Source organism: Spongiibacter pelagi, assembly GCF_014705705.1.
GTDB lineage: Bacteria > Pseudomonadota > Gammaproteobacteria > Pseudomonadales > Spongiibacteraceae > Spongiibacter > Spongiibacter pelagi.
In genome coordinates this window covers 1-115,343 of the sequence record NZ_JACXLD010000003.1, presented here as the reverse complement: position 1 = coordinate 115,343, position 115,343 = coordinate 1, and the positions used below count along the sequence as shown (strand labels likewise).

111 protein-coding genes, 1 tRNA gene and 1 riboswitch (1 of these 113 running past the window's edge) are annotated in these 115,343 nt (G+C 52.5%); of the genes, 51 read left to right on the top strand and 61 right to left on the bottom strand.

The window, feature by feature from the left end:
• The 13 genes from lspA to IB286_RS06720 all read right to left on the bottom strand — a co-directional run.
• A protein-coding gene (gene lspA / locus IB286_RS06780) for a signal peptidase II (RefSeq protein ID WP_190763843.1) crosses the window boundary here: on the bottom strand, window positions 1–372 show its 5' portion. It extends 108 nt beyond the left edge of the window; the window shows 372 of its 480 coding nt (coding positions 1–372); it begins with the start codon at window positions 370–372; the stop codon falls past the left edge of the window.
• Window positions 373–400: 28 nt separating this feature from the next.
• Window positions 401–3,220, bottom strand: coding sequence for an isoleucine--tRNA ligase (ileS, locus tag IB286_RS06775; protein ID WP_190763841.1), 2,820 nt, complete (start codon window positions 3,218–3,220; stop codon window positions 401–403).
• A 56-nt stretch (window positions 3,221–3,276) separates the two neighbouring features.
• Window positions 3,277–4,206, bottom strand: coding sequence for a bifunctional riboflavin kinase/FAD synthetase (ribF, locus tag IB286_RS06770; protein ID WP_190763839.1), 930 nt, complete (start codon window positions 4,204–4,206; stop codon window positions 3,277–3,279).
• A 115-nt stretch (window positions 4,207–4,321) separates the two neighbouring features.
• Window positions 4,322–5,935, bottom strand: coding sequence for a murein biosynthesis integral membrane protein MurJ (gene murJ, locus IB286_RS06765; protein WP_190763837.1), 1,614 nt, complete (start codon window positions 5,933–5,935; stop codon window positions 4,322–4,324).
• A gap of 1 nt (window position 5,936) precedes the next feature.
• Window positions 5,937–6,548 carry an NUDIX domain-containing protein gene (locus IB286_RS06760; RefSeq protein ID WP_190763835.1) on the bottom strand — a complete coding sequence of 204 codons (612 nt, stop codon included), beginning with the start codon at window positions 6,546–6,548 and terminating at the stop codon, window positions 5,937–5,939.
• 31 nt (window positions 6,549–6,579) lie between these two features.
• On the bottom strand, window positions 6,580–7,596 hold the full coding sequence (locus IB286_RS06755) for an aspartate carbamoyltransferase (RefSeq protein WP_190763834.1): 1,017 nt from the start codon (window positions 7,594–7,596) through the stop codon (window positions 6,580–6,582).
• A 43-nt stretch (window positions 7,597–7,639) separates the two neighbouring features.
• Window positions 7,640–9,442 carry an ABC transporter transmembrane domain-containing protein gene (locus IB286_RS06750; RefSeq protein ID WP_190763832.1) on the bottom strand — a complete coding sequence of 601 codons (1,803 nt, stop codon included), beginning with the start codon at window positions 9,440–9,442 and terminating at the stop codon, window positions 7,640–7,642.
• A gap of 71 nt (window positions 9,443–9,513) precedes the next feature.
• Window positions 9,514–9,777, bottom strand: a complete 264-nt coding sequence (locus tag IB286_RS06745) for a GIY-YIG nuclease family protein (protein WP_317889720.1) — start codon at window positions 9,775–9,777, stop codon at window positions 9,514–9,516.
• Window positions 9,774–11,201: an exodeoxyribonuclease I gene (sbcB, locus tag IB286_RS06740; RefSeq protein ID WP_190763831.1), complete on the bottom strand. Its 1,428-nt coding sequence runs from the start codon at window positions 11,199–11,201 to the stop codon at window positions 9,774–9,776. Before sbcB ends, IB286_RS06745 begins: the two co-directional genes overlap by 4 nt.
• A 2-nt stretch (window positions 11,202–11,203) precedes the next feature.
• Entirely contained in the window at window positions 11,204–12,721 is a 1,518-nt protein-coding gene (locus IB286_RS06735; protein ID WP_190763829.1) for a fumarate hydratase, read from the bottom strand.
• Window positions 12,722–12,922: 201 nt separating this feature from the next.
• Window positions 12,923–13,228 carry a type II toxin-antitoxin system RelE/ParE family toxin gene (locus IB286_RS06730; protein ID WP_190763827.1) on the bottom strand — a complete coding sequence of 102 codons (306 nt, stop codon included), beginning with the start codon at window positions 13,226–13,228 and terminating at the stop codon, window positions 12,923–12,925.
• Window positions 13,216–13,473, bottom strand: coding sequence for a type II toxin-antitoxin system Phd/YefM family antitoxin (locus IB286_RS06725; protein ID WP_190763824.1), 258 nt, complete (start codon window positions 13,471–13,473; stop codon window positions 13,216–13,218). The genes IB286_RS06730 and IB286_RS06725 overlap by 13 nt, the downstream gene beginning before the upstream one ends.
• Window positions 13,474–13,586: 113 nt before the next feature.
• Window positions 13,587–14,309, bottom strand: a complete 723-nt coding sequence (locus IB286_RS06720) for a hypothetical protein (RefSeq protein ID WP_190763822.1) — start codon at window positions 14,307–14,309, stop codon at window positions 13,587–13,589.
• Window positions 14,310–14,506: 197 nt separating this feature from the next.
• On the opposite strand from IB286_RS06720, the gene IB286_RS06715 reads away from it, so the two are divergent.
• A complete protein-coding gene (locus tag IB286_RS06715) occupies window positions 14,507–15,163 on the top strand; it encodes a urate hydroxylase PuuD (protein ID WP_190763820.1) in 657 nt (218 codons plus the stop codon).
• A gap of 49 nt (window positions 15,164–15,212) precedes the next feature.
• On the opposite strand, the gene IB286_RS06710 is transcribed toward IB286_RS06715, so the two are convergent.
• The 9 genes from IB286_RS06710 to IB286_RS06670 all read right to left on the bottom strand — a co-directional run bounded on the left by IB286_RS06710 (window position 15,213) and on the right by IB286_RS06670 (window position 23,524).
• Window positions 15,213–15,575, bottom strand: coding sequence for a CoA-binding protein (locus IB286_RS06710; RefSeq protein ID WP_190763818.1), 363 nt, complete (start codon window positions 15,573–15,575; stop codon window positions 15,213–15,215).
• An 89-nt stretch (window positions 15,576–15,664) separates the two neighbouring features.
• Complete coding sequence (locus tag IB286_RS06705; RefSeq protein ID WP_190763816.1) at window positions 15,665–16,204, bottom strand: CC0125/CC1285 family lipoprotein; 540 nt, start codon at window positions 16,202–16,204, stop codon at window positions 15,665–15,667.
• 126 nt (window positions 16,205–16,330) lie between these two features.
• Window positions 16,331–16,753 carry a potassium channel family protein gene (locus tag IB286_RS06700; RefSeq protein ID WP_190763814.1) on the bottom strand — a complete coding sequence of 141 codons (423 nt, stop codon included), beginning with the start codon at window positions 16,751–16,753 and terminating at the stop codon, window positions 16,331–16,333.
• A gap of 19 nt (window positions 16,754–16,772) precedes the next feature.
• Window positions 16,773–17,699 carry a D-hexose-6-phosphate mutarotase gene (locus IB286_RS06695; protein ID WP_190763813.1) on the bottom strand — a complete coding sequence of 309 codons (927 nt, stop codon included), beginning with the start codon at window positions 17,697–17,699 and terminating at the stop codon, window positions 16,773–16,775.
• Window positions 17,696–18,436, bottom strand: a complete 741-nt coding sequence (locus tag IB286_RS06690; protein WP_190763811.1) for an SAM-dependent methyltransferase — start codon at window positions 18,434–18,436, stop codon at window positions 17,696–17,698. The genes IB286_RS06695 and IB286_RS06690 overlap by 4 nt, the downstream gene beginning before the upstream one ends.
• A 105-nt stretch (window positions 18,437–18,541) precedes the next feature.
• Window positions 18,542–20,602, bottom strand: coding sequence for an alpha/beta hydrolase (locus IB286_RS06685; protein WP_190763809.1), 2,061 nt, complete (start codon window positions 20,600–20,602; stop codon window positions 18,542–18,544).
• Between the two features lie 264 nt (window positions 20,603–20,866).
• Window positions 20,867–22,516, bottom strand: a complete 1,650-nt coding sequence (gene groL / locus IB286_RS06680; RefSeq protein ID WP_317889728.1) for a chaperonin GroEL — start codon at window positions 22,514–22,516, stop codon at window positions 20,867–20,869.
• Between the two features lie 46 nt (window positions 22,517–22,562).
• Window positions 22,563–22,853 (bottom strand): co-chaperone GroES, encoded by a 291-nt coding sequence (locus IB286_RS06675; RefSeq protein WP_190763805.1) that lies wholly within the window; start codon window positions 22,851–22,853, stop codon window positions 22,563–22,565.
• A 188-nt stretch (window positions 22,854–23,041) separates the two neighbouring features.
• Window positions 23,042–23,524 (bottom strand): FxsA family protein, encoded by a 483-nt coding sequence (locus tag IB286_RS06670; RefSeq protein WP_190763803.1) that lies wholly within the window; start codon window positions 23,522–23,524, stop codon window positions 23,042–23,044.
• A gap of 152 nt (window positions 23,525–23,676) precedes the next feature.
• On the opposite strand from IB286_RS06670, the gene IB286_RS06665 reads away from it, so the two are divergent.
• The gene (locus IB286_RS06665) at window positions 23,677–24,324 is read left to right on the top strand and encodes a carbonic anhydrase (RefSeq protein WP_190763801.1); all 648 of its coding nucleotides are present in this window, start codon (window positions 23,677–23,679) and stop codon (window positions 24,322–24,324) included.
• Complete coding sequence (locus tag IB286_RS06660; RefSeq protein ID WP_317889719.1) at window positions 24,321–24,653, top strand: MGMT family protein; 333 nt, start codon at window positions 24,321–24,323, stop codon at window positions 24,651–24,653. Before IB286_RS06665 ends, IB286_RS06660 begins: the two co-directional genes overlap by 4 nt.
• Before the next feature lie 26 nt (window positions 24,654–24,679).
• Here the strand turns inward: IB286_RS06660 and IB286_RS06655 are convergent, their stop codons facing one another.
• From IB286_RS06655 to IB286_RS06645, 3 genes are all read right to left on the bottom strand, one after another.
• Window positions 24,680–26,179, bottom strand: a complete 1,500-nt coding sequence (locus IB286_RS06655) for an AmpG family muropeptide MFS transporter (RefSeq protein WP_317889718.1) — start codon at window positions 26,177–26,179, stop codon at window positions 24,680–24,682.
• Window positions 26,180–26,190: 11 nt separating this feature from the next.
• Window positions 26,191–26,673 (bottom strand): YajQ family cyclic di-GMP-binding protein, encoded by a 483-nt coding sequence (locus IB286_RS06650; RefSeq protein ID WP_190763799.1) that lies wholly within the window; start codon window positions 26,671–26,673, stop codon window positions 26,191–26,193.
• 71 nt (window positions 26,674–26,744) lie between these two features.
• Window positions 26,745–27,047 (bottom strand): antibiotic biosynthesis monooxygenase family protein, encoded by a 303-nt coding sequence (locus tag IB286_RS06645; protein WP_223826186.1) that lies wholly within the window; start codon window positions 27,045–27,047, stop codon window positions 26,745–26,747.
• Window positions 27,048–27,160: 113 nt separating this feature from the next.
• On the opposite strand from IB286_RS06645, the gene IB286_RS06640 reads away from it, so the two are divergent.
• The 9 genes from IB286_RS06640 (at window position 27,161) to IB286_RS06600 (ending at window position 37,094) form a co-directional block, all read left to right on the top strand.
• Complete coding sequence (locus IB286_RS06640) at window positions 27,161–28,090, top strand: ketopantoate reductase family protein (RefSeq protein WP_190764293.1); 930 nt, start codon at window positions 27,161–27,163, stop codon at window positions 28,088–28,090.
• 62 nt (window positions 28,091–28,152) lie between these two features.
• Window positions 28,153–28,348: riboswitch (cobalamin riboswitch) on the top strand.
• A gap of 71 nt (window positions 28,349–28,419) precedes the next feature.
• Window positions 28,420–30,423, top strand: a complete 2,004-nt coding sequence (locus IB286_RS06635) for a TonB-dependent receptor (RefSeq protein ID WP_190763795.1) — start codon at window positions 28,420–28,422, stop codon at window positions 30,421–30,423.
• 49 nt (window positions 30,424–30,472) lie between these two features.
• Window positions 30,473–31,660, top strand: coding sequence for an NUDIX hydrolase (locus IB286_RS06630; protein ID WP_190763793.1), 1,188 nt, complete (start codon window positions 30,473–30,475; stop codon window positions 31,658–31,660).
• A gap of 81 nt (window positions 31,661–31,741) precedes the next feature.
• Window positions 31,742–32,350: a cob(I)yrinic acid a,c-diamide adenosyltransferase gene (cobO, locus tag IB286_RS06625; protein ID WP_190763791.1), complete on the top strand. Its 609-nt coding sequence runs from the start codon at window positions 31,742–31,744 to the stop codon at window positions 32,348–32,350.
• Window positions 32,351–32,409: 59 nt separating this feature from the next.
• Window positions 32,410–33,219 carry a cobalamin-binding protein gene (locus IB286_RS06620; RefSeq protein ID WP_317889717.1) on the top strand — a complete coding sequence of 270 codons (810 nt, stop codon included), beginning with the start codon at window positions 32,410–32,412 and terminating at the stop codon, window positions 33,217–33,219.
• Window positions 33,206–34,207, top strand: a complete 1,002-nt coding sequence (locus tag IB286_RS06615) for a FecCD family ABC transporter permease (RefSeq protein ID WP_317889716.1) — start codon at window positions 33,206–33,208, stop codon at window positions 34,205–34,207. Before IB286_RS06620 ends, IB286_RS06615 begins: the two co-directional genes overlap by 14 nt.
• Window positions 34,207–34,989 carry an ABC transporter ATP-binding protein gene (locus IB286_RS06610; protein WP_190763787.1) on the top strand — a complete coding sequence of 261 codons (783 nt, stop codon included), beginning with the start codon at window positions 34,207–34,209 and terminating at the stop codon, window positions 34,987–34,989. The genes IB286_RS06615 and IB286_RS06610 overlap by 1 nt, the downstream gene beginning before the upstream one ends.
• A gap of 3 nt (window positions 34,990–34,992) precedes the next feature.
• On the top strand, window positions 34,993–35,652 hold the full coding sequence (bluB, locus tag IB286_RS06605) for a 5,6-dimethylbenzimidazole synthase (protein WP_190763785.1): 660 nt from the start codon (window positions 34,993–34,995) through the stop codon (window positions 35,650–35,652).
• Window positions 35,649–37,094 carry a cobyric acid synthase gene (locus IB286_RS06600; protein ID WP_190763783.1) on the top strand — a complete coding sequence of 482 codons (1,446 nt, stop codon included), beginning with the start codon at window positions 35,649–35,651 and terminating at the stop codon, window positions 37,092–37,094. The genes bluB and IB286_RS06600 overlap by 4 nt, the downstream gene beginning before the upstream one ends.
• Window positions 37,095–37,101: 7 nt before the next feature.
• Here IB286_RS06600 and IB286_RS06595 read toward each other — a convergent pair whose 3' ends face one another.
• Window positions 37,102–38,688 (bottom strand): alkaline phosphatase D family protein, encoded by a 1,587-nt coding sequence (locus tag IB286_RS06595; RefSeq protein WP_223826185.1) that lies wholly within the window; start codon window positions 38,686–38,688, stop codon window positions 37,102–37,104.
• A 250-nt stretch (window positions 38,689–38,938) separates the two neighbouring features.
• On the opposite strand from IB286_RS06595, the gene IB286_RS06590 reads away from it, so the two are divergent.
• On the top strand, window positions 38,939–39,427 hold the full coding sequence (locus IB286_RS06590) for a hypothetical protein (RefSeq protein WP_190763779.1): 489 nt from the start codon (window positions 38,939–38,941) through the stop codon (window positions 39,425–39,427).
• A 22-nt stretch (window positions 39,428–39,449) separates the two neighbouring features.
• Here IB286_RS06590 and sppA read toward each other — a convergent pair whose 3' ends face one another.
• The 4 genes from sppA to arsC are packed head-to-tail and all read right to left on the bottom strand — an operon-like array spanning window position 39,450 to window position 42,662.
• Window positions 39,450–41,264 carry a signal peptide peptidase SppA gene (sppA, locus tag IB286_RS06585; RefSeq protein ID WP_190763777.1) on the bottom strand — a complete coding sequence of 605 codons (1,815 nt, stop codon included), beginning with the start codon at window positions 41,262–41,264 and terminating at the stop codon, window positions 39,450–39,452.
• A complete protein-coding gene (locus IB286_RS06580; RefSeq protein WP_190763775.1) occupies window positions 41,261–41,665 on the bottom strand; it encodes a DUF2069 domain-containing protein in 405 nt (134 codons plus the stop codon). The genes sppA and IB286_RS06580 overlap by 4 nt, the downstream gene beginning before the upstream one ends.
• A gap of 20 nt (window positions 41,666–41,685) precedes the next feature.
• A complete protein-coding gene (gene wrbA / locus IB286_RS06575; RefSeq protein ID WP_190763773.1) occupies window positions 41,686–42,276 on the bottom strand; it encodes an NAD(P)H:quinone oxidoreductase in 591 nt (196 codons plus the stop codon).
• 32 nt (window positions 42,277–42,308) lie between these two features.
• Window positions 42,309–42,662 (bottom strand): arsenate reductase (glutaredoxin), encoded by a 354-nt coding sequence (gene arsC, locus IB286_RS06570; protein ID WP_190763771.1) that lies wholly within the window; start codon window positions 42,660–42,662, stop codon window positions 42,309–42,311.
• Window positions 42,663–42,772: 110 nt separating this feature from the next.
• On the opposite strand from arsC, the gene IB286_RS06565 reads away from it, so the two are divergent.
• Window positions 42,773–43,225 (top strand): TlpA family protein disulfide reductase, encoded by a 453-nt coding sequence (locus tag IB286_RS06565; RefSeq protein WP_190763768.1) that lies wholly within the window; start codon window positions 42,773–42,775, stop codon window positions 43,223–43,225.
• Between the two features lie 9 nt (window positions 43,226–43,234).
• Here IB286_RS06565 and IB286_RS06560 read toward each other — a convergent pair whose 3' ends face one another.
• On the bottom strand, window positions 43,235–43,501 hold the full coding sequence (locus IB286_RS06560) for a DUF4404 family protein (protein WP_190763766.1): 267 nt from the start codon (window positions 43,499–43,501) through the stop codon (window positions 43,235–43,237).
• A gap of 150 nt (window positions 43,502–43,651) precedes the next feature.
• On the opposite strand from IB286_RS06560, the gene IB286_RS06555 reads away from it, so the two are divergent.
• Complete coding sequence (locus tag IB286_RS06555; RefSeq protein WP_223826184.1) at window positions 43,652–44,479, top strand: mechanosensitive ion channel family protein; 828 nt, start codon at window positions 43,652–43,654, stop codon at window positions 44,477–44,479.
• Between the two features lie 132 nt (window positions 44,480–44,611).
• A complete protein-coding gene (locus tag IB286_RS06550) occupies window positions 44,612–45,334 on the top strand; it encodes a DUF481 domain-containing protein (protein WP_190763764.1) in 723 nt (240 codons plus the stop codon).
• Window positions 45,335–45,375: 41 nt separating this feature from the next.
• On the opposite strand, the gene IB286_RS06545 is transcribed toward IB286_RS06550, so the two are convergent.
• Window positions 45,376–46,062 (bottom strand): Crp/Fnr family transcriptional regulator, encoded by a 687-nt coding sequence (locus tag IB286_RS06545; protein ID WP_190763762.1) that lies wholly within the window; start codon window positions 46,060–46,062, stop codon window positions 45,376–45,378.
• Window positions 46,063–46,162: 100 nt separating this feature from the next.
• Here IB286_RS06545 and IB286_RS06540 point away from each other — a divergent pair, with 100 nt between their 5' ends.
• On the top strand, window positions 46,163–46,918 hold the full coding sequence (locus IB286_RS06540) for a class II aldolase/adducin family protein (protein ID WP_190763760.1): 756 nt from the start codon (window positions 46,163–46,165) through the stop codon (window positions 46,916–46,918).
• 22 nt (window positions 46,919–46,940) lie between these two features.
• Window positions 46,941–47,315, top strand: coding sequence for a DUF962 domain-containing protein (locus IB286_RS06535; protein ID WP_190763759.1), 375 nt, complete (start codon window positions 46,941–46,943; stop codon window positions 47,313–47,315).
• Between the two features lie 29 nt (window positions 47,316–47,344).
• On the opposite strand, the gene IB286_RS06530 is transcribed toward IB286_RS06535, so the two are convergent.
• Entirely contained in the window at window positions 47,345–48,379 is a 1,035-nt protein-coding gene (locus tag IB286_RS06530) for a 2-dehydropantoate 2-reductase (RefSeq protein WP_190763757.1), read from the bottom strand.
• Window positions 48,380–48,581: 202 nt separating this feature from the next.
• Between IB286_RS06530 and IB286_RS06525 the strand changes: the two genes are divergently transcribed.
• Window positions 48,582–49,799, top strand: coding sequence for a fatty acid desaturase (locus IB286_RS06525; RefSeq protein ID WP_190763755.1), 1,218 nt, complete (start codon window positions 48,582–48,584; stop codon window positions 49,797–49,799).
• Between the two features lie 51 nt (window positions 49,800–49,850).
• Here IB286_RS06525 and IB286_RS06520 read toward each other — a convergent pair whose 3' ends face one another.
• On the bottom strand, window positions 49,851–51,431 hold the full coding sequence (locus IB286_RS06520; protein WP_190763753.1) for a cation:proton antiporter family protein: 1,581 nt from the start codon (window positions 51,429–51,431) through the stop codon (window positions 49,851–49,853).
• 83 nt (window positions 51,432–51,514) lie between these two features.
• On the opposite strand from IB286_RS06520, the gene IB286_RS06515 reads away from it, so the two are divergent.
• Together IB286_RS06515 and IB286_RS06510 are read left to right on the top strand one after the other, a co-directional pair.
• Window positions 51,515–52,387 (top strand): LOG family protein, encoded by an 873-nt coding sequence (locus tag IB286_RS06515; protein ID WP_190763750.1) that lies wholly within the window; start codon window positions 51,515–51,517, stop codon window positions 52,385–52,387.
• A 46-nt stretch (window positions 52,388–52,433) separates the two neighbouring features.
• Window positions 52,434–53,888 carry an ATP-binding cassette domain-containing protein gene (locus IB286_RS06510; protein ID WP_190763748.1) on the top strand — a complete coding sequence of 485 codons (1,455 nt, stop codon included), beginning with the start codon at window positions 52,434–52,436 and terminating at the stop codon, window positions 53,886–53,888.
• A gap of 34 nt (window positions 53,889–53,922) precedes the next feature.
• Here the strand turns inward: IB286_RS06510 and mrcB are convergent, their stop codons facing one another.
• On the bottom strand, window positions 53,923–56,196 hold the full coding sequence (gene mrcB, locus IB286_RS06505; protein WP_190763747.1) for a penicillin-binding protein 1B: 2,274 nt from the start codon (window positions 56,194–56,196) through the stop codon (window positions 53,923–53,925).
• 77 nt (window positions 56,197–56,273) lie between these two features.
• Between mrcB and IB286_RS06500 the strand changes: the two genes are divergently transcribed.
• A complete protein-coding gene (locus IB286_RS06500; protein WP_190763745.1) occupies window positions 56,274–57,275 on the top strand; it encodes an adenosine kinase in 1,002 nt (333 codons plus the stop codon).
• A 26-nt stretch (window positions 57,276–57,301) separates the two neighbouring features.
• Entirely contained in the window at window positions 57,302–58,135 is an 834-nt protein-coding gene (locus IB286_RS06495) for a CHAD domain-containing protein (protein WP_190763743.1), read from the top strand.
• Here the strand turns inward: IB286_RS06495 and IB286_RS06490 are convergent.
• The 4 genes from IB286_RS06490 to IB286_RS15695 are packed head-to-tail and all read right to left on the bottom strand — an operon-like array spanning window position 58,132 to window position 63,963.
• Complete coding sequence (locus IB286_RS06490) at window positions 58,132–58,425, bottom strand: DUF3240 family protein (protein ID WP_190763741.1); 294 nt, start codon at window positions 58,423–58,425, stop codon at window positions 58,132–58,134. The two genes, IB286_RS06495 and IB286_RS06490, sit on opposite strands and share 4 nt — an antisense overlap.
• The gene (locus IB286_RS06485; RefSeq protein WP_190763739.1) at window positions 58,422–61,523 is read right to left on the bottom strand and encodes an efflux RND transporter permease subunit; all 3,102 of its coding nucleotides are present in this window, start codon (window positions 61,521–61,523) and stop codon (window positions 58,422–58,424) included. Before IB286_RS06485 ends, IB286_RS06490 begins: the two co-directional genes overlap by 4 nt.
• Window positions 61,523–62,626, bottom strand: coding sequence for an efflux RND transporter periplasmic adaptor subunit (locus IB286_RS06480; protein WP_190763737.1), 1,104 nt, complete (start codon window positions 62,624–62,626; stop codon window positions 61,523–61,525). The genes IB286_RS06485 and IB286_RS06480 overlap by 1 nt, the downstream gene beginning before the upstream one ends.
• Before the next feature lie 23 nt (window positions 62,627–62,649).
• Complete coding sequence (locus IB286_RS15695) at window positions 62,650–63,963, bottom strand: TolC family protein (protein WP_190763735.1); 1,314 nt, start codon at window positions 63,961–63,963, stop codon at window positions 62,650–62,652.
• A 184-nt stretch (window positions 63,964–64,147) separates the two neighbouring features.
• Between IB286_RS15695 and IB286_RS06470 the strand changes: the two genes are divergently transcribed.
• Both IB286_RS06470 and IB286_RS06465 read left to right on the top strand, forming a co-directional pair.
• A complete protein-coding gene (locus tag IB286_RS06470; protein WP_190763732.1) occupies window positions 64,148–64,816 on the top strand; it encodes a response regulator transcription factor in 669 nt (222 codons plus the stop codon).
• A gap of 36 nt (window positions 64,817–64,852) precedes the next feature.
• Window positions 64,853–66,112, top strand: coding sequence for a sensor histidine kinase (locus IB286_RS06465; protein WP_190763730.1), 1,260 nt, complete (start codon window positions 64,853–64,855; stop codon window positions 66,110–66,112).
• Between the two features lie 23 nt (window positions 66,113–66,135).
• Here the strand turns inward: IB286_RS06465 and IB286_RS06460 are convergent, their stop codons facing one another.
• Together IB286_RS06460 and IB286_RS06455 are read right to left on the bottom strand one after the other, a co-directional pair.
• Window positions 66,136–67,173 carry a DUF2333 family protein gene (locus IB286_RS06460; protein ID WP_190763728.1) on the bottom strand — a complete coding sequence of 346 codons (1,038 nt, stop codon included), beginning with the start codon at window positions 67,171–67,173 and terminating at the stop codon, window positions 66,136–66,138.
• A 27-nt stretch (window positions 67,174–67,200) separates the two neighbouring features.
• Window positions 67,201–67,647, bottom strand: a complete 447-nt coding sequence (locus IB286_RS06455; protein WP_190763727.1) for a copper chaperone PCu(A)C — start codon at window positions 67,645–67,647, stop codon at window positions 67,201–67,203.
• A 130-nt stretch (window positions 67,648–67,777) separates the two neighbouring features.
• On the opposite strand from IB286_RS06455, the gene IB286_RS06450 reads away from it, so the two are divergent.
• From IB286_RS06450 to coq7, 12 genes are all read left to right on the top strand, one after another.
• A complete protein-coding gene (locus IB286_RS06450; protein WP_190763725.1) occupies window positions 67,778–69,505 on the top strand; it encodes a protein-disulfide reductase DsbD family protein in 1,728 nt (575 codons plus the stop codon).
• A 184-nt stretch (window positions 69,506–69,689) separates the two neighbouring features.
• A complete protein-coding gene (gene aroQ, locus IB286_RS06445) occupies window positions 69,690–70,133 on the top strand; it encodes a type II 3-dehydroquinate dehydratase (protein WP_190763723.1) in 444 nt (147 codons plus the stop codon).
• Window positions 70,134–70,201: 68 nt separating this feature from the next.
• Window positions 70,202–70,666: an acetyl-CoA carboxylase biotin carboxyl carrier protein gene (accB, locus tag IB286_RS06440; RefSeq protein WP_190763721.1), complete on the top strand. Its 465-nt coding sequence runs from the start codon at window positions 70,202–70,204 to the stop codon at window positions 70,664–70,666.
• Window positions 70,667–70,711: 45 nt separating this feature from the next.
• Entirely contained in the window at window positions 70,712–72,052 is a 1,341-nt protein-coding gene (accC, locus tag IB286_RS06435; protein WP_190763719.1) for an acetyl-CoA carboxylase biotin carboxylase subunit, read from the top strand.
• A gap of 14 nt (window positions 72,053–72,066) precedes the next feature.
• The gene (gene prmA / locus IB286_RS06430) at window positions 72,067–72,954 is read left to right on the top strand and encodes a 50S ribosomal protein L11 methyltransferase (protein ID WP_190763717.1); all 888 of its coding nucleotides are present in this window, start codon (window positions 72,067–72,069) and stop codon (window positions 72,952–72,954) included.
• A gap of 31 nt (window positions 72,955–72,985) precedes the next feature.
• Window positions 72,986–73,981 (top strand): DUF3426 domain-containing protein, encoded by a 996-nt coding sequence (locus IB286_RS06425; RefSeq protein WP_190763715.1) that lies wholly within the window; start codon window positions 72,986–72,988, stop codon window positions 73,979–73,981.
• Window positions 73,982–74,151: 170 nt separating this feature from the next.
• Window positions 74,152–75,180, top strand: coding sequence for a tRNA dihydrouridine synthase DusB (gene dusB, locus IB286_RS06420; RefSeq protein WP_190763713.1), 1,029 nt, complete (start codon window positions 74,152–74,154; stop codon window positions 75,178–75,180).
• The gene (fis, locus tag IB286_RS06415; RefSeq protein WP_190763711.1) at window positions 75,177–75,470 is read left to right on the top strand and encodes a DNA-binding transcriptional regulator Fis; all 294 of its coding nucleotides are present in this window, start codon (window positions 75,177–75,179) and stop codon (window positions 75,468–75,470) included. The genes dusB and fis overlap by 4 nt, the downstream gene beginning before the upstream one ends.
• A 39-nt stretch (window positions 75,471–75,509) precedes the next feature.
• Window positions 75,510–77,090 (top strand): bifunctional phosphoribosylaminoimidazolecarboxamide formyltransferase/IMP cyclohydrolase, encoded by a 1,581-nt coding sequence (purH, locus tag IB286_RS06410; RefSeq protein ID WP_190763709.1) that lies wholly within the window; start codon window positions 75,510–75,512, stop codon window positions 77,088–77,090.
• 185 nt (window positions 77,091–77,275) lie between these two features.
• Window positions 77,276–78,559 (top strand): phosphoribosylamine--glycine ligase, encoded by a 1,284-nt coding sequence (gene purD, locus IB286_RS06405; RefSeq protein WP_190763707.1) that lies wholly within the window; start codon window positions 77,276–77,278, stop codon window positions 78,557–78,559.
• A gap of 10 nt (window positions 78,560–78,569) precedes the next feature.
• On the top strand, window positions 78,570–81,398 hold the full coding sequence (locus IB286_RS06400; protein WP_190763705.1) for a response regulator: 2,829 nt from the start codon (window positions 78,570–78,572) through the stop codon (window positions 81,396–81,398).
• 54 nt (window positions 81,399–81,452) lie between these two features.
• Window positions 81,453–82,100 (top strand): 2-polyprenyl-3-methyl-6-methoxy-1,4-benzoquinone monooxygenase, encoded by a 648-nt coding sequence (gene coq7, locus IB286_RS06395; RefSeq protein ID WP_190763704.1) that lies wholly within the window; start codon window positions 81,453–81,455, stop codon window positions 82,098–82,100.
• Window positions 82,101–82,131: 31 nt separating this feature from the next.
• Here coq7 and IB286_RS06390 read toward each other — a convergent pair whose 3' ends face one another.
• Window positions 82,132–82,539 carry a VOC family protein gene (locus IB286_RS06390; RefSeq protein ID WP_223826183.1) on the bottom strand — a complete coding sequence of 136 codons (408 nt, stop codon included), beginning with the start codon at window positions 82,537–82,539 and terminating at the stop codon, window positions 82,132–82,134.
• A 20-nt stretch (window positions 82,540–82,559) separates the two neighbouring features.
• On the bottom strand, window positions 82,560–82,985 hold the full coding sequence (locus IB286_RS06385; RefSeq protein ID WP_190763702.1) for an OsmC family protein: 426 nt from the start codon (window positions 82,983–82,985) through the stop codon (window positions 82,560–82,562).
• Between the two features lie 127 nt (window positions 82,986–83,112).
• Between IB286_RS06385 and crp the strand changes: the two genes are divergently transcribed.
• Window positions 83,113–83,751: a cAMP-activated global transcriptional regulator CRP gene (gene crp / locus IB286_RS06380; protein ID WP_190763700.1), complete on the top strand. Its 639-nt coding sequence runs from the start codon at window positions 83,113–83,115 to the stop codon at window positions 83,749–83,751.
• A 36-nt stretch (window positions 83,752–83,787) separates the two neighbouring features.
• On the opposite strand, the gene IB286_RS06375 is transcribed toward crp, so the two are convergent.
• From IB286_RS06375 to IB286_RS06330, 10 genes are all read right to left on the bottom strand, one after another.
• Window positions 83,788–85,326 (bottom strand): DHA2 family efflux MFS transporter permease subunit, encoded by a 1,539-nt coding sequence (locus IB286_RS06375; protein WP_190763698.1) that lies wholly within the window; start codon window positions 85,324–85,326, stop codon window positions 83,788–83,790.
• Between the two features lie 12 nt (window positions 85,327–85,338).
• Complete coding sequence (locus IB286_RS06370; protein ID WP_190763696.1) at window positions 85,339–86,331, bottom strand: HlyD family secretion protein; 993 nt, start codon at window positions 86,329–86,331, stop codon at window positions 85,339–85,341.
• An 84-nt stretch (window positions 86,332–86,415) separates the two neighbouring features.
• Complete coding sequence (trpC, locus tag IB286_RS06365; RefSeq protein ID WP_190763693.1) at window positions 86,416–87,222, bottom strand: indole-3-glycerol phosphate synthase TrpC; 807 nt, start codon at window positions 87,220–87,222, stop codon at window positions 86,416–86,418.
• 4 nt (window positions 87,223–87,226) lie between these two features.
• On the bottom strand, window positions 87,227–88,264 hold the full coding sequence (gene trpD / locus IB286_RS06360; RefSeq protein ID WP_190764283.1) for an anthranilate phosphoribosyltransferase: 1,038 nt from the start codon (window positions 88,262–88,264) through the stop codon (window positions 87,227–87,229).
• Between the two features lie 5 nt (window positions 88,265–88,269).
• Entirely contained in the window at window positions 88,270–88,854 is a 585-nt protein-coding gene (locus IB286_RS06355; RefSeq protein WP_190763692.1) for an aminodeoxychorismate synthase component II, read from the bottom strand.
• Window positions 88,854–90,350, bottom strand: coding sequence for an anthranilate synthase component I (gene trpE / locus IB286_RS06350; RefSeq protein ID WP_190763690.1), 1,497 nt, complete (start codon window positions 90,348–90,350; stop codon window positions 88,854–88,856). Before trpE ends, IB286_RS06355 begins: the two co-directional genes overlap by 1 nt.
• 807 nt (window positions 90,351–91,157) lie before the next feature.
• Window positions 91,158–91,844: a phosphoglycolate phosphatase gene (locus tag IB286_RS06345; protein ID WP_190763688.1), complete on the bottom strand. Its 687-nt coding sequence runs from the start codon at window positions 91,842–91,844 to the stop codon at window positions 91,158–91,160.
• A complete protein-coding gene (gene rpe, locus IB286_RS06340; protein WP_190763686.1) occupies window positions 91,841–92,509 on the bottom strand; it encodes a ribulose-phosphate 3-epimerase in 669 nt (222 codons plus the stop codon). The genes IB286_RS06345 and rpe overlap by 4 nt, the downstream gene beginning before the upstream one ends.
• 104 nt (window positions 92,510–92,613) lie before the next feature.
• Entirely contained in the window at window positions 92,614–93,300 is a 687-nt protein-coding gene (gene murU, locus IB286_RS06335; RefSeq protein ID WP_317889715.1) for an N-acetylmuramate alpha-1-phosphate uridylyltransferase MurU, read from the bottom strand.
• A complete protein-coding gene (locus tag IB286_RS06330; protein ID WP_223826182.1) occupies window positions 93,297–94,331 on the bottom strand; it encodes an aminoglycoside phosphotransferase family protein in 1,035 nt (344 codons plus the stop codon). Before IB286_RS06330 ends, murU begins: the two co-directional genes overlap by 4 nt.
• Before the next feature lie 122 nt (window positions 94,332–94,453).
• Here IB286_RS06330 and IB286_RS06325 point away from each other — a divergent pair, with 122 nt between their 5' ends.
• The 7 genes from IB286_RS06325 (at window position 94,454) to IB286_RS06295 (ending at window position 102,455) form a co-directional block, all read left to right on the top strand.
• The gene (locus IB286_RS06325; protein ID WP_190763684.1) at window positions 94,454–96,874 is read left to right on the top strand and encodes an LPS-assembly protein LptD; all 2,421 of its coding nucleotides are present in this window, start codon (window positions 94,454–94,456) and stop codon (window positions 96,872–96,874) included.
• Window positions 96,867–98,129, top strand: coding sequence for a peptidylprolyl isomerase (locus tag IB286_RS06320; protein WP_190763682.1), 1,263 nt, complete (start codon window positions 96,867–96,869; stop codon window positions 98,127–98,129). Before IB286_RS06325 ends, IB286_RS06320 begins: the two co-directional genes overlap by 8 nt.
• Before the next feature lie 75 nt (window positions 98,130–98,204).
• Window positions 98,205–99,242, top strand: a complete 1,038-nt coding sequence (pdxA, locus tag IB286_RS06315) for a 4-hydroxythreonine-4-phosphate dehydrogenase PdxA (RefSeq protein ID WP_190763680.1) — start codon at window positions 98,205–98,207, stop codon at window positions 99,240–99,242.
• A complete protein-coding gene (gene rsmA / locus IB286_RS06310; protein WP_190763678.1) occupies window positions 99,239–100,039 on the top strand; it encodes a 16S rRNA (adenine(1518)-N(6)/adenine(1519)-N(6))-dimethyltransferase RsmA in 801 nt (266 codons plus the stop codon). The genes pdxA and rsmA overlap by 4 nt, the downstream gene beginning before the upstream one ends.
• A gap of 38 nt (window positions 100,040–100,077) precedes the next feature.
• The gene (apaG, locus tag IB286_RS06305) at window positions 100,078–100,458 is read left to right on the top strand and encodes a Co2+/Mg2+ efflux protein ApaG (RefSeq protein WP_190763676.1); all 381 of its coding nucleotides are present in this window, start codon (window positions 100,078–100,080) and stop codon (window positions 100,456–100,458) included.
• 14 nt (window positions 100,459–100,472) lie between these two features.
• Window positions 100,473–101,288, top strand: a complete 816-nt coding sequence (locus tag IB286_RS06300; protein WP_190763674.1) for a symmetrical bis(5'-nucleosyl)-tetraphosphatase — start codon at window positions 100,473–100,475, stop codon at window positions 101,286–101,288.
• A 51-nt stretch (window positions 101,289–101,339) separates the two neighbouring features.
• A complete protein-coding gene (locus IB286_RS06295; protein WP_190763672.1) occupies window positions 101,340–102,455 on the top strand; it encodes a hypothetical protein in 1,116 nt (371 codons plus the stop codon).
• Here IB286_RS06295 and folK read toward each other — a convergent pair.
• The 3 genes from folK to tsaD are packed head-to-tail and all read right to left on the bottom strand — an operon-like array spanning window position 102,452 to window position 104,430.
• Window positions 102,452–103,012: a 2-amino-4-hydroxy-6-hydroxymethyldihydropteridine diphosphokinase gene (gene folK, locus IB286_RS06290; RefSeq protein WP_190763670.1), complete on the bottom strand. Its 561-nt coding sequence runs from the start codon at window positions 103,010–103,012 to the stop codon at window positions 102,452–102,454. The genes IB286_RS06295 and folK overlap by 4 nt on opposite strands.
• On the bottom strand, window positions 103,009–103,368 hold the full coding sequence (gene folB / locus IB286_RS06285; RefSeq protein WP_190763668.1) for a dihydroneopterin aldolase: 360 nt from the start codon (window positions 103,366–103,368) through the stop codon (window positions 103,009–103,011). Before folB ends, folK begins: the two co-directional genes overlap by 4 nt.
• A 33-nt stretch (window positions 103,369–103,401) precedes the next feature.
• A complete protein-coding gene (tsaD, locus tag IB286_RS06280) occupies window positions 103,402–104,430 on the bottom strand; it encodes a tRNA (adenosine(37)-N6)-threonylcarbamoyltransferase complex transferase subunit TsaD (protein ID WP_190763666.1) in 1,029 nt (342 codons plus the stop codon).
• 275 nt (window positions 104,431–104,705) lie between these two features.
• On the opposite strand from tsaD, the gene rpsU reads away from it, so the two are divergent.
• The 5 genes from rpsU to IB286_RS06255 all read left to right on the top strand — a co-directional run bounded on the left by rpsU (window position 104,706) and on the right by IB286_RS06255 (window position 109,963).
• Entirely contained in the window at window positions 104,706–104,921 is a 216-nt protein-coding gene (gene rpsU, locus IB286_RS06275; protein WP_190763664.1) for a 30S ribosomal protein S21, read from the top strand.
• A 118-nt stretch (window positions 104,922–105,039) separates the two neighbouring features.
• Window positions 105,040–105,486: a GatB/YqeY domain-containing protein gene (locus IB286_RS06270; RefSeq protein WP_190763662.1), complete on the top strand. Its 447-nt coding sequence runs from the start codon at window positions 105,040–105,042 to the stop codon at window positions 105,484–105,486.
• A gap of 75 nt (window positions 105,487–105,561) precedes the next feature.
• Entirely contained in the window at window positions 105,562–107,484 is a 1,923-nt protein-coding gene (gene dnaG, locus IB286_RS06265; protein ID WP_190763660.1) for a DNA primase, read from the top strand.
• 113 nt (window positions 107,485–107,597) lie between these two features.
• On the top strand, window positions 107,598–109,382 hold the full coding sequence (gene rpoD, locus IB286_RS06260) for an RNA polymerase sigma factor RpoD (protein WP_190763658.1): 1,785 nt from the start codon (window positions 107,598–107,600) through the stop codon (window positions 109,380–109,382).
• Window positions 109,383–109,390: 8 nt separating this feature from the next.
• Window positions 109,391–109,963 carry a hypothetical protein gene (locus IB286_RS06255; RefSeq protein WP_190763656.1) on the top strand — a complete coding sequence of 191 codons (573 nt, stop codon included), beginning with the start codon at window positions 109,391–109,393 and terminating at the stop codon, window positions 109,961–109,963.
• Here IB286_RS06255 and IB286_RS06250 read toward each other — a convergent pair.
• From IB286_RS06250 to IB286_RS06240, 3 genes are read right to left on the bottom strand one after another with little or no spacing between them, the layout of a single operon-like run.
• Window positions 109,941–111,488, bottom strand: coding sequence for a sensor histidine kinase (locus IB286_RS06250; protein ID WP_190763654.1), 1,548 nt, complete (start codon window positions 111,486–111,488; stop codon window positions 109,941–109,943). The two genes, IB286_RS06255 and IB286_RS06250, sit on opposite strands and share 23 nt — an antisense overlap.
• Window positions 111,485–111,862 (bottom strand): response regulator, encoded by a 378-nt coding sequence (locus IB286_RS06245; protein WP_190763652.1) that lies wholly within the window; start codon window positions 111,860–111,862, stop codon window positions 111,485–111,487. The genes IB286_RS06250 and IB286_RS06245 overlap by 4 nt, the downstream gene beginning before the upstream one ends.
• Window positions 111,863–111,880: 18 nt before the next feature.
• Entirely contained in the window at window positions 111,881–113,779 is a 1,899-nt protein-coding gene (locus IB286_RS06240; RefSeq protein WP_190763650.1) for a response regulator, read from the bottom strand.
• A 147-nt stretch (window positions 113,780–113,926) separates the two neighbouring features.
• Between IB286_RS06240 and IB286_RS06235 the strand changes: the two genes are divergently transcribed.
• Window positions 113,927–114,003 (top strand) — tRNA-Ile (locus IB286_RS06235).
• Window positions 114,004–114,073: 70 nt separating this feature from the next.
• Here IB286_RS06235 and IB286_RS06230 read toward each other — a convergent pair.
• Together IB286_RS06230 and IB286_RS06225 are read right to left on the bottom strand one after the other, a co-directional pair.
• Window positions 114,074–114,364 carry a hypothetical protein gene (locus IB286_RS06230; RefSeq protein ID WP_223826181.1) on the bottom strand — a complete coding sequence of 97 codons (291 nt, stop codon included), beginning with the start codon at window positions 114,362–114,364 and terminating at the stop codon, window positions 114,074–114,076.
• Window positions 114,365–114,408: 44 nt separating this feature from the next.
• Window positions 114,409–114,825, bottom strand: coding sequence for a type II toxin-antitoxin system RelE/ParE family toxin (locus IB286_RS06225; RefSeq protein ID WP_317889714.1), 417 nt, complete (start codon window positions 114,823–114,825; stop codon window positions 114,409–114,411).
• Window positions 114,826–115,343 lie beyond the last annotated feature (518 nt).

Here is a 115,343-nt window from a genome sequence, read left to right as displayed (position 1 = left end):
GTGCACGGAAATAAAATCGACCACATGCCCAAAGCGAATCCGGTCGATGACATTGCCAATGGCACCGCCCGCGACCAGCGACAGGGCCAGTGACAGCAACCACTGCTCACGATGCAGCTTCATCAGCCACACAAGTAAGTACCCGCTTACGGCAAATGCCAAGGCAGTGAAAAACCAACGCTGCCAACCGCCGGCGTCATTCAGAAAACTAAACGCCGCACCGCGATTGTAATGCAGGGTCATATCCAAAACCGACAACCATTCTACCGGCTGCGCATAGTTGAGCAGGCTTTCAGCCAATTGCTTGGTGTACTGATCCAGCGCCACCGCCGCCAGTAACACCAGCAACCAGACCGTGCGGTGCTTAGGCATAGTTATGCGCTTAAGCATAGTTGTCCGCTTAAGCATAGTTGCGTACTTCCCCGTCACCATCGACATTGTCGATACAACGGAAACACAGCTCAGGGTGCTCGGTAGATTGACCAACATCTTCACGGTGATGCCAGCAACGCACACATTTCTGGCCTTCGCTTGCCATAACACGAACATCCAAGCCGTCTAGATCGGTTTTGGATGCCGCGTTGGAGGCCGAAATAGGCGCCAAGCTCGCCGCCGAAGTGATCAAAACGAAGCGTAATTCATCACCCAGCTTAGTCAGGCTGTTCATTAGCGGCTCATCACAGAACAAGGTCACTTCAGCCTGTAGTGAACCGCCTACAACGCCCTCATTACGTGAGCTTTCCAGCACTTTATTCACCGAGGTTTTAACTTCTTGAATGGTTTCCCAGAACGCCTCATCGAAATCTGCATCAGCCTGAATCGACCGCAAACCGATGTACCACTCAGCAGCAAAAACACTGCCAGTGTGCTCACCGGGTAGAGCCGCCCACAGCTCATCGGCGGTAAAGCTCAAAATCGGCGCAATCCAGCGAGTCAGTGCCTCGGCAATGTGATAGAGGGCGGTTTGCGCTGAACGGCGCGCACGGCTGTTTTCGCGGGTGGTGTACTGGCGATCTTTGATGATATCCAGATAGAAACCACCCAGCTCAACCACACAGAAGTTATGCAACTTCTGGTATACCTGATGGAACTGGTAGCTGTCGTAGGCCGCAATAATTTCCTGCTGTAGCTTGGCGGTGTGCTGCACAATCCAGCGATCCAGCGCCAGCATATCCTCAGCCGGCACCGCATCTTGCAGCGGATCGAAGCCCGCCATATTCGCCAGCAGGAAACGCGCCGTATTACGAATGCGGCGGTAGGAATCGGCGGTGCGCTTAAAGATTTCGTCCGACACGGTCATTTCATTACGGTAATCGGTCGCCGCCACCCACAAGCGCAGAATATCCGCACCCAGCGAGTTCATCACTTTTTGTGGCGCAATGACATTGCCCACCGATTTGGACATTTTGCGGCCCTGCGCATCAACGGTGAAACCGTGAGTCAGAACGGATTTATAGGGCGCAACGCCGTTACTCGCCACCGAGGTCAGCATTGAAGATTGGAACCAACCACGGTGCTGGTCAGAGCCTTCCAAATACAAATCTGCCGGGAAACTCAAGCCTTCGCGCTGGGCCAGTACCGCAAAGTGCGTTACCCCAGAATCGAACCACACATCCAAGGTATCGGTGATTTTGATGTAGTCTGCGGCTTCGTCACCCAGCAGTTCAGCGGCATCAAGATCAAACCACGCCTGAATGCCCGCCTGCTCAATTTTCAGCGCAACCTGTTCAATCAGCTCCGCACTGCGCGGGTGTAATTCCGCGGTATCTTTATGCACAAACAAGGCAATCGGCACGCCCCAAGTGCGCTGACGCGAAATACACCAGTCGGGGCGCTCACTCATCATGGATTCAATTCGTGCACGCCCCCAAGATGGCATCCAGTTCACACCATCTACTGCCTTCATAGCCTGCTCCAGCAAACCATTTTGGTTCATGCTAACGAACCACTGCGGCGTAGCGCGGAAAATGATCGGGGTTTTATGACGCCAGCAATGTGGGTAGCTGTGCTCCATCTTGTGGGCATGTAACAAACGGCCCTGTTCGGCCAGCAGCGACACAATTTCATCGTTAGCTTTGAACACATGCTGATTGGCAAAACGCTCGGTGCCCTCAATATAAACACCATTAGCGGCAACCGGGTTGTAAACCTCAATGCCGTATTTCTGCCCTACCACAAAGTCGTCTTGGCCGTGGGCTGGAGCCGTGTGCACTGCGCCGGTACCGGCATCGGTAGTCACGTGATCACCCAAAATCACCGGCACCTGACGATCATAGAACGGGTGTTGCAATGCAAGATTTTCCAGCACCGCACCCTTGCAGCTAGCCAGTACTTGATAATCCTCAATGCCATAGCGCTTCATCGCCGACTCAACCAGAGCCTCGGCCAGCAGAATGACTAATTTTTTGCCATCGCGCTCAATGGCCAGCCATTGATAATCCAGCTCAGGATGCAGCGAAACCGCCATATTTGCTGGCAGCGTCCATGGCGTGGTGGTCCAAATCACCAGATTTAATTCGCCGTCAGTATCGGCAGGCAAACCACCGCGCTGCTTGGCTTCTTCCGCATTGACCACAGCAAAGGCCACATCAATCGCAGGCGAAACTTTGTCTTTGTATTCCACCTCGGCTTCAGCCAGTGCAGAGCCGCAATCCAAACACCAGTGAACAGGTTTAAACCCCTTGTGCAGATGACCATTGCCCGCGATTTTGCCCAAGGCGCGCACGATATTGGCTTCTACATCGTAGCTCATGGTCAGGTAGGGCTGATCCCAATCACCCAGCACACCCAAGCGCTTGAAATCTTCCCGCTGGCCATCAACCTGCTTGTTGGCGTATTCCCGACATTTTTCCCGGAAGGTCGCGGCATCCACTTTCTGACCCGGCTTGCCGACTTTCTTTTCAACATTCAGTTCGATAGGCAGACCGTGACAGTCCCAACCCGGCACATAGGGGGCATCAAAACCGCTCAGGGTTTTAGACTTCACAATAAAGTCTTTCAGAATTTTGTTTACCGCGTGGCCGATATGAATATCGCCATTGGCATATGGAGGACCATCGTGCAGAACGAAACGCTCCCGACCTGATCGCGCCTGACGAATCTGTCCATAAACATCCTCGTCGAGCCAGCGCTTGAGCATCTGCGGCTCGCGCTGAGACAGATTTGCCTTCATGGCGAAATCAGTAGTCGGCAGGTTAAGGGTATGCTTGTAATCACTCATAGGGATTTTTCTATTAAAAAACGTCTACATTAAGCGGCTAAATTAAACGGCAAACATCATTCAGCAAAATAGTCGCGCGCGGTTTGAATATCGCGCTGAATCTGTTGCCGTAATTCATCAAAACTGTCGAACTTGATTTCACTGCGCAGCTTCTTGCGAAACACCACCCGCAGATTGCGACGATAAATATCACCGCTGAAATCCAAAATATGTACTTCTAAAATTGCCTTGCTAAGATCGCCAATAGTTGGGCGCACCCCCACATTGGCAACCGCTGGCCGAGGTTTATCGCCAAGCCCTTCAACCTCACAGGCAAACACGCCCTGTAAAGGAGAGCGCAGGCGACGCAGCTGAATATTCGCTGTGGGCGCATTAATTGTGCGGCCTAGTTGCTGACCGACAATGACCCGCCCCGAAATACTGTAAGGGCGGCCCAATAGGGTTTCCGCCAGAGCAAAATCCGACTCACCCAAGACCTGACGAATTCGGGTACTGCTTACTCGCTCACCGCCATTGAGCAGGGTGGCGGTGTCTACCACCTCAAAACCATTACTCTTGCCGTGACGACGGAGTAATTCAAAATCGCCGCTGCGATCGCGGCCAAAGCGCAGATCATCACCCACCACAATAAATTTAGCGCCGAGACCATCCACAAATAATTTGGAGATAAACTCTTCGGCGCTGAGATTGCGCAGCGACTCGGTAAAGCGGATACGAACCACCCGATCCACACCCAACTCGGCAATGGCCTCAAATTTCTCGCGGAAACTCATCAGGCGCGGCGGCGCCTCATTGGGAGAAAAATACTCGCGCGGCAGGGGTTCAAACAACACAACCGTCGAAGGCAAGCCCAGCTCGCGCCCCTTGGCGACTAACTGACGCAATACCGCCTGATGCCCCAGATGCACACCATCAAAGGCACCAATCGTCGCAACGCAGTTGCGATGTTGGGGACGAAAACTGTGAAAACCTCGAATCAGCTCCATGCGGGGAGTCTTTTATTGCCCAATTTTAGCCAGTGACGGGCCCTGAGCCCCTGCACTATCAAGTTTCAAAACGGCGCATTATAGCCTCTTGAGCCGCCTTTCTTAAAGCCATGCGCTATAAGCGATGCTCTCGGAAATGACTGATTCGCAGTCCCAGTAAATACAGTGACGCTAAATAACCAAACACTCCCGCTGCACAGAGCAAGGCCATTTGCCCAGCACGCTGCCACGCCGGCAAACTTACCCAATCCTGCGCCACAAACAAACCTACCAAAAGCAGGCCGGCCATCACCAAAACGGCGGCAGCTAGTTTGGTGCTATATGCCACCCAACCCGCCTGTAATTGATAGCTTTTACTACGTAGCAAACCACGGAACAGTAATCCTGCATTCAGCCAAGCCGAGGCCGCCGTTGCCGCGGCCAGCCCGACATGGCCAATTTGCCAATAGTGATGCAATGGCACCACAAAGGCGATATTCAGCACCATATTGGCGACCATGGCGATAATACCGATGCGCACCGGGGTTTTGGTGTCTTGCTGGGCGTAATAACCGGGAGCCAGAACTTTGATCAACATGAAGGCGATCAAGCCAAGGGTATAGGCACGTAAACTCAGACTCGCCATCCCCACATCACGGCCCTGTAGCTCACCGTACTGAAAAAGGGTAATCAAAATCGGCTCAGCCAGAATCCACAACGCCACCGCCGCCGGCAGCGCCAAGAGCAATACCCCACGCAAGCCCCAATCCAAGGTCGCCACAAACCCGGTGCCATCTTCAGTGGCTTTTTTACGCGACAGGCTGGGCAAAATGACCGTAGCAATCGCGATGGCGAAAACACCCAATGGCAGCTCAACCAAGCGGTCTGAGTAGTACAACCAAGAAATACTGCCGGTGGGCAAAAAGGACGCCAGCACCGTATCCAGCAGCAGGTTGATCTGACTGACCGACACCCCAAACAACGCTGGGATCATCAGCGTAATCACCCGCTGTACGCCTTCGTCTCGCCATGCCCAGCGCGGCCTCGGCAGCATTTGAATCCGCTGCAAAAACGGCAATTGGAAAGTCAGCTGGGCAAGCCCGGCCATAAACACCCCCCAAGCCAAGGCCATGGCCGGCTCCGTGAAATATGGCGAGGCCCAGAGCGCAGCAATAATCAGGCAGAGATTCAGCAGTACCGGGGTAAACGCGGGCACTGCAAAGCGACCATAGCTATTGAGAATCGCCCCGGCAAAGCCGGTCAAGGAAATAAGCAGCAGATAGGGAAAGGTAATGCGGATCATCTCAGCAGTGAGCTGAAATTTCACCGGGTCGCCACGAAAACCAGGGGCAAACAGCGTGGTCACTAAGGGCGCGCCCAACACCGCCAACAGCGTCACCAGTAGCAACACACCACCGAGTGCACCGGCCACCTTGTCGATGAGCAGCTTGGTCGATTCGACCGTGCCTTTTTCGCGATACTCAGCCAGCACTGGCACAAAAGCTTGAGAGAACGCGCCCTCGGCAAAAAGTCGACGCAGGAAGTTGGGGATTTTAAAGGCGACAAAGAAACAGTCCGCATTGGTGGTCGCGCCTAGAAAAAAGGCGATCACTACATCGCGAATCAGGCCCAGCACCCGCGACAGCATGGTCATGCAGCTCACCACCAGACTCGATCTAAGCAGACCGGCGGCGGGTTTTATCTTGGTATCGGACGCATTCTCTACCGACGGCTGGGCATTTTCCGCCATATTAAACTGACCACGCTTCGCGCAATCGGGCGCGATTCAAGCTCAACCACTGCAGCGCAATAATGCTGTGGGCATTATTGATTTCACCACTGGCCAGCGCCTGCATTGCTTGCTCATAACTCAGAACGGCAGCGCGAATATCTTCGCCCTCTTCCGGCAGGCCAAATACCCCACCGGCCTGACTCAAATCCGCCGCACCGCAGTAGAGATGAAAATATTCATTGGTGCCGCCGGGCGAGGAGTAGTATTCGGCCACTTTTTCAATTTGACCAATGACCAGCCCCGCTTCTTCTTCCGCTTCACGGCGGGCCACTTCTTCGGGGGATTCAGCCTTGTCGATAATGCCGGCCACCAGCTCGGCAATCCACGGGCTTTTGGGGTGTTCCATTGCCCCAACACGAATTTGCTCAACCTGAAGAATCAGGTCATTGACCGGATCGTAGGGCAATAAACCCACGGCAGAACCTCGGGCAAATAACTCGCGTTGAATTTCCTGACTCCAGCCACCGGCGTACAGACGATGACGAAACCGCAGCTCGCGGACTTTAAAAAATCCCTGCCAAGCGATTCGGTCGTGGATAATTTCCACATCGTCGTGGCTGAACTTAGCCATGAACACTCCTTTTTGATTCAGTGCGACCGAGTTAAAACCGGCGTTCGGTATACCAGTTGACGTCGCGGGCACTCTTATCAATCTGATCCACCACATCCAAGGTCATGGCAAACAACGCCATTCTTACCAGCACGCCATTATCCGCCTGCCGGAAAATCGCCAGATTAGGGTTGTCGTTCAGATCATTATCCAGCTCATTGGCTTCGGCGCGAGAATCCCGTGGCAGCGGGTGCATAATCACGGTATTGGGCTCACAGAATTCAGTGTAAATCGCCTGATTAAGGCGGTAGCGGCCGCGGTAGAGATCGGCCATTTCCTGGCTGCCAAAACGCTCTTCTTGAATCCGGGTCGAGTAGGCAATATCAACACTGGAAATGGCATCTTCCAAACGCTCGGACTCCAGCACGGTATGCCCGGCTTGACGCAACTGCTCAACAATATCCTCTGGCATTTTCAGCTCTTCCGGTGAGATCAAAACCAGTTTGATATTGCGATACAGGCACAGCAGTTTAGACAGCGAGTGAACCGTGCGGCCGTATTTCAAATCGCCAATCATGGCAATGCGCAAGCCGTCCACATCATTGCGGCCGCGAGACAAGAGCTCTTTTTTAATGGTGTATAAATCCAGCAGCGCCTGACTGGGATGCTCATTGGCACCGTCGCCGCCATTTAACACCGGCACCCGGCTGGCCGCCGCGAACTCCGCAACAGAACCCGAAGCCGGATGACGCATTACAATCACATCGCTGTAACCACTGAGCACCCGAGCGGTATCGTAAAGAGACTCCCCCTTGGCAATGGCCGAGCTTTCAAACCCAGTAGTTTCACGCACTTCACCACCAAGTAAATTGAAGGCACAGCCAAAACTCACCCGAGTTCGGGTGGAAGGCTCAAAAAACATATTGCCGAGAATTGCCCCGTCCAGCACCTTGGTCACCCGCTCACGGTGGGCGTAGGGCACCATGCGATCAGCAACAGCAAAAATTTTCTCGATATCTCCGCGCTCAAACTGACCAATGGAAAGAATATGACTGCCGGCAAACTTCACTGCGTTGACTCCCAATAAAACCCGCGTGTGCGGGCGATAAAAACTACGACGCGTCGGCGGCGACCTGCTTGCCCGCCTCATCAAATTGCAGACTGGCCCAGCGCGCATACAAGGGCGAGCGGCTTAGCAATTCATTGTGGGTACCCGTGGCCACTAATTGGCCGTGGTCGAGCACCGCAATGCGATCTACATTAATCACCGTTGCCAGTCGATGCGCAATCACGATACTGGTGCGACCCTGCATCAGTTTTTCCAGCGCCTGCTGAACCTGATATTCGCTCTCGGCATCCAAAGCGCTGGTGGCCTCATCCAATAACAGCAACTTAGGGTCAGCCAGAATGGCGCGGGCAATGGCGATGCGCTGACGCTGGCCGCCAGATAATCTCACCCCGCCTTCACCAACGTGACTATCGTACCCTTCCGGCAAGCGCTCAATAAAATCTGCCGCGTAGGCAGAGCGCGCCGCCGCGCGAAGTTCTTCGTCACTCGCCCCCGGTTTTCCATAGCGGATATTATCCGCCACTGTGCCAGTAAAAAGCACGGGCTGCTGCGGCACCATGGCGATATGTTGGCGCAAATCCGCGAGGGACAAATCTCGAATATCGACGCCATCAAAGCGAATCGCGCCCTGCTGCACATCGTAAAATCGCAGCAACAAATCAATCAGCGTCGATTTCCCTGCACCGGAGCTGCCCACCAAGGCCAAGCTACTCCCCGCCGGAATTTGCAGATCGAGCTGATCAATCGCCGCATGATCGGGCCGAGAGGCGTAATAAAAACTGATATGGTCAAAATTCAACTCGCCGCGCACCGGCTGGCTCAAGGCTTTGGGCTGTACAGGTTCGGGCACTAAATTGTCTGCCGCCAACAATTCCAGCAAGCGCTCAGTCGCCCCCGCCGCGCGCTGCAAATCGCCGTAAACCTCGGAAATTACCCCCACTGACGCCGCGACCATTACCGCATAAAACACAAACGCGGTTAGCTCACCACCGCTAATCCGGCCGGCCATCACATCGTGACCACCCACCCAAATCATGATCGAGATTGCGCCCAATACCAAGGTGATCACCGTGGTCGACAGCCACGCCCGCTGCTTAATGCGATCAATGGACACATCAAACGCGGATTCAACATGGCGATCGAAGGCATCGCGATCCAGCAGTTGATGATTAAACGCCTGCACCAGCTTGATATTTTTGATCGACTCGCCCACAAAGGTGCCCACACCGGCAATGCGATCCTGACTATCGCGGGACAGCTTTCTCACCCGGCGACCAAAAATCAGAATGGGCATCACCACCAGCGGCACACTGATCATCACCATCGCCGTCAGTTTGGGATTGGTAATAAACAGCCAAATGACTCCCCCAATGAACATCAGCATATTACGCAGAGCAATGGATACCGAGGAGCCAATAACCGTCTGTAGCAGGGTTGTATCGGTGGTGATTCGCGACTGAATCTCACCGCTGAGATTGGTCTCAAAAAAGCCGGGATGCAGCATCACCACATGGGAAAAAACTTTTTGCCGCAAATCGGCGCTAACCCGCTCACCGATCCAAGACACCAGAAAAAAGCGGATAAATGTGCCGACCGCCAGTAGTAAAATCATGACCAGAAAAATGAGCAGCGCTTGATTAAGGCTGTCTGTGGTGGCGTTTTGGGCAAAGCCTTGATCAACCAGCAATCGCAAACCTTGACCAATGGATAAGGTGACCGCCGCCGTAAGTACCAAGGCAATACTGGCGCCAATGACCTGCATTCGATAAGGCCGCAGGAAACCCAGCATGGCTTTAAGCACACCAAGGTTTCGGCTTTTACTGCGTTCGGCTTGCGCCTCAGTCATTGTTATCTCCCCGCTTGGGCGGCAATTATCGCTTGCAAGTCTGCGCTTACAAAACGTCTTTTATGATTTGCTTAGCTGCTCGCGCCAATCAATAGCAGCTTTTGACCGCGTGTCAGCTTTTTAATTTCGGCCTCGCGACGACTGGCCTCCGAGCGATCGCTTGCCCGTTCACGATAGACAATCTGCAGCGGTGGATCGCCCCGAAAAAAACGGGCGCCGCCAGCTAACTCGCCAGCATGTTCACGGAATCGGCGATCGGGATCAGTGCTAATGCCGGTATACAACTTGCCGCTGTTACTGCGGATCATATAGACCCACCAATCAGCCTCGCTCACAAGCCAGCCTGCTCCAACGCATCAGCGTAATCGGAAAGCTCGCTGAGGATATGCTGGCGGAAATCATCGGTTTCAAGTGCGGCTAGCTCTTCAAGGCGCTGGCGGAAGCTCGCAAATCCCAAGCGTCCGTCGCTAGGCTCGCGCAGGCGTGAACGGCAAAAACCCATCCACTTTTTCATCTCGGCAGGATTGAGTGATTCCGGAAAATTGCGGGCCCGATAGCGCCATAGCAATTCCGGCAAGCGCTGATCCTGAAAACGGAAGTAATCACTGCCCAATTCACTCGGGCTCGCCTCGCGTAACTCATCCATTAAACGTTTATCAGCATCACCAATAAATCCGCCATACAACTGGCTGTCTGGATCAGTGCTGCCGGCAAATTCACGCTGACTAAATACTTTTTGCAGCTTCTCGGTCAGCCCGGCCGCATTGCGCAGTTGCTGCCAGTACTGCCGCGCTTGGGGCAAATCGATTTGCAAGCGCTCAGCACTGTGTTCATCGAGCAATTTGCTGGTTGCCACCATCGGCGAGCGATTGATATGAATTTCCTTCAAAGGAATTCGCGGGGTATCCCCCAAATCAGCGGCAGAACTAAATACCCGGCGCATAATTTCATCAACATCACCGTCGATCAGCGGCTGAGGATCTGCACTCAGGTCATAACAGATCACACTATTGCGGTTCTGCGGATGCAGAGCCAAAGGCATCATCAAGGCACTACAAAACCGAGCCGCCGGTAATCGCCCAGACACATGCAAAACCGGCACCTGAGCCTCGGTATCCAATAATTGTGCAACCTGACGCTTATTGCGCAGACCCAGCGCATAATCCCAGAGCTTGCCCTTGCGGCTTTTAATCAGTTTGGCCAGATCAATGGTGGCATACACATCAGACAGGGCGTCGTGGGCCGACTCGTGGCTGAGACCATTGGCTTGGCTAAGCAATTCGAGTTTAAAGCTGGGCGTTCCATCTTCCCGCAACGGCCACTCAATCCCATCGGGACGCAGTGCACAGCACAGGCGTACCACATCAATTAAATCCCAGCGCGAATTGCCGTTTTGCCACTCGCGGGCATAGGGATCGTAGAAATTGCGATAGAGGGTGTAGCGGGTGACTTCGTCATCAAAGCGAATGCTGTTGTAACCCACGCCGCAGGTTCCGGGCTGGGCCAACTCTGAATAAATCCGGGCGATAAATTCCGATTCTGACACGCCCTCTTCCAGCGCTTGCTGGGGCGTAATACCGGTAATCAGGCAAGCTTCTGGATGGGGTAAAAAATCCGGACTTGGGCGACTGAATACCATCAGCGGTTCACCGATGATATTCAGTTCACTGTCGGTGCGGACACCGGCAAACTGAACGGGGCGATCAATCGATGGATTGGCGCCCCAGGTTTCGTAGTCGTGCCAGTAGAAAGTCCCCATTCTTAGGCGACGTTAATTTTCTCAGCTTCGATTTTAGCTGCCCAGAATTGCGGGCCAGTTTTATGCACTGACTCGCCCTGAGTATCAACCGCCACAGTCACCGGCATATCTTCTACGGTGAATTCGTAGATGGCTTCCATTCCCAGCTCGGGGAAGGCAACCACCTCGGCCTTTTTGATTGCCTGCGCAACCAAATACGCCGCACCGCCAGTTGCCATCAGGTAAACCGCTTCGAATTCCTTGATTGCCTCAATCGCAATATCACCGCGCTCCGATTTACCGATCATGCCCATCAGGCCAGTTTCCGCCAGCATGGTGCGGGTAAACTTATCCATACGGGTTGCGGTAGTTGGGCCAGCAGGGCCAACCACTTCTTCACGCACGGGATCAACCGGGCCCACGTAGTAAATAAAGCGACCTTTCAGGTCTACCGGCAGGGTTTCACCCTTGGCCAGCATATCGGTCATTTTCTTGTGTGCAGCGTCGCGGCCAGTCAGCATTTTACCGTTCAGCAATAGCGTATCGCCGGGCTTCCAAGTTTTGATTTCTTCCGCCGTTACGGTGTCCAGATTAACGCGCTTAACGTCACCACCCGCCTCGCGAGTCACTTCTGGCCAATCTTCCAGCGAAGGTGGCGTCAACGCCGCCGGGCCGCTGCCATCCAGTGTGAAGTGGGCGTGACGAGTTGCCGCACAGTTAGGAATAATCGCCACAGCTTTGTTGGCCGCGTGGCTTGGGTAATCCTTAACCTTCACGTCCAAGACAGTGGTTAAACCACCCAAACCCTGAGCACCAATACCCAGTTTGTTGATTTTCTCATGCAGCTCTAAACGCAACTCTTCGGCGCGATTGCCCGCACCGCGTTTTTGCAGATCGTGAATATCAATGGGGTCGAGCAGCGCTTCTTTGGCCAACAGCATGGCTTTTTCAGCAGTACCGCCGATACCGATACCCAGCATACCTGGAGGACACCAACCGGCACCCATGGTTGGTACCATTTTCAGCACCCACTCCACCACAGAGTCAGAGGGATTCAACATGGCAAACTTGGATTTTGCCTCGCTGCCGCCACCCTTGGCCGCCACGTGCACATCTACCTTGTCGCCGGGAACGATCTCAAAGTGAATAACCGCCGGAGTATTGTCTTTAGTATTACTACGAGCACCATCTGGATCGGCCAGAATAGATGCACGCAGCACGTTGTCTGGCAGGTTGTAGGCGCGGCGAACACCTTCATTAATCATATCGCTTACCGACATATCGGCATCCCACTGCACATTCATCCCCACTTGGATGAACACGGTAACGATACCGGTGTCTTGGCAGATCGGACGGTGACCCTCGGCACACATACGCGAATTGATCAGGATTTGCGCCATGGCATCCTTGGCTGCCGGATTCTGCTCGCGCTCATAGGCCTCACCCACCGCTTTAATGAAATCAACCGGGTGGTAGTAAGAAATATATTGCAGAGAATCGGCAACGCTTTGAATCAGATCATCCTGGCGGATCACAGTCATGGGAAAGACTCCTTCGGTCTTTTTGGCCTGTTCTAGGGTGAGACGCAAACTGCCGCACCGGGGCCTGTCAGTAAGGTTTAAAAAGGGCGTTTGGAGTAAATCTGACCAGACTGGAAGTTGGATTCAGCCGGGCCGGACATTGTGGCGGGCAAGTATACACCAGGGTTGCGACGCAATATAGAAAGTCGCCAAGTAAGATGGTTAAGAACCACCTTCTAAAAGGTAGGCGCGGAGTTGTTGCTCCTCTCTCAGAATATGGATGATGAAAACCCGCGCCCCCTCTTCTCGGTAAAAAATACGGCAAGGTGGCAAAACCAGTTCTCGATACACCGAACTGGGCAGTTCGGGAGGCATTCGCCCAGATTGCGGAAACTTAGCTAGTCGTTCGACTTTTTTGAACACTTTCTGAACCAGCTCGCTTGCCGCAGCCGGATTATCCAAGGCGATATACTCTGCCAGGTCATCCAATTCTTGCAGTGCCGGCTCCGTCCAGATTACTTCAGCCACTTACTCATTTTCTCCCTGGCCTCTTTGTGGCTGTACGTTCTTCCCTCCAGTACAGCGCGCTCTCCCCTTGAGAGCGCCTCAAGCAATTGCAGTCGGCGCTGCATAAACTCATAGTCCTGCACATCGACAAGATAGGCAGAGGGCTGACCATGCTCCGTAATCAGCACGGGCTCTTTTGACAAATGTAAGTCCGCCAGGATTTTTGTAGCTTGACGCTTTAAATTAGTTACCAGCTCAACTTTCACGGGCTATACCGACACAAAAAAGTGACACTATAGTATCACTCATTTTCAATCCTTTCATTTAGCAATACGACCATCTGAAATTCGCACAACCCGTTTTTAAAAAACAACTGACTTTAAGGCTGAGGACTCGCCGCGTGGTACTGGGTCATAGTTTGGCGTAGGTTTTCCAGATCGCGGTTCACTTGGCGGCGGAAGGCGTTAACCGAATCCAGCCATTCGTCCGCTTCTTTCATTTGCTTTTCCAAGTCGGCAATACGGGTTTCAAGGTTGCCGCCCTTGGCCACTTCTTTTTGTACGCTCAACAGGGTTTTCTTATTGACCTCGGACTGGGCAACAGCGCGATCTAGCTTATCGCCAAAGCCATCCAAACCTTTGAGCTTCACGGCGTCTGCCGCTTGGGCTTTTTCCAGCTTAGCAATAGCTACACTTTGCTTTTTCAGGTCTGCTTCATGCTCTTGCAGGGTTTCTTTCTGCTTTTTCCAGACATTGTCCCAGAGCTTGCGCACTTCGCTATCCAGCTCTTTCAACCGCACTTGTGTGGTCAGGCTGTTCTCTTCAAGGTTTTCACCCGCAGCAGAAAGGCGATCCTCAAGCGCATCCAAGCGCTGCTGGTTCAGCGCCAACGCTTGCTGACTCATCACCAACTGGTCGTATAAGTAGTAGGCCGCGCCACCCAAGCCCAGCACCAAAAACAGCAGTAGCATGCTTAGGCCACTGCCACCGCTGCCACCTGACTTAGCGACTGGGGCGGATTTTTTTTGCTCCGCGCGATGCGCCAGATCGTCATCATCCAGCGTTAATGAAATTGTGGGCTCAGACCTGTTGCTATCCTTCACAGCGTCAAACTCTCCAGAGTGTTTTCCAAAACAATATTATGGCAAGAGGTCGGACCTCTCACCAGTGACTAATTCCCAGAGTAGAGGGGAAAATTTCAGCCTTAGAAAGTTTCTCCAACAAAAAGTTCGCTCTGCTATACTCGGCGGCGCAGTAAAACAAAAACACAACATCTGTAACATTGAGTGGGGATTGTATTATGGATTCATTTATCAGCTTGGACCTGTTGTTCCGCTGGCTACACGTGCTGTTTGGCATTACGTGGATCGGCCTGCTGTACTACTTCAATTTCGTACAAACCGAATACTTCAAAGAAGCTGAAGCGACTGCTAAAGCTGACGCGGTACAGAAGTTGGCGCCTCGCGCACTTTGGTGGTTCCGCTGGGGCGCCATGTTCACCTTTATCACCGGCCTGATCCTCCTGCACTTCACCATGCAACGCGGATTGAATGCTTACATCATCATCGGCGCGGTAATGGGCACCCTGATGTTCTTGAACGTGTGGCTGATCATTTGGCCAAACCAGAAAATCGTTTGTGGCATTACCCCCGGTGATGCGGCAAAAGCAGCCCCTAAAGCGGGTTTGGCGTCACGCACCAATACCCTGTTCTCTGCTTCAATGCTGGTAGGTATGCTGGGCAGCTTCCACGGTTCTAATGAGGCTTTCATGCCAGCATTAAGCGGTGGCGCAGAGCCTAACTTCAGCCTCGGTTTGCTGATCAGCCTCGGTATTATTGCGCTGCTGGAACTGAATGCCATCTTTGGCAAAACCGGCCCAATGACGACCGTAAAGGGTGTTATCCATATGAGTATTGCACTGGCGGCGGTACTGGTTGGCCTGATCCAATTCGTTTAAAACGGATTAGATTGTGCAAAAAGGGAGCAATTGCTCCCTTTTTTATTGCTCAAAATTGCTCTGTTCGAAGTAAAACCAGCGTACACGCTTCTTCTACAGCAATCCCATTTTCACGGAGCTGTGCTTCGTGCACCTCAGATTCCGTACCCGGATTAAAAATCACCCGTCTCGGCTTTAATGCGATCAACTCAGGCATGATGGGTTCCAATAGTTCTGGGCGCACATACAAGGTCACGGTATCCACCGGCTCATCCAGCTCGTTTATATGCCCTATACAGGTATGCCCCGCCACAGTTTGATGATAGGGATTAATCGGCAACACCCGATGGCCGTACTCACCCAACATTACGGCGGCTTTATAGGAGTAGCGCTCCGGCTTTGGGCTGGCGCCCACCACAACCACGGTTTCCATCCATAAACTCCTGACTTTTACTGTTACAAACCATCATGCCGCAATAAAAAAAGCCGGGCAATTGCCCGGCTTGGCTCACAGCGTGAAATTTACTTCGCGTTATTCATCCAGCGGCGCAGAGTCGAAGCCAGTTCTTGAGCATTGTAGGCTTCGGCGCTTTCTGGCATTTGGCCCTTACCCATTTTGACCTCAAGCGATGACTGGTAAGAAGTGCGCGTAGTGGTGGTTGCCACGCCGCCATCGATACGAGAAGGCACTTGGGTCACGTAGGTATTGCAGCTAACCAAACCACAGCGCTGATAAACCGCTGTACCACCGCCGTAATCATACATACCAGAAATATTGGTGCTGCTACGGCTTTTAGATTCGGTATCGCGATTCACCATTTGGAACCACTCGTAGCCGTTTTGCAGAGTTAATTCTGCGGCCCGCAACATCGCATAATCATTAACGGTTTCTTTATCAGTCACTGAGTTGCCCGTGAAGGTGACCCGGTAGCGATCAGCACCTAATTGCGTTTCTGTATAACCGTAAGCACCGCGTTTTTCGGCGGGCTGATAAACCGAGGTACTGCTACACGCCGCTAAAAAACCAGTCACTAACACGGCTAGAATAAGTTTGTATTGCATGGTTTTTCTCCAATCTAATTTGCACCGCATCAGGTTATACGAAGTAGTATTGCAATCCGTTTTTCCCGAAGCATGGCGCCATTCTACGTAGCGGGGCTTAACCGAAACTGAATGAACCTGAACCGCTTAGGACTTATCCCAGTTTTGGCGCATTTCGATATAGAGGAAGGATGCCGTCCAAGCAATAAGCACCAAACCCAACAAGGCCTCGAGCCCACTTAAAAAGCGCAAGTTGCCACTGGGATAAATATCGCCAAACCCCAATGTAGTGTAGGCGGAAAATGAGAAATACACAGAATCTAACAAGCTGCCGTCAAAATTGCCGGCCAGACCACCAAGCCCAGTGGAGTAGTGGCAGGTGTAATACACCAAGCCAAATACCCAGATTTCTGCCACATGTGCCAGCAGGGTTCCCACTAGGGCAAACAGCACGCGGTGGCGAGGCGAACGCAAATGGGGCGCTCGACGCTGCAATACGATCAACATTTCGTGGTGTATAAGAACAACCGCCAGACAAACCAATGAATTGACGGCAAACACAAGCAGCACAACAGCCTCCTATTGAGAGTTAATCGACGGACGCGAGGCGCATAACCGCCTCATGCCGCTCACCTGCGCCAAGAATAACTTCATCCGCAAAAGCACGGCCGCGCTCCACACACACGTAGTCTTTGTGATAAGCCCCCACGTCAGCCATTTGCTGGGCCAGCTCCGCACCGGGATTCCAAACAATAACCGTCTCGCAATCCACTCCGCTGATACTCAGAGTACGCTGGCCATCAACAAGCTGCTGAGCGCTCTGCTGAGACTCATACACCCGATCAACCTCACCGGGAAAGCTTACCTCTCCAGACTGAACAAAGGCCGACAAGCCCTGACAATTATCCAAATACATTTGCTGATCTAGGCCGCACACTTTAGCTTCGCCCACATCGCTCACGCTCAAGTAACTATGAAGTGCGAAACTTAGCGGCATCGCCGACTCACCGAGATTGCTGATCGACAAGACTTGTTCTAACTCACGCCCCAAGATTATTCGCAACTCAGCTCGAATTGGCCAAGCGAAGAGCGAGAGATCCTCTTCTGTGGATTGATAAGCTAATGAGAGCTCCACCTGCTCATCCGCTGCGTTAAATGACTGCAATATCCAGCGTCGGTTACGCAAAAAACCGTGCTTAGGCAGACTATTTTCGCGCCGATTTACGCCAAACCAAGGCGCGCAAACAGGAATTCCACCGCGAATAGCCTGCCCCGGCTGAAAGCGCTCAAGCGGACTTAACCAAAGAAAATCACGCTGGCCAGCCGGCGCGAACGACAGCAATTGCGCACCATAAAGACTAATCACCGCACGGCAGTGCGCCGACTCCACCAGCAACATGGGCAAGTCAGAATTAGCACCGAATAAGGTATTGGTATCGCTGGCCGTACAAACATCGCCGGCAGCAGCGACTAACTGCTGCTCAGAGGCAGAAAGGCCAATAATCGCTTCCGTCATGCATCAGCCTTAGATTCAGGCTCAAGGGATTCAGACCCATGGGATTTACGCGATGGCCGTTTTTTACTCACAACCCGCAGCATTTCATCCGCGCCCTTCTGAAAGCGATACGGCACTTTAACCCGCTCAACGTGATAACCCTGAGCATACAATTCTTCCATCACCGGTCGCAGATGGCTCGATAGCTTCCCTTTTAGATCAACCAAGGGAAACACCCGCACCTCACCCGCAACACGGCACAGTTCTTTAAGCGAATTGAGATGCTGAATGGCATCAATCTGCTCGCTGTACAAAAACAATAAATGCGATACCACCGCCAGTTCAAATTCATTATCGAACATGGGCAGCTCAGGCAAACTAGCCTCAATATAACGCCCGTCTTTCAAGCCGGAATCGTAATCCGAGAGAAAACGATTCATCGCCGACATCCGCACCGAACCGACATGACCGGGATCGCGAAAACTGCTCCAGTGATATTGCTCGGCATTACGCGCCAGCTCAGCAACAACACCGGGATACACCCGCTGAATTCGGGAATGAATTTCTTGCCGCGTGAATTGATAGATAGGGTCAACGGAAACCACCTCGCCACCCTGCCCGGTGAGTTCGGCATTGAAGCTGGCTGGGCCATCACCGCAGCCAAGAATGCGACGCTCAAGATCAGTGATGCTCAAATCGAACATCGCCTTGTACTCGGCCAGAGAACGTCCCCAAGGGACTATTGAAGATAACTGCAAGGCGCACACCGCGTGATTAGTGATTCCATCCGGCGTTGTCGAATTTCAACAACACCGGCGCAGTATAGACGGGCCGCCCGGCAAAACCCAGAGGGCCCGCAGCGATTACTCCGTACTGATTGCCCCGGCAACACCGCCTGAAAAATCAGGCTGGCCGTCAGCCCCAAGCATAAACAACGGCAGGCGCACACGACCCTGCACATTCACCACGGGGATGGTCACGTCGCGAGAGAACGATTCAATATACTGAGGGTGATAACCGCTCAGCCAAACACCGAGACGATCCCCTTCGGCCAAGCGCTCAGCTATGCCGACCAAATCAAAATCCAGATGCTCGCCCAAACCGCGCACCGGCGTAATTTGGTCATCAAGCAGTTCCCAGTCACCGCCGGCTCGCGAAATCGCGATTCCGGCAAATAAGATGCTGTCGCAGCCGGTACGAATCGTAGGTACAACCGCCTCGGCACACACCAGATCATTAATCATTTGTGGCGTGGTCACCGTCAAATCCAACTGCGGAATACCCGCAATAACAAGCCCACGACTATCTGTCACGGTGAGTACCGGCTGCACAACTGCGGCCTGACCTGCAAGATGCAGAGTTTGCGCCTCAGCACCGTTGGCAATATTTTCCAGCGTCCAATCGGCAGACTGATAGAACGCGTCGTTATTCGCATCATCTGCAAGTCGCGCCTTAAATTGCTCGCGAGGAATCCAAACCGCATCATCATCCACCAAAGACATACAAATGCGGTCATCCTGCAGCGCCGCCACCGCAGGGCCGCCACGCAATTTTTCGTTAAACCACGCCAAGGTCGCCGCACGCACCGAGAGCGCCCCGCAAGCAAAATTTCCACCGGGTGCTTGGGTGTAAATGGGGTCGGGGGTTTCACCAATAAAATTACTGATGATATGGCCGCTCTCGTGGCTGATTAATCGCACCTCATGCCCCGTACTGGCAGCACGCTGGCTTAAACACTGATAATTCCACCAGGCCTCATTAAAATTAAACAAGGTGTCGCGAATCCCCTGGGTCAACAAAATATCAACACCGGGTTGATTGGTATAAGAGATACCAAACGGCGGGTTCATCGCCGAGCTGAGATTATTATTCACATCACTCGCCAACGCCGCGTAGGGCATAGTCGCCTGATTATTAAGACCGCACCAATAACTTGGGCTGTGATAGGCAAACCAATCCAAGGCGTCTCGGGGAATCTCGTTGATTGCCAAACCGCGGGTCAACACCTCGACAATATAGGAATCAAGGCCCCGCGCTAGCGGTGAATCCTGATTTTCCAAACCCGGCTGATAACTTCCAGCAGAACCACCCGCCACCAGTAACAACGCCCAATCCGCTTTAATAACATCTCCGGGATTTAGGCTATAAGGTAAGTGGTGCCAAGTAATATCCGGCACAATGGCATCCAGCCGCTGCTGGGTATCGAGGCCGTGAATCAATAGCTGATAGCCACCACCGTAACTACTGCCAATGGCGCCCACCAATAGGTTTACCCCGCGCGAGTTACTATCGGCAAAGATTGGACGAGCCGTGATCCGGCCGGTACGCTCATCGCGCCAAGCCAGATAATCCAGTCGCTGCTCAGCCCAATCCAGAATCTGTAGCAAATCCTGCCCTTCCACATCCGGATCCATAACCCGCACCGTGCCCGAGCTATCGCCAAAGCCGCGCTGATCTATAGAAATCACCGCGTAACCGGCTTCGACTAAATCCGCAATGCCCGAACTTTGATAATCGCCCGACTCGGTATCACTAACCCGCTTGCCGCCAAAACCGTGACCGTGAAGAATCAGCGGATGGGCGCCCTGTTTGATTTCGCCGCACTTCAACACCGCCGGCTCGAACAGCTCAAAGCTAATGCGTTCACCGCTTTCAGAATCCAACAACACCTGATAGTGACGCTTGGCCGGAATTTCACTGTCATTGTCGCCACAACTGGCATTTAACTGACTTGGTGCGCAGCCATCATCGTCCGCCGTTTCATTTCCCGGCGTTTTGGCGCAAAGGTCGGCCTGATTTTGAACGCCATCATTATCGGCATCCAGATTAGCAACCGGATTGTTATGACTACTGCTGGAGCTGGAACCGCCTCCACAAGCCGACAAAACAAACAGCACAAGGCTGGCAAGAAATAAACGGAACATAGACTTACCCACTATTATTTTAATATTTCACACGATGATTAAGCCGGGTGGTTTTTTACCAGCACGAGTACCAGAGCAAGCCCCCCCCAAGGAGAGCACTAAGGCCTAGTTACCAAAAGACCAAAATCGTGTTTTTGAATTCTAACAGTTTATACGTCGAACAAAGGCTAAGTGGTTTTGTTATTTTTACTTCCCCCCACAAGCAGGCATAAAAAAACCCGCGCCATTGCTGACGCGGGTTTTTAGAAAGGAGAGCCGGGCAGGCTACATCATGCCGCCCATGCCACCCATTCCGCCCATGCCACCCATGTCTGGCATGCCAGCACCGCCGTCTTCTTTCGGCTTTTCGGCAACCATGCACTCGGTGGTGATCATCAGACCAGCAATAGAACCGGCAGCTTGCAGTGCAGTACGGGTCACTTTGGCTGGGTCAAGAATACCCATTTCCATCATGTCGCCGTATTCGCCAGTACCGGCGTTGTAACCGAAGTTACCTTCACCGTTGCGCACTTTATCCAGTACCACAGAGGCTTCGTCACCGGCATTGGTTACGATCTGACGCAGAGGACCTTCCATTGCACGCAGCGCCGCAGCAATACCTGCATTTTGATCTTCGTTGTCACCAACCAGACCAGTGATCAGGGTAACGGCGCGAACCAGTGCAACACCGCCGCCAGGAACCACGCCTTCTTCTACCGCAGCACGGGTCGCGTGCAGAGCATCTTCAACGCGGGCTTTCTTCTCTTTCATTTCGACTTCAGTTGCTGCACCTACTTTGATTACCGCAACACCGCCAGCCAGCTTGGCCACGCGCTCTTGCAGTTTTTCACGGTCGTAGTCAGATGAAGTGTTTTCGATTTGAGTGCGGATTTCACCAACACGCGCTTGAATCGCGTCAGCTTGGCCAGCACCGTCAACAATCACAGTGTTCTCTTTGTCCATGGTTACGCGCTTAGCCGTACCCAGGTGCTCCAGAGTGGCTTGCTCCAGATCCATGCCCACTTCTTCAGAGATCACGGTGCCGCCGGTCAGAATTGCAATGTCTTGCAGCATGGCTTTGCGACGGTCGCCGAAACCAGGTGCTTTACAAGCTGCAACCTTCACGATGCCACGCATGGTGTTTACAACCAGAGTTGCCAGCGCTTCGCCTTCAACGTCTTCTGCAACGATAATCAGCGGACGGCTAGACTTGGCAACTTGCTCCAGCAGAGGCAGCAATTCGCGGATGTTGGAGATTTTCTTGTCAACCAACAGAATGAATGGGCTGTCGTGCTCAACGCTCATGTTTTCAGTGTTGTTCACGAAGTAGGGAGACAGGTAACCGCGGTCAAACTGCATACCTTCAACCACGTCCAGCTCGTTCTCCAGCGCCTGACCTTCCTCAACGGTGATCACGCCTTCTTTGCCCACTTTTTCCATCGCTTCAGCAATGATCTGACCAACGTGGCTGTCGCTGTTGGCAGAAATGGTGCCTACCTGAGCAATCGCCTTGCTGTCTGAACAGGGAATAGACATTGATTGGATTTGCTCAACGGCAGCAGCAATCGCTTTGTCGATGCCGCGCTTCAGATCCATTGGGTTCATACCAGCAGCAACAGACTTCAGACCTTCGTTCAGAATAGACTGAGCCAAAACAGTTGCCGTAGTAGTACCGTCACCGGCTTCGTCAGAGGCTTTGGAAGCAACTTCCTTCACCATCTGCGCGCCCATATTTTCCAGCTTGTCTTCCAGCTCGATTTCCTTGGCTACGGAAACACCATCTTTAGTTACGGTAGGAGCACCGAAAGATTTTTCCAGAACCACGTTGCGGCCTTTGGGGCCCAGAGTGGTTTTAACGGCGTCAGCCAGGGTGTTAACGCCTTTCAGCATGCGCTGGCGAGCTTTATCGCCAAATACGACTTCTTTTGCCATGATCTTATACCTTTACGTAATTCGTTGATTCAAAAGAAATTAGGGGGAATTAAGCTTCAACTACGCCGAAAATTTCGGTTTCGTTCAGAACAATCAGTTCTTCGCCGTCTACTTTCACAGTGTTGCCGGAGTACTGGCCAAAAATCACAGTCTCACCCACTTTTACGCCAACTGGGCGCAGCTCACCGTTTTCCAGCAGCTTACCCTCGCCCACCGCGATCACTTCGCCTTGGTTTGGCTTCTCTTTAGCCGAACCTGGCAACACGATACCACCGGCAGAAGTTTTTTCTTCTTCATTGCGACGAACCACAACGCGGTCGTACAAAGGACGAATTTTCATCTCGATTAATCTCCATTAAATCAATGAATAGATTGTTATTGACACGCCCCATTGATTTTCAATGTTGACGTTCCCGGCTACTGTCACTGGGCTCAAAACCAGTGCTGCCGGGCTGTTCGTATAGGTGGGGGGTTAGAAAAGGCTTTTCAAGGGCAGGGATGAAAATATTTGTGAAAATTTTGAACGTATTAGTCCTCGCGCCGAAAATCACCCTCAATGGTCACTTTTTCACCACTTTCTGAGTCGCCCTGAGCCCGTGACTCATAGCGCTGATAGCTAAAGTGGCTGCCCTGTTGACCAAATTGGGCACCCTGTACCCGCAACACCCCTTGGCGCAGTAATTGTGCGGTCAATAAGGTTCGTACGCCCGGAACCAACAAGCTAAAGCCAATCGCATCAGTGATAAAGCCCGGCGTCAGCAGCAATGCGCCAGAGACAGCTAACATCAAGCCCTCGAGAATCTCCTTGGCAGGAATCTGGCCACTATCCAGCCGCTGTTGAGCTCGGGTCAGGGTATGCAAACCCTGCCGTTTCAGTAGAGACGCACCCAGCACGGCAGTAAACAACACCGCGCCAATGGTCGCCAGCGAACCAATTTGCGAGCCCACTTCAATCAACAGCCACATTTCGAAAATCGGCAGGATGACAAACAGAACAAAAAGAAAGCGCATGACCAGTAGGTCCCCGGAAACAAAGAATTGGCTTGTAATAAATATAATGAGGACAGCAGCGCGAATTTCAAGCTTGGGCTGCTTCTTAGTGATTGCAGATGGTTTACAATCCGTCCATTAAAAAACGATAGACCCTCACTGGAAACAACAAGATGATCAGCGCAAAAGAAGCCCTACAGCGACTCAAAGAAGGCAATGCCCGCTTTGTTGAAAAATTGAATGACGATTCCACCACCACTCTGCCCAACAAAAAACCCACATTGGTTGAAGAACAGAGCCCCTTTGCCATTATCTTGGGTTGCTCCGACGCTCGCGTACCTGCGGAATTAGTTTTCGATCAAGGCCTTGGCGATTTATTTGTTATTCGCATCGCCGGCAATATTGTGGCTCCATCAGGCATTGGCAGCGTCGAATTCGCCGCTCTCAGCTTTGGCACCCCGCTGGTTGTAGTTCTCGGTCATAGTAACTGCGGCGCAGTAAAGGCTACCGTGGACGCCCTCTCCGGCAACTCCAAAATCCCGACCTCAAACCTGCACTCGATTGTGAAGCGCGTACGTCCAGCGGTAGAGACCCTGCTGGCTACCGACCTCAAAGACAATCCACACGAGCTGATTCATCAAGCCGTACGCGCCAATGTGCGCAGCTCGGTTGAACACCTGAGCAGCGGCTCTTCTACACTTGAGCAACTTATCAGCGATGGCAAGTTGATGGTGGTCGGCGCCGAATACTCGCTGGAAACCGGTGAAGTAGATTTCTTCTACGAAGATTACTGGGAACGGATGCGCAACCTCGACGAGTGAGCACGCCGATAAAAAACGCCGAAGCAAGCGAGGAAAAAGCCCGACTTTACCTCGCTCTCAAGGCCATTCCCCACGGCCGCTTATGCAGTTATGGCCGACTTGCAGAACTGGCTGGTTTTCCCGGTCGAGCTCGGTGGGTTGGCCGAACCCTCAGCCAACTCCCCAAAGACACATCACTACCTTGGTTTCGCGTGGTCAATAGCGCGGGAAAAATCAGCTTTCCCAAAGATTCACCCGGCTATCAAAGGCAACTTGAAAAATTAATTGAAGAAGGCAGCGCCGAGGAAAGTGGTCGTTTGTTTTGGTCGCTCTGCAAGTGGCCTGAATAGGGTTAGCTATCACCCAGCTTGCGCTTCTACTCACCAAGCTTCCGCTGGACCTGCCAAATCAACACCACTACAGGCAAACCGATCAACGCAGAAAACAAGAAAAACGGCCCATAGCCCATCAACTCAACCAAGGTACCGGAATAACCACCTAGAACCTTCGGAAACAGAGTCATCAACGAACTAAACACCGCGTATTGGGTGGCGGTAAATGACACATTGGTCAAACTCGAAAGCCAAGCCACAAAGGCCGCAACCGCAATACCGGCGCTAAGATTATCCGCCGCAATGACCACGGTGAGCGCCATCACACTGACCTCTTGATAGGCCAGCCACATAAACAGCAGATTGGTTGCCGCCACTAAAATAGCGCCAATCATCAATACCCGCACCACTCCAAAGCGCAGGGTCATAAAGCCGCCAACAAAACTGCCGGCAATGGTCATCAGCACGCCAAACACTTTGGTGACACTGGCGATTTGGTCTTTGCTGTAGCCCATATCTTGATAAAAAACGTTGGCGATAACCCCCATCACAATATCCGAGACGCGATAGCTGCCAATGAGCAGCAAGATCCACAAGGCCAGTTTTTGGTAACGCTGAATAAATTCCACAATCGGCTGAACATAGCTTTCATCTAATAACTGCCGATTAACCAAACCAATGCGCACCGAGACTCTAAACACGAGAAAAGCCACAACCAGCGCCGCCAAAAACCCGGCCGATTCCGCTAAAAAATGCACCAGCGGCCCCTCGCCTAAACTCGGCCAATTCACCAAGACAAGGACAAAAACAGAAACCGAAGCCACGAAAGCCGAAAAGAATTTCACATATTCATTGGCGTGGTAGGGATAGGGAGAGGCACCTTTTTCGGCCGGCTCAGAGATCAACAGCGTGGTCAGCAAACCCACGCCCATCAATCCCGCCATACACAAATAGGTCTTTTGCCAAGCGAGATAACTGTACACCTCACTGGTGCTGCCAAAGCCTTGCGCTAGATACAGCGCGCCGGCCCCGGCGGCGATCATGCCGATACGGTAACCGGCGATATACGTTGAAGAGAGCAAGGCTTGCAAGCGGGGATTTGCAGATTCAATCCGAAAAGCATCAATCACAATATCCTGCGTGGCGGCAGAAAAACCCAATAACACCGCCGCAATCGCCATCATCTGCAAATGCTGCTGAGGATCGGTTAGCGCCATCAGCGCAATCGCCCCGGCCACCGCTAACTGGGCAAGCAACAACCAGCTACGCCGCCGGCCAAACCACTTGCTCAATAGCGGAATTGGCAACTTATCAACGAGTGGCGCCCAGATAAATTTGAAGGAATAGCCCAGTGCGGCCCAGCTAAAATAGGTAACCTCAGCCTTGCTGACACCGGCTTCCCGCAACCACAGAGACAAACTGGAGAAGATCAGCAATAAGGGAACGCCCGCCGAAAAACCCAAGGCCAACATGATCCAAACTGGCCGCTGCCGCCACCAGATCAATTCAAGTTCTTGCTCTTCCGCAGGAAGTTCCGTAGCCACTGAGCGCTCAATCAGTCGCGGAAATTATTGTATTGCAGGGGTTGTTCCAAATCCGCCTCGCGCAACAAGGCCATCACCTGCTGGAGATCGTCGCGCTTCTTGCCCGTAACGCGGACTTGATCGCCCTGAATCTGACTCTGTACTTTGAGCTTGCTGTCTTTTATCAGCTTGACGATTTTGCGGCACAAATCAGATTCCAGACCATTTTTCATGGTCACACTTTTCTTTACCTGCTTACCAAAACCTTCCATATCCCCCACTTCCATCGCCTTGGGGTCAATTTGGTTTTTGATCAATGAGCCGCGCAGAATGTCTTCCATTTGAGTCAGCTGAAACTCGGCCTCAGCAAACATCGTCGCGTTGAGACCATCGCGCTTAAAACTGGCTTCGACACCCCGAAAATCAAAGCGAGTATCGAGCAAGCGGTTAGACTGATCCAGCGCATTGGTAAAGGTGTGCAAATCTACTTCAGAAACAATATCAAACGACGGCATAACAACACTCACAAAACAATATGGGCGGCATTCTAGCACCGCCAGACAACCCGCGTGCGGATGGGATTACATCAAGATTTTTTGAGATCAACCGCGGCAAAGCCTTCAAACTGTGGCGGACCCAAATACACCGTTTTACCCGCACCCGCATTGGCGTGCGCTTTGCGAAAGGCCTCAGATTTCGTCCAGTTTTCAAACGCCTCGCGGGATTCCCAAATAGAATGAGAGGCAAACAAGGTAAATTCCTCATTCGTTGCACCGCGCAGCAAATCAAATTTTTTAAAACCCGGCACCGACTCCAAATAAGAATCGCGACTGCGCCACATCTCAACGAAATCGTCCTCACTGCCCAAAGCCACTTTGAACCGGTTCATGGCAACAAACATGGTAACTACCTCTACATAAATTTAGGCAAGGAAGCCGGCTTTTGCTGACTTCCCAGCACTGATAAAATTTCAACAAATTTTGACTGCAGAGAGCATAAGCCCTGACCAAATCGGACGCAAACTGGCATATTCTCGGCGCGGGTGCCATTGGCAGCCTGTGGGCAAGTTATGCCTATAAGGCGGGCAGAGCCATGCCCTTAATCCTCAAAGACAACGAGAGTCTCAAGCAGTATCAAACTCAAGGCGGGCTGCTGTTTGAAAGCGCCGCTGGTGGCGCAGAAATGCTGCCGCTACCTGTTTGCATTGCCGCCCAGCTCAACCAATCGATTAGCCATTTATTGGTTTGCACCAAGGCGCAACATACCGAGGCGGCCATTACCGCAATTGCGGATAAAATCGAAGACGACGCTTATATCGTGCTGCTTCAAAACGGCTTAGGCGTTGCCGAAAAACTGCGACAGCAGTTTCCCAAAGCCCGCCTATTACAAGCCAGCACCACCGAAGGTGCCTTTAGAAAAGACCGCTTTCATATTGTTCATGCGGGACGTGGAGAAACATTCTTTGGGCCACATCGCTCCACGCAGGATTTAAGCCCCGATGAAATCACTCAGCTTGCTAGTGCGTTATCACCGGCCCCCTTACAGGTCACAGCGACAGAAAACATTGAAAAAATCCTCTGGCGCAAGCTAGCCGTTAACTGCGCAATCAATCCACTCACGGTGAAATACCGCTGCCGCAATGGCGAGTTATTAGACAACCCCGCCGCCCTGCAAGAAATGGCCACATTGGTGGATGAGATCGTCTTGCTCAGTAAAGCCCTAGGCCGAGAAAGCTGGGTAGAAAAACTGCTGGAGCAAGTTCATCAAGTTGCCGCCAACACCGCCTTGAATCGCTCCTCCATGCTGCAAGATATTGAAGCCGGGCGCGACACGGAAATTAGCTTTATTACCGGCTATCTTCTTAAAAAAGCCTCAAGTATTGGTATCGAACTAACGGTGAATGAGTCACTTTTCCATCAATTCGATAAATAAAGCACTTACAAGTATTTACTCACTACCCTTGGCCTGAAATTGACCTAGCTCGACCTACTGTGGGAGAATTCGCACCCGAAGGCTCCCATTGGGATTAAAAGGGAATCACGGTGCGTTCTGCTCCCCGCAGAAACAAAGCCGTAGCTGCCCCCGCAACTGTAATTGTCTGCGCTTTTCCTCCGCCACTGGTTTCACACCGGGAAGGCATAAAGTGCAACAGGCAACAGCCAGGAGACCTGCCTTCAAGAAAAGGGTTGCAAGCAATCACTTTCTCCAGTCCGTCGACGGGGTGTTTCGACGATGCACTAACGCCAAACGAGTACAACATTGTGAATACGCACCTCCGGCTTCTTGTCGCCTGTGGCTTATTGCTGCCTATAAACAGCAATCTACAAGCTCAGGAATCTAAATCCGCTATCAACGACATTTATGCTGAGAAAACTGCAGAGGGCGCAAAGTCTAATAAGCTGGAACATCTGCGTGTCACAGATCAAATTAGCGATAACCGAAATAGCCTGACTGAGGTCAGCCTCGAAGCTTATACCGGGTTCGTAAGGCTGATTGACCGCAGCGACTTTGACGCGCGTTTTGTTGATTTCAGTAACTTGCTTGATACCTTACCTGGAATACAAGTCAGCCAGAGTGGTGGCACCGGCACTTTCAGTACACTTTCGGTACGTGGTTCATCGGGTAAACAGGTAAATATTTTCCTCGATGGACTATTGTTAAATAGCCCTAACTCAGGCTCTGCAAGCATCAGTCAAATACCTTCCGTTTTAATTGAAAGAGTTGAAGCTTACCCAGATTTCACTCCTGCCCAGCTCGGCAATGCCAATCTGGCTGGTGCGATTAATTTTAAAAGCCGCAATTTCGAAACTGCTCAGCCTGGCGCGAGATTAAGTGTTTCCAATGGGTCTTTTGGTTTACTTAGTGCAGAGCTTTCGGCATGGGGTAACGTATCGGACTGGAATATCCTCGGCGGTATAAGCCAAGTTGAAACCGATAATGATTTTCCTGTTGAAGATGAATTTTTCCGAACAGCAAGCAAACGCCGAATAAACGATGGTTATCAACAAGAAAATGGCTTTCTAAAACTTGGAAAAAAATGGCAAGGCGGGCAGTTCAGCAGCTTCTTTCAAAAAAGTAATTCTGAAAAAGAACTACCTACCACACTCAACCAACTTCGCGACAATGCAACGCTCACAAATGATAGTTGGCGTATACAAGCTGTCTTGGACTATCAACTGAACCAAGTCGACCTAGCTCATCGCTTTTTTATTCATCAAGATGAAGACACTTATCTCGACCCCAATAGCACTGTAGGCCTAGGAATAGATCACAAAGAGACCCAACTGGATGGGCTGGGTCTATTTTCAACCGCCCGTTACATTGTCGGCCAGCACGAATTGGTCGCAAGTCTAGAATGGCGACATGATGAGGTTGAACAAAAAGACAAACTCAATCAACAAGACACGATCCAAGCTGAGCGCGAGACATTCATTCTGGCACTGGCTGACAGCTGGTGTATCAATGAGCAATGGTTAGTAACAGCTACCGCTCGGCAATATCGAGTAGAAGACAAGGCCGACTTCTTATTACGCAATGCCACAACCAGCGACACATCGGACGAAAGTAGTTTCCACTTAGGCGCACAATGGCGAATCTCAAGCAATCTCACCGCCAAAGCGAATACAGGCCTATTGGTGCGGATTCCCACTCTGGCTGAAAAATTTGGCTCCAGAGGATTATTTGAGGGAAATTCTGATCTGCAATCAGAAACAGCGAGAACTCTAGATAGCGGAATCACGCTTCAATTGTCACGTTTTCAGCTGGATGCCAGTGTCTTTTATCGGGAAATTGATGACGGCATCGTTACTATTTTTGATAGTCGCGGAGTAGGTCAGCCACAAAATATTGCCGCTTCCGAAGTATTCGGAATTGAATCACAGGCCAACTTCACGCTGAACAATTGGCTGCAACTACGTGCAAATGCCACATTATTTGATAGCAAGAATCAATCTGACATCCGTTCATCCCAAGGAAAAAAACTCCCCGGAATTTACCACCAAAGTGCCGGAGCAGGAGTTGTGATCGTGCACAAAAACACGCGCGCACAAATTCACTACCAACATCACAGTGAGCTCTATTACGACAGCGCTAACGGGGTAGAGGCCGATACAAAAAAAGAGCTGAATGCCAGCCTGACCCTCGATTATGGAAAAGTCACCCTCGACTTAACTGCCCGCAATTTGTTGGATGAAAACTTTTTGGATTTAAATCGTTTTCCAACGCCAGGCAAATCTTATGTATTTACATTCACTTTAGAAATTTAGTCCTACTCATTCATCGGACTCGCCAGAGAGTCATAACATGGAGAAACCTATGAAATCATCACTGAATAAATTATTTGGACTAGCAGCACTTGCTCTTGGCGTTACCGCTTGTGGTGGCGGCGGCAGCAACGGGGCAACACCCGTAGCAGGCGAAAATACTGTAGTAGTTTCCACCAAGGCGGCTGATTTTTCAGGTTCTGATATTCAACTTATTGATCTATCAGAAGGCTATACCGCACAAAGCGGAGTAGCCCCTACCGACCAATCCGATACTACGGTTGCTCGCTATGGTGAATACTTCTACCGCTTGGGCCGTTTCAATATCGATGAACTGAGCAAGTATAGCTTTGACGCTCCATCTACACCGATTTATGAATACTCAACAAAAAACAATGCCGAAGATGCAACTAGCAACCCTTATACCGTGGTATTTGCTAGCCAAGAAAAAGCTTACATCATCCAGTATGGAGAAAATGAAGTACTTATCGTTAATCCCAGCGCCACAACCGAAGGCGAATTTATTATTGGGGGAATCGACTTAAGCGCTTACGCGGATGCTGATACTAGCGGTGTAGCCGAAGCGGCAGACGGTGTAATCGTCGATGGAAAATTGTTTGTTGTAATGCAGCGCCTAGTGGGCTATTCCCCGGCAGAAACTGGCGTAAGTGCTTATATCGCTGTCTTTGATACCAGCACCGACCAAGAAATCGACACTAACCCTAGCGATGCAGCTGAGAATCTAAGAGGGATTGAGCTAAGCACTCGAAATCCTAATAAATTTGTTTATCAGTCCGGCGTTGGTCTGTTTCTTCAGTCCACCGGCGATGCATTTTACAGCTATGCTGGTCGCGATCCCGGCTATACCGGAGGCATTACCAAAATCGACACCCAAACCTACTCAGAAACCATGATAGTAGATGACGGCGACGAAACCAGCCATCCTTACGGGTTCATGTACAACCTGGCTATCGTCAATGCTGAAAATGGCTATTTTGTTGGCTATGAAAGTTACCAGAACTATAACTTATACAAATTTAACCCGAACACTGGAGCGGTAACTGCCATCGACGCCTATAGCGGTTTAAACATTACAGAAATTGCGACTGGGCCACAGAGCAATTTGTGGATAGGTATTGGAGATGCCGCCCAGCCACGCATCGAACTTTTTGATGGCAATAACACATTAGAAACTATTCAACTTAACCAGAATCCAGGTGCAATGAAATTCGCCAATTAAGTTAAACTTACCCTTTAATTACACGCCACTCCTAGTGCCCGGATATCCGGGCACGTTGCTAATTAAACGAAGTTAATCACTATGAACAACACCGACCGCAATCAGCGCCACCAAAAAGCCATGAAACGCCGCAAGGCGCTGGTGGATGAAAAAATTGCCCAAGCCAATGAAGAGCGCGGCATTCTTATTGTGCTCACCGGCAATGGTAAAGGTAAATCCAGCTCTGGTTTTGGCTCGGTCATTCGTTGTCTTGGCCACGGCTACAACGCAGGCATTGTTCAATTTATTAAAGGCACGTGGGATTGCGGCGAGCGCAATTTTATTGAGCAGCGCTGCCCCGAGGTGCCCTACCATGTTATGGGTAGTGGTTTTACTTGGGAAACCCAAGACCGCGATCGCGACATTGCCGCCGCCACCGAAGCGTGGGAAAAAGCCGAACAATTATTAAAAGATGACAGCCTGCATTTAGTGCTGCTCGACGAACTGACATATGTTTTGAAATACGGCTGGATCGAACAGCAACGTATTTTTGACGCCATCCAAAATCGACCACCAGAGATGAGTGTGATTGTGACCGGTCGCGCCGCTTCCAAAGCCCTGCGCGAACTGGCCGACACCGTCGCTGAAGTCGGCGATGAGAAACATGCCTTTAGAGCGGGTATTAAAGCGCGCCGAGGCATCGACTGGTAATGCGCTTACTGCTCGGCCTTTTAGTCTTATGGGCAAGTTCCAGTCACGCAGAAGTTTGCGTGACCGATGACCTGTCTCGCCAAGTGTGCCTGCCTAAAGCCGCCGAGCGCATTATCGTATTATCCCCCGGCATTGCCGAACAAACCTTTGCCGCAGGCGCGGGAAGTAAACTGGTCGCGGCGGTGAGCTTTAGTGATTATCCCGAAGCGGCAAAAAAATTACCGAGAATCGGCGGCTATAATCGCTTCGACCTAGAAGCCATTGTTGCACTCAAGCCGGATCTATTAATCGCATGGAGCGAGGGCAACCCTGCCGAGCAACTTGCCCAGCTAGATGCCCTCGGTCTGAACATCTATTACAGCGAACCCTTTGAGTTTGACGATATTGCCAGCACCATTGTGCGTATTGGCGCCCTTGCTGGCACCGGTGAACACGCCCTTGCCGTAGCAAATCATTTTTTATCAGGCATTCAAGATTTAAGAGCGCGCTTTGAAGACGCGCCCCCAGTGCAGGTATTCCAGCAAATTTGGAAAAACCCCTTAATGACCGTCAACGATCAGCACTTAATCGCCAAGGTCACCCGCCTTTGTGGTGGACAAAATATTTTTGGCGACCTTAATCAGCTCTCACCGCGCATTGATTTAGAGGCGGTCATTTCCGCCAACCCCGAAGCGATTGTTGCCGGCGGCATGGGCGAAGATAGCCCCGAGTGGTTAGATGATTGGCGGCGATTTGATGGCATTACCGCCGTGCAGCGCAACAATCTGTTCTTTATCCCACCCTCAACATTGCAGCGCCCAACCCCAAGATTATTAGAGGGCGCCACCCTGCTTTGCGACTACTTGGAGACCGCCCGTGAGCGGCGCTAATTTCCAAGCAAGCGCAATACGGCCTTTTCGGCCACTGCCGCTTATTATTCTGGCGGGCATTGCCTTGGCGTCTTTACTTATCGCCGTTCGCGTCGGCTCAGTAGAAATTGCCTTGCTCGATCTCTGGCAAGTGCTGTGTGGCAACGGTAATAGCCTGCACCAAACCTTGGTATTTGAGCTGCGCCTGCCTCGCGCCCTAGCCGCCTTCGCCACCGGAGGCCTATTGGCCGTAGCCGGTTCATTAATGCAAGTGTTGCTACGCAACCCCCTTGCCGACCCTTATATTCTAGGGCTTTCTAGCGGCTCAGCGGTGGGCGCACTCTTCGCCATGTTAATGGGGCTGACCGGTTTAATCGTTTCCGGCGCTGCCTTTGCCGGCGCACTCATTTCCGCCACCTTGGTATTTACCCTTGCCAATGGCGGAGGCAGTTGGACCCCCACTCGCCTGCTATTAACCGGGGTAATTATTTCCTCGGGCTGGTCGGCGCTGGTCACCTTTATGTTGGCCATCAGCCCCAGCGATAAGCTGCCCGGCATGTTGTTCTGGCTGATGGGTGATCTCGCCTATTCTGGCAGCCCGTGGCCCGCACTCTTGGTATTGATTAGCACCTGCCTGATTTTAACGCCGCTTGGGCGCAGCCTGAATGTGCTGGCTCGCGGCCCTATGCAGGCCGCCACGCTTGGCATTCAAGTGAAACAAATGGAGTGGGGCATTTATATTTTTGCCAGCCTGCTCACTGCTTTTGCGGTCACCACTGCCGGCAGTATTGGTTTTGTCGGGCTGATTATTCCCCACATGCTGCGATTGGTATTAGGCAATGACCAACGCCTTATTCTTCCGGCTTCCGCTCTTGCCGGTGGCAGTTTGCTAACACTGGCCGACACCTTAGCCCGCAGTATTATTGCTCCACAGCAACTTCCTGCAGGGGTGATTACCGCCATGTTGGGCGTACCGACTTTCCTTTACCTTTTGCATCGGAGCCGCTAATGAGTACGCTGCGTTGCGAAAATCTGGTGATCGATATTCCCGGCAGAGCTGACGGCACCGCACTCGATTTTGAAGCCAAGCCCGGTGAAATCTGGGGCATTCTCGGCCCCAATGGCGCCGGCAAAACTACCCTGCTACATACACTGGCGGGACTGCGCGCGCCACGGCATGGGCAGGTTATTCTCAACAACGCCACACTAGCAACGCTGCGCCGCAAAGAGATTGCCAAAAAACTCGCTGTCATTTTTCAGGAACGGCAAGACGGCTTCCCCGGCACCGTATTGGAAACCGTATTAATTGGCCGCCATCCTTTTCTCTCGCCTTGGGATATTGAAACGGCTGACGATATTGCGATTGCCCGGCAAGCCCTGCTCGATGTTGAGATGGAAGGCCTTGAAGATCGCCTAGTAAACACCCTCTCTGGTGGCGAGCGGCAACGCTTGGCCATTGCCACCGCGTTGTGCCAAACCCCGGATATTTTGCTGGGCGATGAACCGAGTAATCATCTCGATCTACATCATCAGGTTAAGGTGTTACAGATTCTTCGCAAGCAAGCTCAACGCGGCACATCTATTGTGTTATGCCTTCACGATTTAAACCTGGCCGCGCGCTGCTGTGACAAACTCTTGCTGCTCTACCCCAGCGGCGAAGCCTGTTGGGGCGATTGCGACACCATGCTGGTCACCCCCGCACTGGAAAAACTTTATAACACCGCATTAATGACGACCGAGCTAGATGGTCAGCGTATTTTTCTGCCAAAAGAGCTGAGTAATGGCAATTGAGTTATGACGTATCAGTTCAATGAAAATGAGCGCGACACGGTCTATCGCGTAATCGATGAGCGCCGCGATATGCGCCACTTCATCGGTGGACAAATTGCCGACGAGGTTCTGCAACGCCTGCTCAAGGCCGCTCATCACGCGCCCAGTGTTGGTTTTATGCAGCCCTGGCGCTTTATCCGCATTACTCAACCACAATTGCGCGAAAGCATTTATCAAGTCGTACAAGCAGAACGCATACGCACTGCCGCCGCTTTAAAAGAACGCGATACGGAATTCCTCAGGCTTAAAGTTGAAGGGGTTCGTGACTGCGCCGAGCTATTAGTAGTGGCATTAATGGATAAGCGCGAACCGCACATTTTTGGTCGCCGCAGCATGCCTGAAATGGATCTCGCCTCGGCCGCCTGCGCCATTCAAAATATCTGGTTAGCCGCTCGGGCGGAAAATTTAGGCATGGGCTGGGTTTCTCTCTTTGAACCCGAAGAACTTAAAGCCCTTTTAAATATGCCCGCCGACAGCCAGCCGATTGCCATACTTTGCCTAGGCCCAGTTGCAGAGTTTTACCCAAAACCCATGCTGGAAAGCGAGGACTGGGCCAGCCGACAAAAGCTCAATACGGTTTTGATGGAAAACGGCTGGCAGGATAACGCGGAGGCAGACCAATGACGGCAAAAACGCTGATGGTACAGGGCTGCACTTCCGATGCTGGCAAAAGCGTTCTGGTTGCCGGTATATGTCGTGTTTTGAAACGCCGCGGCCTGTCAGTGGCCCCGTTCAAACCACAAAACATGGCATTGAATAGCGCGGTAACGGCAGAGGGTGGCGAGATCGGTCGAGCCCAGGCTGTGCAAGCGCGGGCCTGTGGTTTAGCCCCCCACACCGATATGAACCCGGTGCTACTCAAGCCCAATTCCGACAGCGGCGCGCAAGTGATTATTCACGGCAAAGCGCTCAGTAATATGGAAGCGGCGGATTATCACGACTATAAAAAGCGGGCGATGAATGCGGTTCTGGATTCGCATTACCGACTGTGTCAGCAGTACGACTGGATAATTGTAGAAGGCGCAGGCAGCCCAGCGGAAATTAATTTGCGCGAGGGCGACATCGCCAATATGGGCTTTGCTGAGGCGGTGGACTGCCCGGTCATTCTTATTGCCGATATTGATCGCGGCGGTATTTTCGCCCACTTTATTGGCACCGTTGTACTGCTCTCCCAAACAGAGCAACAGCGTATTAAAGGCTTTGTGGTCAATCGCTTTCGCGGCGATATTGGACTACTGCAATCTGGCCTTGATTGGCTGGAAGAGCGCAGCCAAAAGCCAGTGCTCGGCGTTATTCCCTATTTGCACGATTTGCACCTAGAAGCGGAAGACGCCATCAGCACCGCTCAGCAAAAAGGCGAAATTAAGCTAAAGCTTATCGTTCCGGTATTCACCCGCATCAGCAATCACACCGATTTTGATGCACTGCGCCAGCACCCCAATGTCTCGTTGGAATTTATCGGCAAGGGCCAAACGCTGCCGCCCTGCGATTTAATTATTTTACCCGGCACTAAAAATACCCGGCAGGACTTGGCGTTTTTACGCGAGAACAGCTGGGACAAGGATATTGAAAAACACCTGCGCTATGGCGGAAAAGTTATGGGCATCTGCGGTGGCTTTCAAATGCTGGGCAATGCGGTTCACGATCCATTTGCGATAGAAGGCGAGGCTGGTAGCAGCGCCGGTTTAGGCTATTTGGATTTTGAAACCACGCTCCAGGCCGAAAAAACTTTACGACAAGCTTCCGGAAATTTTATTGATGGCCAAGCCTGCGTCACCGGCTATGAAATTCATGCGGGCGAAAGTACCGGGCCCGCGCTAAATGATCCGCTTCTGGATTTAGGCAGCCATAAAGACGGCGCCATCAGCGCCGACGGGCAAGTGCTTGGCAGCTATCTCCACGGTATTTTTGATCACAGCGAGGCCCGTGAACACTTGCTGAAATGGGCAGGAATGAGTGACGCACCAGACTTTAACTACGATGCCTTGATCGAAACCAATCTCGATAGACTGGCAGACTGTCTAGAGCAAAGCCTCGATATCGAGGCTCTGCTAGAGCTCTGTTGATTCCGCGTTAACTGCGCGGCGTGCTTATCGGCGTATCCAAGGTCATCCGCGAGCTACCGTCGTAGACCGCAACAGTTTTCACCGTATCACTTTCCACACCAATCATATCTGCCGTGCTGATATCTTCGGCATAGTAATACTCGGCCTGCGTACGCTCAGCGGTGACATCCATCAGGATAAAACCCTTGGTTTTAAGCTCAATATATTTCATGTGCGGATTCACCACCGGCAACAAGGCCGCGGCCAATTCCGCCGCGCCATCGGGAAAACCCGGCGAGGTAATGCTTGGGGTAACAAACTCCGCCGCAAGTGGCTCGGTCGTTAAGTTGGAGATTAAGGTACTGCTTTTATAGACCTCATTGGCCCAACTGGTATGAATATCGCCAGTAAGCACCACCACATTATCAATCGCTTCATCCTCAATAAAATTGAGGATTTCTTCGCGCTCAACCGCGTAGCCGTCCCACTGATCCATATTAATCGCAATCAGCGGACTGAACTGGCTGGTTGGAAACTCGGCAGGTAATAAACGCTCAAGTTCCAAAATTTGCAGCTGCGCAAACATGACTTGCTGACCGACAAACTTCCACTGGCCCTGCGCTGTCGCCAGTTTATTTTTAAACCAATCCTTCTGAGTTTGCCCCAACAGGTCACGCGGCTGCGCACGGCTTGGATCAATAGGAATGGCCAGCTGTTCTTCACGACCTTCCAAGCGGGTATCCAACATCATAAAGCTGGCAAGATCGCCGTATTCAAAGCTGCGGTAAATGCTGGTTTGATCGAGAGTCGGCGGCCGAATAGGAATCCACTCAAAATAGGCTTGAATCGCTTGAGCTTTGCGAGCCGGCCATTCGCCTTCACCGTCGTTGTGGTTGCTGGCGCCGTCCTTCCACGAGTTATCGGCAGATTCGTGATCATCCCAAACATTGATAAAGGGATGAATCGCATGGGCCGCCTGCAAATCTGGATCTTTACGATACAGCGCATAACGACGACGGTAATCATCCAACACAATAATTTCGTGGGCCGGATCAAGCAGACGATCAGCATGATCGCCGTAGCCATCTTGCTCATACTCGTAAATATAATCACCGAGGTGCATGATGAAATCGAGATCACTGCGATTAGCCATCATCCGGTAAACCGAGAAATAACCGTGGGGATAGCTGCTGCAAGAACACACCGCAAAACGCAGACGATCCGCGCTTTCGCCCGCCGCCGGCAGTGTGCGAGTGCGCCCCACCGTCGAGACAGTTTCGCCCGCAATAAAGCGATACCAATAATGTTTATCTGCAAGCAAGCCTGCGGCATCGTACTTAACGGTGAAATCGCGCTCTGGGCCAGTGGCCAGCAATTCATCAATCAATAAATTGCTGAAGCTGGGATCATCCGAAAGCTGACAGCGCACCACCGCTTCACTGAGATCTGACTCTTCAGGACTGAGATGTGCCCACAAGATAACGCGGTCTGACAGGGGGTCACCGCTGGCAACTCCGTGCACAAATGCGCCGGGGGTGGTCTGCGTACCGGGCACAACATCGTCGCCACCACTGCTTGCTGGGCCTCGGTTGCTACCGCCGCCACAGGCTGTCAAGATTGGAGTTGTGATTACGGAGCTTGCAAGAAGCTTTAGGAAGATTCGGCGATCCACGGAATACCTGCTCGTGTAGCAGGAAACCCCTGATTAATTACTGCGCTTGCAATCTAAGCCGTCGGCGGTGCTCGAAATGCTCATTTATTCTCATATAAATTCCGCTTTCTGCGCTCCGGCGACAACCAATCTTGCTGCACTCGCTACATTAATCAGTGGTTTCCTAGAAAAAGTGAGATTATAGATAGCGCAGATGACAGTAAGATTTCAGCGTCAACATTCAACCATTGTATTTCGGAAATTTATGCCCAGCTTTAAACGGAATATCGCATTTCCCCTAGCCGCATTTTTGTTCTTGGCCATTAGCGCCTGCTCAAGACCGGTGCCGTTCTCGGCGTATCTCGCCGAACAGCTTTTACAAGAAAACTTAAATTCACTAACAGAACAGCCAGTATTTGAGCTGCGCAAAATTGAGATTCAGTCCGTTGAGGCCGAGGAAAATACCGGGAGCGCCAGCACGGATATCGTGTTGCTGTTTCCACAGAGTTTGGCAGATATCGCCAAGCAGCAAGGTTTAGAAGAAGGCAGTGCGGTCTTGCAGCAGTATCGCAGTAGTTTTGGAGATTTTGAGGCGGGAGAAATTCAGCGCCATCACGCGCGTTATCTATTTCAAAAGCGCGGCAAGAAGTGGCTAATTACGGGTAGCCAACCCCTCGCCCCGCCGGATATTCACAAGCCTTGAGAATAAATTAAGGAGCCTCTGATTAAGGCGCGAGGCAAACGCCGCAAAAAGCATACATACCTCGCGGATCATTTAAACTTTGCCACTGCTTAACCAGTCCCGCAGGTTGGAATAACCACTGAATCGTGCGATCCAAAAAGGCGAACTGGCCCAGCGCCGATTTCACCAAGCCCTGATGCAGCAAAAACTCCAGCAGTTCTTCTTCTGGCGAAAGTGGCAAGCGCAATACGCGGCTGTTTTCAGCACTGACTCCAGCCAGTTCCGCCGCCACGTCTACGGCCTGCGCTAAACTTCCCAATGCATCCACCAAGCCGAGACGCTGGGCATCTACACCACTCCAAACTCGGCCCTGAGCTAACTCATCGACCTCATCCATAGCCATGCTTCGTCCGTCAGCGACAACCTTGAGGAACCGCTGGTAACCGTTTTCTATACCGGATTGCATCGCCCGCTCAAGCACTGGCGAGAGTGGCTTATCCACGCGCATAGCGCCGGCAATATCGGTGGTGCCCACGCCGTCGGTATACACCCCAAAATGCTCTAGCAGATTTTCAAATGTGGGAAACGCCCCAAAAATCCCGATAGAACCCGTCAGTGTTGCCGGCGTAGCCAAAATGCGATCCGCATCGGCAGCAATCCAATAGCCGCCAGATGCCGCCGCGCTGCTCATGGAAACCACCAAGGGCTTGCCAGTGGCTTTCAGGGCTTGCAGCTCTTGGCGAATGACTTCTGAGGCCATTGCCGAACCACCGCCACTATCTATCCGCAACACCACCGCCTTGACGGTTTTGTCTTCCGCTGTCTGCCGAATCAAACGCGCCAAACTATCGCCACCAATGCCGCCAGCAGAAGCCTCGCCATCGACAATATTGCCCTGCGCCACAATGATGCCCACAGCACCTTGGGGCTCTTGGTACAGGGTACGTTCGGCAAATAAGTAGTCTTGATAATGCACTTGATTGAAGTAACCGTCGGTCACGCCAACCACCGGCGCATATTCATCGCGGAGTTGCGCGCGACTTAGCACTTTATCGACCAAGCCCAATTCGATAGCCGCCTGCTCAGCATTGCCAGCGTACTTCGCCATAACTTGGTCAATGCGATTGGTGAAGGCGTCAAATTGCGTCTCGCTGATATTGCGCCGCGCCAAAACCTCACCGCGATACATTGCCCATAGCGGCTCCAACCAGCCGCGATTAGCTTCCTTATCTTCCGGTGACATATCGTCGCGAATCAGTGGTTCCAATGCGGATTTATAAGTGCCCACTCTGAAAATATGGAAGCGAATTTTCAGGCGCTGAATCGCTTCGCGAAAATAATTACGCACCACGGCAAAACCTTCCAGCGCCACCCCACCCATCGGCTCAAGATAAATTTTGTCCGCCTGAGCGGCTAATAAATATTGGTCTTGATCGTAGTAATCAGAGACCGCGACAATGGATTTACCGCTTTCTCTAAAGCGCTCAAGGGCCTGAGCCAACTCCCAGGTTTTGCTCATGCCGATATGGTCGAGGTGGTGTAAGCGCAGCAAAACACCTTTTATTCGCGGGTCTAGGCTTGCGCGATCAATGGCCTCAATTAAATCTCGCAGGCGGGTTTCTTTAGGGCCACTGCCGCTGAGCTGAGTCACCGCATCTACGGCCGTGTATTGCTCAACCACAACACCGTCTGGGGCGACAACCAGAATGGCTTTTTCTGGAATTTCCAGCGGCGAATCCTGCATCAAGGCAAAAATGAACACCCCGATAAACCCCAGAAACAGCAGGTTTAAAACAAGGCGACGCAGGCCATCTATTAAACTTCCTATGCGGCTAAACAGCCCCCGCTTACTACTCACTGTGGCGATTCCTCTGTAACAAGCTGTGCGTTCCCTGCCTGTTGCCAGGCCTTTGATTGAACACGAATAAATACCATCGCGCTGATAAACAAGGAGACACTTAAACCCAGTTGCACATAATCTGGCCAGCGGGCCAGCGGCGACATAGACTCAGTAACCGCGCCGACAAAATAGCCCAAACACACAAAACACAACCACGCCAAACCGCGCAGATTGGGAACAAACACCACTCGCGCAAAGATCAGTAAGGGCAGCAGACGGATCACATATATAGTGACGCTGGGCTGCCGCCCCTCTTGAACGACAAACCACGTACTGATGGTCAGAACGGCCAACATGCCCACATAGCTGAGCTTCATCAGCGCAGCCAGTTGATCCGCTCGGGTTTGCAAATTACTCATAGGGTGCGTACACGATCTCATTACGAAAGTTTTGTTGCCAGCGCCGCCAAACGACTGCCCAATGCCGCCGCCAAATTCAGCTCATCATCATCCAACGGACGATTTGCCATGCCGGCCACATGAGTTGGGCCATAGGGCGTACCGCCTGTGGTGGTGGTATGCAACGCCGCTTCGCTGTATGGCAGACCCGCAATCACCATACCGTGGTGCAACAGAGGCATCATCATGGTCAGCAAGGTCGATTCCTGACCGCCGTGCAGGCTGCTGCTAGAGGTAAACACACCCGCAGGTTTGCCAATCATGGCACCAGTCATCCACAGGCCTGCGGTACCGTCGAGAAAATATTTCAGCGCCGCCGCCATATTGCCGAAGCGGGTCGGGCTACCCAAGGCCAAGCCAGCACAATCCCGGAGATCTTCTTCAGTCACATAGAGATGACCATCTTCAGGAATTTTCGCCTCAGTGGCCTCGGTCACGGGAGACACCGCCGGCACGGTACGCAGCCGCGCTTCCATACCCTGTTTTTCTACACCGCGAGCAATCTGCTCAGCCAGGCGTTTGGTTGAACCGTGAACACTGTAGTACAGCACCAGAATATAGGGATTGCTCATTTCATGACTCACTGTGAGGGTTGTTAATGTTTTTATTTAAGTAGTTCGAGAACATTTTCTGGGGGGCGTCCCAGCACCGCACGATTACCGCACACCACAATCGGACGTTCAATCAGTTTGGGTTCGTCCAGCATTGCGGCAATCAGTTGTTGGTCGGTTAACCCGGTATCCGCCAAGCCCTTTTCTTTGAAGGCATCTTCACCTTTACGTAACAGAGCGCGGGGCTCGATATTTAATTTTGTTAACAAGGTTGATAGCTCTGCCGCGCTTGGAGGCGTCTCCAGATACAATACAATTTCCGGCTCGATGCCATTTTCGTTTAACAGCGCGAGAGTTTGGCGCGACTTGGAGCAACGGGGATTGTGATAAATGGTAAAATCGGACATGAACTTTCTCTGCGTATAAATCTTACGTTATTTAACTTTGTACCATCTGAGTAAACGGCTGCAGGCATTATACACAGCCGCTCCAATTATTCGGGCGATAAGGAATAAACATGCCTAGACTGACGCGTAAACCTTGCTTTTTAATGACCAGCGCATTAATCGCCTGCCTATTCTTACTGTCTGCCTGTAGCCGGCCCGACATGCCAAGCCTTTCTGGAGAGGGCTTTAAAATTCGCAGCGGCAATTGGCAGCTAGTGAATTATTGGGCCAGTTGGTGCACGCCGTGCCGGGATGAAATTCCGGAGTTGAACCGTTTTTCAGAACGCCATGGCATCAAAATCTACGGGGTGAACTACGACAACTTGGAAGGCGATGAGTTGGAAATGGCCATTGAAGATATGGGAATTCAGTTTGATTCCCTTCTGAGCGATCCCGCCAAGCTTTTGGGTCAAACTCGGCCACGCATTCTACCGGTTACCTTTGTGATTAACCCAAACGGAGAAGTGGTGAAGGTGCTCACCGGGCCGCAAACGGAACAGGATTTGATTGCGGCCACTCAGTAAACCTCAGGCTCAAATACCAATACTGGCCAGCTTCACCATAATGTCTTTCAGTACCGCCGCAACGGTGGGATGCTCCACTTCAAAATTGGAAACCAGCTCGTCGAGACGCTCTTGCAGATCCGCCTCTTCCAGCGTGGCCGAGTCATCCGGATCAATACCGTTGCCAATATCATCTACCAGCGCGTGCAGCTTATCGCGCTGACCGTGATCGACCGGCAGATTTTCAATTTCGTTCTGAAGGTTCTGCAATTGCTTGCGCAGATGATCCAAAGCCATAATAGGTCTCCTCTTATATAAGCGGAGCATAACAAGCCAACCCAATTTCGCCCACGACATTTGCGGAATAAATTCAAAAATACCGACAGCCGCGCTAGGCGTTGTCACTTTTTTCAGGCATCTTAGTAGGCTTTACGGAGCCATATCAGAATGGAGGATTTTATGGATGTAAATGCATTGATTGAACAATACGGCCCGCAAGCACTGGATATTGGTATCCAGCTTGGCGGCGCATTGGCCATTGTTCTAATCGGATACTGGGTCGCCAAAATTATCAGCGGCCTGCTCGAAAAAACCATGACCAAGCGCGGTGTAGACCCCAGCTTGTCAGGTTTCATTACCAAGCTGGTGTTCTTCACCATTATGGCGCTGGTTATTATTCCAGCACTGGCCCATATCGGCATTCAAACCACCTCGGTGCTCGCTGCTCTCGGTGCCGCCGGTCTGGCTGTTGGTCTGGCACTGCAAGGCTCGCTGGCCAACTTTGCTGCGGGTGTACTGTTGATTGCCTTCCGCCCCTGCCGCGTAGGCGACTGGGTTGAAGCTGGCGGTTGCGCAGGCTCGGTACAAAGCATCAGCCTGTTCTCTACCATTTTGCTAACTGGCGATAACAAAAAGGTCATCATCCCTAACTCAAAGGTGATGTCAGATGCGATTACCAACTACAGCGCTCAGCCTAATCGCCGCGTTGACTTGGTTGTGGGTATCTCCTACGACGCCGACTTGAAAAAAGCCAAGCAAATTCTGCTGGAGCTGGTTGCTGCCGATGAGCGTATTTTGAAAGACCCCGCTCCAGTAGTGCAGGTTGCTGAACTGGCAGACTCTTCTGTTAACTTGATCTGCCGCCCCTGGGCCGCAACCTCCAACTACTGGCCAGTGCGCTGGGATCTGGTGGAAAACATCAAACTGCGTTTCGATGCGGAAGGTATCGGCATTCCCTACCCGCAAATGGATGTGCATTTTCACAAGGAAGCGTGATAAGCCATCATCTTTTGCAGACTTGGTATACAATCCGGCGCCGCAGTGGCGCCGGTTTTGTTTCTGAGACAGGAAAGTCCAGTTTGACGTCTCCGGTGTATATCCAATGACTTTTTACTTATTGAGGTTCGCATGAAGCGTTTTAGTACCTTTATTTTCGCCACCCTATTCAGCCTGCCGGTACTGGCAGAAGAAGCCGGAGCCAAATGGTCTGGTGATTTGGAATTCGGTTACAACCAAACCGAAGGCAACACGGAAGAGAGCAGTGTCCTGGGCAAAATGGCCGCCAAGCGCGAGCATGGCCTGTGGACTTACGACGCCAAAGCCAGCGGCCAAAATACCGAAGCCTCCGGCGTGCGCTCAGCGGAGCAATACTTCACTTCGCATCGTCTGGCTTATGACATTGACGAAAACGACTACACCTTTGGTTATCTTTCTGTCGATAAAGACCGTTTCAGCGGTTATGTGTATCAAGGCACCGTCAGCTTTGGTTATGGTCGCCGCATTCTAAAAACAGAAAAAGCGACTTGGGATGCTGAAATCGGCCCAGGTGTGCGGGTTAGTGAGTTTGAAACTCCAAGCGCAGCCGGTGATGGCAAGATTGAAGAGCCAGTACTGCGTCTATCAACTGACTTCAATTACAAACTGTCTGAAACTGCCGAGTTTGCCCAAAGCGTTGCAGTTGATGCCGGTAGCGAAAACACCGTAACCAAGTCGGTTACCTCGCTGAAAACCAAAATCGTTGGCGGTTTTGGCCTGAAAATCAGCTACACCATCGACTATAACGAAACTGTTCCCAGCGGCACCCAGCATATGGATCGCCAGACGTCGGTAACCGTTGTTTATAGTTTTTAATTGAATGACCGGGGCAGCAAAAGCTCAGGTTTTAGCCAGCTTCACTTAGCTAACTTTTGCAGCCCCGCTTGATCCAGCACCCAAAGCTTGCCATAAGCCAGCCGGATCAAGCCTTCACTTTCCAACCGTTTCAATTCCCGACTCACCGCCTGCCGCGTTACTGCCAGCATCTTGGCTAAGTCTTCCTGCGGTAAGTGCAGTGTGATCCGCAAACCCTGCTCGCCGTCATCTTCGCCGTAGAACTCGGTCAACTCCAAGAGTCTTCTCGCCAATCGTTCCGGCAGGGAGTACAGCGCCACATTTTCGACATAGCTCAGCGCCATACGCAGTTTGCGGCACAACATGGGAATAAAATGCCGATACATCGCCGGTTCTTTTTCCAGCAAGGCATCCAGATCGGCCTTGGCCAGCACCAGCACTTCACAGGGTCCCTGCGCACAGGCATCGTGGCTACGCGGCAAACCATCGAACAGCGAGACTTCACCAATCCAGTCTCCGCGTTCAACCTGCATCACCAATAATTCCCGCCCCTGTTCACTGCGGTTGTACAGGCGAATACTGCCACTGAGTACACCGTACATGGCCTCACCCGCTTCCCCTTGGCTATAAAGCAATTGGCCGTCCACCAGCTTTTTCAGCTTGGCAACTTCCAACAGTGGCTCAATAGCGGTTTCCGGCAACCCGGCCAAAAGTGGGCTACCGAGTAAAATATCGCGTTTATTGCTCACGCCATTCCTTGCAAATGTAAACTTTTTGACAGACTCATTATTGTTGTCCAGCCACTATACTGCTTTAACACCAAGATACCCCAAGAGCGAGGTCATAATAATGAGTAATCAGGTTAAAGATTTAGTTTCCGCAGAAGAATGGCAGCTCCGCGTTGATTTGGCCGCCTGCTACCGACTGGTCGCTTTATTTGGCTGGGATGATCTGGTTTTCACCCATATTTCCGCTCGCCTGCCAGGCCCAGAGCACCACTTTTTAATTAACCCTTACGGCATGACTTTTGATGAGATCACCGCCTCGTCGTTAGTCAAAGTGGATCAAGAATGCAATAAGGTGATGGATAGTCCCTACCCGGTCAATCCGGCGGGTTTCACTATTCACAGCGCAATTCATGCGGCCCGGGAAGATGCCCACTGTGTGCTTCACACCCACTCGCTTAACGGGGTTGCCGTTTCTGCGCAAACCGATGGCGTTTTGCCGCTTTCACAGCAATCGACTTTGGTGCTGGCCTCGCTGGGCTATCACGACTATGAAGGCATCGCCCTGCGCGAAGATGAAAAACCGAGACTGGTCAACAATCTCGGCGACAATACCTTTTTAATGCTGCGCAATCACGGCCTGCTCACCGTGGGCCAAAATCCTGCCGATGCCTTCCTATCCATGTATATTTTTGAAGCCGCCTGCATGATTCAGGTTCGCGCGCTGGCAGGTGGTCGAGACTTAACCCCGATTAGTCAGGAGATTGTGGATGGCACCCGCGAAGCGGCGCAAATTGTGACTAAAGGACTGTTCGGCGGCATTGCTTGGCCAGCGCTGCTGCGTAAACTGGATCGACAAAACCCCGGCTACGAACTGTAATAAAAGAATAGGAATACCGAACATGAATACCACAAGTCATTCGGCAAGCGCGCAAACAGGAAGCGCTAAAACAAAAGGTACGCAAACCGAGAGCACGCCCAAGGTGTTTTCCAGCTTTGCCGAGTTTTACCCCTTTTATCTCGGCGAACACGCCAACCTGACCTGCCGCAGACTCCATCTGATCGGCAGCTTGCTGGTATTGGCAACACTCGCCTACAGCCTCGCCACTCAGCAATGGGCCCTGCTTTGGCTGCTGCCGGTATTGGGGTATGGCTTTGCTTGGGTGGGCCACTTCTTTTTTGAGAACAACAAACCCGCCACTTTCAAGCATCCGCTCTATAGCTTTATTGGCGATTGGGTGATGGCAAAAGATATTTTGCTGGGACGCCTAAAATAGGCATCAGATAGCTCAACGACTGGCGCGAATTATTCGCGCCCTTTTAATAAAGACAACAGCTCCGGTCCGGAAAAATCTCGCCGCCCGCCCTGTTCAGCGGCACGAATCAACGCAATTATTCTGCGATTTGCCAGCGCATCCAGCCCCTGCTTTTGCGCCAGTTTAACCACTTCCCCATTAAGCCAATCCACTTCGGTGATTCGCCCTCGCTCCAAATCCTCCCACATAGAAGAACGCGCCAGCGGGTCAATGGCTAACATTTTTTGGGCCAGTAATTTGAAGAGAAAATCCGGCACTTTAAGCAATCGAGGCATCATTTTAGCGGGCACACCGGAGAGCTGAATTAAGGGAATACCCGCGGCGGAAATGGCCCGCAGGGCTTCCGTTTGCAACAGCGACAGACACTGCCGATACCCACGCTGAGACAGCTCTTCTTTTAGGGGCACCCCCGCCAAGGCGTTAATACTGTTGTTCAAATTGAGTAGTAATTTAGACCACAGCACCGCCTGCATGTCGTCCTGTAGTTCAAAACGCAGCCCGCTCCCCAAAAAGCACTTTTCCAGCTTCTGGGTGGCCGCACTGCGCTGCACCATCACCGCGCCATCGGTACCCGCGTGAAACCGGCCTTCGCCCCGCTGTAATACATTAAAGGCAATCATGCCCGGCAGCACATCGACCCCCGGCAGGGCCGCAGCAAGGGCTTCCGCATTGCCCACGCCATTTTGAATACTGATCACTTGCGCCCCCGGTTTAAGATAGGGACGAATCTGTTGCGCGAGATCAGCGCTGGCACTGGACTTGACGGTTACCAGCAAAAAATCGGCGTCGGCCATTATTTCGGCATCATCGGAAAAGTCGAACTGATCCCCAGAAAAATGCCGATTCAAACCACGAAAATCGCTGATTGTGAGCCCATAAGCCGCGAGCTGCTCGCCCATATAAGCACGCCCAAGCAGGCTGACGGCGACATTCTCCCGCCCGGCATTACGCGCTCCATTTAATAGCGAACCGGCCAAATAACAGCCCACACTGCCGGCTCCGAGTATGCCTATTTTTATTGTCATGAGAGGCTCCCTTTACTCCTCTAGCGCCACATCTGCCCCCGCCTTCACTCACCGGGGCTATCCCCTATTGCCAACACAAGGGCTGGCGCACAAACTCAAGGTGTCGATTTTGTCATGGTTTGGTAACTGTGAAATAGCCTGTAGCTTAGTTAGAATGCGGGCCGAACCGATAACAAATTATTTTCCAAGAGGCTCAACCCCAATGTCCGAACAAGATCGCAACTGCAGCGGTGACCTGTCCAGCGCGCAAAAACCACCCTTGCTGTGGCTGCAAACTATTCTGTTCAGCTCCACCCTGCTAATCGCCCTAATCGGCGTGCCTTGGTATGGCATGACCCACGGCTTTACTTGGCAGGGCTGGTTGGCCTTTGTTCTAATTCTCGGCGCCAATGGCATGTCGATCACCGCCGGCTATCACCGCCTGTGGGCCCACAATGCTTACAAAGCCCATTGGAGCCTAAAACTGTTTTTCGCCTTGTTTGGCGCTGCCGCCACCCAAAACAGTATTTTGATCTGGGCCTCCGGTCACCGCCGTCATCATCGCCATGTTGATGACATTGATCAAGATCCCTACTCAGCAAAACGCGGCCTGTGGTTCTCCCACATCGGCTGGATGCTGCGCGACTACCCCGCATCTGCCGAAGACTTCTCCAATGCCCGCGATCTGCAACGCGACAAAATTGTGATGTGGCAACACCGCAATTATCTGGCGCTGGTGCTATTTATGAATTTTGCGCCCGCCGTATTTCTCGGTCTGATTACTGGCCATATGTTGGAAAACGTATTACTGGCCGGTTTCTTGCGCCTAGTTGTCAGCCATCACAGCACCTTCTTTATCAACTCGCTGGCTCACTTCTGGGGCCGCCGCCCCTACACCGATGAAAACTCGGCTCGCGACAACGATATTCTGGCGCTGTTTACCTATGGCGAGGGTTACCACAACTATCACCATATTTTCCAAAATGACTACCGCAACGGTGTGCGCTGGTGGCAATACGATCCCACTAAATGGCTGATCAAAACCGCCTCGTGGATTGGCCTGACTTGGGATTTGAAAAAAGTCCCCGACTTTAAAATCCGCCGCGCGATGTTGGATATGCAATTCAAACGCGCCGAGCAGAAATTAAGCGAAGGCAAGACCGGCATGGCACCGCAAGTAAAAGAATTTTTGGAACATGAATACCAATTATTCTGCGACACCCTGCACAACTGGAATCAAGTGCGCCAGCAATGGCTCGAGTCTCAGCGAGATACGATTAGTGCTCAAACTCAAGCCCTGCAGCAAACCCTTTGTGAACACAAAGAGCAATTCCAAAAAACTTGGAAGGAAACCTCACTGCACTTCCAGCTGCGTGAACTGGAATATGCACTGAAGTTACAGCAGAAACGCCTCAAGCAACTGACGCTGCAAATGGCTTAAACCTTTTCCTGCGCTTATCACTCAAGTGCTAAGCGCAGCTCCCCTTCTTTTTTATCTCACGCTAGTCTGACACTCGCCCAATTCTTCCAGCACGTGTTCGGCAAAACCGTGACCAGCCTCAGCATAGAGATTAAAGGAAACACACCCCAGCTCACGCAGCTCCAGCTCGTGGTCGGGAAAGCGCGAAATCGCAGCCAGCTTGCCACTAAAGCCCACTTTATTGAGAAACTTCACCACCTGCACATTTTCACTGTGGTTACTTAAGCAAACCAAAATCAGTCGGCGACCTCCCAGCTTGGCCCGCTCCAGAAAATCCCGGTCAGACACATCACCCTGACAGCACTTAACGCCCTGCTGTAATAGACGATTCGCCTTGTCGGCATCTTCCTCCACGCCCACCACTAAACCGGGATAGCGCTGATTCAGAAATTCATAAGCGCCGCTGCCAATACGCCCCATACCAAACACCACAATTTCAGCCGCGCCGAGATCCACCTGTTTTTCCTCGGCGTGTAACTGCTGACTCTCTAATTTTTGTAAGCGCGAGGCAAAGCGAGCGTACAAGCTGTGGATTCGTGTATTAAAGGGCGCGGCAATAAACAGCGACAATGCCATTGCTACCGCCAGCGTTGTAAGCCACTCAGGTTCCAGCTTGCCGGCTTGCACCGCTAGCGCGGCTACAATCAAACCAAATTCACTGTAGGTAAACAGTCCCACCCCCGCCAACAGCGAGGTACGAACTCGCAAGCGGAACGCCACCAGCACCAGAAAGTAAATTAATGGCCGCAGGAACACCAAAGCACTGAGTAACAGGGCCACCACAATCATGTCACCCGAGGGCAAACCGTAATAACCCACACTGAGGAAGAAGGCCGTCAGCAACAGGTCTTTCAAGGGTCCCAAACTTTTATACAACTCATTACTTTTATTGCCGCCGGCCAGCAACGCGCCAATACAAAGTGCCCCGAGTCCCGCCTTGAGATGCAGCGCCTCAAACAAGCTACCCGCGCCCATCGCCAAACCAAAACCGAACAACAGCAATAGCTCGCCGTGCCCGGCCATTTCCAGCAAGCGCTGTAATAGCGGACGTAATAGCGGCAGTCCCAACAAGCAGAGCGCCCAAGGGCTTGGCAAGTAATCGGCACTACCGACCAGATACAAGACCGCAAGCAAGTCCTGCATAACCAAAATACCAATGGCGATACGCGCATGCAGGGATGAGGCCTCACCGCGCTCATCAAAAATTTTGACGGCGAACACGGTGGAGGAAAACGAAAGGGCAAAACCCAGCATCGCCGCGGATTGAAAATCCATAGCGCCTACAGAGCTTAAAAACAGAGGCAAGCTGAGCAGCATCAATGCGGTGAGCGGCACCACAATCAGCGTATGCGCCAGCGTAGTACCCCACACTTTAGCGGCGGCCAGTTGTTTGAAATTCAACTTTAAGCCAATGGTAAACAGCAACAACAACACACCGAGATCAGCGTAAAGTTGAATTTGTTCAAATTCGCCCAGCTTGGCAACGCCCGCCACAAAACCGGCGAGCAAATAACCCAGCAGAGGCGGCATTCCCAAGTGGCGGAAAATAAAACCAATGGCAAATGCCATGAGCACCAATAGCGGCTCAACCATTAAAACACTCCTGTTTTTTCACCTATTCATCACGACTTGGGCCTAAACTATACTGACAAAATAAATGGGTTAGAGAAATAGCCATGAGCGACCAACACCCCCTGCATGGGGCAAATTTCCCCTCAGCAAGAGACGATCTACGCGACGAGAGCAATCGTCCCGCCGCGTATAAGCTGGCCTACACAGACCAAGACTTTTTACTGCGCGATGAATTGCGCGGCTTACGCTTTCAATTAGAACTGCAAAAACCGGAAGTCACCCTGCAGGAGCACGGCATTGAATCTACCGTTGTTATTTTCGGCAGCGCCCGCTTCCCGTCACCGGAAGCCGCCCAAAAGGATATCGAGCAGGCGCAGGCTAGTGGCGACCCTGCCCGCGTTCGCGCCGCCAAACGCGCACACCGCAACAGCCTGTATTATCAGGAATCACAAGAGCTTGCGCGATTGATTACCGAACACTCGCTGGAGTGCCCCAGCGAAGAGCAGCTCTATGTGATGACCGGCGGCGGCCCCGGCATTATGGAAGGCGCCAATCGCGGCGCAAAAGAAGCGGGCGGGAAATCAATCGGCTTAAATATTGTGCTGCCCCACGAACAGGAACCAAACCCTTATATCAGTCCGGAATTCTGTTTCCGCTTCCATTACTTTGGTATTCGCAAAATGCACTTTATGTTGCGCGCCAAAGCCATAGTGGTTTTTCCCGGCGGTTTTGGCACCATGGATGAGCTTTACGAAGCCCTGACCTTGATCCAAACCGGCAAGTCACGCAGAGTGCCCATTATTCTGGTCGGCCATGATTTTTGGCAAAAGGCGATCAATCTCGAATTTTTGCGCGATGAAGGCGTGATCTCGCCTGAAGATGTCGAGCTGGTACGCACGGTAAATACCGCCGAACAAGCCTGGCAGTTTATCGCCGATTACTACAAACTCAGCCCCCGCGCCTGTCCCCGCTGCTAGCCTGACTTTAGAAAAGCCGTTATAAAAAAGAAGTAAAGAGAACCCAATGCAAGAACCCATAGTGCGTATGCACCAGCTACGCTTTGCCCACCTAATTGATCCCGTACTCGACGACTTTAGCTGGGAGTGGCCCGCCGGCCAACACCTTGCCATTCTCGGTGGCAATGGCTGTGGCAAAACCACCCTCGCCGGACTCATCACCGATCAACTGCGACCCAACCGGGGCGAAATTCACTACGCCAATCATTTATCGCCCAATGAGATTTATTTGGTGTCTTTCGATCAGCATCGGCAATTAATGGAACACGACCGCCGCTTTGACGACAGTGAAAACCGCGCCGATGCCTTTGATATGGGTACCACGGTGCACCAAGCCATTCTGCAGGATAAACCGGAAGACACTCGCTTTACCGAGTTGAGTAAACGTCTGGGCATCGATCATATTCTCGACCAAGGCATTCGTTTTATTTCTACAGGTGAAAGCCGTAAAACCCTGCTCGCCAGAGCCTTGCTGAGTGAACCCGCCGCGCTGATTCTCGACAATCCACTGGAAGGCTTGGATAAAAACGCCCAGCAGGAAATGCGGCAATTAATGGATGAACTGGTCGCCTCGCCCCTGCCACTCTTGCTCTTGGTTAAAGACGCCGACGACATTCCCGACGCTCTCGACGATGTACAAATCATGGACGCCGGAAAAATCATTCGCCATTGCAGCAGCGCCGAGGCAAAGCAGTCCCAGCAGCAACGCCCGCACTTCAGCAAACCGCTGCCCATTAAGCGCGGCGACAATTGGCCAGCAGACCAAGCCTTAATTGAGCTCAACGACGTCAGCGTCAATTTCCGTGGCAAACAGGTGCTCAGCAATATCAACTGGCAACTACTGCCACATCAACATTGCTGCATCAGCGGGCCCAACGGCGCCGGCAAGTCCACCCTATTGGGTTTGCTCTGCGGCGAAAACGACAAGGCATGGGGACAGCAAGTTAAGCTGTTTGGCAAAGCTCGCGGCTCGGGAGAGAGCATTTGGCAGATCAAAGAAAAGTTTGGCTTGCTGAATACCAGCCTGCAGCTCAATCACCTGAAGCGCATCAAGGTGATTGATGTTATCGCTTCCGGGCTGTTCGATTCAGTGGGTTTATACAATAACTACGGCGATGCTCAACGCCAGCAATTACTTGCTTGGTTAGATGCCTTTGATCTTTTGCACGAGCGCGAGCAACGTTTTGATCGCCTCTCCTTCGGTCAGCAACGCATGATTTTGCTGGCCAGGGCGATGGTGAAATCTCCACCGATTTTGATCCTCGACGAACCCTGTATTGGCTTGGATGGCGAACAGAAAGCGCGCCTGCTCGGCGCGGTGGATCATATTGCCGCGCAGGGCGATACCCGCATTTTATTTGTGAGCCACCGCAGCGAAGACATTCCCGACTGTATCAACCAGTTTTTAGAGCTGGTGCCGTCGGAAGCAGGTGGCTATACCGCCAAGATTGAAGAACGCTAGTTGGGAATATGGGTGGGCGTAAACAATAAACGCCCTACCAATTAAACCAACTCTTCTCTGCCGCACTGCAGCTATCATCGCGGCGCGGCTCGCTGCCCTCAATAAACGGCATGTACTTCGCGTTTGCACAATAGGATTGACTGCGTTCACCCGTTACTGAATTCGCCCAGACATATTCAATATGATCTACCGGCGCCGCACGTAAGGGCTCTGAGCTAGCCTCAGCCATAAACTGCCGCCACACTTTCAAGGCTCCCTGTGCGCCAGTTAGGCCGGTAGGCTTATAATCATCCGCGCCGACCCAAACCACCGCCATATAGTCGCCCGCAAAACCGGCAAACCAAGAATCCCGCGTTCGGTTACTGGTACCGGTTTTCCCCGCCACGCGATAATCCTTGGCCAATACCTGATAGGCCGTTTTGCCAGTGCCACTGCGCATGGTTTCCGACATCGCGTATTGCAGAAGATGCACCGGCGCAGGATCAACCACCTGACGCGGCTGCTGAGGGTAGCGTGCCAACAAATTACCCTCGGCATCGCTAATGGCATAAATGGTACGCAAAGAGGTGTACCGCCCCCCCGCGGCAATCGTCTGGTACATACCCGCCACTTCGATCGGCGCCAACTCCGCCGAACCCAGCAGCATAGAAGGCACCTCCAATAGAGGACGTTGAATACCCAGACGCTTGAACATATCCATAACTTCAGCCAAGCCCAAATCCAAGCCCAGATTGGCCGTGGCCAAATTATAGGATTGCGCCAACGCTGTCATAAGCGGCACTCGACCGTGCGCCTCTTTTTCATAATTTTGCGGCTGCCACAAACTGCCATCGGCATTGGGCACTGACACTGGCTCATCGCGCAGTGGCGTCAGCAAAGTATATTCCCGAGGATGGGTTAACGCCGCGAGATAAACTGCCGGTTTAGCCAGCGACCCAATGGGGCGCAAGGCATCCAGCGCACGGTTAAACCCGGCATATTTCGGACTGCGACCACCTATTACCGCCACCACATCACCGCTGTCGATCCGGGTAGCAACAAACGCCAACTCCAAGCCTTTGCCCCGCTCGCCCAGCTGATCCATACCGCGCTTAGCCGCCACTTCAGCACGGCGCTGCAAGGTCGGATCGAAGGGGGTAAAAATCCGTAGGCCCTTGGTTTGTAGATCTCGGCGCTCATAATCCCGGCTCAATTGCCGGCGCACCAAATCCACATAAGCCGGAAAAACACCATCCAAAGCGGAAGTTTTTGCCAAACCCAGCGGCTGTTTATGCCACGCGCTCAACTGATCGTCTGTCAACCAACCGCGCTCGGCCAATTCATTCAGCACAGTATTACGACGCGCTTCGGCGCGGGCCGGATGTCGCCAAGGATCATAGTAAGACGGGCCTTTGACCAAGCCCACCAGCATTGCAATTTGGCCTAAATCCAGCTCGTTGATCGGGCGGTTAAAATAATGTCGCGCCGCCAAGCCAAAACCGTGAATCGCGCGATTACCCTCCTGCCCCAGATACACCTCGTTCAAGTAAGCTTCAAGAATCCGCTCTTTGCTATAGTGCACCTCAGTCAACAGCGACATAGCCGCCTCTTTCATTTTGCGCCACAGACTGCGCTCATTGGTGAGCAAGGCGTTTTTCACCAGCTGCTGGGTCAAGGTACTACCGCCCTGCACCGTGCGGCCGGCTTTGAGGTTAACTAATGTCGCCCGCAGAATAGCGCGCGGAGAAATGCCGTGGTGCTGGTAGAAATTATGGTCTTCAACCAATAACAGACTTTCCAACAGCATCCGTGGCGTTTCATCTAAATCCAGCATCAGACGATCTTCGTGGCGTCCGGGATAAACGCCGCCGATCACCATGGGATCAAGTTGATCTTCGGAAATGCGCCGCCCGTTTTGATCACGCACCACCGCCACCGTGGTCGCGCCCATGTCTAATTCAACCCGGCGCGCCGGACGAACGCCGTCGGCAAAGGCAAAGCTGCGTAAATAAATTGAAAAATGATCGCCAGTCCGGTTATAGCTGCCCGCTTCGGCCATTAATTGACTGCGCCGATAGCCCAACTCGCCCAGCTCTCGTTCCAGCTCATACGCAGTTAGCACTGCACCGCTAGCCAACACCAAGGGGCGCGCATAAACCTTTGCCGGCTGATCATAGCGCTGCTCGTCAAATGCCCCGCGAACTTGCGCATCGCACCAAGCAAAAAACACCACCGCTAACACAAAGCCGACCAGAGACAGCTTTAACAGCAGTGAAAAAACAGCCTTTTTGCGGATTAACGGGCGGCGAGCAGACTTGTTAGCGGCCATTCAAAAAACCTTGGAATTGCAATACGTCACGGAGCGGGGATAATAGCCCAGCTAAATGGGAGTCGCTGAAAAATATCATGAGAAAATATCACGTTTACGGCATTGGCGCGGCACTGGTCGATACTGAAATTGAAGTCAATGATCACGAATTATCCGCCATGGGCGTCGAAAAAGGTTTGATGACCCTTGTCGACGAAACCCGTCAGCAGGAATTACTGGGGCACCTGGAAGGCCATTTGGTTCACTCCAAACAAACCAGTGGTGGCTCGGCCTGCAATTCCATTGTCGCCGCCGCCTGGTTTGGCGCCAAGGGATATTACTCCTGCAAAGTCGCCGACGATGACTTTGGCCAGCTATTTTTAAGTGAATTAAAGAGCGCCGGTATTGACGCCGACTTTGATTCCGAGCGCGACTCCGGCATCACCGGAAAATGCCTGGTACTGATTAGCCCAGACGCCGAGCGCAGTATGAATACCCACCTAGGCATTAGCGCGGAACTTTCCATTAAGGAATTAAACGAACAGGCCTTGGCCGATTCGCAATATTTCTACGCCGAAGGTTATCTGGTTACCTCTGACACTGGCCGCGCTGCCGCCATTCGCGGCCGCGAAGTCGCCGAACAACACGGCGTTAAAACCGCCTTTAGCTTTTCCGATCCCGGCATGGTCAGCTTCTTTAAAGACGGCCTAAAAGACATGCTGGGCTCCGGCGTTGACCTGCTATTCTGCAATGAAGCCGAAGCACTGGGCTGGGCGGACACCGATTCGATAGAAACCGCGATCGCTGAAATCAAAAAGGTCAGCCGCAGCTTTGCCATTACCTTGGGTGCCAAAGGCGCACTGGTATTCGACGGTGAGACCCTGCATGAAATCGCGCCCCACGCGGTTAAAGCGGTAGACACCAATGGCGCCGGCGATATGTTTGCCGGTGCCTTTCTTTATGCCATCAGTCATGGCTATGATTACCGCAAAGCGGGCGAGTTGGCCAGCCGCGCGGCAGCCGAAGTGGTTTCGCAATACGGCCCGCGCCTGCAAGGCCCGGCCCACACCACGCTTCGACAATCCGTTCTGGGAAGTTAGCCCAGAACACAGCCAGAGTCAGGGCAATGAGCGATCCTATTCTCGACAAGATTGACCCGCAACTCGAATACTTCCTCACCCGGCTGCGCGAACCGCAGCCGTTGTCTGATAATGAAATCCACGACTTCCGAGTCTTGTGCAAACAACTGCGCGCCTATTTACAGTTTTATCGCGGCGAACGCTCACCGGAACAAATCAAAAGTCTCGACCTGCAAGTTCGGCATTTGGCCCAGTGCTTTGTCAGCTCCCGAGACGGTACGGTGCTCGCTCAAAACCTTATCAAGCTCGCCGGTGTGGATATTGAGCAACAAGCCGCACTGCGACCCCTAATCGAAAAATATCAGCAGCAATCTGCGATCACCGCACCAGCAATGAGTGAAGTCGCCAGCAAACTTCAGGAATTGCGCACCAGTTGGTGGGCCTCTTTAGCCTGCGATCACGATGGCTTTATGCTCAACGGCACACTGAACTGTTATAAACGAGCGCGACAGCTCGCCAACAAAGCGATTGAAAGCCGCGAAGATGAGGCCTACCACTTGTGGCGTAAATGGGCCAAGTATTGGCTGTACCAGCTTCGTTTCGGTATGACGACCGAGACCAAACTCAGCAAAAAATATCTTTCCAAGCTCAACAAGCTTGGCAACCAGCTCGGCGAATTTAATGATGACTGCGTTCTAGAAAAAGCCCTGCTAGAACATCAAGCTGAACTGACTCCAGACATTTATGCACTGCTGATAGAAAAAATCAGCGGTAGAAAGAAAAAAGCCAAACGCCAGTTTCGCAGTGAAGCGGAACTCTTGTTTGGCAAAGCGGGTAAGAAGATGAAAGTCTCGGGAATTTTAATCAACAAACAACACTAGCAATGGCCGCTGCCCGCCACATCCTGATACCAGTAATAAATGTCTGTACCCACGCTGCTTAGCCCTTCCAGCAAAGTTGTTAAAGCAGGCGCGGACAAAATCAATTCAAATTGCACTCGCTTACGGCGGCCTGTCACTTGCTCTGCAATCGACAAGCGACGCTGCTCACCGTGCCCCCGTACCGGATAAGAGGTAAATCCACTCAACGCTTCAATACCCAATAAATAATCCACCAGTTCATCCTCAAGCTCTGGCGGAATATTCAAAACCAATAGTTGACTCATACTCATTGAGCAACAACCTCCGACTGTAGCGACTGATGAAAACGGCGATAAATTATAGGCAGCACAAACAAAGTTAGTAGTGTCGAGCTAATCAACCCCCCAATCACCACAATCGCGAGCGGTTTTTGAATTTCGGAGCCAGGCCCAGAAGCCAATAGCAAAGGCACCAAACCTAAGGCACAGGTGGCGGCGGTCATCATCACCGGTCTTAAGCGGCGTACAGCACCCTGATAAACCACCTCGGTCATCTCCATCCCCTTGGCGCGCAACTGATTAAAACAAGACATCATTACCACACCATTCATCACCGCAATGCCCAATAGCGCTATAAAACCTACCGAAGCCGGCACTGACAAAAACTCGCCGGTCAGCCAAAGCGCCAACACGCCGCCGATTAAGGCAAAGGGAATATTAGAAAGGATAATGACGGTCTGCTTAATTGAACCAAAAGTGACAAAGAGCAAAAGCGCAATCATGCCCAAAGCCACCGGCACAACCAAGCCAAGGCGCGCCGCCGCACGTTGCTGGTTTTCAAACTGCCCGCCCCAAGCTAAGGAATAGCCCGGAGGCATTGAAACTTCAACGGCAATTCGCGCTTTGGCTTCCTCAACAAATCCCACTAAATCGCGATTTTCCACATTGCTGCGAACCACTGAGAATCGACGCCCCTCTTCTCGCGACACTCCCACCGGGCCATCTATCCGCTCAATGCTTGCCAGCGATGAAAGCGGCACAACACTACCATCCGCTAAAGGTATTAAGCTGTTGCGCAGTTGTGCGACGCCATCGCCATTGGGCTTATCAAAGCGCAACATCAATGGCACCCGCGCACTATGCTCAATAATATTGCCCAGCGGTAAGCCTTCAATTTCTGCTCGTAACTGGTGCTGTAATTCATCGGCATTCAAGCCGAAACTACCGGCACGCAGACGATCGACACTGACCTGAAGATATTGCGCACCTTCGTTCAACGTGGCCGTGGTATCCACTGCACCGTCGACTTGTTCAATTTGATGGCTAATTTCCTGAGCAAGACGATTTAACTCAGCAAGGTCGGGGCCAAAGACCTTAATGGCGATATCACCCCGCGATCCCGTTAGCATTTCCGAAACACGCATATCAATTGGTTGGGTAAAACCGTAATTAATCCCTGGAAAACCGTCCAATATCTCGCGTATTTTTTCCTGCAAGGCGGCTTTATCCTTAACTTGCCATTCACTGACTGGCTTCAACTGTAGAAACACATCAGTCTCGTTCAGGCCCATTGGATCCATACCGATTTCATCTGAACCACTACGCGAAACAATACGCTCGATTTCACTCACATTATTCAACAGCGCATGCTCTACTTTTTGCACCATGGCAATGCTGGTATCCAAATTGACCGAGGGAATCGACTCCAACTGTACAATCAAATCCCCTTCATCCATCCCCGGAAGAAAGGTCTTACCCACCAGTGGAAATACCGCAAACATCAACACCAATAAGCCTGCCGAAATCGCCACAACTCCGGCGGGTTTGGCTAACGCCTTGGCCAGAAGAGGCTCATATAAAGACAGTAATTTGCGACTCAGCAAAGGTTCCTTATCGTGACTTTCTTTCAGCAGAAATGAGGCAATAACGGGAATCACAGTCAGGGCCATCAACAATGAGCCAAGCAGGGCAAAAACAATAGTTAGCGCTACGGGGACAAATAATTTTCCCTCAAGGCCCTGCAAGGTCATCAGCGGTAAAAACACGATAATGATAATGGCCACACCTGATGTCACCGGCACCGAGACATCTTTTACCGCCCGAAACAGAATATGCAGCAAGGGTAATCTGCGAACAGAAGCCCCGTTGGATTCATTGTGTCTGGCCAACATCGACACCATGTTTTCCACAATCACGATTGCGGAGTCCACCAACATGCCAATGGCAATGACCAGACCGCCAAGGCTCATCAGATTGGCACTCATGCCCATCTGCTGCATCATAAAAACGGTAAACAATGCCGCGAGAGGTAAAATACTGGCCACCGTCAGCGCCGCACGAAGATTGCCGAGGAATAAACCCAGGACAATTAGCACGAGCACTACCGCTTCCAACAACGCCTTACCCACAGTACCCACCGCCAAACCAATAAGCTGACTGCGGTCGTAAAACACCTGAAGCTCGGTGCCCTCGGGCAAGCTAGCTTGTAGCTCAGCTAGCTTGTTTTTGACTCCGGCTACCACATGCCTAGCATTGGCACCACGCAGCCCAATCACCAAGCCTTGCACTGCTTCACCTTGGCCATCCACGGTTACCGAGCCATATCGCTCCAATGACCCCATTCGAATATCAGCAACTTGGCGCAGAGCAATAGATACCCCTTCAGCCGTGTTTAAACGCAGGTCGGCGATATCCTCCAGCGACTGCATGGCACCAGCTACACGCACTAAGATCGCTTCTTCGCCTTGATCCAAACGGCCCGCACCATCATTGCTATTATTGCGCTGCAACAGCGCCATTATTTGTGCGGTTGTCACTTTCAACGTGGCCATATCAGCGCGACGCGGCGCTACTTCATAAGTGCGTACGAAGCCGCCAAGCGCATTAACATCGGCCACGCCATCTACCGTGCGCAGTGCCGGACGGATGGTCCAATCCAGTAAGTAACGGCGCTCTGCCAATGACAATTGCGGATTGTCGACGGTAAACATGAACATATCACCGAGAGGCGTACTCATTGGTGCTAAGCCACCGCTGATGCCCATCGGCAAATTGCCCCAAATATTATTTAGCCGTTCAGCTACCTGTTGCCGCGCCCAATAAATATCGGTGCCTTCCTCAAAATCGAGAGTAATTGCAGACAGGGCATATTTTGAAATTGAGCGCAGCATGGACTGCTGTGGAATACCCAGCAATTCAACTTCAATGGGCTGGGTAATCAGGCTTTCTACTTCTTCCGGCGTCATACCCGGAGATTTGATAATGATTTTGACCTGTGTCGGCGAAATATCGGGAAACGCATCAATGGCGATATTCATCAATGCTCGACTGCCGAGGCCGATCAACAATAAGGTAAAAAGTCCAACCAACAAACGCTGACTGAGAGAAAACTGAATCAGACGGCCCAGCATTATTCACCGCCCCCTAATCCCAATTGGATACCTTTAAGCTGCGCAGTACCTGAAATAACCAATGATTCATTTGCCGCAATACCGCTTTCCGCCAGATATCCATCGCCTAGCGGCTTCAACACAACTTCTCTTACCGCAATGCCCTTTTCACTGCTGATATAGACAAAAGTCGCGTTTTCACTATGAGTAACCGCCTTGGCAGGCACATAGATACCGGGAACCGAAGAAGACAGGATCAAACTAACACGCTGTCCCGGGCGAATTGCCGATGCAGCGCCGGTCATGGATGTGGTATCAAAGCGAGCAAGGATTTGAATACTCTGACTACTCGCGCCCACCTCCTGATTTTTACTCAACAAGGTCAATGCTGCATCGAATTCCGCAATTTGCAGCTTTTGTCCGATTCGCAATCCCGCAGCAAGTACAGTGTTAACATCGGCGCGCAGCCAAAGTGCCGCTTGCTGGGTCACTGATGCTAACTGCTGGGTTTCCTCAACAGTATCTCCCACTCGCAGAAAGTCGCGACTCACAAGCCCCGCTTGTGGCGCTTTCAAAATATAATTCCCCGGTTCACGCTGACCGCTTACCAAGTCGCGCAGATCTTTGTGATCGAAGCCCAGCTGAACAAGCTGGACTTGAAAAGCGCGCTGATTAAAGGCCGCTCGTTGCTGATCTCGACGTGTTTTTTGCAGGCGCAACTCCGAGATAATGCCTTCATTAAAAAGCTGTTGATCTTTACCTAGCTCGGCATCGGCGGTAGCCAGCTCGTGACTGGCCGCCAACCAAGATTCCTCAAGGGTCATTAACTCTGGGCTAATCAGAGTAACTAAGCGCTGTCCCACTACCACTTGTTCACCACCAACCACATGCCAGGCTTTAAGTATTCCCGAATGGCGGGCAATCACCCTCGAGGCTACATCTGGTGAATTAACAACAATAGCCGGCACCCGCAAACCTGCGTCGCTACCTGCCGATCCAACCACCTCACTGACAATACCCAAACGCTGCTGATCTGCCACAGAGAGGGGAATAAAACTGTCTGCTTCTTGGGCAGCAGCAGAAAGAGAAACCAAAAGACTTACGTACAACAGTGGTTTAAGCATCGTTATTTCCTTGGAAAAAAGTCTCACAACAATTCCCCCACGATTTGTTTAAAAGACGAAATTCGCGCACTGCGGCGCAGTTGTAGCTGTTGAAGGTGTAGTTCGCTATCTCGATATTCCTGCAGCGCGAGAATGGTAGGACGGATATCAGACTCCCCAAGCTCAAATGCACGCTCGGCCATGTTCCAGCGCTGGCGACTGAGCTCCACGCCAGTGGTCGCCAAACGAATGGCGTTTTCCAACACATCTAAATCGTGCTGCACTTCATGCAGTTGCCGCTGTAATGACAGTCGAGCGTGCTGTAATTGCATATCCAGATTAGCCAGAGATTCGCTGCCCTCAGCTACCGCCGCCGAGGCCACACTGCTACTACCAAAAGGAATGGTGACACTCAGGCCCAAACTTTCAATCTCAGGTTCTAGACGACTCCCCTGCTCACGGCGTATCCGCAGAGCTACCGTGGTATTTCCCGCCGCTTGCTGACGCTGTTGTTCTAACTTAGAAAATTGCTGCTGCTGGCGAGCCATTAAGAAGCGTAACTGGGGGTGTTCAGTGCTGATATCCGAGGTACTAGGAATAGACTCAGTAAGGTTTTCAGGGCGAGCATACAAGCCGGTCAGCATGGTGTACTGCCGCTCGGCATCCACCATTTCCGCTTGGCTTTCCAGCAGTTTCTGCGCCACTTCGATTTTCAGGTTTTCGGCTTGAATATGCTCGGCATAAGCAATTTCACCGGCGCTATAGCGCTTCTCGCTTATCACCAATAATTGCTCAACATCGCCCAGCCGCTTGCCTGCGTGATTAGCCTCAAGTGAACTCATTGCAATTTGATGCAAAGTCTCGCGTACTCGCCCCGTCACGATGAGCCGAAAATAATCATCCCAAGCGTTCTTGCCCTTTTCATACTGCAATGCCAATTGCTTAGCATTTTGTCTTTGGCCCCTTCGCCACAAATCCATTTCGATGCCAGCCTCCATTTCCAGCAAGCCAGTATCATTCACAAATTGATCATCCCAATAATTCACATTGAATCTGGGACGATCCGCCAGCCAGTTTCGGCTGACACGCTGCTGACTTTCCGCTTGCGAGGCATAAGATGCCGTCATTGCATTTTCAGGCGCGCGGGCAAACGCCGCCGCAAAGATATCGGCTACGCTGAGGTCTTTGTCCACCTTCAAGTGGGGATGCTCCTCATGAGGGTGCTCGACTCGAGCATCACTGGATGCATTGATCAGCTCGGAGCTAGCAGAAGAAAATTCGCTAACCATCAGAACCACAACACTCAGACCCGCCAGTGAGAGGCGTTGCCAGAGCCTGTATGAGAAATGAATATCCACTATTCCAACCACACCAATTAAAAATCGGGGTTGATCCTATAAAGCGACTTGTCAAAATTATGTCGAATACGTGAAATAGCGGGGGCTTAGCGTGGTTTCAGTGCAGGTTTGACATTCTATTGGCAATTGTCATGCTACATTTGACATCTCGCTGGGCTGTGAGCCAGAACAAGAAAAACCAGATATGAAGTTATTAATCGTCGAAGACAATCGCGATATCGCCGAAAATATTGCCGACTATTTTGAAGCCCGAGGCCACACCTTAGATTTTGCTACCGATGGCAAACTCGGCCTGCAACTCGCACTAGAAAATGACTTCGACGTAATCGTCCTCGACCTGATGCTACCCAAGCTCGATGGCATTAGTCTGTGCAAGCAACTGCGAGAAAAACAGCTTAGTACCCCTATCATTATGTTGACGGCGCGAGACCAACTGGAAGATAAGCTGCTTGGTTTTAATTCCGGCGCCGATGACTATTTGGTAAAACCTTTCTCCGTTAAAGAGCTTGAGGTTCGCCTGCAAGCCCAAATGAAACGCCAATACACCATGCCGCAAGCCGATCTAACCGTGGCCGATTTGGTTTATAACGCCAGCACCCTGTCAGCCAGTCGTGCAGGGCAAAAACTGGAGCTCAACCCAATCCAACGCAAACTACTTGAGCGCCTGATGCAAGACAGCCCCAATGTGGTTAAGCGGCAACAACTCGAGTTATTGGTCTGGGGCGACAATCCTCCCGATAAAGATATTCTTCGCACGCACATTTACAGCCTGCGCAATATTATCGACAAGCCTTTTCCTGAAAAGCTATTACACACGGTGCATGGTGTTGGCTATCAGCTCTCACCCAGATAATTACCCAAGACACGCCTTTAACAGGAACCGTGCCGAATGAATTCTCACTCACTCCGCCATCGAATGATCGCCACCACAGTGGTCATTATCATCGTCACCAGCACCCTGTTTGCCAGCGTATTGTTATTGATAAAGCAACGGCTTGAAGCAGCCACCTTTGGCAATTTTGTCGAGAGCCATCTCAAAGTACTGATTGAAAATCCGAACAATGCCAGCGCCTTAAATAATTCACCATTCAGTGACTGGTATTTTTATCAAGGCGAAGACATTCTCAAACTGCCTGAAAATATTCAGGCATTGTCGAGCGGCACCTATCACAGCATTGCGCTGCACAATAAACACCTTCACCTACAGATTGTAGATACCGACAAAGGCCGACTTTTTCTGGCCTACGACATCAGCGAATGGGAGGAGCAAGAACACGCACTTCTACGCACACTGGCCATTGGTATTTTGGTGATCACCCTGCTTGCACTCATCATTGCCAGTAAAGCGGCAAACCATTTTCTGGAACCGATTCAACGACTCAGCAAACGCCTATCTGCGCTGCCACCAGGCGAACGCGGCACACGTATTGCCGGTGAATTCCAAGATAGTGATATCAAACAAATCGCCACCGCCTTCGATTCATACCTCACCCGCATTGATCAATTTGTTGATCGCGAGCGTTCGTTTTCTACGGCGGCCAGCCATGAGTTGCGCACACCACTGTCTGTGATGATGGGCGCCACTGACATTCTAGAAAGCTACCAGCATTCCGAGGTTGAGCAACGTGCTCTCGCCCGAATTCGCCGCGCCTGCAAAGATATGTTGGCGTTTATTGAAGCCGCACTTTTCCTTTCAAGAGAAGAAGATGGCCTACTTTTAGAAAGCTACCCCCTCTCACTGGAGCCCTTAATCAGACAACTTGCGCACGACAGTGGGCAGGAAATTACAAAGCACAATAATCACATCGAACTTAATCTCGATAGCAATGTGACTTCGGATATTCCTGAAAGCTTGGTTAAGATTGTGGTTGGTAACGTGTTGCGTAATGCGGTGGAACATACCCAAGATGGCCGCATCACGATCACGCTTAATGGCCCGCAGCTCTCCATCAGCGATACTGGAACCGGTATCAGCCCAGAACACCTAGGCCGAATATTTGAGCGAAGCTTCTCCACCAAAAGTGCCGGCACCGGACTTGGTCTCGATATGGTGAAACGTATCTGCGATCGCTTTGGTATCAGTATTGATATTGATAGCACGCTGCACAAGGGCACGACTGTTACCTTGCTATTCCCGAACAGCCAATAAATCCCTGCCGTTTTTTGACATTCTTAACCCTGAGAAAGCAGATCCCGCAAATCGATAATCGCCGCATTGGCGCGGGAAATATAAGAAGCCATCACCAGCGAGTGATTCGCCAACAAACCAAAACCACTGCCATTCAAAATCATGGGGCTGTACACCGTTTGTTGAGTGCCCTCTAATTCGCGAATAATCTGACGCAAGCTGACCAGCGCATTTTTATTTTGCAACACATTGGCAAAATCCACTTCTACCGCACGCAAAAAATGAATCAGCGCCCAGCAACTGCCGCGGGCTTCAAAAAACACATTATCAATGTCCATCCACGGGGTTTTTACACGCGATTCAGAAGGAGCCGGCGTCGATTGCTGCGCCACCGGATCATTGGCCAAATCCGTATTCACCCGAGTGCGACCCACACTGGCGCCCAAGCGCTGAGACAGAGAGCCCAAACGATTTTCCACCACCGCCAACCAGTAGCGCAGATTATCGGCACGGGCAAAAAACTGCGCCTGCGTTTCGTTCACATCGCTAAGACGTGAGCGATAAGACTTTAAGAATTTCACCCCGGCCCGGTATTCCGACTCCGACGCGGGCACCGCCCAGCTATTAGCTGAAAAATTAAAGCGGGGTTCGGCGCGGGCTAAATCCACATCTTCCTGAGATTGCGACTGACTGCGGCTAAAGCTCTCACGGAAAGCTCGGTTCATATCCCGCACCTGAATCAATACGCCGTACTCCCACGAAGGCATATTGTCCATCAGCAAGCCGGGCAGAGTGATGTCGTTATAGATAAAACCACCGGGCTTATCGAGCAGGATTTCCGCAACATCAATCAGCGCCGTAGTCGTAGTTGAGCCGATCACCGGCTGTGAGGGCTGATCCTGATAATAGCTGGTCTCGGGGTAATCCGGCGTCATGCTCCAGTACACACCGAGGATCAATGAGATCACGATATATATCGCCGCAACGACACCAACACCTTTTACTAATGCGCCGTTACCCAGCCAATCTTGAGCGGCCTCTTTAATGCCCGCCGCCGCATTTTGCAGTTTTTCTTTTATCATTTTTCCCTCTTAAGCTCGTCCCTGAATTCAGTGGTGTTTGTGCAGCACGCTAATGACAGGGGCGGTAATCTGGATCTCTTCACCATCGTCAGCGACCAAGGTCAGCAGCACACTCTCACCTTCTTTTAAAGGCCGCTTCAGCCCAATCATCATCAAATGATAATTACCGGGCTTTAGTTCCAACTCACCGTTAGCAGGTATGCGAATACTCGACTGTTTTACCATGCGCATCATGCCATTGTTATGAATATGCTGATGAAACTCGAGGGTTTGTGCCGCATCGCTGTAGGCCGAAACCAAGTTCACATCGGAACTGCGGGTATTTTTCAGGGTCATAAACGCCGCTGTTACCTTTTGCGTCGGCGGCATACCTCTAACGTAAGCCTCTGATACCGTTAGCGCTGGCACAGCTTGCTCCGCCCACAGCGGTGCGCACAAGCCGCCCAGAACCATGATTAAAATTAGACGAAACAATGATTTTCCTCCAAACCCACTATCCGTTCGCCGCCGCCAAAATCTGCATATATCGATTTCACCGGCATGGCACAGGCCCTATACTGGGCCCAAATTCTAATGATGATCATACCGTTACCCATACTTGAATATGAAATCACTGTTCACGTTTTTACTGTTATTTGTTGTTAATTTTGCACTGCTTCCCTCGCAAGGGCTGGCCGCTACCGACCCATTTGCCGAAGAAGCAAATACTCAGTCAGAACCCAGTTTTCTGCCAGTCGAACAAGCCTATCAAGTCGATCTGGTCGAGAACGGCGATCAGTTAACCGCGTTTTGGACTATTGCTGACGGCTACTATCTCTACCGCGAGCGCTTTGCGGTTAGTGAATTAAACACCGCAACAACATCTACTCTGTCTGCCGAATACGAAACAGGGAAGATCAAACACGACGAATTCTTTGGCGAAACCGAGGTGTACTACAACGCCACCGCCATCCACATCAGCGGCTTCTCCAACGATGCGCAGGCCATTTTCAAAATTCGTTCTCAAGGTTGCGCCGATGCGGGGCTCTGTTACCCGCCGCGCGATCAATTTTTTACTCGAGATGGCAAGGGTGGATTTACCGAGCTGGACGCCAAAACGGCCCGCGCCATGGCCGCAGGTGAAACCAACAACACGGTCACAGCAGCAAGCGCTCCCGTTGGCGTAGCCAGCCTGCTATTTATTTTGCTTTCGGCGGCGCTGGGCGGCGCTATTCTGAATTTAATGCCCTGCGTATTCCCGGTTTTGGGGCTGAAAGTATTAAGTTTTGCCAATGCCCATGAAGGCCGCCCAAGCGGACACGGCCTATCTTATACCGCCGGCGTGGTACTCAGCTTTATCGCCGTTGCCGGGGTCTTGATTGGGCTCCAGCAAGCCGGCCAAGCTGTGGGTTGGGGTTTCCAACTACAAAGCCCGTGGTTTGTCAGCGCCCTTGCCGGCCTGTTTTTTGTGCTGAGCTTGAATATGCTTGGCCTGTTTGAGATCGGCGGCAGCTTTATGAGTTTGGGCGGCGAACTTACTCAAAAGGGCGGTTACCAAGGCAGCTTTTTCACCGGCGTTTTAGCCACCCTAGTTGCCAGCCCCTGTACCGCACCCTTTATGGGCAGCGCCGTAGGTTTTGCCGCCACTCAACCACCAGCTATATCGCTATTGGTATTTGCCGCCCTCGGCCTCGGTATGGCCTTACCTATTTTATTACTGACGCTGTTTCCTCGCTGGCTGGCCCTATTGCCCAAGCCCGGCATGTGGATGGTGACCCTGCGCCAGTTTATGGCCTTCCCGCTATTAGCCACCGCCATCTGGTTGGCATGGGTTGTTGGCCGTCAAACCGGCGCCAATGGCATGGCCGCCAATCTACTCTGCTGGCTGCTTATCGGCTTTGCGCTGTGGTTATGGCAGCGCAAAACACTGGGTAAAGGCCTTGCCCTGCTCAGCCTGTTAGCCATTCCCTTTTTATTGGCCAATACCTTTAACGCTGATAACAGCAAACAACTGCAGCAGCAGTCCGGCTTTGATCGCAGTCAAATCGAGCGCTTCCGTGAAAATGGTCAGGCGGTTTTTCTGGATGTCACCGCCGACTGGTGTATCACCTGCGCTGCCAATGAAAATCTGGTATTGAATACCGACGAAATTCAACAGGCCTTTGCCGAGCGAAACATTGTCTATCTGGTCGCGGACTGGACACGTTACGACCCTGCCATTACCGACTTACTGGCCGACTATCAGCGCAATGGTGTGCCGCTTTATTTGTACTTCCCCGCAGACATCGCCCAGCCGGCGGTGGTTTTGCCTCAAATTCTCACCAAAGAGATTGTGTTAAGCAGCTTGAGGTAGATCAAAATATAATCAACACAGTGTTGTCACTGAAAACAACATTGCAGGAATATGACTGGAAACTTCGGGGAATCTGCAGGGATTAGGCATATATCTCAAAAATTCTCCAGAAAGCCCTTGAACCCCGTTTTGTAAATAGTGCACAATCCGCAGCATTATCAGACGGGGATATATCTGCACCGCTATGGCTTCCATTCTTGTATTGCACGGCCCCAATCTAAACTTGCTCGGCACCCGGGAACCCGGCGTGTACGGCTCGCAAACCCTCGACGACATTAATACCAGCCTGCAACAAGCCGCCACAGATGCCGGCCACCACTTGCAGTGCCTGCAAAGCAATGCCGAATACGAATTAATCGAGCGTATTCATACCGCTCGCCCCGAGGGTATTAATTTTATTATTTTCAATCCCGCTGCGTTCACCCATACCAGTGTAGCGCTGCGGGATGCACTGCTGGCGGTAGACATTCCTTTTATAGAGGTTCACCTGTCTAACGTTTACCAGCGCGATGAATTCCGCCACCACTCTTTCTTCTCAGATATTGCCAAAGGCGTGATCTGCGGATTGGGTGCGCAGGGTTACTTGCTGGCGCTGCAAGCGGCCATTGCTGCGCTAGAAAACAATTAAGCCCGCAAGGGTAACAACAATATTTACGCTTCACTTTTATTTATTTGAACACTTATTAGAGAGTCACTATGGACATCAGAAAAGTAAAAAAACTGATTGAGCTGCTCGAAGAATCCAATATCGATGAGCTGGAGATTAAAGAGGGCGAAGAGTCTGTTCGTATCAGCCGCAACAGCGGTAATGTTGCCGCGCCAGCACAATACTACGCACAGCCTGCACCCGTAGCAGCGGCGCCTGTTGCTGCGCCCGCCGCGGCGGCACCGGCTGAAGCAGCCCCCGCCGCAGAAAAAGCCATTAATGGCCATGTGATCAAATCACCCATGGTCGGCACTTTCTACCGCGCGCCGTCACCCGGCTCACCGGCCTTTGCCGAAGTTGGCCAACACGTTAAAGCTGGCGATGTTGTCTGCATCGTCGAAGCGATGAAGATGATGAACCAGATCGAAGCGGACAAGTCCGGTGTAATCGAGGCCATTTTGGTCGACGACGCCCAACCCGTGGAATTCGATCAGCCATTGATCACCATCGTTTAATTCTGGAAACGGCTGACGCCATTCCCAAACACAGACGGATTCGACATGCTTAAAAAAGTCGTTATTGCAAACCGAGGCGAAATCGCCCTGCGGATTTTGCGTGCCTGTAAAGAAATGGGCATCAAAACTGTGGCGGTTCACTCCCTCGCAGACCGCGATCTGATGCACGTTCGCCTCGCCGATGAGGCAGTGTGTATAGGCCCCGCACCTTCACCCGCCAGCTATTTAAATATTCCCGCTATTATCAGTGCCGCCGAAGTCACTGATGCGGTGGCCATCCACCCTGGCTACGGCTTTCTGGCGGAAAACGCCGATTTTGCCGAGCAAGTGGAAAAGAGCGGCTTCACCTTTATTGGCCCCAATGCCGATGTTATCCGCCTGATGGGCGATAAAGTTTCGGCCATCAAAGCCATGAAAGAAGCAGGCGTACCCACCGTACCCGGCTCCGACGGCCCGATTACCGAAGACGGCGACCGCACCATGCAAATCGCCCGGCGCATTGGCTACCCCGTTATTATTAAAGCTGCTGCCGGTGGCGGTGGTCGCGGTATGCGCGTGGTTCACAGCGAAGCCGCCCTGCTGAATGCGGTTTATGTGACCCAGTCTGAAGCCAAAGCGGCTTTTGGTGACGATACGGTCTACATCGAAAAATTTCTGGAAAATCCACGCCACGTGGAAATTCAGGTACTGGCCGACGGCCAAGGCAATGCCATTCACCTCGGTGATCGCGACTGCTCCTTGCAGCGCCGCCACCAAAAGGTATTGGAAGAAGCCCCCGCTCCCGGCATTCCCGATGACGTGCGCAACCGCGTTGCCATGTCCTGTGTCGACGCTTGTAAAAAGATCAACTATCGCGGTGCGGGCACCTTTGAGTTCCTTTACGAAAACGGCGAGTTCTTCTTTATTGAAATGAACACCCGTATTCAGGTTGAGCACCCTGTCAGCGAAATGGTGACCGGCATAGACCTGATTAAAGAGCAACTGAAAATTGCTGGCGGTGAAAAATTGAGCCTGACCCAGGACGATATCGTGATCAAAGGCCATGCCTTTGAATGCCGTATCAACGCCGAAGACCCCAAAACCTTTATGCCCTGCCCCGGTACGATCAAGCATTACCACGCGCCGGGCGGCTTAGGGGTTCGGGTAGATTCGCACCTGTACAGCGGCTACACCGTACCGCCGAACTACGATTCCATGGTGGCTAAAATCATCACTTGGGGCGACGACCGCAAACAAGCACTCAACCGTATGCGCACTGCGCTGGACGAGCTGATTGTTGACGGCATTCGCACCAACACGGAGTTGCACCGAGATCTGGTACGCGACAGCGCTTTCAAAGAAGGCGGCGTCAGCATTCATTATCTCGAAAAGAAATTAAAGCTCTAAGGTTCCTAAAAATAATGAGCTGGATTCAACTACGTCTATCGGCAAATAGGGAAAGTGCCTCGGCACTGGAAGATGCGCTAATGGAAATTGGCGCCGCCGCCGTCACCATGGAAGACGGCGCCGATCAACCCGTTTTTGAACCCGGCGTTGGTGAGCGTCCGGTATGGGACAGCACTCGGGTAACCGGGCTGTTCAGTGCTGATGCCGACACCGATGCACTGCTGGTCGCCTTGGCGGCCAGCTATACTGCACCCCTGCCCCCACTAAAAGTAGAAATTCTTGAAGATCGCGACTGGATTCGCGAGTGGATGGACAGCTACCAACCTATTCAATGTGGCGAGCGCCTGTGGATTTGCCCAAGCTGGCGCGAACCGACGGATGCCAATGCCGTCAACTTGATGCTAGACCCCGGTCTGGCCTTTGGCACCGGCACCCACCCCACCACGTTTCTCTGCCTGCAATGGCTGGATCAACAAGACCTAACAGGTAAAACCGTGATCGACTACGGTTGCGGCTCCGGCATTCTCGGCATTGCCGCGCTATTGCTCGGCGCGGAAAAAATGATCGCGGTGGACAACGATCCCCAGGCACTAATCGCCACCCGCGACAATGCTCAGCGCAATAATATCGCCCCTGAACGCGTTGAGTGTTTTCTACCTACGCAAATTCCAGAAAACCTGAGCGGCGATGCGGTGGTTGCCAATATTCTGGCCGGCCCACTGCTAGAGCTGGCCCCGCAACTGGCCGGCTATCTGGCACCGGCAACCCCAATCTGCCTCTCGGGCATACTGCACACCCAGGGCGATTTACTGAGCGAGCGCTACAGCGAATGGTTTACTGACATAGACCGCGCCCAGCGCGAGGAATGGCTAAGGATTACCGGACAGCGCAAAGCCGGGTAAACTACCGGCTTTCTCCGACCACGCTCACACCATGACTGACAGCATTCACGCCGACAATAAAGAAAGTAATAAAAGCATCCACACCCGCTGTCCCGAATGTGAAACCCGCTTTCGCGTACAAGACGCCCAGCTACAGGCGGCTGGCGGCTTGGTTCGTTGCGGCGTATGTATGCATATTTTTAATGCCAACACGCCCGCTCTAGATACACCCTTGCAAGAAACACTAGAAGTAGAAAACCAGATCGCCACCATCGAGGCGCCTCAAGAAGCAGAAATCGAAGAGACTGCACCGGAAGCATTAGAACCTGAAACCCCTGCCATTGAGGCAATCCAGCCCGAAGCAAGCCAGTCCGAAGCCATCAAGTCCGAAGTAATCCAGTCCAAAACAAGCCTGCCTGAGACTGACGAAGCCACTCCCGTCGACGAAAGCAAACCGCACAGCGAACGCAGCCCGCTGGAAATACTCAGCTCGCTCAACACCCACAATCACGACTTTGAACATCACCAAGCGCCACCAGCTTACCGCCGTGGCGTGTGGGTATTATTGTGCGCCATCGCCGCGCTAGGAATCATCGGCCAACTCTTACTGTGGAAACAACAAGAGCTGCTGGCCACGCCTTCTGGCGAAAAATTTCTGACGCTATGCGAAAGCAAACACTGGCCCTGCGAGAATTGGTTGCAAAAACTGTCTCGCGAAAGCCAAGTTGATGCACCCAAGGTACAACAACTGCAATCCCAAAACCTGTTAGTGCGCAAACACCCAGAACGGGAGCACGCGCTGCAAATCGACACCATCATTGTCAACAATGGCAGTGACGCCGTTCCCTTTCCCAACCTCGCCCTAAGATTTAGCGACCTCAACGATCAGGAACTGGCTAGTCGGATATTTAAACCACGCGAATATTTGGCTGGCGAACTGCGCGGGCTTTCCCTGTTACCGCCTCGACAACCCGTCCACATTGCCCTGGCGATCGTTGACCCCGGCCCGGATGCGGTCAATTATCGACTGGAATTGAGTCCAAATTAGGCTCAGACAAGCGCCCACATAGCAAAATTTTCCCGCTCTCGCCAGTCCAAAATTCGCCGCAAAAACTGGTTATTTTTTAAACGCAAGACTTCCGATCACCCCACCTTGCGAGTATCATAGCCGGCCTGTTTTTTCGCGGTCACTGAACTCTCCGAGGCGTATTTCTGGACATGAAGTCACTTGCTATTGGCCCCCATCCGCTCCCATCGCGAGCCGTGTTGGCACCAATGGCAGGGATAACGGATCTGCCCTTTCGCCGTCTTTGCCGACGCTTTGGCGCCGGTCTGACCACCTCGGAAATGCTGATCAGTAACAGCGAGCTCTGGCATACCCGCAAGAGTCATCTGCGTCTGGCCGCCGACGATGAAGGCCCCCGCGCCGTTCAAATTGCCGGCGCCGACCCAGACATGATGGCCGATGCCGCCCGAGGCTGCGAAGCCATGGGCGCCGATATCATTGATATCAATATGGGCTGCCCTGCCAAAAAAGTTTTGAAACGTGCCGCAGGCTCTGCCCTGTTGCGCGAACCAGAACTGGTTGAACAAATATTGCGCGCCGTGGTCGCCTCGGTTTCGATTCCGGTGACTCTGAAAATTCGCACCGGCTGGTCAACCGATCAGCGCAATGGGGTAGAGATTGCCCGCATGGCGGAAGACCTCGGCATTCAGTCGCTCGCCGTTCATGGCCGCAGCCGAGCCTGCCGGTTTATGGGCGAAGCCGAATACGACACCATCGCCGAGATCGCTCAGGCACTCAGCATTCCGGTATTCGCCAATGGCGATATCGACAGCGTCGAAAAAGCCGCCGAGGTATTGGCCTACACCGGTGCCGACGGCGTGATGATCGGTCGCAGCGCCCAGGGGCGACCCTGGATTTTTCAGGAAATAAATCATTTTCTGGAAACCGGACAACACATGGCACCGATCGCCAAAGAGCTTAAACAGGCGGTACTGCTAGAACACCTGCAGTCACTGCACCAGTTCTACGGAGAACATCAAGGCTTAAGAATCGCGCGTAAACACTGCGCGTGGTATCTGGCCCAAGACAACACCAAAGAACAAAACGGAACGGCCGCGACTCACTTCAACGAGGAGTTTCGACGCCAGTTCAACACACTGGATTCAGCCAGTGCACAACTTGACGCTATTCAAACTTTCTTTGAACAGCGAGAACAATTTACACAGGATGCCGCCGCATGAACCTTAGCACCAACGAAGCCCTAGACAACGTCACCAGCACCCTGAGCAACGACATCAGCCAGGCCAAAACGCTGCGTGAAAGTGTGTCTATTGCCATCACCACTTACCTTACCAATATCGACGGTCAAGACGTCACCGACGTTTACAATATGGTGCTCGCCGAAGTTGAAGCCCCACTGCTTGAAGAAGTGATGCGCTACACCCGCAACAACCAAACCAAGGCCTCTCAAATGCTGGGCCTGAATCGCGGTACCCTGCGCAAAAAGCTCAAGCAATACGACCTGCTTTAATCCCAGATTTCTCTCACTTTATATAGGCACAAAACAGGCATGACTTCAGACTCTCAGACTCGCCGCGTAAACCGCGCTCTGATCAGTGTTTCCGACAAATCCGGCATTGTGGAATTCGCCCGCGAACTCCGCGCCATGAATGTTGAACTGCTCTCTACCGGCGGCACCTTCCGCCTGCTGGAGCAAAACAATATCGAGGTAACTGAAGTTGCCGACTACACCGGCTTCCCAGAAATGATGGACGGCCGGGTTAAGACCCTGCACCCCAAAGTCCACGGCGGTATTTTAGGCCGTCGCGGCACTGACGATGCCATTATGGCCGAGCACGGCATCTCTGCCATCGACATGGTTGTGGTCAACCTCTACCCCTTTGAAGCTACCGTTGCCAAACCCGACTGCAGCCTGGAAGACGCCATCGAAAATATCGACATTGGCGGCCCCACCATGGTTCGCGCCGCGGCCAAAAACCACCGCGATGTCGCCATTGTGGTTAACGCCAGCGACTACAGCAGCATTCTCGAAGAAATGCGCGGCAATGAAGGCAGCCTGAGCCAAGCCACCCGCTTTGATCTGGCAATCAAAGCTTACGAACACACCGCCGCCTATGATGGCGCTATTGCCAATTACTTTGGCCGTCTGGTTCCCGGTGGCAGCGACAAATTTCCACGTACCTTCAACAGCCAATTCCTCAAAGCACAGGAAATGCGCTACGGCGAAAATCCCCATCAGGATTCAGCCTTCTATGTTGAAAAAGCCCCCACCGAAGCCTGCATTGCCACGGCAACCCAGTTGCAGGGCAAAGAGCTGTCTTACAACAATATCGCCGACACCGACGCCGCTCTGGAATGCGTGAAATCGTTCACCAAGCCCGCCTGCGTTATCGTCAAACACGCCAACCCCTGCGGTGTGGCCGTGTCGCTAAACGGCATTGGCGAAGCCTACGAACTAGCCTTCGCCACCGATCCAGAATCTGCGTTCGGCGGCATTATCGCCTTTAACCGCGAGCTGGATGCGGCTACCGCCAAAGCCATTTGCGACCGCCAATTTGTGGAAGTGATTATCGCTCCGAGCATCAGCACCGAGGCACAGGCGATTGTCGCTGAGAAGAAAAATGTGCGCCTGCTGGCCTGCGGCCAATGGGATCAAAGCCAGCCCGCCTTCGACTACAAACGCGTTAATGGCGGCCTGCTGATTCAAGACCGCGACCTCGGCATGGTCGGCGCCGACGACCTGAAAGTGGTCACCAAGCGTCAGCCCACCGAAGCGGAAATCCACGACCTGATTTTCACTTGGAAAGTCGCCAAGTTCGTTAAATCTAACGCCATTGTTTACGGTAAAAACCGTCAAACCATCGGTGTTGGCGCCGGCCAGATGAGCCGCGTTAACTCTGCACGTATCGCAGCAATTAAAGCCGAACACGCAGGCCTGGAAGTGAAGGGCGCAGTGATGGCATCTGACGCCTTCTTCCCCTTCCGCGACGGCATCGACAATGCGGCCCAAGTGGGGATTAGCTGTATTATTCAGCCCGGCGGTTCGATTCGGGATGAGGAAGTGATTGCGGCAGCGGATGAGCATGGCATGGCTATGGTATTTACCGGGATGCGCCACTTTAGACACTAATCCTTTTGCGGGCTGATCTTTTGTCGCAAATCCGGCGTTGAAAATGTGCTCAGTCGGTCGTGTATAAAGCATACACTCCCTCCCTGCGCGCATTTTCGTCTTGGCTTTACGACAAAATTTTTAGCCCTCTATGCTGTAAATATTGTTAAACGCGGCATAACGAGAACAAATTTAGAGAAACGACTATGAACGTACTGATTATTGGCTCTGGTGGCCGCGAACACGCACTGGCATGGAAGGCCGCGCAGTCTGCAAATGTAGACACGGTTTTTGTGGCGCCGGGCAATGCCGGTACTGCGCTAGACAGCGGTATTGAGAATGTCGAGATCGGTGTGGGTGATTTCGAAGCGCTGGCTAATTTTGCCGAGAACAATAATGTCGGCCTGACCATTGTCGGCCCGGAAGCGCCGCTGGTGGATGGTGTGGTCGATTATTTTTCTGAACGCGGTTTGCCGTGTTTCGGCCCCAGCAAAGGCGCGGCGCAACTGGAAGGCTCCAAGGCGTTTACCAAGGATTTTCTGGCGCGCCAAAATATCCCAACCGCCGATTATCAAAACTTTACCGAGTTGGAACCCGCACTGGCTTATCTGCGTGAAAAAGGCGCACCAATTGTGGTGAAAGCGGACGGTTTGGCGGCGGGTAAAGGCGTAATTGTTGCCGAGACCTTGGAGCAAGCTGAAGAAGCCGTGCGCGATATGCTGTCGGGTAATGCCTTTGGTGATGCCGGTTGTCGCGTCGTCATTGAAGAGTTTCTTGAAGGCGAAGAAGCCAGCTTTATTGTCATGGTCGACGGCAAAAACATTCTGCCAATGGCCACCAGTCAGGATCACAAACGCGTTGGCGATGGCGACACCGGCCCCAATACCGGCGGCATGGGCGCTTACTCCCCTGCACCAGTAGTGACTGACGATGTGTTCCAGCGCATTATGGAACAGGTTATTGAACCCACAGTGAAAGGCATGGCCGCCGAAGGCAATGACTACACCGGCTTCCTCTATGCCGGCTTGATGATCAACCCGCAAGGTCAGCCCAAAGTCATTGAATACAATTGCCGCTTTGGCGATCCAGAAACCCAGCCGATTATGCTGCGCCTGCAATCTGACTTGGTGGCACTGTGCCAAGCCGCCCTAGCGGGTGAATTGGATAGAGCCAGCGCTGAATGGGATAGCCGTCCCGCCGTTGGCGTGGTGATGGCCGCCGGTGGCTATCCCGGCGATTATGCCAAGGGCCAAGAAATTCGCGGCATTCCCGCAGAAACTGAAGCCAGCAAGGTTTTCCATGCCGGCACCAAGCTCGACGGCGACAAACTGCTGAGTGCTGGCGGTCGAGTGCTGTGTGTAACCGCACTGGGCGAGAGTGTCAGCGCCGCACAACAGCTTGCCTATAAAAACCTTCACCAGATAGAGTGGCAGGATGCCTACTACCGCAACGACATCGCCTACCGCGCCATCGCCCGAGAAAACGCGTAACGGGAACGCTATGCCGCACATTTCTAGCGGTGGCATGAAGCGCGCTGGTTCAGCGCGGGCTCAGCGAAACCACAGCTCCATTCTCTGGCTGTGGTTTTGCTTGCTCAGCGTGCTCTGCATCTACAGCAATACCAGCCTTGCCCACGGGGTCGATCTTAGCGACACCAACTCCTACGATACACTGCAACACAATCTCACGGTCTACAGTCGCGGAGCAGACATCGACTGGCCTGAAATCAGTGCGCCAGAAAATCAGCCCTATTTTCATTTGTTAAAAACCGGCGATTTACTGCTGTCAGAAGCCATGCCCCGCTATTGGCTAAGTTTTGAAATCAGTAACGAAAGCGAGGACTTGGCTCAGGCCTTTCTCTCCCTTGAACCCAATACCCTCGATGATGTGCGCCTGTTTTGTGGCGGCAAGGAAATAACACCGGTTCAGCCCTTAAAGTGGAGCCGCGACGGCCACCTCTTTAATTTACGGCTGCACGAAGATGGCCATCAAACCTGTTTCTTACAAGTGGGAGACAAGAACAGTCACTACTTGGTAGCCGATATTTTAAGCAGTGACGATTTGCTAAGTAAAATTGGCCAGGAGCTGGTGAAAGACGCCGCAATTCTTTGCGCCTTATTAATCATCATGCTCTATAACATTTTCGCCCTGTTTTACTACGGCGACAAACTCTTTGCCGGCTTGGCCGTACACAGCTTACTCATTATTACCTCGGTCGCCTTCGCCTTGGGCTATATCGGCATACCGCAGGGCCTGCTGCCGCCGTGGCCCAATGCCAGCATGGCTTTTCTGATTGCTGGTATCTTTATCATCCCCAATCTTTACCTGCGTTTTTTTCCGATCTACCCGTCCTACCTCGCAGGATTTTGGAATCCCGTCACGTCCGGCCTGATTATCTTTAACTTGGTGGCTGCAACGATCTACACCATCACAGAGGGGAAATATGGTCTGGGCTTGATGATTTTAGTGGTCGTCCTCAACCCCTTTGCCCAGCTCATTTGCACCTTGCAAAGTTTCTGGCAGCAATATCAACCACTGCTCTTAGGATATTTGCTTCTGCGCCTAGCGGTTACCCTGCTGGTGGTTCAAGCCATCATCGCTCAGATGACACAGAGCTTTGAACCCGAACTGATTTTCTACTGGCTTATTTTCAGTTTAATTCTCAGCCAATATCTACACAGCGGTTTGCTGGTCCTACGCAACCACGAAAAAGTCCGCCAGCAGGTGCAAACCAGCTCGCGACTTCACGCGGCCAATGAGGTCAACCGGGCAAAATCCGAAATGCTCACCCGACTCACCCACGATATTCGCACCCCGCTAAGCGCCATACTCGGCGTGTCTGAAATGCTGGGCGAAAGTCGCTTAAGCCTGACCCAGCGCCGATATATCGAGACACTTCAACAGTCCAGCCATGAATTGCTGGGCATATTGGATGAATCCAGTCAGGCCTATCAGCCACACGAACAAGACGAGGAGCCAGTTACCGAGCTATTCAAACTGGAAGACCTGCTCGCCAACCTAATGGACAGTTTCCGCAATATGGCGGCGGAGCGTCAGCTTGAACTTGCGGTAGATATCGACCCCGAACTTCCCGCCCAGTACGTCGGTGATCCAACCCGGATTAAGCAGCTGCTAAGCCACGCCATTAACAGCGCCTTTGAACACCGCCAAGAAGGCATGATTTTATTAAGCATTAGCCGCCCCTCGCCAATGCGTCGCCACCTTGCCTTTACGGTTTCTCACAAGGGCCGCCCATTTTCAGAGCAAGAGAAACTGGCCGCCCAACGGCAGTGGGCAGAAGATGGCTCAAGCATGATCAATAACCGTTTTGCGATCATGGCGCAGCTTTGCCAACTACTCGACGGGCAAATCAATCTCAGCACCAACAACCAAAACCTACATCAGGTCAGCCTGCTTGTCGCCGCAGAAATTGCCTTGGTCGACAGCAGGCCCATTGAGAAAATGGATTCCTTACAAGGTAAAGCGGTGCTGCTGGTCGACGACAACCCGATCCTGCTCGACCTGCTAAGTCGTCAATGCCAGTCTTGGGAAATGGATATTTTAGCCGCGCAAAGTATTCCCGAGGCGATCGCCCAATTGCGCAACCGGCAACTGCTCGGCAAATCAATCGATATTGTTTTGCTCGACAGCAAACTGCCCAATAGCGGCCTCGACTTAGCCCAGCAAATCTGGGAAGAACATATTCAAAAAAATCTGACCCCGCCCATACAAATGCTACTGGCCTTTGCCAACCTGCAACTCAGCCGCGACGAACTGCAAAGCGCCCATATCAGCCGCGTATTAAGCAAGCCAATCAGCTCACCCGCCCTGCGCAGTGCCATGCTTAGCGAGCTGCATTACAGCAATATTCAAACGCCGCTTAATCCCACCGGCTACCGCACCGCCAGCTTGCCAGACCGGCAATTGCACTGCCTTATTGCGGAAGACAACCCAGCCAATGCGCTGGTACTGAGCAAAATGCTGGAATCGCTGGGCATCATTGTCACACAAGTGGAAAACGGCCAACTGGCCCTAGACCGGTTTTACCGCCACCACTTCGACGCCGTGATTCTCGATATTGAGATGCCAGTATTAAATGGTATTGAGGCCTGCAAACAAATGCGGGCCTTTGAGCGGGAAAGTGGCAGCCGTGATCGCGCTGCGATTCTCGGTTTAACCGCCAATCCCCTCGAGGATTATGCCGAAGCCTTTCTGAATATCGGCATGGACATGCACCTCAACAAGCCGATTAGATTATGGGAGCTGGAAGAAGCACTGCGGCGCTGGGTAAACCTTGATACGCCACAGGCTCCATTGACCGAAGACTAACGTATACTTAACGAGTGCAGGCCAAGTGCGGAATACAGAACTGGAGGGCCAACAATGACAAGACAACTCAGCGTGCTCGACAGATTAATCATGGGTGCAGATCGCGGGCTCAAAACCTTGGCCCGTGGCAGTGCCAGCCCACAGCGCAAAAGTCCCGCCGAGACAGAAAACAACACGGTAATTGAGTTAGACGCGCAGCAAAAAGCCCATACCGCCGGATTAATGCGTATTAACCATACTGGTGAGGTTTGCGCCCAAGCGCTTTACCAAGGGCAGGCTTTAACCGCCAAAAACCCAGTGGTGCGCGAGGCGATGGAACACGCCGCAGAAGAAGAGATTGATCATTTAGCGTGGTGCGAACAACGCCTGCGTGAATTGGACAGCCACACCAGCCTGCTTAATCCCCTTTTTTACGCCGGATCATTCGCCATTGGTGCCACCGCTGGCGCCATTAGTGATCGCATCAGCCTCGGTTTTGTCGCCGCCACCGAACAACAGGTTTGCCAGCATCTGGAAGAACATTTAGAAAGCCTGCCTGAGACCGACACCAAATCCCGCGCCATACTCAGCCAAATGCTGGAAGATGAATCCGCCCATGCCAGCAAGGCACTGGAGTATGGTGGCCTGCAATTTCCCCTACCTGTACGGCAAGTCATGACCTTGATGTCGAAAGTGATGACGAAATCCACCTACAAAATCTAAGGCGCTGCTGAGTTGTGAGAGCAGTGGTTAATCAGTAGCTTTCAGCGATGGGGGGATGATGAATGATCTGTACCAAATTCCCATCCGGATCGAGAAAATAAAAACTGCGCGCGCCATCGCGATGGGTACGCGGCGCGGCTTTAATGGCGGTGCCGTGGGATTTTAGAAAATCATGCCAAGCGTCCACATCCTCAGCCGCCTGCACAATTAAACCGAGATGATCCAAGCGCTGCCCAGCCAACGGACGCTCACCCGCCGGCGCTCGGTGCAGGGCAAGATTGTCACAACCGGAACACAGATAAACATTGTCCGCATCCGGCTGCCACTCCACCGCGAAACCTAATAGCTCGGTATAAAACGTCACCGTTGCATCAAAGTGTTCAATAAACAGGGCGATATGGCGCATGCCCCGGTGAGGGCGTGGACGCGGGATACTCATTTCAATACCTCGGGCAATACTCAGGCGTCTAGCTCGACAATCTCGTAGCTGTGGCTGACTTCCACACCGGCTTTTTCCATCATAATCGACGCCGAGCAGTATTTTTCAGCCGACAATTCAACCGCCCGCTTCACATGGGCTTCTTTCAAGTTGCGGCCGCTAACGACAAATTTCAGATGAATCTTCTCAAATACCGCAGGCACGGCATCGGCGCGCTGAGCATCGAGTTCACAGCGGCAATCCTGCACCTGCTGACGAGACTTGTGCAGCATGCTCATCACATCAAATGAGGCGCAGCCCCCCATGCCAATCAGCAACATTTCCATGGGGCGAACACCCATATTACGGCCACCGTGGTCTTCTGGACCATCCATCACTACCGAATGACCGCTGCCTGACTCACCCAAAAACATGGCGCCATCGACCCACTTCACAGTTGCTTGCATGCCTACCTCAAATCACTTACTGAAATAATTGCGCGAAGCTTATCACAGCAATAATTTTGAGGCTCGCCATCTGCCCTCAAGCACGGCATACTTAGGGGCTAAGAATACAAAGCTGCCTGGATTTACCGTGCTCATTACTCCAAAACCTGAAATTCCACGGATCACCGATTTTCTGGCCCAGTGCCACCGTCGGCGTCACCCGAACAAAAGCACCCTGATTTATGCTGGGGATGCCAGTGACACGCTGTACTACATTGTCGATGGATCGGTAACCGTTCTGATTGAAGATGACGACGGTAAAGAAATGATTGTTGCTTACCTGAATAAAGGTGAGTTTTTTGGTGAGATGGGCGTGTTTGACGACGGCATTCCACCGACTCGCAGCGCCTTGGTCAGAAGCCGCAGCGAATGCGAGATTGCTGAAATTCCCTACGAGAAATTTCACCAGATTCGCGATCAATACCCTGACATTCTTATCGCGCTGGGCCGTCAAATGGCGCGACGCTTGCGTCAAACCACCCGTAAAGTTGGCGACTTGGCGTTTTTAGATGTGACTGGCCGTGTGGCCCATACCCTGCTTGATCTGTGCAAGCAACCCGATGCCATGACCCACCCAGACGGTATGCAAATTAAAATTACCCGTCAGGAAATTGGTCGCATTGTTGGCTGCTCCCGCGAAATGGTAGGCCGCGTACTCAAAACCCTAGAGGAACAGGGTCTGGTGCATGTGAAAGGTAAAACGATGGTGGTCTACGGCACTCGTTAAGGAGTGCCGCGTTCTTTTCGCCAGCTACGACTCTCGTTATTTCTGAGTTGAAGCCGCCTGCTGTTGCTGGCGAGTACCAATCTTGCGAATCAAAAGCAACGCCGGCATCACGGCAATAAACGCCACCAAAACAAAGACAAAAGAATCTAAAAACGCCAGTAAATGGCTCTGCTTACCCAACTCCATCGCCATTAACATTCCCGCCTCTTTAGAATCGCCCGCAATTCCCAGCGGCAACAACCACGCCTGCACACTACTGCTATCGAGCCGGAGCTGCGCGCCCAGCTCATGCCAGTAAATTTGGCTGCGCTGACTCAGCAGCATGGTGACAATGGAAATTCCCAAGGCCTGTCCCAAGGTTCGCATCAGCGAAAACACCCCGGTTGCATCGGCAACCAGTGCCGGTGGCACCGAGGAATAGGCCAGTGTAGACAGCGGCACTAACAACATTCCCAAGCCCAAGCCCTGAATAAAGCCGGGCACGACCAACCAAAAGCTGTCGATTTGCAGGGAGTAATTTGTCATCGGCAAGGTGCCGAGACAGAACAATACCGCCCCCGCCACCACCAAGCGGCGCGGCTCGATATAGTCCATCAAACGCCCCACCGTTACCATGCTGATCATGCTGGCAATGCCCCGCGGCGCCATCATCAAGCCTGCTTGCGAGGCGGTATATCCCAGCAGGTTCTGCATTAACAGCGGCAACAGCACCATGGTGCCGTACATGCCAATACCGCAGGCGACCATCAATAAGCAACTCGTGGAGAAATTACGATCTTTAAAAATTTCGAGATTGACCAAAACCTTGCCAGCGGGTTGAGCGCTGTGCCAAAAATAGCCAATAAAGCCCACCACACTGAACAGGGTTAGCAATCGAATTTCATTAGACTCATACCAATCTTCTCCCGCGCCGCGGTCGAGCAACATCTGCAAGCCACCGAGCGCCATCACCAGAAGAACAAAGCCCCACCAATCCATTGGCCGTCTGATCCGCTTGCCTTGTGGCACCACCTTCCACGCGATTAAGGTCGACACTACGCCCAAGGGCAAATTAATAAAAAAAGTCCAGCGCCAACTCAGGGCATCGGTTAGCCAACCACCCAATGTCGGCCCTAAAATCGGCCCGACCATAACCCCAACGCTCCACAGCCCCATCATCCGGCCACGGGCCTCCGGCGGAAAATTCTGCACCATAATGGCTTGAGACATCGGCACCAGACTGGCACCGAAAATACCTTGGAGAATACGAAAGGTCACCAGCATCGAGAGGGAATCCGCCAAGCCACACAACACCGACGTCACCGTGAAACCGGCCATGGAAATCACGAGATAACGGCGCTGACCCAAGCGCTCAGAAAAATACCCGGTAAGCGTCATAAAGATGGCGGCAGGCACGATATAACTGGTGAGCACCCAACCAATTTGAGAGGGCGTCGCCGCCAGATCACCCTGTATATGCGGCAGCGCCACATTCACAATGGTGGTATCTAAAACCTGCATGACAGTCGCCATCATAATGGAGACCACCAGCCAAATACTTTGGCGACGACTCAATGGCGCCGGGGTTTCAGTCATTGCAGGAAACCCTTAAATTCCCTGACTGCCAGTATCTACACGCACATGGGCACTACTGCCAATACGCAACGGAAAGTGTTGATCGGCATCGGTGATTCGAATTCGAACCGGCACGCGCTGAGTCACCTTTACCCAATTGGCTGAGGCATTTTGCGGCGGCAACAGCGAAAATACGCCGCCGGCGGCCGGGCTTATGGTTTCCACCACGCCGTGAAAGGCGTGACCAGTGTACATATCGACCGACACATCAACTTGCTGTCCCGGCTGAATACGCGCCAAATCGGTTTCTTTGAAATTGGCCTCCACCCAGAAATCCTGATCGCAAACCACGTTAAACAGGGCTTTATACCCCACTACCGTTTCGCCTTTATGCACACCAACGGTATCGGTAATGCCATCACAAGGAGCAACTATTCGAGTTTGTTCAAGCTCCCACTCGGCTTGCTCGACATTGGCCTGCGCCTCAACCACTTGGCTATCCAAGGCGCCCTGCTGTTGCTGGCGCGCCTCAGCCTGAGCCAGTTTGGCTTTAACCACTTGCAAGTCAGCCTGCGCACGATAGAAGGCGGCCTCGGCAGCCTCCAGGGCATCGTCTGACATATATTTTTCGCGCTTTAGTCCCTTTAGGCGCTGCCAGTGCTTATCGGCATTGCTTAAACGCACCTTCACTTCAGCGACCGAAGCGCGCGCAGCGGCAACCGCCGCCTCACGCTCAGCAACATCGCGGCGGGCCAAATCCAAACGAGATTGGGCTTTGAGAAGGGCTAATTTATAAGGCAGAGGATCAATTTCGAGGAGCAGTTGGCCGCTATCAATACGGCGCTGACTTGCCGTATTCACCGCAACAACCGGCCCGGCCACGGCCGCACTTACCTGAACCGACGTGGCATCAATATACGCATTTTCAGTGCTGGGATAACGCGCAGAATAATGATCGTAGGCGTACAAACCTGCAACACCACCCACCAAGACCAGCAGCAGTACCAAGCCTTTCCACAGATTCATTGTTCACTCCTAGTCACCCGGTGATGTTCAGGGCTGACGCGGCGGGTGAGTACGCGACATAAAAGCAAGAAGGGGGAACAGCACTCAGGCCTGAGTGCTGAATAGCCGTTGTAATTCAGTGCCGGGCTCATCGGCGCGCATAAACGCCTCGCCGACTAAAAAGGCATTTACTCCGTGCTGGCGCATGGCAGCAACATCTTCCGGAGTGTGAATACCGCTTTCTGTCACGACCAGAAATTCATCGCCAATCTCATCCAACAGCTCGTAAGTATTATTCAAGCTGGTTTCAAAGTTGTGCAGATTGCGATTATTTATACCGAGCAGGCGATTTCCCAACGGTAGTGTGCGGTGTAACTCTTCGCGGTTATGGGCTTCAATCAGCACATCCATACCCAAATCCCGCGCCAAGTCATTTAACTCGCGCATCGACGTGTCATCCAGCGCAGCGGCAATCAACAAAATACAGTCAGCACCAATCGCTCGCGCTTCTACAACCTGATAGGGATCAACAATAAAATCTTTGCGAATCACCGGCAGTGCACAGGCTGCCCGTGCCTGTTGCAGATAGGCTTCGCCGCCCTGAAAAAAGTCGGCATCGGTCAGTACCGACAAACAGGCCGCACCGCCCTGCTCATAGCTTTTAGCAATATCCGCAGGAACAAAATGCTCGCGAATAACACCCTTGGACGGCGAGGCTTTTTTCACTTCAGCAATAACCGCCGACTGACCCGCCGCAATTTTAGCTTCTATCGCGCGTACAAACCCACGCGGCGCTGAGGCCGCTCCAGCCTGTTCACGCAGAGTTTCAATTGAGGTATGCGCGCTGCGCTCGGCAACTTCCTGCCACTTACGATCAATAATTTTTTTCAGTACGGTGGGAGTATCGTTCATCAAATCAACCTACCAGCCCTTGCGAAAACACTGCCAAGGCCTCCATTTTTTCTAGCGCCAAGCCTCCGTGAATCGCATCTTCAGCCAAGGCCACGCCTTGCTTGAGATTGCTCACCACACCGGCAACATAAAGCGCCGCCCCCGCATTAAGGGCGATCATATCCGCCGCTTTTTCTGCCGCTTCGGTTTCGCGCTTGCCCAATGCATCGCGGATCAGTGCCAGCGAGGCGGCGCTGTCTGCCACGTCTAATCCCATCAGGCTCTGGCTTTTTAAACCGACATCTTCTGGAGTCAGGCGGTATTCAGTGATCTCGCCATTTTTCAGCTCAGCCACCAAGGTGGGTGCAGCAAGACTGATTTCATCAAGCCCATCAGTGGCGTGAACCACCATCACATGTTCGGCACCCAGGCGCTTTAATACTTCCGCTAGCGGACGACACAGCTCGCCGGCAAACACACCCAAAACTAGGCGTTTTACACCTGCAGGATTAGTCAGTGGCCCCAAGATATTGAAGATGGTGCGCTGGCCGATTTCCTTGCGCGGGCCAATCGCGTGCTTCATGGCACCGTGATGGTTGACTGCAAACATAAAGCCAACACCAACTTCATTAATACAACGCGCCACTTGCTCTGCGCTTAAATCCAGACGGATACCTGCCGACTCTAACAAATCAGCACTGCCGCTTTTTGAAGATACGGAACGATTGCCGTGCTTGGCGACTTTGGCGCCGGCGGCCGCCGTCACAAACGTGCTCGCCGAAGAAACATTAAAAAGATTGGCACCATCGCCGCCAGTACCGACGATATCCACCACATGCTCAAGCGACTCAAGCTGCACCGGCGTGGCCAGCTCGCGCATAACCCGAGCGGCACCTTCAATCTCGTCAAGGCTCTCGCTTTTCATACGCAGGGCGACCAAAAACGCCCCGATTTGCGCATCGGTGCACTGGCCACCCATGATGTCGCGCATTACATCGGTCATTTCATCGGTATTAAGATCAAGGCGGTTAATCACCTTGCCCAAAGCCGTTTTAATATCCATGCTGCTCATGCGCGGCGCTCCAAAAAGTTTTTGAGCATTTCGTGGCCCTGCTCAGAGAGGATCGATTCCGGGTGAAACTGTACCCCTTCAATATCCAAGGTTTTATGGCGCACACCCATGATTTCGTCAGGCTCGCCGTTTTCCAGCTGAGTCCAAGCAGTCACTTCCAAACAATCGGGCAGACTGGCTTTTTCAATCACCAGTGAATGATAGCGGGTCGCCTGCAAAGGATTTTTCAGTCCAGCAAAGACGCCTTCATCTTTATGATGAATGGCAGACACCTTGCCGTGCATCACCTCACGGGCGCGCACAATCTTGCCACCAAACACCTGACCAATACTTTGGTGACCAAGACACACGCCTAAAATGGGTAACTTGCCGGCAAAGTGCTGAATGGCCGCCATGGAGATACCGGCTTCATTAGGCGTGCAAGGGCCAGGAGAAATCACCAAATGGCTGGGCTGCATAGCCTCAATTTCATCCAAGCTAATTTCATCGTTGCGGCGTACCACCACATCGGCACCTAACTCGGCCAAATACTGCACCACGTTGTAGGTAAAAGAATCGTAGTTATCAATCATCAACAGCATTAGTGTTGCCCTCCTGTTGATTGCTGGCTGGCCTGCACCATAGACGCAGCACGAAACACCGCCCGCGCCTTATTCATGGTTTCCTTCCATTCGAGTCGCGGCTGGGAGTCGGCCACAATGCCGGCGCCAGCTTGGATATGCAGCTGCCCGTCTTTGATCACCGCCGTGCGGATCGCAATAGCGGTATCCATATTGCCATTCCAAGAGAGATAGCCAATGGCACCGCCGTAAACACCGCGTTTTACCGGCTCCAACTCATCAATAATTTCCATGGCGCGAACCTTGGGCGCACCACTTAAAGTGCCCGCCGGCAGAGTTGCACGCAGCACATCCATGGCATCAATGTCGTTGCGCACCTGCGCTCGAACATTGGACACAATATGCATCACATGGGAATAGCGCTCGACCACCATCTTGTCGCTCAGCTCTACGGTGCCGGTTTTCGCCACCCGACCGACATCGTTACGCCCCAAATCAATCAGCATTAAGTGCTCGGCGATCTCTTTGGGATCGGCCAACATTTCTGCTTCCAAAGCCAAGTCTTCCTCCTCGGTGCGGCCACGACGACGAGTTCCGGCAATCGGCCTAACCGTGACTTCACCGTGTTCAAGGCGCGACAGAATTTCTGGCGATGAACCTACAATATGGAAATCCTCAAGATTGAGGTAATACATATAGGGGGAAGGATTGAGATGGCGCAGTGCGCGATAAAAATTCAGCGGCGAGGCACTAAAAGGAATACTCAAACGCTGAGATAACACCACCTGCATGGTGTCACCGGCCAGCACGTATTCGCGCACTTTTTCCACCGCCGCTTTGAAGTTCTGTTCACCAAAGCTGGACACAAATTCGGTTTCCGCCACACCTTCAGCGGCCAAATCCAAATCCGGCAAACTTGGGCAAGGCTCACGCAGGCGCTGCTCTAAAACATCGAGGCGCGCCTGCGCCTGAAAATAGGCATCCGCATTCGCAGGGTTTACATGGGTAATCAGCGTGACTAGGCCAGAGAGATTGTCGAACACCAACACCTCTTCCGACACCATCAACAAAATATCCGGCGTACCAATCACATCCTTTGGCGCACCGCCAAACAGCTTGGGCTCGACATAACGCACGCTGTCATAGCCAAAATAGCCGACCAACCCGCCGTAAAACGCCGGTAACTCCGGCAGATCTGGCACCTGAAAACGCTGTTGAAAATCTTCGATAAATTGCAGCGGGTCACGCGTAGTCACCGACTCAACCAGCTCACCATTGTCCTTAATGGTCAGTTGATCACCCTCGGCCCGGAGAATAGTAGAGGCGCCGAGCCCGAGAATGGAGTAACGGCCCCACTTCTCACCGCCGTGCACCGATTCGAATAAATAACTATAGGGCGAATCCGCCAGCTTCAGATAAGCACTGAGTGGCGTTTCCAGATCAGCCAAAACCTGACGAAAAACGGGAATACGATTGAAGGGCTGCTGAGCCAGCTCCTGAAAACGGGAGAGTTGCATGATAAATCCTTGTGAAATGGTGGAACACGGCGTTAGATCGGCGAGCGCCGACAGGCATCCATCACCGCCATCGACGGCTATCACGCGCAAATTGGGTGCGGGCGTTAAGCTCCATTTCACAAACTCATTAAGCAATTTTGACTCATTGTAACCGAGCTTCTGGCGCGGCGAAACCGCCAGCGTGGAATGGGTTTCACCCTTGGGGGGCGTGGTTTGGGAAGCTCTCTTCCCGATTGGGGGTTTTATCGCCTTAAGGGGCGCAGCCTACGAAAGTTTTTTGTCCCGAGGGGACGGTTTAAGAAAGGTTTTCGCCCTTCTTGGGCGACTTACTTCTTTTTTCGTGAAAAAGAAGTAAGCAAGAAAACACGCCCCGCAGTACCGCCGATGGCAAACAGCGCCATCGGTACTCTGCGCGCTTTGAACCTGAACGGGCGCTGCGGAACTCGGCCTTTGGCCTCAAACAGTCCTCGCGCTATTTCCGTTCAGATTCTTCAGTGCTCGACGGCCCTGAAGGGGGTGATCGGTGCCACCCCAAACCCCGTCCGAACTCGCCGAACATCGTAAAAATTCAATGAAAGGGTTTCGCGAGGACTGTTTGAGACCGAAACGCAGTGAAGGTCGAGTTCCGCAGCGTTTCATTGAATTTAAAGAAGTGAGGGTAGCCGTAGGCCGAGTGAGCGGGGAAGGTTTCTTTTGCTTCGTTTTCTTTTAAAAGAAAATGAAGTCGCCCAAGAAGGGCGAAAGCCATTCTCCCCCGTCCCCTCGGGACTAAAAAAAAATTCCTAGGTCGTCCGCTCAGGACACCCCCTAAACCAGGTCAAAAAAATCATCCACCAATAAGTCCGGTTTCGCGTCTGCCACCGGCGCGCCGTGGTTATAGCCATAACTCACACAGGCCACCGGCACACCAAGTGCCCTCGCCGCACCAACATCATTCACGGAGTCTCCCACCATCACGGTATTTTCTGCCGCAATGCCCAAACGTTCGCAGGCGAGTAGCAAGGGCGCGGGATCAGGTTTGCGCACGGGCAAGGTATCGCCACCGATCACTACGGGCATAAAACTATCCAATTTAAGATGCGCCAGAATCGGATGGGTAAAGCGCTCGGGTTTATTGGTGACGCAAGCCATAGCAATACCAGCTTGCTGCCAAGCGCTTAGTGCCTCGAGTACACCGGTGTACAATCGGGTATGGGAGTGGCTATCCTGCTGGTAGAAGTCGTAAAACGCCGCCAATAGCCGGTCGAAGGGCTCACCCACCGCGTCAGCTTCAGCAATATTTAAAGCGTGAGCCAAGGCGCGCTGTACCAATTTACCGGCGCCGTTACCGACCCAAGCACGCGCGCGTTCTTCCCCCGCTGCCGCATAGCCTTCCGCCAACAATGCACGATCTAGGGCGTTAGCAATGTCCGGCACGCTGTCAACCAGTGTGCCATCAAGATCAAACAGCAGGGCTTTGAGTGGCCGCCCATCTAGTAGCCCGGCTAATTTCATACCGAGGCCAGTTCGCGGCGCATTGTGTCAATGACGGCCTGATAATCGTCTTGATTAAAAATGGCCGAGCCCGCAACAAAGGTATCGGCACCGGCAGCGGCAATCTCGGCAATGTTCTTAGCGGAAATACCGCCATCGACTTCCAGACGAATATCGCGACCAGAGGCGTCGATCAGGGCGCGCACTTCACGCACTTTGTCGATAGTCGAGGGTATAAAGCTCTGCCCACCAAAGCCGGGGTTAACCGACATCAGCAGAATCATATCGAGCTTGTCCATAACATATTTCAAAGACTCCAGTCCGGTAGCGGGGTTAAGTACCAAGCCCGCTTTGCAACCCGCATCGCGGATCATTTGCAGAGAGCGATCCACGTGGGTGGACGCATCGGGATGGAAGGTAATAATGCTGGCACCCGCCTCGGCAAAATCACCGATCAGGCGATCCACCGGCGACACCATCAGGTGAACGTCAATCGGCGCTTTGATGCCGTAATTACGCAGCGCTTTGCACACCATGGGGCCAATGGTCAGATTGGGCACGTAGTGGTTGTCCATAACATCGAAGTGGACAATATCCGCCCCCGCATCCAGCACGTTTTCAACTTCTTCGCCCAAGCGGGCAAAATCCGCAGACAAAATTGAGGGCGCAATCCAGTAATCGGTCATGGCAATGATTCCTTTGGGGGCTAAGCGGGTCCGGAGGGAAGCTAAGCGGTTGTGGCAATTTGTTAGCAAATATTTTACGCGAAAGCGGGCGTGCCTTCAGCTCGCTAGGCAGATTCTTTCTGTAGAAAATCATCCAGTGCGGCGAGTCGCTCCGGCGTACCAATATCCCACCACTGTCCGTGGAAGGCACTAGCCGTAGCTCGCTGTTCGGCAATTAAGGTATCGATAATCGGTTTAAGAGCGCGCTTCCCCTGGGCCAATTCAGCAAAGACCGCAGGCTGCCAAACACTCACTCCCATAAAGGTCAGGGCATCATCATCCCGCTCAGCCAATGCCCCTTGTGAGGAGATAGAAAAATCGCCGGCGGGGTTGTGCGCGGGATTCACCGTTAAAAACAAGTGGGCCGAAGCCGGTGAAATCGAGGTCAACGGCGCAAAATCCATATCCGTCCAGATATCGCCATTAACCAGAATAAAAGGATCATCCCCCAGTAGCGGCAAGGCCTTAACAATCCCGCCGGCGGTTTCCAGCGGCTCACTCTCAGGTGAATGCAGAATGCTAAGGCCATAGCGCTGACCGTCACCCAGATAATCCAAAATCTGTTCAGACAACCAGGCGCTGTTCACCACAACTTCACGCACACCGGCCTGCGCCAGCTTTTCAAGATGGTAGTCGATCAGCGGTTTACCGCCGGCCTTTAGCAAGGGTTTGGGGCAAGTCTCGGTCAATGGGCGCATCCGGCTGCCCAGCCCCGCCGCCAAGATCATGGCCTTCATCGGGCGATCACTCACAGACTAACAACCCGATACCAGCTTTGCTGCTGGGCCAGCGGCAATAATTTTTCTTCAAACCAAGCGACAAATTCCGCCAATTCCGGATAAGCGCGAGCAACCTCAAGGGTGTAGGTAATGACCAAGGGCAGGTCATTGAGATAACCATCTTTACCGTCGCGTAAAAACAGGCGAGCAAAAATGCCCAGTACTTTGATATGGCGTTGCAACCCCATCAAATCAAACTGACGAAGAAAGGCTTCAGGTTCAGCAACCGGAACCCCGCCATCTACCAGCATCGCCCGATACGCAAGCGCCCAAGCTTGCACCTGCGCAGGCGACCAACTCACATAACAATCGCGCAGCAGGGAAACCAAATCGTAGGTATAGGGGCCGAGCACCGCATCTTGAAAATCAATCAAGCCCAAGGCCTTATCTTCAAGCACCATAATATTGCGGCTGTGAAAATCCCGATGAACCACCACCTGCGGCTGTGCCAGTGCGGAATCGCAAAGCAGTTCGAAAACCTCACCCAGCATTTTTCGTTCAGTTTCTGACAGCGAATAGCCCAGCAACTGTTCGATAAACCAATCGGGAAGCAGCGCCATCTCCTGCATGAGACGAGCGCGGTCATAGGCGGGCAATTCACCAGCCGATACTTTTATAGCCTGCATCGCTTGCAGGCTAGCCATGGCCTGCAAATAAAATGGTTCGGCGATTTCAGTCGACTCTAGCAGCGGCAATAACAGCTGGCCGCCAAAATCCTCTTGCAACAAAAAGCCTTGCTCACGCTCCCATCCCAACAAGGCAGGCACTCGCAAGCCATTATCAAATAACAATTTTTGGACTTTAACAAAGGACTCATTATCTTCTTTGTCAGGCGGCGCATGAACGGCGATCAGCGGCGCTTGCGCGGCGGGAAACAGCCGGTAGTAACGGCGAAAACTGGCATCGCCAGACACCATTTGCAGCTCGGGCAAGTCGGCCGGATCCTGTTGAATTTGTTCGGCGCCCCACTGGTGTAGGGCCGCAACGGCATTATCTGAACTCAAACTGGCTTTCCCCAACAAGAAAATGGCGGTGAAAAATCCCCGCAGCGCGGGCATCCTAGCAAAGAATGCTTTATTATCCACACCCAAACTTACATCGTCATTCTGCCCAATAAATCAAATAGATGCTCGCGTTTCGCTTTACACCTTCGGTCCTGCTTAGCTGCCTGATTGGCCTTGGCATCAGTTCGCCCGCCTTTAGTCAGCAAAACTCGACCGAAACCGATGCCCCTCAAAGTTGTAATGCCCTAAACGCTGGCGATATCAAGGTCAATTATTCGGCCTTGATCCCCTACTACCAACATTGGTTTTGGGTGCCGGATCACGTCATCAAAAAACAATCGGATTGCAGCTATTCACCGGGTTGCCGTGGCAGCTTTGTGGAACCGCGTCGAGATTGGGAAGGTGCCGACCTCGATCCTTCAATCGCACCGTTAGAAGTCTCCGCTCAAAACATTGAATCTCTTAATGAGAGTGCCAGCATGAGCGGCGATGTCGAGCTGCGCAAAGGTAATCTCCGCCTCGATGCCGGCTACGCCCGTTACAACCGCAGCAATGGCCAAATCAGCCTGCGCGATAACGTGGTGCTCAGCCAGCCCGGTTTTATTCTGCGCGGACAATCTGCCGAGCTAGATACCCAAAATGCCTTGGGCGAAATGACCCAAGCCGAAATTCTGAGTTTTGAAACCGGCGCTCGCGGCACTGCCGGACGCATCGCCCGCCCCAGTTACGGCGAATTTCTGCTGGAAGAAGCCAGCTATACCCAATGTACGCCGGATAATGAAACCTGGTCATTACACGCCGGCAATATCAAGTTGGATTACGAAACCGGACGGGGCGTGGCCCGTGACACCACCATTAAAATTCACAATATTCCGGTATTTTATTCGCCGTATTTAAACTTCCCCATCGACGATCGCCGCGCCACTGGCTTCCTCTTTCCCAGCTTGGGGCTATCCGATAATCGTCTGGATATTTCGCTGCCCTACTACTTTAATCTGGCACCTAATTACGATTTAACCTTGGCGCCTCGCTATATCGAGACCCACGGCGAAGCGTTAGAAACCCGCTTCCGCCACCTGTCGCGCTATGCCGAGTGGGACTTACAAACCAGTTACCTGCCCAGCGACCAGCAAACCAATGACAATCGCTGGCTAGTAGGATTAGAAGAAAACGGCCATTTCGATCAACGCTGGTCCTCCTCGGTGGACTTCAACAAGGTCAGCGACCCCGACTATTTTCTGGATCTGGGCCTGTCCAGTGTTTCCGTTAAGCGCAGCACCCACCTCAACCAACAAGCCAGCTTGCAATACTTTTCAGAAAACTGGCGCGGCCTGCTAGAAGTTCAGCAATACCAAACTATTGCCGCCGTTGAAGACCCCTACCAGAAACTGCCGCAACTGAGCCTGTTCTACCAATCTCCTACCCGTAACTTTCAGTTGGAGCCGGAGTTAGAGCTGGAATACAGCCGCTTTGATCACCGCGACAGCTACGGCAAGGGCGGCACCAAACTGACCGGACAGCGCCTCTACAGCAGCATCGGCGCCAGCCTGCCCATGCGCTGGCGTTGGGGCTTTATTGAAACCGGCCTGCGCAACCGTCACGTGGTATACGATCTGGATGATGCTGATTTGGCCGGTGTGGATGCCAGCCCCAGCACCAATAGCCCGCAACTCACCATCGACTCAGGTCTGTTTTTTGAACGCCAGCTTGAACTGGGCGACCAATTATTTAGCCAAACTTTAGAGCCGCGACTGTTCTACCGCTATTCCGAGTATCAGGATCAAAGCCAGCAGCCAGATTTTGACAGCGCTGCACTCACCTTTAACTTCCAACAACTCTTCCGGGATTCGCGCTTTACCGGCCACGATCGCCTAGATGACGCCAACCAGCTCACCGCCGGTCTTACCAGCCGTTTTATCGACCTCGATCGCGGGCAGGAATTTCTGAGCGTCAGCCTCGGCCAGATTTTCTATTTTGACGACGGCCGGGTACAGTTACCGGGCGACCCCATCCGCAAAGGCAGCAATTCTGATGTCGCGGGCCAAGTTCGCTTAGAAGCCAATAATAATCACAGTGTCAGTGCCGATATCTTGGTAGACGCGCGCCACATGGATACCAATCAGAGCAGCATCAGCTACCATCACAACCGAGACGATGGCAGTCTGTTCAATCTGGGCTACACCTTCCGCCGCGCGGGCAACCAGTTTGGCGGCCTAGATCAAGACATAAAACAATTAGATGGCTCGCTCAGCTACCCCATCAATAATCAGTGGAAATTGTTCGCCCGCAGCCAGTACGATCTGGAAGAAAAGCGCACCATGGAAAACCTGATCGGTGCCGAGTACCAAAACTGCTGTTGGCTGACCCGCGTGGTTTTCCAACAGGCTCTGGAACCTGACGACAATACTGGGTCTAATACCAACGCCACCACGCTGAACAACGCCATCTTGGTCGAATTCCAGCTCAAGGGGCTGGGTGGCCTAGGCACCGCCGTAAGCAACGTTTTAAAAGAAAGTATTTTTGGTTATCAAACGAATGAATAAATTTCGCCTTACATGCACCACCTTGCTTCTCACCCTCGCTAGCAGTTGGGCGGCCGCGGATACCCGCTGGCTAGACAGCATTGCCGCCATCGTGGATGACGACATTATTCTGGTCAGCGAACTGCAATCTCGACTGGATTCAGTAAACGCCAATATCGCCCGCAGCGGTCAGCAAGCACCACCCGCGGAGCAATTGCAGCGCGAGGTTTTAGACCTGCTGATTATTGAAAGCATCCAAATGCAGATGGCAGATCGTGTCGGCCTGCGAATTGATGACGAGCAACTTAATGGTGCCGTAGGTCGCATCGCCGCCAAGAACAATATGAGTCTGGAGCAATTCCGTCAGGCACTAATTAGCTCCGGCACGTCTTACTTGGATTTCCGCGAGCAGATTCGCCGCGAAATGATTTTGCAGCGTGTGCAAATGGGCAATGTGAATCAGCGCATCCAGATTAGCGAGCAGGAACTGAACAACTACCTCAGCTCGGAAGACGGCCTGAAACAAACCTCACCTGAATACCATTTTGCCCATATTCTGGTGCCGGTAGCTTCTGAAGCCACCCAAGCCGAGCGCGATGCCGCACTGAAACATGCGCAAACCTTGGCCCAGCGTTTACGCCGTGGCGAAAACTACAACTCCCTCGCCAGCAGCAAGGTGCAAGTCAGCGATCTGGGTTGGCGCAAGGGCACCGACCTGCCCTCTCTGTTTGCCGATGTTGCCCCAACCATGGGCAATGGCGATGTATCAGAACCCCTGCAGAGCGCCAGCGGCTACCATGTGATCGAGCTGCTAGAGAGCAAGGGCGTAAAAGAACTGGTTAGCCAAACCCGCGCCAGCCACATCCTGCTTAAGCCTTCAGCCATCCGCAATGAAAAGGCCACTGAAAAGCTGGCAGCCGATCTGCGCACCCGCGCCATGAACGGTGAATCTTTCGCTGATATGGCCCGCGAATACTCCGAAGATATCGGCTCCGCACAGGAAGGTGGCGACCTCGGCTGGACGATGCCCGGTCAATTGGTACCCGAATTTCAAGAAGGCATGGAAAACACCGCCATCGGCCAGATCAGCCAACCGATTAAATCCCAATACGGCTGGCACATTATTAAAGTGGTGGATCGTCGCCAGCACGACGTGACCGACGACCTGCGTAAGCGCATGGCGCGCAACGCCCTACACGACCGCAAGTATCAGGACGAACTAGACATCTGGCTGCGCAAAATCCGCAGCGAGGCCTATGTCGATATCAAGATCTAGTCCACACTGATTGCTTCAGCGCTTTGGTAAAACCACTTCCACCAAAGCGCCGTCCTTAATCAGAGGCCCGACATCATGCTACCCCGTCTCGCCATCACCCCCGGCGAACCTGCCGGCATAGGACCGGAACTGTTAATCCAGCTCGCCCAACAACACTGGGACGCCGAGCTGGTTGCCTTTGCCGACCCGCAACTGTTAAAACAGCGCGCGGCCGCGATTAATACTCCCATCACCCTGCACAGCTTTAACCCCTTGGCACCGAGAGCCCACCAAGCCAGCAACCTCAGTGTTCAGCCTATTGAAATGGCACATGCCAGCAAACCCGGCGAGCTTGATGTTCGCAACGCGGCTTATGTGGTGAACACCCTCGCCGAGGCCTGCGACGCCAATTTGCGCGGCGACTGTCACGCACTGGTGACTGGCCCAGTGCAAAAATCCATTATTAATGATGCCGGCATTCCCTTTAGTGGCCACACCGAATTTTTTCAGCAGCGCTGCAAGGTCGACAAAGTGGTGATGATGCTGGCCAGCACAGAACTGCGCGTGGCGCTGGTCACCACGCACTTACCATTGAACAAAGTCTCCGCCACCATTACCGCCACCGAATTAACACGGGTTACCGAAATTCTACACAGCGCACTACAGCAAGACTTTGGCTGCGAGAATCCCCGCATTATGGTGCTGGGGCTCAATCCCCACGCCGGCGAAGGCGGCCATATGGGGCGCGAAGAAATCGACGTAATAGAACCCTGCCTCGCCACACTGCGCCAACGCGGCTGGCAGCTACAAGGGCCATTGCCCGCCGACACCGCATTTCAGGCGAAATATCTCGATCAAAGCGATGCGGTACTGGCCATGTATCACGACCAAGGACTGCCGGTACTGAAATATCAAAGCTTTGGCCGGGCAGTAAATATCACCCTAGGGCTACCGATTATCCGCACCTCTGTGGATCACGGCACGGCGCTGGATTTGGCCGGCAAAGGCAGCGCCGACTGCGGCAGCTTCGCCGAAGCCCTGCACCTCGCTATTTCCATGAGTCGGCATCGCTTTACTGTGCATCAAAAGCCTGAACATCAAGAGCCTGAAAAGCAAAAAGGAAAGACACCATGACCGAACACCGGGCAAGAAAACGATTTGGTCAGAACTTTCTGCAAGATCACGGCATCATCAATCGGATTGTGCGTAGCATCCGCCCCGGCGAGCATGAGCACCTACTTGAAATTGGCCCCGGCCAAGGCGCCATTACCGAAGAAATTCTGCGCTCTGGCTGCCAATTGGATGTTATTGAACTCGACCGCGATCTCGTCCCGATTCTGCAAGGCAAATTTGGCGCACTGCCAAATTTTCATTTGCATCAGGGCGATGCGCTGCGCTTTGATTTCTCTGAGATCGCCAAAGACAAGCCGCTGCGAGTGGTGGGTAATCTGCCCTACAATATTTCCACGCCTCTGATTTTTCACCTGCTGTCCCAGCATGAACTCATCAGCGATATGCACTTTATGCTACAGAAAGAAGTGGTGGATCGCCTCGCCGCCGACCCCGGCAGCAAGGCCTGGGGCCGCTTAGGTATCATGGCGCAATATTACTGCCGGGTAGAATCCCTGTTCGACGTTCCGCCGGAAGCCTTTACCCCGCGACCCAAGGTACAATCGGCCATTGTTCGGCTGGTGCCCCATAAAGAACTACCGCATCCGGTTGACGATGTAGAGCTCTTGCAAAGGGTCTTGCGTGAAGCCTTCAATCAGCGCCGCAAAACTCTGCGCAATAATTTAAAGCCGCTGATCAGTGCAGAACAATTGGAAGCCATCGGCATTAATCCCGGCGAGCGCCCGGAAAAACTGAGCCTTGCCGACTTCGTTGCAATTACCCAAGTGGTCGCCAACAATCCAATCGACGAAGCAAACTAACAATACCACTCATTAGAAACACCAACAGAATTGCGAAAATGATATCCGAATCGAAAAGCGTCAAAATAGTCGTTAAAACCCAATACCTGCCGGAGCAATCCAATCCCGGCGAAAGCCGTTTTGCCTTCGCTTACACCATTAATATTGCCAATGAAGGCGAAGAAGCGGTACGCCTGCTGACCCGCCACTGGATCATCACCGACGGCGACAATAAAGTGCAGGAAGTGCACGGCGATGGCGTTATCGGCAAGCAACCCCTGATCGAGCCCGGCAAAGCGTTTAACTACACCTCGGGCGCCGTGATCAACACCCCGGTTGGCACTATGGAAGGCAGTTACGAAATGATCACCGCCTCAGGCCGCCCATTTATTGCGCCTATTAAAGTGTTTTCGCTGGCGCAGCCCTCGGCGCTGCACTAAGGGCGGCAACGTAAATGGCGCGCTACGCGATTGGCGATTTGCAGGGCTGCTATCAACCCCTGCGGCAATTACTGGATCAAATTGCTTTTGATCCCGCCAATGACCAACTCTGGCTAGTGGGTGATTTGGTCAATCGCGGGCCGGACTCGCTGGAAACCCTGCGCTTTCTGCACAGTATTCGCGACAGTCTGCGTATTACCCTCGGCAACCACGACCTCCATGTTATCGCCTTGGCAAAAGGTTATACCGACCGTGGCCGCCACCCCACACTGGAAGCCCTACTAAACGCGCCCGACTGCCTCGAATTAATGAATTGGCTGCAACAGCAGCGGCTCGCTTACCGCGACCCCAGCGGCGATTACCTAATGAGTCACGCGGGAATTCCCGCCATTTGGAGCAGCGAGCAAGCGCTCTCACTGGCCGCCGAATTGGAAGCCGTTTTACAGAGCGATAAGGCGGAAGCCTTCTTTCTGGAAATGTACGGCAATACCCCGCTGTGCTGGTCCGACGATCTGCACGGGGTCGATCGCCTGCGCGCCATCACCAATTACTTCACCCGCATGCGCGCCTGCCAACAAGACGGCACCCTGGAGCTGAAATTCAAAGGCATCGCCGCAGACATTCCCGCCGGCTACCGGCCGTGGTTTGAATGGCAAGCGACCAGCGCACGAAAGGAAACCCTGCTGTTTGGTCACTGGGCGGCACTGGAATGCCAGACCGGGCGCGACGACATTATTGCCCTCGACAGCGGCTGTGTGTGGGGGCGCTGCATGACCCTGCTCAATCTCGATACCCGCGAGCTTCACCACTGCGACTGCAGCAAACCATAAATTTGCCCAAGCCTCGGGTATACTGCAAAAAAACATTCCAGCGAAATCAGTATGCAGGTCTACCTTGTTGGCGGTGCCGTCCGCGACCAACTTCTTAACTACCCGTTTCACGAACGCGACTGGGTCGTGGTCGGCGCAACCCCAGATGACTTGCTAAAGCAGGGTTACCAACAAGTCGGCAAAGACTTTCCGGTTTTTCTTCATCCCAGCAGCAAAGAAGAATACGCACTGGCGCGCACCGAGAAAAAAGCGGGCAGTGGCTATCACGGTTTTATCTGCGACTTTGGCCCCGAGGTAACGCTGGAAGAAGACCTGCAACGCCGAGACCTCACCATCAACGCCATGGCGATGGACGACAACGCCCAGTTGATTGATCCCTATGGCGGTCAGCGTGATCTTGAACAACGCTTACTGCGTCATGTCTCTCCCGCATTTAATGAAGACCCTCTACGAGTGCTAAGAGTTGCCCGTTTTGCTGCGCGCTACGCCCATCTCGGTTTTACTCTCGCGCCAGAAACACAGCGCCTGATGCACGATATGAGTCAGGCGGGAGAACTCGCCACCATCACCCCGGAGCGGCTTTGGGTAGAAATCAATAAAGGCTTGGCGACAAACACACCCTCGGTATTTTTTAAGGTGCTGCAAGATTGCGGCGCACTGAACGCACTCTATCCCGCATGGTCAGCAGCATTAACGGAAGATTTGTTGGCGATAGTTGATGCGGCCGCAAAATTCGGCGGCAGCAATGAATTACGCTTTGCAATAACGTGTTCAGCACTGAACAGCGAGCAGTGCGAAGCGCTTTGCGAGCAGCTAAAAGCCACCAATGCCGCACAGGATTTAGCTCTACTTGGCGTGCAACTATTGCCCCTCACGCCGCTCAACTCGGCCGAAACCGTAATGGCCTTATTGGAAAAGCTGGACTATTTACGCCGCCCGCAGCGCGTTAGCGATTTTGTGCAACTGGCTAAAACCCTAAACCCTTATTTTGGAACAAGCCCAGCAGCAGGTATTGAAGTCAGTGTGCTGGAGCGCGCCGCTCAGAGCCTTGGAAATATCAGAGCAGAAACGCTGATCGCGGAAGGTTTAAAAGGCCCCGCACTGGGCAAGGCTCTACGCCAAAAGCGGCTTGATGCGCTGAGCGAACTGCTAGGCAAGCCCGCTTAAGCTCGACTGATTAACGCGCCCTGCCAGCGAAAATCCACGGGATAAAGCTGGTCCGCGCAAAGAGGCGACGCCAATAACATTTCCTGCCAATGGTCAGCAAAACGTCGGCCACTCTGCGGGTGACACTGCTCCGCCGCCAAATCGACCAAGGGCTTTAATACATAGGCATTTTCAAGAATTTCAGCGCGGGGCAACACCAACGAAGGCAGGTTCAAATTCGCCGGCAAGCTAACGCCTTCAAGCTGCTCACCACAGCAATCACCGAATAGAAGAATATCGATATCCAAGGTTCGGGCGCTGAATTTCACCGCATTGGCAGCCCGGCCATGCTGCAACTCCAACTGGCGAAGAAATACCAGCAATTCAGCAGGCGTCAGCTCGCAGTCAAAACCCACGACTAAATTCAGGAAAGGATCGCCGACAAAACCCACCGCCTCGGCCTCGTAAACCGGCGAGATTCGCAGTGAGGAAAACCGTGCCTGAAGGGCGTCCAGCGCCGAAGCAATATGATGATAACGGTGGATATTACTGCCCAGCCCGACAAAAACCTCAGTCATTCAGGGCGTCGACCTCGTTGAATTTCCACACCAACCGCCGCCGCTTCCGCAATCGCCTGTGGCTTACGCAGTTTCAATCTCAACCAGCTCACCCCAAACTCGCGCATGACTAACTCCGCGCACTGCTCAGCCAAGGTTTCCACCAACAAAAATTCACTAGCGCCAACAAATTCCAATAAGCGCTCAGATACCGCCTGATAGTTGAGGGTCTTGGCAATATCATCGCTTTGCGCAGCGGGGCGATTATCCCAAGCCATATCCAAATCAAGCAAAACCGGCTGGCGCTGCTCACGCTCCCAAGGATGAATACCAATCAGGGTGTCAATTTTCAGGGCTTCAATAAAGACAATATCCACGGTCCGGCTTCCTTAAATTCAGCTCAACTCCGTTTAAGCTAAAGCGGGCAATTGATCCATGGGCCAACGCGGCCGCACGGCAATACCCAACTCATCCTGCTGCCCAGCTTGCAGCCGGCAAAATCCCGCGTAGGCGATCATTGCGCCATTATCGGTGCAGTATTCAGGACGCGGGTAATACACCTCGCCTCCCATTGCAGACAGCTTTTCCGCAAGCCGCGCTCGCAATACCCGATTGGCACTTACGCCACCGGCCATAACCAAACGCGTTAAACCTTCTTGCTTGAGCGCGCGTAGGCATTTAATCGACAAGGTATCGACCACCGCCTCCTGAAATGCCGCCGCAATATCAGCGCGATCTACAGCGCTCAATTCACCCTCGCCGCGACAATCGGCAATCGTATTCAAGGTGAAGGTTTTCAAACCACTAAAACTGAAATCCAGTCCGGGACGATTCACCATCGGACGCGGAAAGGTAAAGCGCGACAGATCGCCGGATTCGGCCAATTTCGCCAACTGCGGCCCACCCGGATACGGCAACTCCAACATTTTGGCCGCCTTATCAAATGCCTCACCGGCGGCGTCATCCAGCGACTCACCAAGAATCGCATATTGGCCCACGCCATCCACTCTCACCAACTGCGTATGACCGCCAGACACCAACAAGGCAATAAAAGGAAAGGCCGGTGGGGTTTCTTCCAGCATAGGCGCCAGCAAATGGCCTTCCATATGGTGAACACCAATGGCAGGAACGCCCCAGGCATAAGCCATAGCCCGCCCGGCACAGGCGCCAACCATCAGGGCACCAGCCAAGCCCGGCCCGCTGGTAAAGGCAACGCCATCAAGATCCGCGCCGGTAATCCCGGCTTTTTCGAAAACCTCATTCACCAAGGGCAACAGTTTGCGCACGTGATCGCGCGAGGCCAGCTCAGGCACCACACCGCCAAATTCACTGTGCAAACCAATCTGACTGTAAAGAGCATCGGCCAGCAAGCCGTGCTCGCTGTCGTAAATGGCCACCCCGGTTTCATCACAGGAGGATTCCAAACCCAATACTTTCACTACTTAACTCCAGATCGCCGCGCGCAGTGCTGCTATACTCCGTCGCCCAAATGGCCGGCCCGCACCGTGAAAAGGCCGCATCTTACTGACTTCGCGCCCGGGCATCCACAAGCAAGGCGAGTTTCTCAGTAATCGGGTCGATTTTACTTTGCTTTTTATACAGTCAGAGTATAGAATTCTGCGCCCTTGGAGTACCACGGCGAAATGTGGTACCAACCGGCCACAAGAGATGGCCATAAAACACCTGTAACTGGAAACTGACAAAGGTTTAGCAAATGCCTGCAGTAAAAATTAAAGAAAACGAGCCGTTTGACATTGCTCTGCGTCGCTTCAAGCGCTCATGCGAAAAAGCCGGTATCCTCGCGGAAGTTCGCCGCCGTGAGTTCTATGAAAAGCCGACTTCTGTTCGCAAGCGTCAAGCCGCTGCTGCTGTTAAGCGCCACGCGAAAAAAGTTTCTCGCGAAATGAAGAAACAACAACGCCTCTACTAATCTCCTTCGAGAATAGACGCGTTGACCGCCGGGGCTAATCATTACCCCGGCGCCGGTATTTTCCTCCGGCCCCTTCATATCCGAACGTAAACCAGCGATTCCCCGAGGTTGCGAGCCCATGTCCGAACTGAAAAAACAAATCAATGAGGCCATGAAAGCGGCAATGCGCGCCAAGGAAAAGGAACGCTTGGCTGCCGTTCGCCTGATTCTCGCCGAAATCAAACGCATTGAAGTAGACGAGCGCATCGACATTGATGACGAACGCGTTATCGCCGTGCTCGACAAAATGTGCAAGCAGCGCCGCGACTCCATCACCCAATTCGAGAGTGCCGGTCGCGAAGATCTGGCCAGCGTAGAGCGTTTTGAAATGGGCGTAATCCAAGAATTTCTGCCCGCTCAGCTCACTGAAGCCGAACTCGACAGTTTGATCGCCGCCGCCATTACCGAAAGTGGCGCCGACTCTATGAAAGCCATGGGGCAGGTGATGGCCATTCTCAAGCCGCAGCTGCAAGGCCGCGCCGACATGGGTGAAGTCAGCAAAAAGCTGAAAGCCCAACTGGGTTAACCCCCTCCCATTCCGCGATTGATCCAACCCTGACAGCCTGATAGGCTTTTTTGTCTTCTTATTGCGGAATCGCACGTGGCCAAAGGACGTATCCCCGACAGCTTTATCGATGACCTGCTAGGCCGGGTCGATATCGTTGAGCTTATCAGTCGCCGGATCACCCTTAAAAAGTCGGGCCGCAACTACACCGCCTGCTGCCCCTTCCACGACGAAAAAACGCCCTCTTTCAGCGTCAACCAAGACAAGCAATTCTATTACTGCTTTGGCTGTGGCGCCGGCGGTAACTCCGTCAGCTTTTTGATGGACTACGACCGGCTGGACTTTCCCGCCGCGATCGAGAACCTTGCCCAATTTGCCGGACTTGAAGTTCCGCGAGAAGAATTAAGCCCGCAACAACAGCAACGCCAAGCCAGACGCAAAACCATCTACGACCTGATGGAGCAAACGGCTAAATATTTTCAGGACCAGTTACGCCAACATCCACAGGGGCAACGCGCGGTCGACTACCTGAAAAACCGTGGCTTAAGCGGCCAAATTGCCCGCGATTTTGGCATCGGCTACGCCCCACCCGGCTGGGATAATCTGCTCAAACAACTCGGCACCAGCGAAGAAGCTCGGCAACAGCTCATTGATTCCGGCATGCTGATTGTCAAAGACGATGGCCGGCTGTACGACCGCTTCCGCGACCGCATTATGTTCCCCATCCGCGACACCCGAGGCCGGGTGATTGCCTTTGGTGGGCGGGTACTCGGCGACGAAAAACCCAAATACCTTAACTCACCCGATAGCGATATTTTCCACAAGGGCCGCGAGCTTTACGGGCTGTTTGAAGCACGCCAGAACAATAAACACCTAGAACGCCTGCTGATTACCGAAGGCTATATGGATGTGGTCGCCCTCGCCCAGCACGGCATTCCCTACGGCATTGCCACCCTCGGCACCGCCAGCAATAGCGACCACCTACGCACCGCCTTTCGGTATTGCAGCGAAATTGTTTTTTGTTTTGATGGCGATGAAGCCGGACGCCGCGCCGCCCAACGCGCTTTAGAAAATGCCCTACCGACCATGGAAGATGGCCGCAGTGTGCGCTTTTTGTTTTTGCCCGACGGCGAAGACCCAGACAGTCTGGTTCGCGCACAGGGCAGCAACGCCTTTCAAAATCTGATTCATCACGCCCAACCGCTGGAAGCCTATTTCTTTGATGCGGTAGGCGGTCATCTCAATCCAGAATCACTGGAAGGCCGCGCCACACTGAACAAACTGGCCATGCCCTTGCTGCAAAAATTGCCTGCCGGGGTATTCCGCGAACTGATGTTCGACAAATTGGCCCAGCGCACCGGGCTCAGCGCACAGGCACTGGATCGCCTGCGCGAAAGTGCGGAAATCGAAGCAGCTCAGGCCGAGCAAGAAGAACCAAAAACAGAGCGGAAAGCGCCCCGCAGCCAGTCAGAGACCTTGCTGGCCCGCCTGCCCAGCAATCGCCGCGATCCCTGCTTATTCGCACTCGCCATGCTGCTCTACTCACCAAGCCATATCGCCCAACAAGTTCGCGAGCGGCACAACAATTTGCGCGAAGACCAACTGCCGCAACCACTGACCCAAAGCGGAGCGTTATTGCTCGAAGCCCTAACTTTGCTGAATCGCCGCCCGGAATCCAGCACCGCCATGCTGCTGGGCCACTGGTACGGGCAACCGGCGTACACGGTATTGAATGAAGCCCTGAAAAGCATTGCCCTACTCGGCAACAAACTCAATGACGACATTGCCGGCAACGCCTTTCAGGAAACCTTGGATCATTTCCAGCGCCAGCGCCAAAAACAGCGCCTCGACCTAACCCTCAGCGATATTCGAGAGTCTTCTTCGCCAGCAGAACAGGGAGTCGACAAATCCCAAACTGGCAACTACGCTGAACTGAACGAGATGACCAAATCCCAGCTACAAGCATTGATGCAAATGCTGGACGAAAAACATCGGCCAAAAACTGACCAAAAGAACTAGGTTTTCTTTGACTGAAAGACGGAACCCATATTACTGGCACTAGTCCTAACAGGGGTTAGTGCAGTATAATTCGCGGCTATTTTTTAACCCGACCCGACGAGCACAGTGACATAATGAGCGACGCCCGACATCAATCACGCCTCAAACAACTCATTGCCAAAGGCAAGGAGCAAGGGTTCCTGACCTACTCCGAGGTCAACGATCACCTTCCAGAGGACATTTCTGATCCGGATCAGGTTGAAGAAATTATTCAAATGATCAATGACATGGGTATTCAGGTGTTTGAACACGCACCTGACGAAGATACCCTGATCATGAGCGGAGGCGATTCCTCCGACGATATCGCCGCTGCTGAAGCGGCCGCTGCGCTGGCCGCCGTAGAAACTGAAACCGGCCGCACCACCGACCCCGTGCGTATGTATATGCGCGAAATGGGCACCGTAGAACTGCTGACCCGCGAAGGCGAAATTGTTATCGCCAAACGCATTGAGGAAGGCATTCGCGAAGTCATGGCCGCGCTGGCCTACTACCCCGACACCGTCAACTCCATTCTGGCCGAATACGACAAAGTCGCCAGTGAAGAGCGTCGTCTGGGCGATATTATCAGCGGCTATCTCGACCCTGCTGAAGACGTACCGTCTCCGCAACAGCAAGCCGCTGCAGCAGCGGAATCTGGTGACGACGAAGAAACCACGTCTGGCCCCGATCCAGAAGAAGCAAAAATCCGTTTTGGCAACCTGCAAAAGCAAGCTGACAAAATGAATAAGGCCATTGCCAAGCATGGCCGCTACAGCAAGCAGACCGCCAAAGAACTGGCTGATCTGGCCGAGCTGTTTAAATTCTTCAAACTGACTCCCGCTCTGTTTGACCCCATGATCGAACGCGTTCGCACCACGCTGAGCTCGATTCGCGCCATGGAAAAAGAAATCATGATCATGGCGGTGAAAAATGCCCGCATGGATCGCAAAGAATTTATCCGCAGCTTCCAAGGCAATGAAGCCAATCTGGCATGGGTAGACGAGCACACTGAAAAATATCCAGAACTGGCTAACCTCAAGCCCATCATTCTGAAAATTCAGGGCCGCATCACCCAGATAGAAGAGCGCGAAGATCTGACGATTTCTGATATTAAAGAAATCAACCGCCGTATTTCTATCGGCGAAGCTCGCGCCCGTCGCGCCAAAAAAGAAATGGTAGAAGCCAACCTGCGTCTGGTTATTTCGATCGCCAAGAAATACACCAACCGCGGCCTGCAGTTCCTCGACCTGATTCAGGAAGGCAATATCGGCCTGATGAAAGCGGTAGATAAATTCGAATACCGTCGCGGCTACAAGTTCTCCACCTATGCAACCTGGTGGATTCGTCAGGCCATCACCCGTTCGATTGCCGACCAAGCGCGCACCATTCGTATTCCAGTACACATGATTGAGACCATCAACAAGCTCAATCGTATCTCTCGCCAAATGCTGCAGGAGATGGGTCGCGAACCCACGCCAGAAGAGCTGGGCGAGCGCATGGAAATGCCGGAAGACAAAGTTCGCAAGGTATTGAAAATTGCCAAAGAACCCATCTCCATGGAAACGCCAATTGGCGACGATGAAGATTCACATCTGGGCGATTTCATTGAAGACAATACCATTGCTTCACCCGTTGACTCCGCAACCGGCGAAGGCCTGCGCGAAGCCACTCGTGAAGTCTTGGCCGGCCTGACCGCCAGAGAAGCCAAAGTTCTGCGTATGCGTTTTGGTATCGACATGAACACCGACCACACGCTGGAAGAAGTCGGCAAACAATTTGACGTTACCCGTGAGCGTATTCGTCAGATCGAAGCCAAAGCCCTGCGCAAACTGCGTCACCCAACGCGCTCAGACCACCTGCGCAGCTTCCTCGACGAGTAAGTCGCAGCATGGCGACTCAGCCAATCAACTATCCGGTGGCGGTACTCGCCACCGCGATTTTCAGCTTTACACTCGCCGCCTGCAGTTCTCAGCCAGAAAATCCGGCCGCCCCAACGCCACCTAATTTTGCTAACAGTGACTCCCACAGCAGCGCTGGCAGCAATGCGCATATCGATCCTGAGCAAGCATTGAGCAATGCGCTACAACAACTGCATAAGCAGCATTATTTAGCCGCAGAAGGCAGCCTTAGTCAGCTCAGCAATAGCACCGGTGCAGCGCAAAACATTAAAAATACAGCCCGCGCCGCGCTTATTCTGCTGTATCTCGACAAATCCAATACCCGCTACAGCATCGACCGCGCCACCACAGAGTTAGACAAGCTCTACTTTCAGCGCAACCCTAACTCTGAGCAAGAATCGCTGTTGTTTATGGCATTGAAAATTGCAGTTGAACGCAGTTTAGAAGTGGTTTCAGCAGATCAGTTGAAACGCGGCTCTGAATTAGCCTTACAAGAAAAAGAGCAGCAGGTCATTGCTCTACAAGCCGCGCTGGAAAAACTCAGACGTCTGTCATTTGAGTAGCCGAGTCGTCATCGGCTAGCTGACGGCGATCTCCTTCGGTGGGCAAGCGCAGCGTAAATCTCGAACCTTTACCCTGCGTACTCTCTGCTTTCAGACTTCCGCCCATCAGCTCGGCAAACTCTCGCGAAATAGTCAAACCCAAACCTGAGCCACCGTACTCTTTAGTTGTGGAAAGATCGGCCTGCACAAAAGCATCAAAGACCTTTTCCACCTGTTTGGGGCTCATACCAATTCCCGTGTCAGAAACCTGCACCATCAGATCAGCGCCCTGATTCTCTTCCCACACTCGCAGAGTCACCTCACCCTCACGGGTAAACTTGGCCGCATTGCTCAGCAAGTTAAGAAGAATCTGGCGAAGCCGAGTCATATCCGTGCGTATTACTGATTTCTCTAGCCTGAAATCACAGCGAAAGCGGTTAGCATTCTTCTCTAACAGAGGCCGAGCGGTAGATTCCACACTCGCTAGCAAGGGTGTTAAATCAACATCTTCCCAAAATACCGACATGCGGCCCGCTTCAATTTTGGATATATCCAAAACATCATTTATCAAAGTTAATAAATGCTTGCCCGCTAGCTGAATTTTTTCCACATCGCCGCGCAGCGCTTTCGCTGGCAATTCCGGATCGTCTTCAATTTCTTCCAACACCATCTCTGCGTAGCCGATAATGGCGTTCATCGGCGTGCGAAACTCGTGACTCATATTGGCTAAAAAGCCGCTCTTTGCCTGGTTGGCCGCATCCGCTTTCTGTACCGCATCTCTTACCCGGTTCATAGCCGCATTAAGATTGTCGGCCATCTCATTAAATGACCCCGCCAACTGCGCAAACTCATCGTTAGAGGTGATTTCAATACGATGATCTAAATCGCCTTTACCCCACTCGGTGGTACCATTCTGTAAACGCCGAATCGCCCTGCGGGTATATCGAACAATATTCCAGCCCAACCAAAAGGTGACAATCAGCGCCGCCAAAAACACCAACAGCGCCACTTTATTGGTCGACTTAACAATGTCTTTAAGGCGCTCATTTAGCTCATCTGAGCGCTCAAGCACCGCCAGCGAAATCGACAACAACTGCTGATCCACCAGTTCAAATTGATAAGACTGCTGCTTGCCAAGCACCTCTATACCCGGCTCACGAATAAATCGCTCCCACGCCGCTAACAACGCCTCGGCATGCAGCTCGGTAAATTTTCCCGGCTCCATAAATCGATTCAAATCACGATTAATCGCCACCATCATCTGTTGCAAATGGCGAATCGCATCGAGCAATTCTTTTTGCTCTGAGCTTTTAAGTTGATAATCACTAACCGTTTGCAGCAGGGCTTCTACAACTTGAACCTTGCGCCGCGTTTCCTGTAATTGCTGACTAAAGGCATTAGAGTCGGTTTGAATATTAATGACGTTTTGCAGCAGCCACACATTGCGACGACGAACATCATTACCCCATAGCTGTACCAGAACACTGCTTAGCGATAGAAATAAAATAAAAAGAAAGGAGGCGGTAAGCCGGCGAGTAAAGCTCATTTGTTCGCCGCCGCCTGAAGATTGAATTCAATTTTTTCCAGCAATCTTGGTAGCTCAACGGGCTTGGTGTCGTAGTCATCACAGCCCGCATCTAGGGCGCGCTGACGATCATCGGCCATGGCATGGGCGGTTAAGGCAATAATAGGCAATAACGCCGTTTTCGGGTTCGCTTTTAACTCTGCCGCCACCTGCCACCCATCTTTTACCGGCAGACTCATATCGAGCAAGATGAGGTCAGGTAATTCCGCCAAGCAAATATCGACACCTTCCTGCCCATTTACCGCCAACAGCATTTCATGGCCACGCCGCTGCAAACGACGACTGAGCATATCGCGATTCATTTCATTATCTTCAACCAGCAGAATTCTGGCCATGTCACATCCTGTTGTTATTTATTTCAAATTCGGCAATACATCGGCAACGGTCGATGGCACTAGCAAATAGCGGTTTTTATTGGCGGATGGCAGTGTGGATACTGCCTCTGCATCCACTGCCGTTAACTTGCCGTAACAGCGCGCCTCAACCAAGCCTTTAATCGCCACATCAGCGGGAACCTTAATGGGGCTATTTATGGCACTACTCGCCGACACAACTAAACCCTCACCAAGAACCGCATGGGCTTCTAATTGCAGCGCCTGACTTTCATCAAACTGCTTACCATTTAATAAGGTAATCCAAAGCGAGAGCGGCGCACTTAATGGCCGAAGTTCAAGCTGCGGCTGCTCAAGCAGTAAATCGTAGGGCAACCCCACGCCCAATACTTCCTGCAGTAAAAGCTCTTCCTCAACGCCTTTCACCGCCACCCGCATCGAGCGCCCGCGTACCACCTCGACCTTGGCATCAGACAAGGTGCGCGGAGAAACCAATATTTGGCCGCCCACCGTACATGACTCAATCCGTGCGGCGAGGTTTACATTGTGCCCCACCACCCCGTATTTACTGCGAAGCTCTGAACCAATATTACCGGCCACCACTTCACCGGTGTTCAAGCCAATGCCCATTTTCAGCGCCGGTAAACCCTCCGCCAAATTGCGCCGATTCACTTCAGCCATGGCATTTTGCATTGCTACCGCGCACGCCAAAGCGCGATCACAATCATCAGCTTCATTAACCGGGGCACCAAAAATGGCAAGAATGCCATCGCCCATCAACTCATCAACCGTACCACGATAATGCTGAATCACCTCGGCCATCACCCCCAGGTAATTATTCAGCAACGCTACACAGGCTTCCGGCTCTAACTGCAAACTTATTGTGGAAAAGTCGCGGATATCGGCCATCAACACCGTCACCACACGCCGCTGCCCGCCCAGCTTCAAACCGTCCTGCTCATCCAGCAAGCGCTCCACAATCTCGTCAGAAAGATAACGCCCAAACACCTGCCGAATAAATTTCTGACTGCGCTCTAACTCCGCAAGATACTCCTGCTCTTTATCCTGCCAACGTTTGCGCTCCAGCAATGCCGACAACCGCGCATTTAATAAAGTGGCATTCACAGGTTTAATCAAATAATCATTAGCGCCAGCATCAATACAATGCATCGCACCTTCTTCATCCTGAACGCCACTGACCATCACCACCGGAATACGGCGAAGATCCTCGTCTTCACGAATCACCTTCAACACGTCATAACCGTTCATATCCGGCATAACCAAATCGAGCAAAACCAGATCCGGCAAAACCCGACGCATCGTCTCAAGCCCCGAGCGACCGCCCTCAGCCTCCAGCACCGTATAACCCTTACGCTGCAACTGCTGGGCAAGCAACTCCCGGCTACTGGGATTATCGTCAACCACCAAAATTAATGACGGCTCCACCGCGCCAAGCTCGCGACTTAAACCACGCTTAAAGCTTTTAAACATCTTGGCAATGGGGTCAGAAGAGGAAGAAGAGGCGCCATCCGGCAGTACCAAACCCTCTAACTGCTCCTGAAAAACTCGCGACTGCTGACGCAACTTAAACAGCGACTCCGCTAACTCGTCGTCTCCACAATCCTCCGCCAGAATTTCGCTATAACCATCCACAATCCCAATATGATTGCGCAAATCATGCCGCAAACGTGCCAACTCACCGGCATCCAACGCCTCCACATCAAACGCCAGTAACGCCGACTGAGTCAGCGCTACCGCATCGTGGATTTTTTCGAGATCAGCCGTTAGCTCAGGACTATTTTGGAAAACAGGAAGCGCCGCCAAGCTATGCAACTGCAAAGCCAGCAATTGAATAGGCGCATTGAGAGATTGCAAACGGTCGTTTAAAAAAGCGCGTTGATGACGGGGATTCCGGCTCAAAACAGACTCTCACGGAAACAGGGTAGATGTTATACAACATACCACCACTGGCTTGGGGCTGCCACGCAAACAGCCCGCCTCAAAACTGGCAATTAACGTAAGCCATGCTTATAATTCCGCCTCTTTCGCGGGCACCACCCCGCCAAAGGGCCTGTAGCTCAGTTGGTTAGAGCACACGACTCATAATCGTTAGGTCCTCGGTTCAAGTCCGAGCAGGCCCACCATCTTCCTTGCATTTCTAAGTATTCTTGCAACCACAACCTTCTTGAGTTACGAAGAAGCAGTATTTATACATTAAGCCACATGGCCTAGAAACTCATCTGCAGAGTGAATACCTTCTCGATCCTGACAGATTTTAAAAATGCGGAACAGGTTTTTAGCTGTGGCATTGCCATTTGCGCTGACCATACGACGTAAACCAGATTCCTTGATTTGTAGATCTTTTGCTACTTCACCAAAAGCTTGAGTACCATTGAGATAATCACGTAACAGAGAATTGCCGACGACGATGTCGCCTTCAAGATAAGACTCTAGCGCTTCCAGCAGTAACCCCTTGCGGTACTCGGGGTCTTTACATAGTTCCATAACTGTATCTTTAAATTCACGAGTCAAAGCCATCGACTGTTACCTCACTTTTTACCTTTACGCTTTCGCTTTTTAGAGGGAGGCTGCCCGCCTTTCGTATGCTGGGGGGCCACCTTCGTTTTTCTAGACTTATAGTCCGTCAAATACTCCTTGGCCGCATCAATGGCTACTTGCTGATCCGACTTATCGCTACCTGCAAACAAGATGATCAGCTCGTCACCGTCGGTAATGTAATAAATCCGATATCCAGGACCATAATCAATTCGGCGCTCCTGCAAGCCATTACCATCGGTAATCGGCTTATGATCACCGAAGTTACCGGCCTCCATTTGTGTCACCGCCTTAGTGACTTTGACCCTTGCTCTAGCATCCTTAAGGTCGATCAGCCAGTCCCGAAACGGTGCACTGCCATCCTGGGCCTTGTACTCTTGAGCTTTCCGCTCTACTACAGGTATTGCCACCAAATTACGTCCCTTTTTCGCCAATTATAATAACGTATATGTTATTATTCAAACCTATTTCTAGCTTAACTCCTAACCACACTAGCAATTTCCACTACATTCGGGCGGGTCGCCCTCAGGAAGAAACCGTTCTGGTAGGTAGTGCGGCGGTTTTTGTTTTTTCAAGAAACACCCCCACGTGCGTGGGGAAGACAACTGGTACTTGGCCCTAAAGCCATGGATCAAAGAAACACCCCCACGTGCGTGGGGAAGACTGAATAACCACGAGGCATGAGGTGAACAATGGAGAAACACCCCCACGTGCGTGGGGAAGACACATCAGCATCGGTAGATTTCCATTGGACTAAGGAAACACCCCCACGTGCGTGGGGAAGACGGTCTGATGCGTCCAGATCTGTTTAGCGTCAACTATCTTGTCCGGTCGGCGACAACTATGATGGCCGGTTGGGTGGTTCAGTTTTCTACTGGCTTTTCGCCTTTTCCATGTGCTGCTGTTTCCGGTAACTTTCTCCCTCCAG

Excerpts from the sequence above, each read along its gene's own strand:
- ileS (WP_190763841.1), bottom strand. The coding sequence starts at position 3,220 with ATGAGTGATTACAAGCATACCCTTAACCTGCCGACTACTGATTTCGCC.
- ribF (WP_190763839.1), bottom strand. The coding sequence starts at position 4,206 with ATGGAGCTGATTCGAGGTTTTCACAGTTTTCGTCCCCAACATCGCAAC.
- murJ (WP_190763837.1), bottom strand. The coding sequence starts at position 5,935 with ATGGCGGAAAATGCCCAGCCGTCGGTAGAGAATGCGTCCGATACCAAG.
- IB286_RS06760 (WP_190763835.1), bottom strand. The coding sequence starts at position 6,548 with ATGGCTAAGTTCAGCCACGACGATGTGGAAATTATCCACGACCGAATC.
- IB286_RS06750 (WP_190763832.1), bottom strand. The coding sequence starts at position 9,442 with ATGACTGAGGCGCAAGCCGAACGCAGTAAAAGCCGAAACCTTGGTGTG.
- sbcB (WP_190763831.1), bottom strand. The coding sequence starts at position 11,201 with ATGGGGACTTTCTACTGGCACGACTACGAAACCTGGGGCGCCAATCCA.
- IB286_RS06735 (WP_190763829.1), bottom strand. The coding sequence starts at position 12,721 with ATGACTGTGATCCGCCAGGATGATCTGATTCAAAGCGTTGCCGATTCT.
- IB286_RS06715 (WP_190763820.1), top strand. The coding sequence starts at position 14,507 with ATGGATTCATTTATCAGCTTGGACCTGTTGTTCCGCTGGCTACACGTG.
- IB286_RS06710 (WP_190763818.1), bottom strand. The coding sequence starts at position 15,575 with ATGGAAACCGTGGTTGTGGTGGGCGCCAGCCCAAAGCCGGAGCGCTAC.
- IB286_RS06705 (WP_190763816.1), bottom strand. The coding sequence starts at position 16,204 with ATGCAATACAAACTTATTCTAGCCGTGTTAGTGACTGGTTTTTTAGCG.
- IB286_RS06695 (WP_190763813.1), bottom strand. The coding sequence starts at position 17,699 with ATGACGGAAGCGATTATTGGCCTTTCTGCCTCTGAGCAGCAGTTAGTC.
- IB286_RS06685 (WP_190763809.1), bottom strand. The coding sequence starts at position 20,602 with ATGTTCCGTTTATTTCTTGCCAGCCTTGTGCTGTTTGTTTTGTCGGCT.
- IB286_RS06675 (WP_190763805.1), bottom strand. The coding sequence starts at position 22,853 with ATGAAAATTCGTCCTTTGTACGACCGCGTTGTGGTTCGTCGCAATGAA.
- IB286_RS06670 (WP_190763803.1), bottom strand. The coding sequence starts at position 23,524 with ATGCGCTTTCTTTTTGTTCTGTTTGTCATCCTGCCGATTTTCGAAATG.
- IB286_RS06665 (WP_190763801.1), top strand. The coding sequence starts at position 23,677 with ATGATCAGCGCAAAAGAAGCCCTACAGCGACTCAAAGAAGGCAATGCC.
- IB286_RS06650 (WP_190763799.1), bottom strand. The coding sequence starts at position 26,673 with ATGCCGTCGTTTGATATTGTTTCTGAAGTAGATTTGCACACCTTTACC.
- IB286_RS06645 (WP_223826186.1), bottom strand. The coding sequence starts at position 27,047 with ATGAACCGGTTCAAAGTGGCTTTGGGCAGTGAGGACGATTTCGTTGAG.
- IB286_RS06630 (WP_190763793.1), top strand. The coding sequence starts at position 30,473 with ATGAAATCATCACTGAATAAATTATTTGGACTAGCAGCACTTGCTCTT.
- cobO (WP_190763791.1), top strand. The coding sequence starts at position 31,742 with ATGAACAACACCGACCGCAATCAGCGCCACCAAAAAGCCATGAAACGC.
- IB286_RS06610 (WP_190763787.1), top strand. The coding sequence starts at position 34,207 with ATGAGTACGCTGCGTTGCGAAAATCTGGTGATCGATATTCCCGGCAGA.
- bluB (WP_190763785.1), top strand. The coding sequence starts at position 34,993 with ATGACGTATCAGTTCAATGAAAATGAGCGCGACACGGTCTATCGCGTA.
- IB286_RS06600 (WP_190763783.1), top strand. The coding sequence starts at position 35,649 with ATGACGGCAAAAACGCTGATGGTACAGGGCTGCACTTCCGATGCTGGC.
- IB286_RS06590 (WP_190763779.1), top strand. The coding sequence starts at position 38,939 with ATGACAGTAAGATTTCAGCGTCAACATTCAACCATTGTATTTCGGAAA.
- IB286_RS06580 (WP_190763775.1), bottom strand. The coding sequence starts at position 41,665 with ATGAGTAATTTGCAAACCCGAGCGGATCAACTGGCTGCGCTGATGAAG.
- wrbA (WP_190763773.1), bottom strand. The coding sequence starts at position 42,276 with ATGAGCAATCCCTATATTCTGGTGCTGTACTACAGTGTTCACGGTTCA.
- arsC (WP_190763771.1), bottom strand. The coding sequence starts at position 42,662 with ATGTCCGATTTTACCATTTATCACAATCCCCGTTGCTCCAAGTCGCGC.
- IB286_RS06565 (WP_190763768.1), top strand. The coding sequence starts at position 42,773 with ATGCCTAGACTGACGCGTAAACCTTGCTTTTTAATGACCAGCGCATTA.
- IB286_RS06560 (WP_190763766.1), bottom strand. The coding sequence starts at position 43,501 with ATGGCTTTGGATCATCTGCGCAAGCAATTGCAGAACCTTCAGAACGAA.
- IB286_RS06555 (WP_223826184.1), top strand. The coding sequence starts at position 43,652 with ATGGAGGATTTTATGGATGTAAATGCATTGATTGAACAATACGGCCCG.
- IB286_RS06550 (WP_190763764.1), top strand. The coding sequence starts at position 44,612 with ATGAAGCGTTTTAGTACCTTTATTTTCGCCACCCTATTCAGCCTGCCG.
- IB286_RS06540 (WP_190763760.1), top strand. The coding sequence starts at position 46,163 with ATGAGTAATCAGGTTAAAGATTTAGTTTCCGCAGAAGAATGGCAGCTC.
- IB286_RS06535 (WP_190763759.1), top strand. The coding sequence starts at position 46,941 with ATGAATACCACAAGTCATTCGGCAAGCGCGCAAACAGGAAGCGCTAAA.
- IB286_RS06530 (WP_190763757.1), bottom strand. The coding sequence starts at position 48,379 with ATGACAATAAAAATAGGCATACTCGGAGCCGGCAGTGTGGGCTGTTAT.
- IB286_RS06525 (WP_190763755.1), top strand. The coding sequence starts at position 48,582 with ATGTCCGAACAAGATCGCAACTGCAGCGGTGACCTGTCCAGCGCGCAA.
- IB286_RS06520 (WP_190763753.1), bottom strand. The coding sequence starts at position 51,431 with ATGGTTGAGCCGCTATTGGTGCTCATGGCATTTGCCATTGGTTTTATT.
- IB286_RS06515 (WP_190763750.1), top strand. The coding sequence starts at position 51,515 with ATGAGCGACCAACACCCCCTGCATGGGGCAAATTTCCCCTCAGCAAGA.
- IB286_RS06510 (WP_190763748.1), top strand. The coding sequence starts at position 52,434 with ATGCAAGAACCCATAGTGCGTATGCACCAGCTACGCTTTGCCCACCTA.
- mrcB (WP_190763747.1), bottom strand. The coding sequence starts at position 56,196 with ATGGCCGCTAACAAGTCTGCTCGCCGCCCGTTAATCCGCAAAAAGGCT.
- IB286_RS06500 (WP_190763745.1), top strand. The coding sequence starts at position 56,274 with ATGAGAAAATATCACGTTTACGGCATTGGCGCGGCACTGGTCGATACT.
- IB286_RS06495 (WP_190763743.1), top strand. The coding sequence starts at position 57,302 with ATGAGCGATCCTATTCTCGACAAGATTGACCCGCAACTCGAATACTTC.
- IB286_RS06490 (WP_190763741.1), bottom strand. The coding sequence starts at position 58,425 with ATGAGTATGAGTCAACTATTGGTTTTGAATATTCCGCCAGAGCTTGAG.
- IB286_RS06485 (WP_190763739.1), bottom strand. The coding sequence starts at position 61,523 with ATGCTGGGCCGTCTGATTCAGTTTTCTCTCAGTCAGCGTTTGTTGGTT.
- IB286_RS06480 (WP_190763737.1), bottom strand. The coding sequence starts at position 62,626 with ATGCTTAAACCACTGTTGTACGTAAGTCTTTTGGTTTCTCTTTCTGCT.
- IB286_RS06470 (WP_190763732.1), top strand. The coding sequence starts at position 64,148 with ATGAAGTTATTAATCGTCGAAGACAATCGCGATATCGCCGAAAATATT.
- IB286_RS06465 (WP_190763730.1), top strand. The coding sequence starts at position 64,853 with ATGAATTCTCACTCACTCCGCCATCGAATGATCGCCACCACAGTGGTC.
- IB286_RS06460 (WP_190763728.1), bottom strand. The coding sequence starts at position 67,173 with ATGATAAAAGAAAAACTGCAAAATGCGGCGGCGGGCATTAAAGAGGCC.
- IB286_RS06450 (WP_190763725.1), top strand. The coding sequence starts at position 67,778 with ATGAAATCACTGTTCACGTTTTTACTGTTATTTGTTGTTAATTTTGCA.
- aroQ (WP_190763723.1), top strand. The coding sequence starts at position 69,690 with ATGGCTTCCATTCTTGTATTGCACGGCCCCAATCTAAACTTGCTCGGC.
- accB (WP_190763721.1), top strand. The coding sequence starts at position 70,202 with ATGGACATCAGAAAAGTAAAAAAACTGATTGAGCTGCTCGAAGAATCC.
- accC (WP_190763719.1), top strand. The coding sequence starts at position 70,712 with ATGCTTAAAAAAGTCGTTATTGCAAACCGAGGCGAAATCGCCCTGCGG.
- prmA (WP_190763717.1), top strand. The coding sequence starts at position 72,067 with ATGAGCTGGATTCAACTACGTCTATCGGCAAATAGGGAAAGTGCCTCG.
- IB286_RS06425 (WP_190763715.1), top strand. The coding sequence starts at position 72,986 with ATGACTGACAGCATTCACGCCGACAATAAAGAAAGTAATAAAAGCATC.
- dusB (WP_190763713.1), top strand. The coding sequence starts at position 74,152 with ATGAAGTCACTTGCTATTGGCCCCCATCCGCTCCCATCGCGAGCCGTG.
- fis (WP_190763711.1), top strand. The coding sequence starts at position 75,177 with ATGAACCTTAGCACCAACGAAGCCCTAGACAACGTCACCAGCACCCTG.
- purH (WP_190763709.1), top strand. The coding sequence starts at position 75,510 with ATGACTTCAGACTCTCAGACTCGCCGCGTAAACCGCGCTCTGATCAGT.
- purD (WP_190763707.1), top strand. The coding sequence starts at position 77,276 with ATGAACGTACTGATTATTGGCTCTGGTGGCCGCGAACACGCACTGGCA.
- IB286_RS06400 (WP_190763705.1), top strand. The coding sequence starts at position 78,570 with ATGCCGCACATTTCTAGCGGTGGCATGAAGCGCGCTGGTTCAGCGCGG.
- coq7 (WP_190763704.1), top strand. The coding sequence starts at position 81,453 with ATGACAAGACAACTCAGCGTGCTCGACAGATTAATCATGGGTGCAGAT.
- IB286_RS06390 (WP_223826183.1), bottom strand. The coding sequence starts at position 82,539 with ATGAGTATCCCGCGTCCACGCCCTCACCGGGGCATGCGCCATATCGCC.
- IB286_RS06385 (WP_190763702.1), bottom strand. The coding sequence starts at position 82,985 with ATGCAAGCAACTGTGAAGTGGGTCGATGGCGCCATGTTTTTGGGTGAG.
- IB286_RS06375 (WP_190763698.1), bottom strand. The coding sequence starts at position 85,326 with ATGACTGAAACCCCGGCGCCATTGAGTCGTCGCCAAAGTATTTGGCTG.
- IB286_RS06370 (WP_190763696.1), bottom strand. The coding sequence starts at position 86,331 with ATGAATCTGTGGAAAGGCTTGGTACTGCTGCTGGTCTTGGTGGGTGGT.
- trpC (WP_190763693.1), bottom strand. The coding sequence starts at position 87,222 with ATGAACGATACTCCCACCGTACTGAAAAAAATTATTGATCGTAAGTGG.
- trpD (WP_190764283.1), bottom strand. The coding sequence starts at position 88,264 with ATGGATATTAAAACGGCTTTGGGCAAGGTGATTAACCGCCTTGATCTT.
- IB286_RS06355 (WP_190763692.1), bottom strand. The coding sequence starts at position 88,854 with ATGCTGTTGATGATTGATAACTACGATTCTTTTACCTACAACGTGGTG.
- trpE (WP_190763690.1), bottom strand. The coding sequence starts at position 90,350 with ATGCAACTCTCCCGTTTTCAGGAGCTGGCTCAGCAGCCCTTCAATCGT.
- IB286_RS06345 (WP_190763688.1), bottom strand. The coding sequence starts at position 91,844 with ATGAAATTAGCCGGGCTACTAGATGGGCGGCCACTCAAAGCCCTGCTG.
- rpe (WP_190763686.1), bottom strand. The coding sequence starts at position 92,509 with ATGACCGATTACTGGATTGCGCCCTCAATTTTGTCTGCGGATTTTGCC.
- IB286_RS06325 (WP_190763684.1), top strand. The coding sequence starts at position 94,454 with ATGCTCGCGTTTCGCTTTACACCTTCGGTCCTGCTTAGCTGCCTGATT.
- IB286_RS06320 (WP_190763682.1), top strand. The coding sequence starts at position 96,867 with ATGAATAAATTTCGCCTTACATGCACCACCTTGCTTCTCACCCTCGCT.
- pdxA (WP_190763680.1), top strand. The coding sequence starts at position 98,205 with ATGCTACCCCGTCTCGCCATCACCCCCGGCGAACCTGCCGGCATAGGA.
- rsmA (WP_190763678.1), top strand. The coding sequence starts at position 99,239 with ATGACCGAACACCGGGCAAGAAAACGATTTGGTCAGAACTTTCTGCAA.
- apaG (WP_190763676.1), top strand. The coding sequence starts at position 100,078 with ATGATATCCGAATCGAAAAGCGTCAAAATAGTCGTTAAAACCCAATAC.
- IB286_RS06300 (WP_190763674.1), top strand. The coding sequence starts at position 100,473 with ATGGCGCGCTACGCGATTGGCGATTTGCAGGGCTGCTATCAACCCCTG.
- IB286_RS06295 (WP_190763672.1), top strand. The coding sequence starts at position 101,340 with ATGCAGGTCTACCTTGTTGGCGGTGCCGTCCGCGACCAACTTCTTAAC.
- folK (WP_190763670.1), bottom strand. The coding sequence starts at position 103,012 with ATGACTGAGGTTTTTGTCGGGCTGGGCAGTAATATCCACCGTTATCAT.
- rpsU (WP_190763664.1), top strand. The coding sequence starts at position 104,706 with ATGCCTGCAGTAAAAATTAAAGAAAACGAGCCGTTTGACATTGCTCTG.
- IB286_RS06270 (WP_190763662.1), top strand. The coding sequence starts at position 105,040 with ATGTCCGAACTGAAAAAACAAATCAATGAGGCCATGAAAGCGGCAATG.
- rpoD (WP_190763658.1), top strand. The coding sequence starts at position 107,598 with ATGAGCGACGCCCGACATCAATCACGCCTCAAACAACTCATTGCCAAA.
- IB286_RS06255 (WP_190763656.1), top strand. The coding sequence starts at position 109,391 with ATGGCGACTCAGCCAATCAACTATCCGGTGGCGGTACTCGCCACCGCG.
- IB286_RS06250 (WP_190763654.1), bottom strand. The coding sequence starts at position 111,488 with ATGAGCTTTACTCGCCGGCTTACCGCCTCCTTTCTTTTTATTTTATTT.
- IB286_RS06245 (WP_190763652.1), bottom strand. The coding sequence starts at position 111,862 with ATGGCCAGAATTCTGCTGGTTGAAGATAATGAAATGAATCGCGATATG.
- IB286_RS06230 (WP_223826181.1), bottom strand. The coding sequence starts at position 114,364 with ATGGAACTATGTAAAGACCCCGAGTACCGCAAGGGGTTACTGCTGGAA.